Annotated in this window: 101 protein-coding genes, 2 tRNA genes and 1 riboswitch (2 of these 104 only partly in view); of the genes, 45 read left to right on the top strand and 58 right to left on the bottom strand. The window is 69.9% G+C overall.

Annotation, left to right across the window (positions count from 1 at the left end; genetic code table 11):
- On the bottom strand, positions 1–1702 hold the 5' portion of the coding sequence (locus Q343_RS0107675; RefSeq protein WP_428829342.1) for a penicillin acylase family protein. It extends 956 nt beyond the left edge of the window; only the first 1702 of its 2658 coding nucleotides appear in the window; the start codon lies at positions 1700–1702; the stop codon falls past the left edge of the window.
- Positions 1703–1779: 77 nt separating this feature from the next.
- Here Q343_RS0107675 and Q343_RS0107670 point away from each other — a divergent pair, with 77 nt between their 5' ends.
- From Q343_RS0107670 to mscL, 3 genes are all read left to right on the top strand, one after another.
- Positions 1780–2151 (top strand): FmdB family zinc ribbon protein, encoded by a 372-nt coding sequence (locus tag Q343_RS0107670; protein ID WP_029252999.1) that lies wholly within the window; start codon positions 1780–1782, stop codon positions 2149–2151.
- A 138-nt stretch (positions 2152–2289) separates the two neighbouring features.
- Entirely contained in the window at positions 2290–2937 is a 648-nt protein-coding gene (locus Q343_RS0107660) for an SAF domain-containing protein (RefSeq protein WP_052366997.1), read from the top strand.
- Positions 2938–3020: 83 nt separating this feature from the next.
- Positions 3021–3452, top strand: a complete 432-nt coding sequence (gene mscL / locus Q343_RS0107655; RefSeq protein ID WP_029252997.1) for a large conductance mechanosensitive channel protein MscL — start codon at positions 3021–3023, stop codon at positions 3450–3452.
- On the opposite strand, the gene Q343_RS15160 is transcribed toward mscL, so the two are convergent.
- The 4 genes from Q343_RS15160 to Q343_RS0107635 form a co-directional block, all read right to left on the bottom strand.
- Positions 3449–3652, bottom strand: coding sequence for a hypothetical protein (locus Q343_RS15160; RefSeq protein ID WP_155990677.1), 204 nt, complete (start codon positions 3650–3652; stop codon positions 3449–3451). The two genes, mscL and Q343_RS15160, sit on opposite strands and share 4 nt — an antisense overlap.
- On the bottom strand, positions 3645–7748 hold the full coding sequence (locus Q343_RS0107645; RefSeq protein WP_052366996.1) for a hypothetical protein: 4104 nt from the start codon (positions 7746–7748) through the stop codon (positions 3645–3647). The genes Q343_RS15160 and Q343_RS0107645 overlap by 8 nt, the downstream gene beginning before the upstream one ends.
- 416 nt (positions 7749–8164) lie before the next feature.
- Positions 8165–10912, bottom strand: coding sequence for a glycoside hydrolase family 3 N-terminal domain-containing protein (locus tag Q343_RS0107640; protein ID WP_052366995.1), 2748 nt, complete (start codon positions 10910–10912; stop codon positions 8165–8167).
- Positions 10913–10919: 7 nt separating this feature from the next.
- Positions 10920–13382, bottom strand: coding sequence for a glycoside hydrolase family 3 C-terminal domain-containing protein (locus tag Q343_RS0107635; protein WP_052366994.1), 2463 nt, complete (start codon positions 13380–13382; stop codon positions 10920–10922).
- A 116-nt stretch (positions 13383–13498) separates the two neighbouring features.
- Between Q343_RS0107635 and Q343_RS14515 the strand changes: the two genes are divergently transcribed.
- Positions 13499–14134, top strand: coding sequence for a TetR/AcrR family transcriptional regulator (locus tag Q343_RS14515; RefSeq protein ID WP_052366993.1), 636 nt, complete (start codon positions 13499–13501; stop codon positions 14132–14134).
- Positions 14135–14220: 86 nt separating this feature from the next.
- Here the strand turns inward: Q343_RS14515 and Q343_RS14510 are convergent, their stop codons facing one another.
- The 3 genes from Q343_RS14510 to Q343_RS0107615 all read right to left on the bottom strand — a co-directional run bounded on the left by Q343_RS14510 (position 14221) and on the right by Q343_RS0107615 (position 15314).
- A complete protein-coding gene (locus tag Q343_RS14510) occupies positions 14221–14886 on the bottom strand; it encodes a DUF4839 domain-containing protein (RefSeq protein ID WP_052366992.1) in 666 nt (221 codons plus the stop codon).
- A 90-nt stretch (positions 14887–14976) separates the two neighbouring features.
- Positions 14977–15153 (bottom strand): hypothetical protein, encoded by a 177-nt coding sequence (locus tag Q343_RS15155; protein WP_155990676.1) that lies wholly within the window; start codon positions 15151–15153, stop codon positions 14977–14979.
- 85 nt (positions 15154–15238) lie between these two features.
- Positions 15239–15314: transfer RNA gene (locus tag Q343_RS0107615), tRNA-Arg, on the bottom strand.
- Positions 15315–15539: 225 nt separating this feature from the next.
- Here Q343_RS0107615 and Q343_RS0107610 point away from each other — a divergent pair.
- Positions 15540–17519 (top strand): NosD domain-containing protein, encoded by a 1980-nt coding sequence (locus Q343_RS0107610; RefSeq protein WP_052366991.1) that lies wholly within the window; start codon positions 15540–15542, stop codon positions 17517–17519.
- 91 nt (positions 17520–17610) lie between these two features.
- Here the strand turns inward: Q343_RS0107610 and ehuA are convergent, their stop codons facing one another.
- From ehuA to Q343_RS0107590, 4 genes are read right to left on the bottom strand one after another with little or no spacing between them, the layout of a single operon-like run.
- Positions 17611–18399, bottom strand: coding sequence for an ectoine/hydroxyectoine ABC transporter ATP-binding protein EhuA (gene ehuA, locus Q343_RS0107605; RefSeq protein WP_029252990.1), 789 nt, complete (start codon positions 18397–18399; stop codon positions 17611–17613).
- Positions 18400–18427: 28 nt separating this feature from the next.
- Positions 18428–19072, bottom strand: coding sequence for an ectoine/hydroxyectoine ABC transporter permease subunit EhuD (ehuD, locus tag Q343_RS0107600; RefSeq protein ID WP_029252989.1), 645 nt, complete (start codon positions 19070–19072; stop codon positions 18428–18430).
- On the bottom strand, positions 19069–19860 hold the full coding sequence (gene ehuC / locus Q343_RS0107595) for an ectoine/hydroxyectoine ABC transporter permease subunit EhuC (protein ID WP_052366990.1): 792 nt from the start codon (positions 19858–19860) through the stop codon (positions 19069–19071). Before ehuC ends, ehuD begins: the two co-directional genes overlap by 4 nt.
- Positions 19861–19864: 4 nt before the next feature.
- Positions 19865–20791 carry a transporter substrate-binding domain-containing protein gene (locus Q343_RS0107590; RefSeq protein ID WP_029252987.1) on the bottom strand — a complete coding sequence of 309 codons (927 nt, stop codon included), beginning with the start codon at positions 20789–20791 and terminating at the stop codon, positions 19865–19867.
- Positions 20792–21036: 245 nt separating this feature from the next.
- Between Q343_RS0107590 and Q343_RS0107585 the strand changes: the two genes are divergently transcribed.
- The gene (locus tag Q343_RS0107585; protein WP_162175475.1) at positions 21037–21786 is read left to right on the top strand and encodes a GntR family transcriptional regulator; all 750 of its coding nucleotides are present in this window, start codon (positions 21037–21039) and stop codon (positions 21784–21786) included.
- A gap of 48 nt (positions 21787–21834) precedes the next feature.
- Here Q343_RS0107585 and Q343_RS15435 read toward each other — a convergent pair whose 3' ends face one another.
- Positions 21835–22563, bottom strand: a complete 729-nt coding sequence (locus Q343_RS15435; protein ID WP_081829704.1) for a dihydrofolate reductase — start codon at positions 22561–22563, stop codon at positions 21835–21837.
- A complete protein-coding gene (locus Q343_RS0107575) occupies positions 22560–23360 on the bottom strand; it encodes a thymidylate synthase (protein ID WP_211248984.1) in 801 nt (266 codons plus the stop codon). The genes Q343_RS15435 and Q343_RS0107575 overlap by 4 nt, the downstream gene beginning before the upstream one ends.
- Positions 23361–23426: 66 nt before the next feature.
- On the opposite strand from Q343_RS0107575, the gene Q343_RS0107570 reads away from it, so the two are divergent.
- From Q343_RS0107570 to Q343_RS0107555, 4 genes are read left to right on the top strand one after another with little or no spacing between them, the layout of a single operon-like run.
- Positions 23427–23894 carry an OsmC family protein gene (locus Q343_RS0107570; protein WP_081829703.1) on the top strand — a complete coding sequence of 156 codons (468 nt, stop codon included), beginning with the start codon at positions 23427–23429 and terminating at the stop codon, positions 23892–23894.
- Between the two features lie 53 nt (positions 23895–23947).
- Positions 23948–24754 (top strand): hypothetical protein, encoded by an 807-nt coding sequence (locus Q343_RS0107565; RefSeq protein WP_052366987.1) that lies wholly within the window; start codon positions 23948–23950, stop codon positions 24752–24754.
- Complete coding sequence (locus Q343_RS0107560; protein WP_029252981.1) at positions 24751–25248, top strand: SRPBCC family protein; 498 nt, start codon at positions 24751–24753, stop codon at positions 25246–25248. Before Q343_RS0107565 ends, Q343_RS0107560 begins: the two co-directional genes overlap by 4 nt.
- A gap of 10 nt (positions 25249–25258) precedes the next feature.
- Positions 25259–26530, top strand: a complete 1272-nt coding sequence (locus tag Q343_RS0107555; protein WP_029252980.1) for an aspartate aminotransferase type Ic — start codon at positions 25259–25261, stop codon at positions 26528–26530.
- A gap of 246 nt (positions 26531–26776) precedes the next feature.
- On the opposite strand, the gene Q343_RS0107550 is transcribed toward Q343_RS0107555, so the two are convergent.
- Positions 26777–28114 (bottom strand): aminotransferase-like domain-containing protein, encoded by a 1338-nt coding sequence (locus tag Q343_RS0107550; RefSeq protein ID WP_029252979.1) that lies wholly within the window; start codon positions 28112–28114, stop codon positions 26777–26779.
- 76 nt (positions 28115–28190) lie between these two features.
- Here Q343_RS0107550 and Q343_RS0107545 point away from each other — a divergent pair, with 76 nt between their 5' ends.
- Complete coding sequence (locus tag Q343_RS0107545) at positions 28191–28865, top strand: pyridoxamine 5'-phosphate oxidase family protein (RefSeq protein ID WP_029252978.1); 675 nt, start codon at positions 28191–28193, stop codon at positions 28863–28865.
- Here the strand turns inward: Q343_RS0107545 and Q343_RS0107540 are convergent.
- From Q343_RS0107540 to Q343_RS0107525, 4 genes are all read right to left on the bottom strand, one after another.
- Positions 28853–30529, bottom strand: a complete 1677-nt coding sequence (locus Q343_RS0107540; protein WP_029252977.1) for an amidohydrolase — start codon at positions 30527–30529, stop codon at positions 28853–28855. The genes Q343_RS0107545 and Q343_RS0107540 overlap by 13 nt on opposite strands.
- 95 nt (positions 30530–30624) lie before the next feature.
- Entirely contained in the window at positions 30625–31893 is a 1269-nt protein-coding gene (gene cysN / locus Q343_RS0107535; protein WP_029252976.1) for a sulfate adenylyltransferase subunit CysN, read from the bottom strand.
- A 3-nt stretch (positions 31894–31896) separates the two neighbouring features.
- The gene (gene cysD / locus Q343_RS0107530) at positions 31897–32799 is read right to left on the bottom strand and encodes a sulfate adenylyltransferase subunit CysD (RefSeq protein ID WP_029252975.1); all 903 of its coding nucleotides are present in this window, start codon (positions 32797–32799) and stop codon (positions 31897–31899) included.
- The gene (locus Q343_RS0107525) at positions 32799–33632 is read right to left on the bottom strand and encodes a 3'(2'),5'-bisphosphate nucleotidase CysQ (protein WP_029252974.1); all 834 of its coding nucleotides are present in this window, start codon (positions 33630–33632) and stop codon (positions 32799–32801) included. The genes cysD and Q343_RS0107525 overlap by 1 nt, the downstream gene beginning before the upstream one ends.
- 136 nt (positions 33633–33768) lie before the next feature.
- Between Q343_RS0107525 and Q343_RS0107520 the strand changes: the two genes are divergently transcribed.
- The 4 genes from Q343_RS0107520 to Q343_RS0107505 all read left to right on the top strand — a co-directional run bounded on the left by Q343_RS0107520 (position 33769) and on the right by Q343_RS0107505 (position 37845).
- A complete protein-coding gene (locus Q343_RS0107520) occupies positions 33769–34707 on the top strand; it encodes a sulfite exporter TauE/SafE family protein (protein WP_029252973.1) in 939 nt (312 codons plus the stop codon).
- Positions 34704–35918 (top strand): adenylyl-sulfate kinase, encoded by a 1215-nt coding sequence (gene cysC / locus Q343_RS0107515; protein ID WP_029252972.1) that lies wholly within the window; start codon positions 34704–34706, stop codon positions 35916–35918. The genes Q343_RS0107520 and cysC overlap by 4 nt, the downstream gene beginning before the upstream one ends.
- A gap of 86 nt (positions 35919–36004) precedes the next feature.
- Positions 36005–36997, top strand: coding sequence for an ATP-binding cassette domain-containing protein (locus tag Q343_RS0107510; protein WP_155990675.1), 993 nt, complete (start codon positions 36005–36007; stop codon positions 36995–36997).
- Positions 36997–37845 (top strand): ABC transporter permease, encoded by an 849-nt coding sequence (locus Q343_RS0107505; protein WP_248616775.1) that lies wholly within the window; start codon positions 36997–36999, stop codon positions 37843–37845. Before Q343_RS0107510 ends, Q343_RS0107505 begins: the two co-directional genes overlap by 1 nt.
- On the opposite strand, the gene Q343_RS0107500 is transcribed toward Q343_RS0107505, so the two are convergent.
- From Q343_RS0107500 to Q343_RS0107490, 3 genes are all read right to left on the bottom strand, one after another.
- A complete protein-coding gene (locus Q343_RS0107500) occupies positions 37842–38789 on the bottom strand; it encodes a universal stress protein (RefSeq protein WP_029252969.1) in 948 nt (315 codons plus the stop codon). The genes Q343_RS0107505 and Q343_RS0107500 overlap by 4 nt on opposite strands.
- Before the next feature lie 126 nt (positions 38790–38915).
- A complete protein-coding gene (locus tag Q343_RS0107495; RefSeq protein ID WP_345940092.1) occupies positions 38916–39629 on the bottom strand; it encodes a C40 family peptidase in 714 nt (237 codons plus the stop codon).
- Between the two features lie 111 nt (positions 39630–39740).
- Positions 39741–39901: riboswitch (cyclic di-AMP (ydaO/yuaA leader) on the bottom strand.
- Between the two features lie 145 nt (positions 39902–40046).
- Positions 40047–40760 (bottom strand): iron-dependent transcriptional repressor DtxR, encoded by a 714-nt coding sequence (locus Q343_RS0107490; RefSeq protein WP_029252967.1) that lies wholly within the window; start codon positions 40758–40760, stop codon positions 40047–40049.
- 127 nt (positions 40761–40887) lie between these two features.
- Between Q343_RS0107490 and Q343_RS0107485 the strand changes: the two genes are divergently transcribed.
- Together Q343_RS0107485 and serC are read left to right on the top strand one after the other, a co-directional pair.
- Positions 40888–41964 (top strand): glycosyltransferase family 2 protein, encoded by a 1077-nt coding sequence (locus tag Q343_RS0107485; protein ID WP_029252966.1) that lies wholly within the window; start codon positions 40888–40890, stop codon positions 41962–41964.
- Positions 41961–43079, top strand: coding sequence for a phosphoserine transaminase (gene serC / locus Q343_RS0107480; protein ID WP_029252965.1), 1119 nt, complete (start codon positions 41961–41963; stop codon positions 43077–43079). Before Q343_RS0107485 ends, serC begins: the two co-directional genes overlap by 4 nt.
- Positions 43080–43091: 12 nt before the next feature.
- On the opposite strand, the gene wecB is transcribed toward serC, so the two are convergent.
- The 4 genes from wecB to Q343_RS0107460 are packed head-to-tail and all read right to left on the bottom strand — an operon-like array spanning position 43092 to position 47163.
- Entirely contained in the window at positions 43092–44225 is a 1134-nt protein-coding gene (gene wecB / locus Q343_RS0107475) for a non-hydrolyzing UDP-N-acetylglucosamine 2-epimerase (RefSeq protein ID WP_029252964.1), read from the bottom strand.
- Between the two features lie 33 nt (positions 44226–44258).
- Positions 44259–45584, bottom strand: coding sequence for an MFS transporter (locus tag Q343_RS0107470; protein ID WP_029252963.1), 1326 nt, complete (start codon positions 45582–45584; stop codon positions 44259–44261).
- On the bottom strand, positions 45581–46021 hold the full coding sequence (locus Q343_RS0107465; RefSeq protein ID WP_029252962.1) for a MarR family winged helix-turn-helix transcriptional regulator: 441 nt from the start codon (positions 46019–46021) through the stop codon (positions 45581–45583). The genes Q343_RS0107470 and Q343_RS0107465 overlap by 4 nt, the downstream gene beginning before the upstream one ends.
- 47 nt (positions 46022–46068) lie before the next feature.
- Entirely contained in the window at positions 46069–47163 is a 1095-nt protein-coding gene (locus Q343_RS0107460; protein ID WP_081829702.1) for an LCP family protein, read from the bottom strand.
- A gap of 77 nt (positions 47164–47240) precedes the next feature.
- Between Q343_RS0107460 and Q343_RS0107455 the strand changes: the two genes are divergently transcribed.
- Genes Q343_RS0107455 through Q343_RS14505 form a run of 5 tightly spaced genes read left to right on the top strand, consistent with a single transcriptional unit; the run spans position 47241 to position 52656 of the window.
- Positions 47241–48497 carry a glycosyltransferase family 4 protein gene (locus Q343_RS0107455; RefSeq protein WP_081829701.1) on the top strand — a complete coding sequence of 419 codons (1257 nt, stop codon included), beginning with the start codon at positions 47241–47243 and terminating at the stop codon, positions 48495–48497.
- Entirely contained in the window at positions 48419–50095 is a 1677-nt protein-coding gene (locus Q343_RS0107450; protein WP_081829700.1) for a glycosyltransferase, read from the top strand. The genes Q343_RS0107455 and Q343_RS0107450 overlap by 79 nt, the downstream gene beginning before the upstream one ends.
- Complete coding sequence (locus tag Q343_RS0107445) at positions 50092–50844, top strand: DUF6270 domain-containing protein (protein ID WP_029252958.1); 753 nt, start codon at positions 50092–50094, stop codon at positions 50842–50844. The genes Q343_RS0107450 and Q343_RS0107445 overlap by 4 nt, the downstream gene beginning before the upstream one ends.
- On the top strand, positions 50844–51773 hold the full coding sequence (locus Q343_RS0107440; RefSeq protein ID WP_081829699.1) for an ABC transporter permease: 930 nt from the start codon (positions 50844–50846) through the stop codon (positions 51771–51773). The genes Q343_RS0107445 and Q343_RS0107440 overlap by 1 nt, the downstream gene beginning before the upstream one ends.
- Positions 51760–52656: an ABC transporter ATP-binding protein gene (locus Q343_RS14505; RefSeq protein WP_081829698.1), complete on the top strand. Its 897-nt coding sequence runs from the start codon at positions 51760–51762 to the stop codon at positions 52654–52656. Before Q343_RS0107440 ends, Q343_RS14505 begins: the two co-directional genes overlap by 14 nt.
- A 1819-nt stretch (positions 52657–54475) precedes the next feature.
- Here the strand turns inward: Q343_RS14505 and Q343_RS15150 are convergent.
- The 13 genes from Q343_RS15150 to Q343_RS0107385 form a co-directional block, all read right to left on the bottom strand.
- Positions 54476–55219 (bottom strand): sulfotransferase family protein, encoded by a 744-nt coding sequence (locus Q343_RS15150; RefSeq protein ID WP_155990674.1) that lies wholly within the window; start codon positions 55217–55219, stop codon positions 54476–54478.
- A 451-nt stretch (positions 55220–55670) separates the two neighbouring features.
- Positions 55671–56321, bottom strand: coding sequence for a hypothetical protein (locus Q343_RS15145; RefSeq protein WP_155990673.1), 651 nt, complete (start codon positions 56319–56321; stop codon positions 55671–55673).
- On the bottom strand, positions 56311–58413 hold the full coding sequence (locus Q343_RS14870) for a glycosyltransferase family 2 protein (protein ID WP_081829697.1): 2103 nt from the start codon (positions 58411–58413) through the stop codon (positions 56311–56313). The genes Q343_RS15145 and Q343_RS14870 overlap by 11 nt, the downstream gene beginning before the upstream one ends.
- 466 nt (positions 58414–58879) lie before the next feature.
- Complete coding sequence (locus Q343_RS13940; RefSeq protein WP_043109763.1) at positions 58880–60142, bottom strand: nucleotide sugar dehydrogenase; 1263 nt, start codon at positions 60140–60142, stop codon at positions 58880–58882.
- Positions 60139–61386 carry a UDP-N-acetyl-D-mannosamine dehydrogenase gene (gene wecC / locus Q343_RS14865; RefSeq protein ID WP_081829696.1) on the bottom strand — a complete coding sequence of 416 codons (1248 nt, stop codon included), beginning with the start codon at positions 61384–61386 and terminating at the stop codon, positions 60139–60141. The genes Q343_RS13940 and wecC overlap by 4 nt, the downstream gene beginning before the upstream one ends.
- A 9-nt stretch (positions 61387–61395) precedes the next feature.
- Positions 61396–63309: a glycosyltransferase family protein gene (locus tag Q343_RS0107420; RefSeq protein ID WP_052366985.1), complete on the bottom strand. Its 1914-nt coding sequence runs from the start codon at positions 63307–63309 to the stop codon at positions 61396–61398.
- Positions 63310–63380: 71 nt separating this feature from the next.
- Entirely contained in the window at positions 63381–64583 is a 1203-nt protein-coding gene (gene manA / locus Q343_RS0107415) for a mannose-6-phosphate isomerase, class I (protein WP_029252954.1), read from the bottom strand.
- A gap of 4 nt (positions 64584–64587) precedes the next feature.
- Positions 64588–66069, bottom strand: coding sequence for an NCS2 family permease (locus Q343_RS0107410; protein WP_029252953.1), 1482 nt, complete (start codon positions 66067–66069; stop codon positions 64588–64590).
- A gap of 67 nt (positions 66070–66136) precedes the next feature.
- On the bottom strand, positions 66137–66292 hold the full coding sequence (locus Q343_RS15340) for a hypothetical protein (protein WP_043109761.1): 156 nt from the start codon (positions 66290–66292) through the stop codon (positions 66137–66139).
- The gene (locus tag Q343_RS0107400) at positions 66292–67074 is read right to left on the bottom strand and encodes a class E sortase (RefSeq protein WP_029252952.1); all 783 of its coding nucleotides are present in this window, start codon (positions 67072–67074) and stop codon (positions 66292–66294) included. The genes Q343_RS15340 and Q343_RS0107400 overlap by 1 nt, the downstream gene beginning before the upstream one ends.
- Positions 67075–67103: 29 nt before the next feature.
- A complete protein-coding gene (locus tag Q343_RS13930) occupies positions 67104–70421 on the bottom strand; it encodes a sacsin N-terminal ATP-binding-like domain-containing protein (protein WP_043109759.1) in 3318 nt (1105 codons plus the stop codon).
- The gene (locus tag Q343_RS0107390; protein WP_248616774.1) at positions 70418–71425 is read right to left on the bottom strand and encodes a DUF3027 domain-containing protein; all 1008 of its coding nucleotides are present in this window, start codon (positions 71423–71425) and stop codon (positions 70418–70420) included. The genes Q343_RS13930 and Q343_RS0107390 overlap by 4 nt, the downstream gene beginning before the upstream one ends.
- A gap of 1 nt (position 71426) precedes the next feature.
- On the bottom strand, positions 71427–71810 hold the full coding sequence (locus Q343_RS0107385) for a cold-shock protein (protein ID WP_029252950.1): 384 nt from the start codon (positions 71808–71810) through the stop codon (positions 71427–71429).
- Between the two features lie 131 nt (positions 71811–71941).
- On the opposite strand from Q343_RS0107385, the gene Q343_RS0107380 reads away from it, so the two are divergent.
- From Q343_RS0107380 to Q343_RS0107350, 7 genes are all read left to right on the top strand, one after another.
- On the top strand, positions 71942–74284 hold the full coding sequence (locus tag Q343_RS0107380) for a helicase-associated domain-containing protein (RefSeq protein ID WP_029252949.1): 2343 nt from the start codon (positions 71942–71944) through the stop codon (positions 74282–74284).
- A gap of 74 nt (positions 74285–74358) precedes the next feature.
- Positions 74359–74595 carry a type II toxin-antitoxin system prevent-host-death family antitoxin gene (locus tag Q343_RS0107375; RefSeq protein ID WP_211248983.1) on the top strand — a complete coding sequence of 79 codons (237 nt, stop codon included), beginning with the start codon at positions 74359–74361 and terminating at the stop codon, positions 74593–74595.
- On the top strand, positions 74592–75014 hold the full coding sequence (locus Q343_RS0107370) for a type II toxin-antitoxin system VapC family toxin (protein ID WP_029252947.1): 423 nt from the start codon (positions 74592–74594) through the stop codon (positions 75012–75014). Before Q343_RS0107375 ends, Q343_RS0107370 begins: the two co-directional genes overlap by 4 nt.
- 128 nt (positions 75015–75142) lie before the next feature.
- Positions 75143–76840, top strand: coding sequence for a DNA repair helicase XPB (locus Q343_RS0107365; RefSeq protein WP_029252946.1), 1698 nt, complete (start codon positions 75143–75145; stop codon positions 76838–76840).
- A 591-nt stretch (positions 76841–77431) separates the two neighbouring features.
- Positions 77432–78202 (top strand): polysaccharide lyase family 7 protein, encoded by a 771-nt coding sequence (locus Q343_RS0107360; protein WP_029252945.1) that lies wholly within the window; start codon positions 77432–77434, stop codon positions 78200–78202.
- Between the two features lie 110 nt (positions 78203–78312).
- Entirely contained in the window at positions 78313–80292 is a 1980-nt protein-coding gene (locus Q343_RS13925) for a TPM domain-containing protein (RefSeq protein WP_043109884.1), read from the top strand.
- 13 nt (positions 80293–80305) lie between these two features.
- A complete protein-coding gene (locus Q343_RS0107350) occupies positions 80306–81022 on the top strand; it encodes a PspA/IM30 family protein (protein WP_029252944.1) in 717 nt (238 codons plus the stop codon).
- A 69-nt stretch (positions 81023–81091) separates the two neighbouring features.
- On the opposite strand, the gene Q343_RS0107345 is transcribed toward Q343_RS0107350, so the two are convergent.
- Positions 81092–81802 carry a type 1 glutamine amidotransferase gene (locus tag Q343_RS0107345; RefSeq protein WP_155990671.1) on the bottom strand — a complete coding sequence of 237 codons (711 nt, stop codon included), beginning with the start codon at positions 81800–81802 and terminating at the stop codon, positions 81092–81094.
- Positions 81803–81864: 62 nt separating this feature from the next.
- Here Q343_RS0107345 and Q343_RS0107340 point away from each other — a divergent pair, with 62 nt between their 5' ends.
- The 4 genes from Q343_RS0107340 to Q343_RS0107325 all read left to right on the top strand — a co-directional run bounded on the left by Q343_RS0107340 (position 81865) and on the right by Q343_RS0107325 (position 85638).
- Positions 81865–82467, top strand: coding sequence for an NYN domain-containing protein (locus tag Q343_RS0107340; RefSeq protein ID WP_052366983.1), 603 nt, complete (start codon positions 81865–81867; stop codon positions 82465–82467).
- Positions 82468–82551: 84 nt separating this feature from the next.
- A complete protein-coding gene (locus tag Q343_RS0107335) occupies positions 82552–83283 on the top strand; it encodes a response regulator transcription factor (protein WP_029252941.1) in 732 nt (243 codons plus the stop codon).
- Position 83284: 1 nt separating this feature from the next.
- Complete coding sequence (locus Q343_RS0107330; RefSeq protein ID WP_081829693.1) at positions 83285–84814, top strand: sensor histidine kinase; 1530 nt, start codon at positions 83285–83287, stop codon at positions 84812–84814.
- A 68-nt stretch (positions 84815–84882) separates the two neighbouring features.
- On the top strand, positions 84883–85638 hold the full coding sequence (locus tag Q343_RS0107325; RefSeq protein WP_029252939.1) for an HD domain-containing protein: 756 nt from the start codon (positions 84883–84885) through the stop codon (positions 85636–85638).
- Here Q343_RS0107325 and Q343_RS0107320 read toward each other — a convergent pair whose 3' ends face one another.
- The gene (locus Q343_RS0107320; RefSeq protein WP_331713072.1) at positions 85639–85893 is read right to left on the bottom strand and encodes a response regulator transcription factor; all 255 of its coding nucleotides are present in this window, start codon (positions 85891–85893) and stop codon (positions 85639–85641) included.
- A gap of 106 nt (positions 85894–85999) precedes the next feature.
- On the opposite strand from Q343_RS0107320, the gene Q343_RS0107315 reads away from it, so the two are divergent.
- Positions 86000–86272: a DUF4031 domain-containing protein gene (locus Q343_RS0107315; RefSeq protein ID WP_029252937.1), complete on the top strand. Its 273-nt coding sequence runs from the start codon at positions 86000–86002 to the stop codon at positions 86270–86272.
- Between the two features lie 485 nt (positions 86273–86757).
- Here the strand turns inward: Q343_RS0107315 and groL are convergent, their stop codons facing one another.
- Positions 86758–88383 (bottom strand): chaperonin GroEL, encoded by a 1626-nt coding sequence (gene groL / locus Q343_RS0107310; RefSeq protein ID WP_029252936.1) that lies wholly within the window; start codon positions 88381–88383, stop codon positions 86758–86760.
- 262 nt (positions 88384–88645) lie between these two features.
- On the opposite strand from groL, the gene Q343_RS15285 reads away from it, so the two are divergent.
- Both Q343_RS15285 and Q343_RS15280 read left to right on the top strand, forming a co-directional pair.
- Positions 88646–90109 (top strand): glycoside hydrolase family 15, encoded by a 1464-nt coding sequence (locus Q343_RS15285; protein WP_162175473.1) that lies wholly within the window; start codon positions 88646–88648, stop codon positions 90107–90109.
- Positions 90110–90114: 5 nt separating this feature from the next.
- Positions 90115–91107, top strand: a complete 993-nt coding sequence (locus Q343_RS15280) for an LCP family protein (RefSeq protein WP_248616794.1) — start codon at positions 90115–90117, stop codon at positions 91105–91107.
- Between the two features lie 10 nt (positions 91108–91117).
- Here Q343_RS15280 and Q343_RS0107295 read toward each other — a convergent pair whose 3' ends face one another.
- From Q343_RS0107295 to Q343_RS0107285, 3 genes are read right to left on the bottom strand one after another with little or no spacing between them, the layout of a single operon-like run.
- On the bottom strand, positions 91118–92659 hold the full coding sequence (locus Q343_RS0107295; protein WP_029252933.1) for a phytoene desaturase family protein: 1542 nt from the start codon (positions 92657–92659) through the stop codon (positions 91118–91120).
- A gap of 1 nt (position 92660) precedes the next feature.
- Positions 92661–93329 carry a LytR C-terminal domain-containing protein gene (locus Q343_RS0107290; protein WP_052366981.1) on the bottom strand — a complete coding sequence of 223 codons (669 nt, stop codon included), beginning with the start codon at positions 93327–93329 and terminating at the stop codon, positions 92661–92663.
- 45 nt (positions 93330–93374) lie between these two features.
- On the bottom strand, positions 93375–93680 hold the full coding sequence (locus tag Q343_RS0107285) for a DUF3263 domain-containing protein (protein ID WP_043109756.1): 306 nt from the start codon (positions 93678–93680) through the stop codon (positions 93375–93377).
- 137 nt (positions 93681–93817) lie between these two features.
- Here Q343_RS0107285 and Q343_RS0107280 point away from each other — a divergent pair, with 137 nt between their 5' ends.
- Both Q343_RS0107280 and Q343_RS0107275 read left to right on the top strand, forming a co-directional pair.
- On the top strand, positions 93818–94492 hold the full coding sequence (locus Q343_RS0107280) for a uracil-DNA glycosylase (protein WP_029252930.1): 675 nt from the start codon (positions 93818–93820) through the stop codon (positions 94490–94492).
- A gap of 37 nt (positions 94493–94529) precedes the next feature.
- Complete coding sequence (locus tag Q343_RS0107275) at positions 94530–95372, top strand: SGNH/GDSL hydrolase family protein (protein WP_052366980.1); 843 nt, start codon at positions 94530–94532, stop codon at positions 95370–95372.
- Between the two features lie 60 nt (positions 95373–95432).
- On the opposite strand, the gene Q343_RS0107270 is transcribed toward Q343_RS0107275, so the two are convergent.
- The 4 genes from Q343_RS0107270 to Q343_RS0107255 all read right to left on the bottom strand — a co-directional run bounded on the left by Q343_RS0107270 (position 95433) and on the right by Q343_RS0107255 (position 98647).
- Positions 95433–95508 (bottom strand) — tRNA-Thr (locus Q343_RS0107270).
- A 64-nt stretch (positions 95509–95572) separates the two neighbouring features.
- Complete coding sequence (locus tag Q343_RS0107265) at positions 95573–96439, bottom strand: DsbA family protein (RefSeq protein WP_043109754.1); 867 nt, start codon at positions 96437–96439, stop codon at positions 95573–95575.
- Between the two features lie 35 nt (positions 96440–96474).
- Positions 96475–97008 carry a hypothetical protein gene (locus Q343_RS0107260; protein WP_029252927.1) on the bottom strand — a complete coding sequence of 178 codons (534 nt, stop codon included), beginning with the start codon at positions 97006–97008 and terminating at the stop codon, positions 96475–96477.
- Positions 97009–97051: 43 nt separating this feature from the next.
- Positions 97052–98647, bottom strand: coding sequence for a serine/threonine-protein kinase (locus Q343_RS0107255; RefSeq protein ID WP_029252926.1), 1596 nt, complete (start codon positions 98645–98647; stop codon positions 97052–97054).
- Positions 98648–98839: 192 nt separating this feature from the next.
- Here Q343_RS0107255 and Q343_RS0107250 point away from each other — a divergent pair, with 192 nt between their 5' ends.
- The 4 genes from Q343_RS0107250 to Q343_RS0107235 all read left to right on the top strand — a co-directional run bounded on the left by Q343_RS0107250 (position 98840) and on the right by Q343_RS0107235 (position 103699).
- Complete coding sequence (locus Q343_RS0107250) at positions 98840–100225, top strand: alpha,alpha-trehalose-phosphate synthase (UDP-forming) (RefSeq protein WP_282706019.1); 1386 nt, start codon at positions 98840–98842, stop codon at positions 100223–100225.
- On the top strand, positions 100222–101031 hold the full coding sequence (gene otsB, locus Q343_RS0107245) for a trehalose-phosphatase (RefSeq protein WP_029252924.1): 810 nt from the start codon (positions 100222–100224) through the stop codon (positions 101029–101031). Before Q343_RS0107250 ends, otsB begins: the two co-directional genes overlap by 4 nt.
- 180 nt (positions 101032–101211) lie before the next feature.
- The gene (locus Q343_RS0107240) at positions 101212–102333 is read left to right on the top strand and encodes an ABC transporter ATP-binding protein (protein ID WP_029252923.1); all 1122 of its coding nucleotides are present in this window, start codon (positions 101212–101214) and stop codon (positions 102331–102333) included.
- A gap of 109 nt (positions 102334–102442) precedes the next feature.
- Complete coding sequence (locus tag Q343_RS0107235; RefSeq protein WP_029252922.1) at positions 102443–103699, top strand: DUF4032 domain-containing protein; 1257 nt, start codon at positions 102443–102445, stop codon at positions 103697–103699.
- 3 nt (positions 103700–103702) lie between these two features.
- Here the strand turns inward: Q343_RS0107235 and rlmB are convergent, their stop codons facing one another.
- The 3 genes from rlmB to Q343_RS0107220 all read right to left on the bottom strand — a co-directional run bounded on the left by rlmB (position 103703) and on the right by Q343_RS0107220 (position 107401).
- On the bottom strand, positions 103703–104671 hold the full coding sequence (gene rlmB / locus Q343_RS0107230; RefSeq protein ID WP_029252921.1) for a 23S rRNA (guanosine(2251)-2'-O)-methyltransferase RlmB: 969 nt from the start codon (positions 104669–104671) through the stop codon (positions 103703–103705).
- A 41-nt stretch (positions 104672–104712) separates the two neighbouring features.
- On the bottom strand, positions 104713–106137 hold the full coding sequence (cysS, locus tag Q343_RS0107225) for a cysteine--tRNA ligase (RefSeq protein ID WP_029252920.1): 1425 nt from the start codon (positions 106135–106137) through the stop codon (positions 104713–104715).
- A gap of 88 nt (positions 106138–106225) precedes the next feature.
- A complete protein-coding gene (locus tag Q343_RS0107220) occupies positions 106226–107401 on the bottom strand; it encodes an alanine racemase (RefSeq protein ID WP_029252919.1) in 1176 nt (391 codons plus the stop codon).
- Positions 107402–107455: 54 nt separating this feature from the next.
- Here Q343_RS0107220 and Q343_RS0107215 point away from each other — a divergent pair, with 54 nt between their 5' ends.
- Positions 107456–108826, top strand: a complete 1371-nt coding sequence (locus Q343_RS0107215; protein ID WP_052366979.1) for a D-arabinono-1,4-lactone oxidase — start codon at positions 107456–107458, stop codon at positions 108824–108826.
- Between the two features lie 81 nt (positions 108827–108907).
- Here Q343_RS0107215 and Q343_RS0107210 read toward each other — a convergent pair whose 3' ends face one another.
- On the bottom strand, positions 108908–109504 hold the full coding sequence (locus Q343_RS0107210; RefSeq protein ID WP_052366978.1) for a TetR/AcrR family transcriptional regulator: 597 nt from the start codon (positions 109502–109504) through the stop codon (positions 108908–108910).
- Between the two features lie 104 nt (positions 109505–109608).
- On the opposite strand from Q343_RS0107210, the gene Q343_RS0107205 reads away from it, so the two are divergent.
- A complete protein-coding gene (locus Q343_RS0107205) occupies positions 109609–110133 on the top strand; it encodes an LpqN/LpqT family lipoprotein (RefSeq protein WP_029252916.1) in 525 nt (174 codons plus the stop codon).
- Here the strand turns inward: Q343_RS0107205 and ispF are convergent.
- From ispF to Q343_RS0107190, 3 genes are all read right to left on the bottom strand, one after another.
- Positions 110120–110605 (bottom strand): 2-C-methyl-D-erythritol 2,4-cyclodiphosphate synthase, encoded by a 486-nt coding sequence (gene ispF / locus Q343_RS0107200; RefSeq protein ID WP_029252915.1) that lies wholly within the window; start codon positions 110603–110605, stop codon positions 110120–110122. The two genes, Q343_RS0107205 and ispF, sit on opposite strands and share 14 nt — an antisense overlap.
- Complete coding sequence (gene ispD / locus Q343_RS0107195) at positions 110602–111330, bottom strand: 2-C-methyl-D-erythritol 4-phosphate cytidylyltransferase (protein ID WP_029252914.1); 729 nt, start codon at positions 111328–111330, stop codon at positions 110602–110604. The genes ispF and ispD overlap by 4 nt, the downstream gene beginning before the upstream one ends.
- A 104-nt stretch (positions 111331–111434) precedes the next feature.
- The gene (locus tag Q343_RS0107190; protein ID WP_029252913.1) at positions 111435–111917 is read right to left on the bottom strand and encodes a CarD family transcriptional regulator; all 483 of its coding nucleotides are present in this window, start codon (positions 111915–111917) and stop codon (positions 111435–111437) included.
- A gap of 231 nt (positions 111918–112148) precedes the next feature.
- On the opposite strand from Q343_RS0107190, the gene Q343_RS0107185 reads away from it, so the two are divergent.
- Positions 112149–112625, top strand: a complete 477-nt coding sequence (locus Q343_RS0107185) for a hypothetical protein (RefSeq protein WP_029252912.1) — start codon at positions 112149–112151, stop codon at positions 112623–112625.
- A 293-nt stretch (positions 112626–112918) separates the two neighbouring features.
- On the opposite strand, the gene pstB is transcribed toward Q343_RS0107185, so the two are convergent.
- Together pstB and pstA are read right to left on the bottom strand one after the other, a co-directional pair.
- Positions 112919–113698 carry a phosphate ABC transporter ATP-binding protein PstB gene (gene pstB / locus Q343_RS0107180; protein ID WP_029252911.1) on the bottom strand — a complete coding sequence of 260 codons (780 nt, stop codon included), beginning with the start codon at positions 113696–113698 and terminating at the stop codon, positions 112919–112921.
- 28 nt (positions 113699–113726) lie between these two features.
- A protein-coding gene (gene pstA / locus Q343_RS0107175) for a phosphate ABC transporter permease PstA (RefSeq protein ID WP_029252910.1) crosses the window boundary here: on the bottom strand, positions 113727–114265 show its 3' portion. The gene runs 421 nt beyond the window's last position; the window shows 539 of its 960 coding nt (coding positions 422–960); the start codon falls outside the window, past its right edge — the gene reads right to left on this strand; it ends in the stop codon at positions 113727–113729.

The following is a 114265-nucleotide window of genomic DNA, read 5'->3' as shown; positions in this document are numbered from 1 at the left end:
ACGGCATGTCGTCGGAGTCGACGTATCCCTGCCAGTCGTACGCGCTGTCCCAGCCGGGACGCGGCCAGGACCCGTCGCTCGGCACCGCACCGTCGACGTCGTTGCGCACCGGGATGCTCCCGGGCGCCTGGTAGCCGATGTGACCGTCCGTCGTCGCGAACACGATGTTCTGCGCGGGCACCTCGAAGAGCGCCGCAGCGTCCCGGATGTCGTCGGCGTCCTGGGCACGGTCGAACGCGAAGATCGCGTCGGCGGTGTTGCCCGGGGTCAGCGCGGTCCACTGCAGGGCGACCGAGTAGGAGCCGAGGCGCAGGTCGTCGTGCGGCGTGGAGGTCGCGGCGTCGAGCTCGGGCAGCGCGTCGGACATCAGCGGCCCGTGCACCGTGGACCGGACCTCGATCACGACGTCGTCCCCACCGTTGACGACGATCGTCTCCTTGCGGACGTCGATCGGCTCCCACTCGCCGTCGCGCAGGTAGGTGTCGGAGCGGACACGCTCGACGAAGAAGTCGGTGACGTCGGCGCCCATGTTGGTCAGCCCCCACGCAAGGTCTCCGTTGTGGCCGATGATCACGCCGGGGAACCCGGCGAACGAGAAGCCGGAGACGTCGAACGTGCAGTCCGGCGTCTGCTCGGCGCAGTGCAGGCCGATCTGCGACCAGATGCTGGGCGCGCCCAGCGCGAGGTGCGGGTCGTTGGCCAGCAGCGGCATCCCGCTCTCGGTGTGCTCGCCCGAGACGACCCAGGAGTTCGACCCGGACGCGTCGCCCCGGCCCACGAGGACAGGGACGGCGTCGAGGGCGGCCTCGGCGGAGGCGATGGCTGCGTCGAGCCCCTCGGTCCCGAGGTCGTCGCCGAGTCCCTCGGCCGAGACGGTCGCAGCCGGGGTCCCACTGATCTCGTCGGCCGTGAGGATCGGCTGGTTGGTCTCCTCGGGGTACGCCGGGAACAGCTCCTCGACGACGGAGACGTTGTTCTCGACGTTGTCACTGGTCCCGAGCGTGGTGTACGCGAGCGCCCGGCCGAGCTCGTCGTCGTAGTTGCCGCGCAGGTCCCACGCCATCGCCTTGAGCCAGGCGACCGAGTCGATCGGGTCCCAGCGCTCGGGGTCCTCGACCGTGACCGACTGACCGAGCACCGTGTACTCGACGGCGAGCTCGCCGGGATCGCGCTCGTCGAGGTAGGCGTTGACGCCGTCGGCGTAGGCCTGCAGGTAGGTCTTGGTGTCGTCGGCCAGGAGGTCCCACTCCTGCTCGGCGACCGCGCGCCAGCCGAAGGTCCGGGTCACGGTGTCGGCCTGGATCGCGGACGGCACGTTCCCGACGAGCTCGGCCATCCGGCCCGAGGTCACGTGGCGGCGGTAGTCCATCTCGAAGAACCGGTCCTGGGCGTGGACGTAGCCCTGAGCCCGGAAGAGGTCGAGGTCGGTCTGGGCGGTGATGTCCGGGACGCCCTGCGCGTCGCGCGTGACGGTGACCGACTCGCTCAGCCCCGGGAGGTTGACCTCACCGTTGACGTCCGGCAGCGGACGGCGCAGCGACACGACGGCGAAGACGGTCACCACCACGAGGGCGAGGACGAGGAGGATCGCGATCGCCGCGACGATGCGGCGCGTCACGGGTGACGTGCGGCGAATCGGGGCGGGAGGCTCCGAGGCGTCGACGTCGACGGCTGGCTCAGGGGACGGAACGCTGTCAGACACGTGGCTGAGACTACCTTGGCGACGACGCCCTATGATGAGCACTCGGGATTCCGGAGTGCCAGATTTCAGGAGAGTTCGTGCCTACCTACGCCTATCGCTGCAGCGAGTGCGACCACGCGTTCGACGTCCATCAGTCTTTTGCCGAGGACTCGCTCACGGTCTGCCCCGAGTGCTCGGGCGTGTTGCGCAAGGTCTTCTCCCCCGTGGGTGTGACCTTCAAGGGTTCCGGGTTCTACCGCACCGACTCCCGCAAGTCCTCCGGGTCTAACTCGGGCTCGTCGAGCAGCGTGCCGGCGAGCTCCACCTCGGGTTCCTCGTCGTCCGGGTCGTCGTCCTCGGGCGGCTCGTCGTCGGGTTCGTCGTCGAGCTCCGGTGGCTCGACCTCGGGGAACTCGTCGATCGGTTCGTCGAGCAGCTCGAGCGCCGGGTCGTCCGCGGCCTCCGCCTAGCGACCGACGTCGTTTTCGGGCAGGTCCGGCGCGGATCCGGGGCGCCCGCTCCGTCCACAGAAGTCCTCCGCGTCGCCCGCGTCCACACCGAGCCCTGCGTCCGCCGAGAGAACCACGGCCCCGACCTAGCGTGCTCGGGTGCACTCTCTTCGACTGACGCTCTGGCGCCTCCGGTTCGTCGTGGCGGCGATCTGTGCGGGGCTCGGCGTGCTCGTCCTGGCCCACGCGCTCCGGCCACCGCCCGTTCCGACGACGGAGGTCGTCGTCGCGATGCGTGACCTCGCCCCCGGCGGCGTGCTGACCGCGGACGACGTCGAGCTCGCCACGAGGCAGGCCTCGACGGTCCCCCCGACCGCACTCCGCGGCGCGGACGGGCTGGACGAGGCGGTCGGCCGTGAGACCGCCGTTCTGCTGACCCCCGGCCAGGTGCTTACCGAGGCGCTGGTCGGTGCCGGACGCCCCGCGGACCTGGCACCCGACGACACTGTCGTCGTCCCCGTCCGGCTGCCCGACACGGCCGAGATGCTCCACGCAGGTGACCGGGTCGACCTCCTCGCGCCACCCGAGCCGGACGTCCTCGGCGCGGGCACCGACGACCCGGAAGACACCGAGGTCCTCGCTCGCGGAGCCCTCGTCCTCCCGCGGACCACGGACGTGGGCGCGTCCGGGAGCGGACTCCTGAGCTCGACCCCCGAGACCACGACGACGCTGCTGGTCGCGGTCTCTCCCTCCGAGGCCCCGGCACTCGCGACCGCGTCGCGGCTCGCGGCCGTCTTTGTCCCCTGAGCCGGGGATCGCGCAGCGCGTGCACCATCCCCGCGTTCGGGAGACGATCGGCCGAGCATCAGCTCACCGAAGGGAATCGGACCGTGATCAACGGATTCAAGGAATTCATCCTCCGCGGCAACGCGGTCGACCTCGCCGTCGGCGTCGTCATCGGCGCTGCGTTCGGGGCCGTCGTGACCGCGATCGTCGACTATCTCGTCAACCCGCTGATCGCCGCGATCTTCGGCAAGCCCGACCTCTCCGACCTGTGGGACATCACCCTGCGCGAGGGTGCCACCATCCAGGTCGGGATGATCCTGAACGCGTTCCTGCAGTTCTTCCTGGTCGCGCTCGCCGTCTACTTCGTCATCGTGGCGCCGATGAACGCCCTCGCCGCCCGACGGGCCGCGCTCAAGGACCCGGTGCCCGAGGAGATCTCGGACGAGGTGTCGACGCTGCGGGAGATCCGCGACATCCTCTCCGACGCGCGAGGCACGGAGCCCCGACACCGCGAGGACCCCGCGGCGACCGACTAGCCCCAGTGCGGCGGGACGTCCCGGCGCAGGCGTACGTCGTTGGCGTCGTCCGGTCGTTCACTCGGCTCGGGCACGTCGTCCGACGTGGACCCGCCCCCGCCGGACGTCTCCGTCCCGGGCCGGACCACGCGGCGGCGCCTCCTCCTCGGGGGTGTGCCGCCGTCGGACGCGCCCGTCGCACCGTCGGACGAATCAGTCATTCGACGGGACCTCGAAGTCCAAGGTCTCCTCGACGATCGTGTCGTCCACGACCACGGGCACCGGCGCGCTCGTCGGCGCCGCCGTCACAGCAGGTGCGGGCACGCGCGCGTCCCGCGCCCGCTCCACGACGCGACGGATGCGCTCGGCCTCCTTGCCCGGGTCGAGGAAGGCCGCGGCCGACCAGACCTGGACGACGGACCATCCGAGGGACTCGAGCCGCTCCCCCACGAGGCGGTCGCGCGCACGGACGCTCGACTCCGCGACGTAGGCGGCGTCGTCGGTCAGGACGGCGACCAGCAGCTCGCCGGGCAGGTCCGGGTGCCCGACGACCAGCGGGATGCTGCGCCCGCCGTCGATGCCGTAGTCGGTCTCGACGATCAGCCCCTCGCGCCACAGCCGGTCGGCGAGGTCGACGACGAGACGGTCGGGGCCGCTCGACGGTCCGCCCGTCCCGAGGGTCACCTGGTCCTGCGCGCCGTTGCGGCGCTCCATGAGCACGAGGACCTCCCGCAGCAGACGCGGCCCGGCGCTGCGCAGGCGCTCGGGCTCGAGGTCTGACGACTCGAGACAGGTCACCAGGTGCAGGTGCGAGCGGGCCGCGACCAGCGACCCGAGGAGCATCGCGTCACCACCGGGCTCCGCGATCTGCCCGAAGCGGTGCAGGACGCGACCGTGCGGCGTTCGGCCGAGGCCGAGGCTCAGCACGATCCGGTCCCGCTCAAGTGAGGCGACGTCCGGGAGCCCTGCCACGACGACCGGCCCGGGCCGTGAGCCGGCGAAGAACGGCGCGAGAGCCGGGTTCGCACGTACTTCGGAGAGCAACGACTCCCGGATGCGGTCGGCGTGCAGCGCCGTCCCCGCGATGATGCCGAACGTCTCGTCCGGCCGCGTCAGGGCGTGGTCGATCGCGATCTCGACGACCCGCTCGACCTCGGCCTGCGTGGTCTCGACGATGCCGGACCGCTGGTCCGGCATTCCGCGACCGTCCACGAGATCGCGGACGAGCAGCGTGTCGGGGCGAGGCAGCGGGGCGACCTGGAGCACGCCGTCGTATCCGTGGTCGGTCAGGAACTGCGTCAGCCCGGGGTCGCGCCGCGACGGACGCGGCTCGAGCCGCACCACGGGCAGGACGTCGCTGAGCTCGGCGACCGCGCTGCCGGAGGCGGTGCGCGGGTCCCCCACGACGACGATCTGGCGGCCGCGCGCCAGGGCGGAGACGACGAGCTCGACCGGCGTGTGCTGGACCGAGTCGAGGATGACCACGTCGACGGTCCGGCTCGCCGGGGCGATGTGCGGCACGAGCGTCGGGGTCGCGACGATGCACGGCCGCAGCCGACGCATCACGTGCGGGTAGGTCTCCGTGGAGATCCGGACGCTGGTGAGCCGGCCCTCGATCAGCTCGGTGAACAGGGCCTCGGCCTCGTCGCGGTACTCCCGCATCGCCTCGCCCAGGTACTCGCGGGCCGCCGCGCGGACGGGCCCCGAGAGCGACTCGACGTGCCGGCGGTCGAGCGTGCGGAACCTCTCGGCGAGCGCGTCGAGCCCTGTCGAGTCCTGACCCGCGAGCGCCGGGTCCTGGTCGAGGATCTGCTCGAACACAGAGCTCCACCACGCGAGCTCGAGCTCGTTGCCGACGACGTCGGTCGAGACCTCGCGCGCGGCCAGGTCGGCCAGCAGGTCACCCAGGCCCGAGTCGCCGACGCCGCGCAGGATCGCGGTGCGCTGCGGCAGGTGGTCGAGCGCGGCACGGTCGGCGAGCAGTGCGTTCAGGCGGGTGGCGAGCTCGTCCAGCCGCATGCCGGTCAGGTCGGACCCACCACGCGTGCCGGCCAGCACCGGTGCCAGCTCGTCGAGGTCGATCCGGACGGCCTCGGCGGTGTCCTCGATCGAGGCGAGTCCCGCGGGCAGGACGGGCCAGCCGCCGCGGGGGCAGTGCTGCTGCCAGACGGCACGCTGGGCCGCGACCTGGGTCAGGGCAGTGTGCATGTCGGGCACCCGGACGCCTGGTCGCACCATGTCGCGGGCCTGCTTGCGCAGCCGGCGGCGGTGCGTCCAGCTCATCTCGATCCCGGCGTCGGCGCGCTGCCTGCGCGATGCGGTGGCGTGCACCATGTCGGCGGCGGCCCGCTCGAAGATCTCGGGCAGGAAGATGTCGAGGGTCCCTCGCATGCCGCCGAGCATCGTGAGCTGGGCGGACCAGTCGTCGAGCGTGACGGCGGGCTCGAGCCCCGTCGAGGCGGCCACCTGGGCCACCTGGGCGCGCAGCTGCGGCACGGTCTGGTTCACGAGCCGCTCGAGGCGTTGGACCGCCGAGCGTGCGGCCTCGTCGGTGGTGAGCTCGGCACCGGCCCAGGGCGTGTCCCGGGCCTCGGCCGTGAACGCCCCGAGGGACGCGGCGCGCTCGAGCTGACGGGTGATCTCTTCGCGGCGCTCCCGTCCGACGGCGAGGGTCACCGCAGGCTTGAGGCGCACCTGCGTGGACGGTGCAGGGCGTGCCGACGTGACGGCCGCGAGACCCTGGAGCGCGTCGTAGGCCGAGACCTGCCACGGTTCGCGGACGACGTGCAGCGCCTCGATGTACTGCGCGAGCCTGCTGCGCGCGCCGAGCAGTGCGTCCTGGGCCTGCTCCGTCTCCTCCGTGACGGGAGGCTCCGCCTCGGTCGCCATCGCGGAGAGCAGGCGCTGCGAGACGACGGCGCGCCAGTCCGGCGACGCGGGGACGTCGAGCACGAGGTTGTCGAGGCCGAGCTCGGCGAGCCGGGCGTCGAGCAGGTCGGCGGACCTGCGGTGCCCGGGCACGTAGAGCACGCTGCGCCCGGAGGCCGCGGCCTCGGCGACGATCGCGGCCACGGTCCCCGCGACGTCGGAGCCCGCCGGGGCGTCGACGAAGAGGTGTGATCCCGTGCCGAGGGTGTCGAGGACGTGACGCTGGCTCGGGTCGAGGTCACCGGCACCGCGCTCCTGCGCGGGAGTGACGTCCCCGTCCCGTCGGGGCGGGACCGACGCGAGCGTCGTGCGGGTGGCCTCGGCCGAGCCCGCGATGGCTCCGACCACCTCGTGCCGCTCGAGACCGGAGACGAGCTCGTCGAGGTCGTCGACGAGCATCTGTCCCGGGTGCACGAACGCACCGACGAGGACGCGGGGGGTGAGCTCGAAGTCGCCGAGCACGGCCTCGCCGAGCGCTGCCAGGCGTTCGAGGGCGTCGTCGGGCTCGAACCCGGAGGGGGTGAAGGTGCTGCGGGCGAGGGCACCCGGGTCGAGGAGCGCCCCGTGCGACCGCAGGGTGCGGGCGAGCAGCGGGTTGATCTCGGCGGTCGGTTCGAGGACGAGCTCGAAGTCCCGCTCGTCGGCTCCGAGCGGGCGCACCGTGATGGGCCGCAGCAGCACGGGGGCCCGCACGACGTTTGCCTCCGGCCCGGGCCCGTCCTCGTCGAGCTCCTCGCCCGCGGAGTCCGCCGGACCGGACGGCACGGCGACCTCTGCCGCACCGGACGGGACCCTCGAATCGTCCGTGGCGACGTCGGACGCGGTCTCCGGCGCGGAGCCGTCGACGCCGTCCGTCGTGGGTGCGCCGTCGTCGGGCTGCGCCGGGGAGGCCTCCCCCGTCCGGTGCGTGACCTGCGCCAGCGCGATGACGTCGTCCGTCTGCGAGGTCGGGTCCTGCGCCTCCCAGGTGGCCACTCCCATCGCGAGATAGGTGGCCGGGACCCCGTAGCGCTGCCCGTACTCGCCGGAGCGTGCGACGACGGCGCGTGCTCGACGTCGTGCGACCGGGAGCAGCCCCCCGGCCTCGCGGAAGATGTTCGACAGTCGTGTGGGGCGTCCGGCAAAGAGCTGGGCGACGCCCGAGGGGTGCGCACCCGTCAGATCCATGACGGCGTCGCCGAGGACCTCGACGTCGGCGAGCGACGATCCGCCCGCGTGCTCCACGAGGGACGAGCGCCAGGTCGCGACGACGGAGCGCACGAGCTCGGCGTCCGTGGGGTCGTCGACGATCTGCGGGCGCGAATCCTCGCCGCTCGGCCCGTCACGCCCGTCGGCGCGGGAGAGCTCGGCCAGTGTTCTGGGTCCGGAGGACGACCACGCTGCATTCACCCACAGAACGCTAACGGGCGGGGGTGCCCGGCGGGACACGGCACGCCGTACGGGGTGGGGTCCAGGCCTACGTCACCGACGTGCGATGGAAAAGCGTCCGGACATGAAAAGACGGTACGAACCGCGCAGGGGGCAGGCGGTCCGTACCGTCGAGATAAATAGTGCACTGTCGAGGACCCCTGCGTCAAACTCGACCACTATCCGGCGAGATTCCGTTGAGATGTCGCGGCCCAGCGGGTGCACAAGCAACACGGACAGCCGTCCAACTCAGGAATGCCCAAACGCCGGAGCGCGGATCCTCCAGGAGAAATTCACCCGCTCTGCCGAAACACTCCGCGTCCGGGCGCGCGCACGCCGGCGCCCCGGACCCTCGCGCGGAGGGTCCGGGGCGCCGGCGCGTGCCAGGCTGCGCCCGGTCAGTCCGTCGCCGAGGTGCTGAGCACGGCGTACAGCGCGGTGTGGACGCGGTCACGCAGGCCCTCGCCCACCCCGACCGGGTCCTCGTCGTAGGCCTCCTCGGTCGCGTCGATCGTGGTGTGCGCGAACGGTGCCAGCATCAGGTCGTTGCCGTACCGGACCGCGAGCGCCGGGTCCATCCAGCCACCGAGGACGGCGTCGGTCGATACCACCCCGTCGAAGCCCCACTCGCCGCGGAGCACCTCCTGGAGCAGCTGCTCGTTGCCACCGGCCCAGCTGCCGCCGATGTTGATGAAGGAGCTCATCGCACCCGTGGGGTCGCTGTCCTTCACCGCGATCTCGAAGGGCTGGAGGTAGACCTCGCGGAACGCCTGCTCGTCGACGAACACGTTCAGGCCGGTGCGCGCGTTGACCTCCTGGTCGTTGAGCGCGAAGTGCTTGATGAACGTCAGCACGCCCTGGTCCTGCGCGCCGTTGACCATCCCGGCCGCCATCTGCCCGGAGATCACGGGGTCCTCCGAGTAGTACTCGAAGTCGCGACCGCCGAACGCGGAGCGGTGCAGGTTCATCCCCGGGGCGTACCAGCCCTGGACGTCGTAGGCGTTGGCCTCGGTGCCGACCGACTCACCGACCGCGTAAGCGAGGTCGTCGTTCCACGTCGAGGCGATGACGATCTCGGTCGGGTACGACGCCGCCTCGATCGAGCTGAACAGGGAGTTCAGGCCGGCGGGGCTGTCGAGGAGCACGGCCGACGTCACGCCGAGGCGCTCGACCTCGGCCGTCAGGTACGCACCCTGGGAGAAGATCTGGATCTGCTCGTCGAGCGTGAGCTGGTCGAGGAACAGGTCCCAGGCCGGATCGTCGTAGTCGAGACCCTCGAGGTCGGCGAACATGAGGCCGTTGTCGGCGCCCGTCGTCGGAGCCTCGCCCTCGGCGGGCTCGATCGTCGGGTCCATCCGCTCGAGGACCTCGTCCGAGGCGGTGAAGTCCATGTCGTCGGCGTCGGGGTACGTGCCCTCCCAGTCGTCGCGCGACAGGTAGGTCAGGTCGCCCTCGGCGTACTCGAAGCGGTTCTCGAGGCTCTCCCCGGTGTCGGCGTCGGTGTCGTAGCGGACGTCCTCGCCGACCTCGGTGGTGAACTCGGCGACGGCGTCGTGCACGTCGTTCGAGACGCTGATGACGTAGTCACCGGCCTCGAGCAGGTAGCCGCCGCCGTTCTCGGAGTCCCACGAGGCCATGTCCCGCGTGTCGAACGTGACGGTGACCGTCTCGGAGTCGCCCGGCTCGAGCATCGAGGTCTTGGCGTAGCCCGCGAGCTCGATCGCCGACTTCTCGATCCCGCCCGGCGTGTAGGGGGCGGAGAAGTAGACCTGCACGACGTCCTTGCCCGCGACGTCGCCGTCGTTGGTCACGTCGACGTCGACGCTGATCTCCTCGTCGGTGACGACCGGGTCGGCCGCGTCCCACGTGAAGTCGGTGTAGCTCAGCCCGTGGCCGAAGGGGTACTGGACGGCCGCGTCGTAGCCCGCCTCGTCGTCGACGTACCGGGTCTCGTAGTAGCGGTACCCGACGTAGATGCCCTCGTTGTAGTTGAGGAACCCGCGGTCGGCGTTGTCGTACGTGAAGTCCCCGAACGTCTCGGTCGACGGCGCGGAGGTCACGTCGTAGGCGTAGGTGTCGGTCAGGTGCCCGGACGGGTTGACGTCGCCGTTGAGCACCTTGGCGAGCGAGACCGCACCCTGCGGCCCGGGGGTCCCGATCCAGAGAGCGGACTTGATCTGCGGGTACTCGTCGAGGAAGCCGAGCTCCATCTGGTTGCCCGAGTTCACGACGACGACCACGTCGTCGAAGTGCTCCGTCACCACGTCCAGGAGCGCGATCTGGTTGTCCACCAGCCGCAGCTGCTCGGCGGTCATGTCCGAGCCCTCCACGCCGTCGTTGCCGACCACGATCATCGCGGTGTCCGAGAACTCCTGGGCCTGTGCCAGGACGTCGTCGGTGAGGTAGTCGGGCTCGGGCTCGGCCGACTCGTCGCCACCGACGAGGCTCCCGACGATCTGCACGAACCCGTTCGACGAGCCCGTGGCGGACTCGGCGCCGGCGTCCTCCATCGTCGCGTGGAGCTCGGTGTTGTACTCGACACCGACCTGGTCCATCGCCTCGTAGAGGGTGGGCGCCGTCGACAGGTTGCTGCCGCCGCTGCCGCCGCCGCCGAGACGCAGGTTGAACGACTCGAAGCTGAAGACGTTGATGCGGGGCTCGGCCAGCGGGAGCACCGCGTCCTCGTTCTTGAGCAGGACGATGCCCTCGTCGGCGACGTTCTCGGAGACGACGGCCGCGTTCTCGCGGGCGGCGACACCCTCGGCCGTCTCGGTGTCGAACTCCATCGAGGTCAGTCGTGTCAGGTCGCTGACCCACGGCGCCGCGAGCGCACCGATCGCGACGACGGCCACACCCGTCACGCCCCACCCGACCGCGCGGCGCGGGCGGTGGCTCACCTTGCGGTGCACGCGCTCGCGGCGCTTGTCCTCGCGCCGCTCGCTGCGCGTCATGGTGCTGCGGCGCTCCTTGCGTTCGGCCTTGGCCGCCGTCTCGGCGTCCTTCGCCTTCTGCTTGTCCTCCGCCTTCGCGACCTTGCGGTCCTCGGGCGTCATCGCCTCGAGCTCGGCCTTGCGCTCACGCCGCGCGGCGCGCTCGGCGTCGACGCGGGCGACCGCCTCGCTCTTGATCTCTCGTCGTGTTGCCATGTCGCGATCAGCCCTCCTGCGGTGCTGTCGTTGTCTCCGTTGATCGTGCACGTGCGGCCCGTCGACGGGCCCTCCATGCGGTGGCAAGGAGCCGGAGCCCGTGCCAGAAGCGCCCGTTGACCATGACCAGCAGGCCGTCGAGCATCGCGTCGTCCACCTTTCCGGCGCTCATCCGAGAGACGGAGCGGAACGGCAGGTCGAGTGCGAAGTGTGTGTTGTTGGCGGCGTGGGGCCGCCCGATCGCCATGAGGAGCTTCCCCGCGACGACGATCGTCCCGTGCAGCAGACCCGCGAACCCGCCGCGTCCCTCGGCCTGCGCGACGATGTCCTGACGCCCCAGCGGACGTCCGGCCGGCCAGCGCGGAGACGGGACGGCGCGTCCGAGCAGCCGCTCGAACTCCGCGGTGCCCACGGACTCGACGTGCCCGTCGACGTAGTGGTCGAGGCCCTCGGGCGCGTCGAGCGAGGATCCGCGGACTACCAGCGGCGCGCTCGCGCGCACGTCCCGCGACGACGACGCCGCGAGCACCGTGTAGTCGCCCCCGACCGTCCGCCACGCGGAGGTCTCGGGGTCGAAGACGTCGAACGCGTGCTCGGCGAAGGGGATCTCGAGGCGCACGCTCTCGCCCGGGGCGAGCTCCGCCGTCGTGAAGCCCGCAAGCTCGCGCGGCGCGCGGAACCGGCCGTCCGCCGCCCCCGGCGCCTCGACGTAGACCTGCACGACCTCTGTGCCCGCGGCGTCTCCGGCGTTGGTCACCGTCAGACGTGCGTGCGAGGCGTCGACCTCGAGGTCGGAGTAGACGAAGGAGGTGTAGCTCAGCCCGTGCCCGAAGGGGTACCGGACCGGCATGCCGACCTTGTCGTAGTAGCGGTACCCGACGTAGATGCTCTCGCGGTGCTCGGCAGTCGCCTCGGTCTGCCCGAAGTCGGCGGACGACGGGACGTCGGTGTACGTCAGCGGGTACGTCTCGGCGAGCTTGCCCGCGGGGTTCGCCCGGCCCGTCAGCAGGTCGGCGACCGCCTGACCACCGCCCTGGCCCGCCAGGTAGGTGTGCAGGATCGCGTCCACGTGGGGCGCGAACGGCATCTCGACCGGCGCTCCCCCGGCGAGCACGACGACGACGCGCCGGCCCAGGTCGACGATCTTGCGGGCGAGCAGCATCTGGTTGTGCGCGAGGCGCATGTGCGCGCGGTCGACGCCCTCGGCCTCGGCCGACTCGTCGAGCCCGAGGAAGAGCACGACGGTGTCGGCGTCCGCGGCCAGGCGCAGTGCACGGCGCAGACGGACCGGCGACGGCGCGTCCCGCCGGGTGAACCCCGGCTCGTAGCCGACGACGTCAAGGTCGGAGCGTCGGAGCGCGTCGAGCGCGGTGTCGACGCGGGTCGGGTTGACGAGCGAGCTGCCGGCGCCCTGATATCGCGGGACGGCGGCGAACTCGCCGATCACGGCGACCCGCCCGGCGTCCTGCCCGAGGGGCAGTGCCTCCCGCTCGTTGCGCAGCAGGACGGCGGAGCGCCGCGCTGCCTCGACCGCGAGCGCGTGGTGACCCTCATGGTTGCCCCCGGCTGCGTCGTCGTGCGCCGCTCGCACCGCCGCGGTCCGCTCGACGAGCGTCAGCACCTCGGCGACGCGACGGTCCAGCACGGCCTCGGCCAGGGTGCCTGCCTCGACGGCTCGGACGATCTCGGCGTCGGTGACGCCGTCGGTGGACGGCATCTCGAGCGCGTTGCCCGCCACCAGTCCGGCTACGCGGTCGTTGTTGCCGCCCCAGTCCGTGACGACGAGCCCGTCGAAGCCCCAGCGGTCACGGAGCACGTCGTGCAGCAGCGCGCGGTTTTCGTTGGCGTACGTGCCGTTGACCCGGTTGTACGAGCTCATCACGGTCCACGGCTCGGCGTCCGTGACGGCGATACGGAAGCCCTCGAGGTAGATCTCGTGCAGGGCTCGCTCGTCGACCACCTCGTCGATGCTCATGCGGTGGGTCTCCTGGGAGTTGACCGCGAAGTGCTTGACGCTGGCGCCGACGCCCCGCGACTGGATCCCCGCGACCATGGCCGCCGCGAGGCGACCGGTGAGGAGCGGGTCCTCGGAGAAGTACTCGAAGTTGCGGCCGCCCAGCGGGTTGCGCTTGATGTTCATCCCCGGCCCGAGCAGCACGCTGACCCGCTCCGCGGCGGCCTCGGTGCCGAGTGCTCGGCCGACCCGGTCGAGGAGGGTGACGTCCCAGCTGCCGGCGAGCGTGGCCGCCGTCGGGAAGCACGTGGCCGGAATGCTGGCGTTGAGGCCGAGATGGTCGGCGGCTCCGCCCTGCTTGCGCAGCCCGTGCGGTCCGTCCGTGAGCATGATCGACGGAACCCCGAGGCGGTCGAGCGACTTCGTGTTCCAGAAGTTCGCGCCCGACATCAGGGAGGCCTTCTCGGCGAGCGTCATCTCGGCGACGATTCGCTCGTGATTGTCTGCGGTCTGCATCGATCGCTACCCTTGATCAAGTTCCACCGGGTGGTGGAAGTTAATGCCAGCGTAACAAACATCCACCATGTGGTGGAACTTGGTGGGCACGGTTCCACCCAGAGAGGGGATTGTCCGTGGGGGACAACGAGGGAACCGACGCACGCACCGAGGGCTACGCCACCGGTCGCGCGACCAAGCAGTCGATCGTCGAGCGCGCCGCGGAGGCGTTCGGGGAACGCGGCTTCTACGGCACGTCGCTGCGCAGCATCGCGCGCGAGGCCGGCGTCGACCACTCGACGCTGCTCCATCACTTCGGGAACAAGACGGCCCTGCTGCTCGCCGTCATCGAGTGGCACGACACGCGCAGCCTGCCGGCCTTCGACACAGCGGACATCACGCCGGAGTTCATCACGGACGCGATCGTCAGCACCGCCGAGCGCAACCGCAGCGTCCCGGGGCTGACCCAGCTGCTCTCGATCCTCACGGCCGAGGCCGCGTCACCCGAGCACCCCGCGCGCGAGCCGCTCCAGCACCGCCACGAGCTGCTGACCGTGCTCATCGCCTGGACTATCGGCCGCCAGCGCACGGCGCTCGACATCACCGACGACCTGATGACACCCGAAGAGCGCGCCGCGTTCATCGTCGCGACCTGGGACGGCCTGCACCTCTACGACGGCCTGCACCCCGGCGTGCTCGACGTCCCGGGGCTGCTGCGGGGCATGCTGACCGAGGCGTTCGGTCTCGACCGCGGAGCGCCGGGCGGATCCTGAGAGCCGACGGATCGGGCGAACTCGTCCGGCCGTTCCGGGTACGGATCTACCGGGTCAACTCTGCACACGCGGTGTGTACGGAGTGCTTAGAGCACCTCGACGGAGACGGGCTCAAGCAAGAGCAGGTCAGCCGAGTCATCGAACGACTCGACTCTCGCAACGACACGCACGTTGTCCCGAACACCAATGTATTCAACATCTTCGGAATCAACCAAGTGCAGGTCCGCGATACCGACGTCTTCAAACTGGAACGACGGGCCGGCTGCCGAATCTTCACTAAACTGCCCCGCGGTGATCAGCATGTCGTATCGCGATGTATAGCCCCCGTGATAATCCATCGAATCGATGCTTGCTTCAAACATAATGTTTCGCCCGGCGTACTCACTCGCGAATACTGCGACGCTCGGGTCGCCCGGGTCTCGCAGCACGAGCAGCGCCGCTAGATCCTCGTTGTTCTCCGCGGTCAACACCTGCTCGGACTCTGGCTCTGGCTCTGGCTCCACCTCCGCATCATCGACGACCGCAGCGCTAGCATCTCCACCGTCGACGGCGTCGCCCGAATCCTCGGTCGCCGTCGGCTCAGCACCCGAGCCATCCACGACCGAACCCTCCTCGTCCACGAGCGCCGACGATTCCTGCTCCGCCTGGACGGAATCACCCGAATCGGATCGTCCTGCCGCAACAGCGAGAATCACAATGAGCAGAACGACAGTCGCACAGAGGATCGCCCATCCCAGAATCTGCTTCTTCATCTCGAGCCGGCGGAAGGATGCCCACCGGTCGGCCGCAAGACCTGCGACGACGGAACCAAACGTACGCTTCTTGACACGTCGAAAGGTGAGCTACGTCCGCAGTTTCCCCTTGGACTCCGACTCGAGTTCCCAACCCTCGTCGAGCCACTTCTTGATCGTGGACGCCTCCCGGCCGCGGATCGCACGGACGGTCTCGACGTCGTACACCACCTCGTCGTCGACGAGAGTCTCGGTCGATCCGCCACTTTTCGGGAGATTGTTTGACATACCGAAAGGATAGGGACCCGCGGGCGAGCGGTTGTACGTATCCCAGTGGCTGGGCATCCGACCGCGTCACGCGGGCCGGACTTGATGGTGCGCCTGGGCAGATTCGAACTGCCGACACCCGCTTTAGGAGAGCGGTGCTCTATCCCCTGAGCTACAGGCGCGGGAGTGACACCGTGGTGTCGCCCTCGTGAGGCCCGCAGGGTCGGGCCGCGGACAGCCTATCGGGTGTCGGCTCGGATTCCCCAGCCCGCGTTCCCCCGGAACGCAGTTCGGCCCTTCATCGTGGTGCATCGTTGCAGCGAATGCATGATCGCGCTCGACTCGCATGCCCAGAAACTTCGTCCGAATCCGTTGACGGGCCCACGATCTGGTGCCATCGTCTTGCCATGATCCAATGGCGAATCGTTGCACCACCCGGGTCCATCTCCGCGCTCACCGCCCTCCTCCTCGGGATGGCAGGCGGCACAGCCGCCGCCGAGCCGGCATCCCTCGAGAGCTCGCTCACCGGCACCGTCGCCGCTGTCGGTGCCGCAGACCTCGAGCACTGGCCGATCGACTCCGTCCGCGCCCTGAGCAGCGACGGCAACCTGCCCGAGTACGCGGCGGACGACGACCCCACCACCCGCTGGTCCGCGCTCACCAGCAGCCCGGACGAGCCGCAGTGGCTCCTCTTCGACCTCGGCGAGGTCCGGTCGGTCGGCTACCTCGGCATCGCGTGGCACAAGGGCGACGAGCGGCAGTCGCTCTTCGACGTCGAGGTCTCCACCGACGGCCAGACCTGGCACCCGGCAGCCACGGACCAGGCCGGCAGCGGGACGTCGTCGAACCTCGAACCCGTGATCCTCGACGGCGACGCGAGCACGGGCACCGATGCCCGGTACGTCCGCTACCTCGGCCGGGGCAACAGCGTGTCCGGCTGGAACAGCGTCACCGAGGTCCGGGCGTACCCGCCGAACCCGGACGGCGCCCTCGTCGACGACCTCTCCGACCTCCTGCCCGAGCCCGACCCCGAGGCTCGGCCGTGGACCGCGCCGGGCCTCGTCACCGCGACGGGCGCGGCGTTTGACCCCGCCGAACCGGGCAAGGTCACCGGCCGCACCATCGACGTCCGCGACTTCGGCGCGGACCCCGCCCCGCAGACCGGCGACGACGCCGCCGCCATCCGCGCCGCCCTCGACACGGCCGAGGCCGGCGACGAGGTCTACCTGCCCGCCGGGACGTACGACCTGGAGACGACGGAGCCCGTCGACCCGACGACGAACGTCGCCCTCCGCAGCGGTGTCGACCTGCGGGGCGACGGCGACTCGACGGTGCTGCTGTCGTCGCTGACACCCGAGACGCAGTCCGGCAAGGTGCTGCGCGGGTACGGGGTGCAGGACGTCCGCATCAGCGACCTGACGGTCTCCTCCACCTACGACGGCCCCCTCTCGACGGACCACCAGGACACGACGTCCGCCGGCGGGCCCGCGTACGGGATCGTCGTCGCAAACCTCGGCTCGCGCCCGAGCCAGAAGGTGCTCGTCGACGACGTCACGGTCGAGCTCTTTCAGAAGATGGGCGTGCGGATCGAGAAGAGCCGGGAGGTCACCGTGCGCGACAGCACGTTCCGCGACGCGACGAGCGTCGGCGGGGGCGGCAACGGGTACGCGATCTCGATCCAGGGCATCCCCGGCGAGGACAGGTACGCGTACGAGGACGACTCGCGGCACAACGTCGTCGAGCGCAACCGGTTCGACGGCACCCACCTGCGGCACGCGATCCTGCTGCAGTACTGGACGCACAACAACCTCGTCAGCGGCAACGTGATCGACGGGGGCGTGCTCGACGCCATCGACCTGCACGGCGAGGACGAGTACCTCAACGAGATCCGCCGCAACAGCGTCAAGAACGTCGGCGCGGCGGGCATCGCCCTCGGGAACACCGGGGGCACCTCGACCCAGCACGACGCCGCGGGTCACGGCAACTGGATCCACCAGAACATCCTGCGCAACAACCGCGAGGGGATCCTGCTCATCCTCGGCACCCCGGACACCGTCGTCGAGAGCAACGTGATCTCGAGCGGTTCCGGCGACCACGTCCGGTCGGGCATCGAGGTGCGGAACGCCCCGGGCACCGTGGTGCGGAAGAACTCGATCGTCGGCAACGGCGCGGACGGCTTCTGGGGCATCCACCTGACGGACGACCCGGGCGACGACGGCCACGCGGCCGGGATCCCGACGGACGTGACGGTCTCGAAGAACGTCGTCGTCAAGAACGACGGCGGTATCCGGGTGGACGCCGGTGAGGACGTCCGCCTCACCAAGAACGTCGTGGTCCGCAACGGCGAGAACCTTCGGGTGGCCGACGGCGCGGACGTCACCGACTAGCCCCGACCGCTCGCCCCCGGACACAGGAACGGGTGGTCGTTCGACGTCACCGACGCCGCACGACCACCCGTTCTTCCGTCCGTCGAGGGTTCTAGTTGCTGACGACGGCGGAGAGGAACTCCCGCGTCCGCTCCTCGCGCGGGTCGGTGAAGATCTCCTCGGGTGGCGCCTCCTCGATGATCCGACCGTGGTCGAACATCAGGACCCGGTTGGAGACCTCACGGGCGAACTGCATCTCGTGGGTGACCAGCAGCATCGTGATGTCGGTGTTCTTCGCGATGTCGCGCAGCACCTCGAGCACGTCCGCGACGATCTCGGGGTCGAGCGCGGAGGTCACCTCGTCGAGCAGCAGGATCTCGGGGTCCATCGCGAGCGCCCGCGCGATCGCGACGCGCTGCTGCTGCCCGCCGGAGAGCTCGGTGGTCCGGAAGTCACGCTTCTCCGTCATCCCGACCTGCTCGAGCAGCTCCTCGGCCCGGGCGATCGCGTCCTTCCTGGACCTGCCGAGCACGTGCATCGGCGCCTCGATGATGTTCTCGAGCACCGTCATGTTGGGGAAGAGGTTGAACTGCTGGAACACCATCCCCACGCGCCGGCGCACCTGCCGGCGACGCTTCTCCGGGATCTCGACCCACTTCTTTCCCTTGTACTCGTGGGTGTAGGGGTCGCCGTCGATGAGGATGAGGCCGCCGTTCGACTCCTCGAGCGTCATCAGCAGGCGCAGGATCGTCGTCTTGCCCGATCCGGACGGCCCGATGAGTGTCACGCGGTCGCCCTGGGCGACCGAGAAGTTCAGGCCGTCGAGCACCACGTTGTCGCCGAACCGCTTGACGACGTCGCGGAACTCGATGGCGGGCACGTCACCCGGGGCGCTGGTCATGGTGTGGCTCCCTGCAGAGGTGTTGGTGTCAGGCAAGGCGGATCTCCATCCGTCGGACGAGCAGCGACGTCGGGTAGCTCACCAGGAGGAAGAGCACACCCACCATCGTGATCGGCTCGATGTAGGAGAAGGTGTTGGCGCCGAACCGTTGCGCGGCGGAGAACATCTCCACCACGGAGATGGCGAACAGGAACGGCGTCTCCTTGAACATCGAGATCGCGTAGTTGCCGAGGCCGGGCAGCGTGTTGCGGATCGCCTGCGGCAGGATCACGGCACGCCAGGTCCGTGACTTCGGGAGGTTCAGCGCGGTCGCCGCCTCCCACTGGCCCGGCGGCACCGCGTCGATGCCGGCGCGGTAGACCTCGGACATGTAGGTGGCGTAGTGGATCCCGAGCACGACGCAGCCGATCGCCAGTGCGGGGATCTCCGGCGGCGAGAGCAGGTAGACGAACACGAGCTGGACGAGCAGCGGCGTCATCCGCACGAAGTCCACGACAAACTTCAGGAGCTTCGTGAGCACCGGCACGTGCTTGCGCAGGACGAGCGCGAAGACCAGCCCGAGGATCGAGGCGATCACCATGCCGACGACGGTGGCGAAGACCGTGATCTTGAGCCCCTCGAGCAGGTCCGGCAGCACCTCCCAGGCGCGGTCCCAGTCCCAGATGTCACTCATGCCGAGACCTCCTTGCTCCGTGAGGGCCCGCCCGGGGCCACGGCACCGGCGAGCTGCTCCGTCTGGTCCTTGGGCTTGAGGCGCAGCGCCTCCGAGACGGTCGGCAGCGAGCCGCCGCGCGGGGGCAGCTGACCCAGCCGGCGCTTGGCACGACGCTCGAGCCAGTTCATCAGCATCGTCAGCACGTACGAGATGGCGAAGTAGACGAGCAGGCCGACCGTGTACGCGAAGATCGTCTCGTTGGTGGCGCGGCGCAGCTCCGTCGTCCAGTAGTTCAGGTCGTGGAGCGTGATGTAGTACGCGAGCGCCGACCCCTTGATCAGCTGGATCAGGAGGTTCGTCAGCATGGGGATCATCAGCACCCACGCCTGCGGGAAGATCACGCGGCGCACGCGGTGGAACCAGCCGAGGTTCAGCGCGGTGGCCGCCTCCCACTGGCCCGCGGGGACGGACTCGATGGAGCCACGCACCACCTCAGCGGCGTACGCGCCGTAGTTGAGGCCGAGCGCGACGATGCCGACGGCGAGCGCCTCCATCTTGAAGCCGAACTCCGGCAGCACGTAGAAGATCCAGAAGAGCTGGACCACCAGCGACGTGCCGCGGAAGAACTCGACGATCACCCGGGACGGCCCGCGCACCCACAGCGTGCGGGTGCGCGAGCCGAATCCGAGCACCAGGGCGACGACCATGGCGAGGATCGCGCCACCGATCGTCAGCTCCAGCGTGACGAGGACACTCTCACCGAGGCGCGGAAGCCTGTCGAAGACTGTCGAGAGGTCGTCTGACATGAGGTCAGGCGCCCAGCCCCAGCTCGTCGGCGATGGCCTCGAGGTCACCCTCGCAGAGCATCTCGGCCGTCAGGCCCTCCGGGGGACGCTCGGCGTCGGTGAACCCGAACTCGCCGAGGATCTCCTCGTACTTGTCCTTGTCGGCCACGATGGGCGCGAGCTGCTCGTTGTAGGCCTCGAGGAGCTCGGTGTCCTCCTGGCGGAAGACGGTCGATCCGGCGCCGATCTGCGGGACGCCGTCGATCTCGGCGACGAACGCGTCGGTCGCCTCGACGGCGGCGTCGGTGCTCTCGGCGAGCGAGCGCAGCGAGATCCCGGTCAGGGCGAACGCGTCGGCACGGCCGGTGGTGACGGCGTCGAGGCCGTCCTGCGGGCTGCCGACCTCGGTGGCCTCGATGCCGGTGTCCGCGGCGTAGCCTGCCTCGATCGCCCCGGACATGGTGGCGAGCGTGATGTCGGCGTCGACGGCGGACTGCCAGTCGCTGAGTCCGTCCGGGTTGCCCTCGGGGACCAGGAACGCCGTCGTGTACATGATGGTCGGCTCGGCGAAGGCGGCGCTCTCGCAGCGCTCGGGCAGGATCGACATGCCCGCGCTGATCGAGTCGACGCGGTCGGCGGTCAGGTTCGGGATGAGCGAGCCCCACTCGGTGAGCGTGCCCTCCACCGTGTCAACGCCGAGCTCGGAGTAGATCTCCTTGTCGAGCGCTACGGTCGCCCCGGTGAGCTCGCCCGCGTCGTCCTGGTAGCTGTACGGCGCCTCGCCCGCGAAGCCGACGGTGATGGAGCCGGCGTCCTGGATGGCGGAGAGCGTGCTGCCGTCGCCCGAGCCGGAGTCCGACCCGGTGTCGGTCGAGGAGCAGCCGGCGACGGCACCGAGCGCGAGCACGGCACCGGTGGCGAACACTGCGCGGGAGGTCTTGGAGAGAGTCATGGGTTCCTTCCGGACGTCCGGGTCTGGTGGTTCCGGCGCGCTGATGCACCGGTTCCAGCCCCGGCGGGGTGGTTGGACGCGGTCACGCTAGCGAATGTCTGACGTACCGACAATATGGCAATCAGACCGTAGGATTGTCTACAGTGATGCACGAACCGCGTGGTTCCGCGGAGTTCAGTGCACGGATTGGGCGTCGACCAGGGGATGATGAGCGCGAGATCGTGACCGTATCGAGAGGAAAACCGATGGCTCCGTCCTCCCGCGCCCCGTTGGGCCCGACCCCCGTCATGGCCCCGGTCACGCGACCCTCCACGGTCGACCTGATCACCCGCGAGCTCCGCGACGCCATCTACTCCGGCGTCCTGCGCGTCGGCTCACCGCTGCGCGAGATCGAGGTCGCCGGGCAGCTCGGCGTCAGCCGCGGTCCGCTCCGCGAGGCCGCCCAGCGACTGGTGCAGGAGGGGCTGCTCGTCGCCACGCCCGGGCGCGGGCTCAGCGTCGTGCGCATCGGGCCCGACGACCTCGTCGACCTCTACGACGCGCGCAAGGGCGTGGAGACGGCGGCGGCCCGCCTCGCCGTCGAGAAGGCGGGCGACGCCGACATCGCCACCGTGCGTGCGGCGTACGACACGCTCGTGCGCGCCGGCGAGAGCGAGGACCCGCGCGCCATCGGCGACGCCGACCTCTCGTTCCACTGGGAGCTCGTCTCGGCGTCGGGCAACGCGCATCTGCGCCGGTACATGTCGACGCTGATCGTCGAGGTGCGGATCGGCAGCTACTCCGTGCCGAGCGACTACGCCGTGCGCCGCGACTCCCCCGCCTCGCACGCCCCGCTGATCGAGCGGCTCGAGGCCCGGGACGCCGACGGGCTGGTTGCCGCGATCGTCGAGAACCTGGACGCCGCCGTCGCGCGCCTGCTGGAACCCGCCGAGGCCGTCGAGACCCTCGAGCACACCGGCCCCGTCGTCACCAGGCTCGACCCGCTCGGGCTCTGAGCACCGTCGGGGCGGCCGCGTCGGCCGACCGACGCCAGGAGCGGTGGATCAGGAGCGGCGCGTCGCCGTGCGGAACCGGTAGCGCACGCCCGTCGACGACGTGGCCCACTCCCCCGGCTCGTCGAGCTCCCACTCCCGCTGGTCGAGCCCGTCGAGACGCTGGTCGAGCCCGTCGAGACCATCGCGTCTCGACAGGCTCGACGACCGACCATCCCCGTCGAGACGCTGGTCGAGCTTGTCGAGACCATCACGTCTCGACAGGCTCGACGAACGACCATCCCCGTCGAGACCATCACGTCTCGACAGGCTCGACGAACGACCGTCCCCGTCGAGACCCAGGTCCGGCGCGAACGCGTCCCCCGCGACCTCGACGTCGATCTCGGTGATCTCGCACCGCGTCGCGGACGGCAGCACCGCCCGGTAGATCTGCTCACCGCCGATCACCGCGACGTCCCCGCCCCCACCGACGGAGGCGCGCGCGAGGCCGAGCGCCTGCGCGACGTCGTGCGCGACGTCGGCCGCGCCCGCCCCCTCATCCGGCACCCAGTCGGGCTGCCGGGTCACGACGACGTTGCGCCGGCCAGGCAGGGGCCGGAACCGGGGCGGCAGGGAGTCCCAGGTCAGCCGTCCCATGACGACGGGCAGCCCGAGCGTGACCTCCCGGAAGTGCCGGCGGTCCTCGGGCACGTCCCAGGGGATCGTGTTGGCGACGCCGATGACCGGGCGGCCCACGGCGTCGTGCGCCTGGGCCCAGACGAGGACGACCTCGCCGCTCATACGGCGATCGGCGCCTTGATGCCGGGGTGGTGCTCGTACCCGACGATCTCGACGTCGTCGACGGTGTAGTCGAAGATCGAGTCCCGGTGCGCGAGGCGGAGCGTCGGGTACTCGAAGGGCTCGCGGGCGAGCTGCCGCTCGACCTGCTCGACGTGGTTGTCGTAGACGTGCACGTCCCCCCCGGTCCAGACGAAGTCGCCGACCTCGAGCCCGGTCTGCGCGGCCACCATGTGCGTCAGCAGCGCGTAGCTCGCGATGTTGAACGGCACCCCGAGGAACATGTCGGCGCTGCGCTGGTACAGCTGGCAGCTCAGGCGACCGTCGGCGACGTAGAACTGGAAGAACGCGTGGCACGGCGGCAGTGCCATGTTCTCGATCTCGGCGACGTTCCACGCGGAGACGACGTGCCGCCGCGAGTCGGGGTTGCTCCGGATCTGCTCGATCACCTGACTGATCTGGTCGACGTGCCGGCCGTCGGGCGTGGGCCACGAGCGCCACTGGACGCCGTAGACCGGACCGAGCTCTCCGTCGTCGGACGCCCACTCGTCCCAGATCGTCACGCCCTGCTCGCGGAGCCAGGCCGTGTTCGAGTCGCCACGCAGGAACCACAGGAGCTCGGCGACCACGGACCGCACGTGCACGCGCTTGGTGGTGATCAGCGGAAAGCCCGCGGACAGGTCGTACCGGATCTGGCGGCCGAAGACGCTGCGGGTCCCGGTCCCGGTGCGGTCCCCCTTGGGGGTGCCGGTCGCCATGACGTCGCGCAACAGGTCTTCGTAGGGCGTCGGGATAGTCACGGGCACAGTCTGCCAGCCCGCTGCCGGACCGACCTGACGTGGCGCGGCAGTGGGATGATTGGCCCCATGAGCATCGACGACGACATCACCCCGTCCTCCCAGGCCCCGACCGACGCCCTGTGGGTCGAGCGCACCGGGTCGCGCACGTACCGCGGCCGCTCCGAGCGTGGCGGCAGCATCGAGATCGGCCCCGCCTCCGAGGGCGCGGTCTTCACCCCGGGCGAGCTGATGAAGCTGGCGCTCGGCGCGTGCGCCGCGATGTCCTCGGACGTCTCCTTCGCCCGCCGCCTCGGCGACGACTACGCCGTCACCGTCCACCTCGACGGGATCAAGGACCTCGACGACGACCGGTACCCGGTGCTCTCGGAGCGCTTCGAGCTCGACCTGTCGAGCCTGGACGACGCCGCCCGCGAGCGCCTGCTGACCGTCGCCGAGCGAGCGATCGACAAGACGTGCACGGTAGGGAACACGCTCAAGGCGGGCGCGACGGTCGACCTGACCTTCGAGTCCGTCCCGACCGACACCCAGCAGTAGCGTCCGCGGCTGACCGCCGCGGCGCCGCCTCCGCCCTGCAGGAAGGACCGCCCATGCCAGACCGCGAGATCGAGCGCGAGGCCTCCCCCACCAAGTTCCGTCCGACACCGGTGCTGGACGCCGTGCTCGGCCGCGCCGTGACGATCCCGTCGACGGCGGTCCGAGCGCACGTCGACTCGGTGCGCCGCCGCAACCCGGGTGCCTCGCCCGCGCAGATCCTGGACCTGCTGGAGCGGGAGTATCTCGCGGTGGTGTCGACGACGGGCGGTGCCGTGGGCGCGGCGGCGGCGATCCCGGCGGTCGGCACGGGGGCGGCGCTGCTGCTGACCGGCAGCGACGTCGCGACGTTCTTCGGTGCGTCGGCGGCGTTCTCCCTGGCGGTGGCGGACGTGCACGGGATCGCGGTGGACGACGTCGAGCGGCGGCGGGCGCTGCTGCTCGCCTCGGTCCTCGGCGAGAAGGCGGCGCGCGACGTCGAGAAGGCGGCGGGCGGTTCGACGATCGCGTGGGGCAAGCTGCTGGTGACCAAGATGCCGCAGGGCACGCTCAAGCAGGTCAACCGGGCGCTCTCGAGCCGGTTCCTGCGCACGCAACTGGTCAAGCAGGGCGGGCTCGCGATGGGCCGGATCGTCCCGTTCGGCGTCGGCGCGGTGGTCGGTGTGGCGGGCGGACGAGCGCTGGGGCACGGCGTGATCGCGCAGAGCCGGACGGCGTTCGGCGCTCCGCCGGAGCGGTTCCCCCGGATCCTCGAGGTGGTCGAGGGCGGTGGCGCCGACGACGTGCCCACGCTCGAGGCGCTCGTCGTCGAGCCGGAGGACACCAAGAAGCCGCGTCGTCGTCTGCTCGGGCGCAAGCGGTGACCCGGCGCGTCCAGGTCACCCGCGACCTCGCGATCCCGGTCGAGGAGGCCTACGCCCGCGTCCTCGACTGGCGCAGCCACCCCGACTGGATCCCGATGACGCGCGCGGAGTCGAACGGCGGCGAGTCGTTCACGATGGTCTCCGGGCCGTTCGTCCACCGCGGCGTGCCGGGATTCCCGGACCGGATGGTCACCACTCACACGCGACCGCCGTCGGGCGACGGCACCGGGCCCGACGGCGCGGGCCTCGTCGAGGTGCGCAAGCTCGGCCCCGGCCTGCTCGGGGACGCGGGCTTCGAGGTCCGGGCCCTGCGCGACGGCGGCTCCCGGGTGCTGTGGTGGGAGTCGGTCTATCTGGCCGGGCCGTTGCCCGCCGGGGTGACCCGCCCCGCCGTCGGGCTCTTCCTCGAGGTCTTCATGCGGGTGTCGCTCGCACGGCTGGACGCTCTGACCCGGGCCCGCTCCAGGTCTGGCTCTGACGACGGAGATCGATAGACTCCGGGGTGTGACCTCACTCGCGCTCTCCCCCGACGTCGCCGCATCCGTCCTCGCCGAGCAGCAGGAGGCGTACGCCGCCCTGCAGGCCCGCGACCTCTCGCTCGACGTGACGCGAGGCAAGCCGTCGCCCGAGCAGCTCGACCTCTCGAACGCGCTGCTCGCCCTCCCGGGCGAGGGGAACGTCCGCGACGGCGGCACGGACACGCGCAACTACGGCGGCCTCATGGGGTCGGCGGCGCTGCGCGAGATCTTCGCCGAGCTGCTGAACGTCCCCGTCGGGCAGCTGCTCGCCGGTGGCAACGGGTCCCTGACCCTGATGCACAACGCCCTGACGTTCGCGACCCTCTTCGGCGTCCCCGGTGGCGAGCGGCCGTGGGCCAAGGAGGAGACGGTCAGGTTCGTCTGCCCGGTCCCCGGCTACGACCGCCACTTCGTGCTCTGCGAGGAGCTCGGGATCGAGATGATCACCGTCCCGATGACGCCGGAGGGCCCGGACGCGGAGGCCGTCGCGGAGCTCGTCGCGTCCGACCCCACGATCAAGGGCATGTGGGTGGTCCCCACCCACTCGAACCCGGACGGCGCCACCGTGAGCGACGACGTCGCGCGCCGCCTCGTCTCCATGCCCACCGCCGCCCCGGACTTCCGGATCATGTGGGACAACGCCTACGCCGTGCACCACCTCACGGACGTCGAGACACCGAGCGCCGACGCACTGGGCCTCGCCGCCGAGGCCGGCAACCCGGACCGCGTGCTGCTGTTCGCCTCGACCTCCAAGATCACCTTCGCCGGCGCGGGCGTCTCGTTCCTCGGTGCCTCCCCCACGAACCTCGAGTGGTTCACGAAGCACCTGGGAGTCCAGTCGATCGGACCGGACAAGGTCAACCACCTGCGGCACGCCCTCTTCTTCCGCGACGCCGACGGCGTCCGCACCCACATGCGCAAGCACGCCGAGATCATCGCGCCGAAGTTCGAGGCCGTGGAGCAGATCCTCACCGAGCGCCTCGGCGGCACCGGCGTGGCCGAGTGGACCACACCGACCGGCGGATACTTCGTCAGCCTCGACGTCGTGCCCGGCACGGCCGCGCGCGTCATCGCGCTGGCCAAGGAGGCAGGCATCGCGCTGACCCCGGCCGGATCCACCTACCCCTACGGCAAGGACCCGCTCGACGGGAACATCCGCCTCGCGCCCACGATGCCGCCGCTCGAGGACGTCAAGGTCGCGATGGACGGCGTGGCGACGTGCGTGCTGCTCGCCGCCGCGGAGGCCGCGCTCGCGTAGGTCGAGACCACCGCCGGTCGAGCCTGTCGAGACCTGGTTTCGACGAGCTCAACCAGCGTCGGTCGAGCCTGTCGAGACCTGGTTTCGCCGAGCTCAACCAGCGTCGGTCGAGCCTGTCGAGACCTGGTTTCGACGAGCTCAACCAGCGGCGGTCGAGCCTGTCGAGACCACCGCCGGTCGAGCCTGTCGAGACCTGGTTTCGACGAGCTCAACCATCGGGGTCAACCTCAACCAGCGGGGTCAAGCTCAACCAGCGAGCCCTCGACCGATCGCCGCCAGCGCCCGGTCGAGGGCTTCGTCGTCCACGCCGCCGAACCCGAGCACCACGCCGGTCATCTCGGCGCTGCGGCAGTAGTCCGCGAGGAGCGGAAGGTCGAACCCCGCCGCGGCCGCGCCGTCGCGCGCCGCCCGGGCCCGCTCGGCGAGCATCAGCCACGTGGAGTACATGCCCGCCGTCGTCGCGGCGGGCACCCCGTACAGGCCCAGCGCGGCTTCGACCCGCAGCGCCCGCTCGCCGTACACCCGCCGCGCCGCACGGACGGTGGTGTCGAGCCACCCGTCGCGCAGGAGCGCGAGCATCGCCTGCTGGGCCGGCCACGCACCGACGTCGTGCAGCACGTGCTGAAGGCGCACGACGTCGTCGTGCAGGTCCGGCGGGACCACCATCCACCCGAGGCGCAGGCCGGGGACCACCGACTTCGACGCCGTCCCGAGGTAGGCGACCTGGTCCCGGTCGAGCGTGGCGAGCGCGGGGACGGGCGCGACGTCGTACCGCAGCTCGGAGTCGTAGTCGTCCTCCACGACGAGCGTCCCGTGCACGCGGGCGGCGTCGAGAAGCCGGAGCCGGTGTGCGGCAGACATCACGTGCCCGAGGGGGTGCTGGTGCGCGGGGGTGACGTAGCACGCGGCGAGGCCGGGCCGCAGGCCACGCGCCGGGTCGAGCGCCGGCAGGTCGACGACGTCGCGCCCGCCCGCCCGGACCGTCGCCACCGCGGCCCGGTACCCGGGGTCCTCGACGCCCACCGGACCGGCAGGCAGCGCGGCGAGCAGGAGCCGCAGCGCCCCGGTGGTCCCGGCGGTGACGATCACCTCGGACGGGTCGACGGCGAGGCCGCGGGTCCGGGCGAGGCGCTCGGCCACCGCCGCCCGGAGCGCGGGGAGCCCCTGCGGGTGGTCGTACCCCCGGGGCGGGCGCGCTGCGGACACCTCGCGCCACGCACGCCGCCACCCGGCGCGGGCCCCGGCGTCGAACCAGACGTCGCCGGCGCCGAGTCGCTGCACCGTCGGAGCCTCGTCGTCTGGTGGTGAGGTCCGGGTCCGGGGCACCGGCGCGGCGTCGGCGGCCACGAACGTCCCAGCCCCGTGCCGTCCATCGAGCCACCCCTCGGCGACCAGCTGGGCGTAGGCCTGCTCGACGACGGACCGCGCCACCCCGAGCTCGGCCGCGAGCGCCCGGCTGCTCGGCATGCGGTGACCGCGCGCGAGGGTGCCGTCCGTGACGAGCGCCCGCACCTGGCCGGCGAGCTGCGTGCCGAGCGAGGTGGCGTCGTCGCGCCGGAGGACGATCGGCAAGGTCGGGTGCACGGATCCTCCGGTGGCCTGGACAAAGTGACGAGGATTGGCCCATGACACCAGGCCACTCGGCGTCCAGGCTACCGCTATGGACAATCTCGAACCCACCGATCGCTCGACCGTCCGCCGCAACCGCAAGCGCGCCGTCACCGACCGCGCGGCGCTGCACGCCCTGCTGGCCGACGCGCTGCTCGTGCACGTCGGCGTCGCGTCGCCGCACGGGCCACTGGTGCTCCCCTCCGCGTTCGGCGTGGACCTCGACGGGCCCGACGACGGCGGCTCGCTCTACCTGCACGGCTCCGTCGCCTCCCCCTGGCTCCGCGCGGCGGGTCAGCCGGTCTGCGTCACCGTCACCGAGCTCGACGGGCTCGTCGCCGGGCGCTCAGGCTTCCACCACTCGATGAACTACCGCTGCGCCGTCGTGCTCGGCACCGCCCGCGACGTCACCGACGCCAAAGAACGGGACCGCGCGCTCGACGCGATCGTCGACCAGATGATCCCCGGCCGGTCCGCGACTCTGCGGCCGTCCACCCGCAAGGAGCTCGCGGCGACCGCCGTCCTCGCGGTCCCGCTGCGCGAGGCGTCGGTCAAGGTCCGGTCCGGGGGTCCGAACGACGAGCCGGAGGACGTCGCAGGCGGCATCTGGGGCGGACACGTCCCCGTGCGACGAGTCCTCGGCGATCCGGTGCCGGACGGCGACGCGCACGGTGACGTCCCGGCCGAGGTCCGGGCGCTCGTTCAGGCGCTGGTTCAGGCCCGGTAGGTCCAGCGGCCGCCGACCATCGTCGCCCACACCGGCATGTCACGGAGCGGCTCCCCGGGTGCGAACGGGTCGCGGTCGATCACCACGAGGTCGGCGACATCCCCGGCACGTACCTCGTCCCGGCCGCGAGCGTGCGCGGCGAGGGCCGTCCGCGCGTCGACGGTCTCCTCGGGGTGCCAGGGGTCGCGGTCGTCGCGGGTGCGGTGGACGGCCGCGGCCATCGTCGCCCACGGGTCGAGCGCCGCGACCGGGGCGTCGGAGCCGAACCGCACGGTCGCACCCGCGTCGACCAGCGAGCGGACCGGGAACGGGATGCCGCTCGTTCCCTCCCAGTACGCGTCGACGACGTCGCGGTCGTCCATCGCGTGTTCCGGCTGGATGCTGGCAGTCACCCCGAGGGCCGCGAAGCGCGGGAGGTCGGCGGGGTCGACGAGCTGGGCGTGCTCCATCCGGCCGCCGCGCCCGATCTCCTCGAACGTGTCGAGGACGAGGTGCACCGCCGCGTCGCCGATCGCGTGCACCGTGACGTCGAGGCCGGCATCGAACGCGCGGACGATCTGCTGCTTCATCACGTCCGGGTCGACGTCGAGGGCGCCGTGGTGGGGGTCGGCGGTCGTGCCCCCGCCGGTCGTGCCCGTCGAGACCCCGGTTTCGACAAGCTCAACCCCCGCGTCGTCGGTCGAGCCCGTCGAGACCACGGTTTCGACAAGCTCGACCTCCGCACGCCCGGTTTCGACAAGCTCAACCTCCGTATCGACAGGCTCAACCTCCGTAGCGACTGGCGCAAGCGGCGCGACCACGTACGGGGTACGGCAGAACGCGGTGCGCGTGTTCAGGGACCCGTCGGACATGATCTTCAGCGGCCCGATCCGCACCAGGTCGCCCGTGTCCGGGACGACGTCGCCCGCGCGGTAGCCCGCCGCGATCACCTCGTCGAGGCGGTCGGCGTAGAACCCGGCCTCGACCCGCAGGGAGGTGGCACCGGCGGCGACGCGCCGTTGCCAGGCGTGGGTGTTGTCGGCCATCTCGAGGTCGACGACCCCGACGATCCCCCGCGCGGCCGCGTAGGTTCCGGCCACGACGACGAGTCCGTCGAGGTCGCTCTCGCCCTGCCGGTCAAGCCGGCGCGAGACGTCGAACCAGTCGTCCTCGCGCAGGATCCCGGACGCGTCGACGTCCGCACCGAGCAGTTCCGCGGCGGCGGTCGAGACCCACCCGCAGTGCCCGTCCCCGGACGCGATCACGACGGGCGTGGGCCCCGCCACCTCGTCGAGCAGCGCGCGTGTCGGCCGGTCCGGCCACATCGCGTCGCGGAATCCGAAGCCCACGACGACGTCGCGCACGTGCTCGGCGCCGTCGTAGGACTCGGGGAGGACGCCCAGGTGCCACCCGATCGCCTGCGCCACCTCGGCGGCGCTCTGCGCGGCCGAGACGTCGACGCGTGCCTGCGCGAGGGACCACTGCAGCATGTGCGTGTGCTCGTCCCAGAGGCCGGGAATCACCCACCGGCCCTCGACGTCCACGACGATCGGCGCGGGGCCGGTGACCACCGACGTCGTCGTCGGGACCAGCGCGACGACGGAGCTCTCGTCGAGGACGACGTCGACCAGGCCGTCACGGCCCGGGATCCGGGCGTTGCGCAGAACGGTGACGGTCGTGGGCATGCAGGGCCTCCCGGGACGGTGGTCAGGTCCGGGAAGCCTACGACCTGCACCGAGGCCGAGCGGGGTGACGCGCGGACGGCGTCACCCCGCTCGGGTCATGCGGAGTGCGGCAGCGTGCCGATCATGCCGGCGGCGACCGTCTTGTTGGTGCTCTCGTCGACGAGGATGAACGACCCCGTCTGCGGGTTCTGCTGGTACGAGTCGACGAAGAGCGGCTTGGTGACACGCAGCTGCACGCGGCCGATCTCGTTGAGCCCGATCTGGGTGGCGTCCTCGTCCCGGTGCAACGTGTTGACGTCCACGCGGTAGTTGATGCCCTTGACCACGGCACGCGCCCAGTTGGTGGTGTGCTTGATGGCGTACTTCTTGCCCGGCACGAGGGCCGCGCTCTCGTCCATCCAGCAGATCATCGCGTCGACGTCCTGCACGGCTGCCGGCGTGTTGTTGGGACGCGCCAGCATGTCGCCGCGGGAGATGTCGATCTCGTCGGCCAGCCGGATCGTGACCGCCATCGGGGGGAACGCCTCGTCGACGGGACCGTCGGCGGTGTCGATCGACGCGATCGTCGTCTCGAGGCCGGACGGCAGCGCGACGACGGGGTCACCCGGCTTCATGACGCCCGAGGCGACTGTCCCGGCGTACCCGCGGTAGTCGCGGTGCTCGTGCTGGTGCGGGCGCACCACGTACTGCACGGGGAAGCGAACGTCGACGAGGTTGCGGTCGCTCGCCACGTGGATGCGCTCGAGCTTGCTGAGCAGCGGGGCGCCGTCGAACCAGTCCATGTTCTCGGAGCGGTTCACCACGTTGTCCCCGGCAAGGGCCGAGATCGGGACGAACGACAGGTCGTTGACCCGAAGGCGTGCGGCGAACTCGGTGAACTCGGCCCGGATGTCCTCGAAGACCTGCTCCGAGTAGTCGACCAGGTCCATCTTGTTCACGCACACGACGATGTGCGGGACGCCGAGCAGGCTCGCGAGGAACGCGTGCCGACGGGACTGCTCGAGCACGCCCTTGCGCGCGTCGATGAGGATCAGCGCGACGTCGGCCGTCGAGGCACCCGTGACCATGTTGCGGGTGTACTGGGTGTGCCCCGGGGTGTCCGCGATGATGAACTTGCGCTTCGGCGTCGCGAAGTAGCGGTAGGCGACGTCGATGGTGATGCCCTGCTCCCGCTCGGACCGCAGTCCGTCGGTCAGCAGCGCCAGGTCGGTGTAGTCCGAGCCGCGAGCCTTCGAGACCTTCTCGACGGACTCGAGCTGGTCCTCGAAGATCGTCTTGGAGTCGAAGAGCAGTCGCCCGATCAGCGTGGACTTTCCGTCGTCGACGGAACCCGCTGTCGCGAAACGAAGCAGATCAGTAGCCATGATTTAGAAGTAGCCCTCTCGCTTGCGATCTTCCATTGCCGCCTCGCTGACCTTGTCGTCACCGCGGGTCGCGCCACGCTCGGTCATCCGCACGGCGGCGGTCTCCTCGACGATGGCCTCAAGCGTCGACGCCGTCGACGGCACCGCGGCCGTCAGGTTGGCGTCGCCGATCGTGCGGTACCGCACGGAGCGGATCTCGGACGTCTCGCCCTCACCGACGGGGGTGAACTCGTTGACGGCGAACAGCATGCCGCCGCGCTCGACGACCTCACGCTCGGCCGCCAGGTAGAGCTCGGGCAGCTCGATGTTCTCGGCCGCGATGTAGGACCAGATGTCGAGCTCGGTCCAGTTGGAGAGCGGGAACACGCGGATCGACTCGCCCTGGTGGACCCGGCCGTTGTACAGGTTCCAGATCTCCGGGCGCTGGTTCTTGGGGTCCCACTGGCCGAAGTCGTCACGGAACGAGAACACCCGCTCCTTCGCGCGGGCCTTCTCCTCGTCGCGTCGACCGCCGCCGAAGAGCGCGGTGAACCCGTTCTTCTCGACGGCGTCGAGCAGCACCGGTGTCTGGATCCGGTTGCGCGAGCCGTTCGGCTCCTGCTGGACGAACCCGCGCTCGATCGCGTCGGGCACGGAGGCGACGACCATCTGGATCCCGAGGCGTTCCACCCAGCGGTCGCGACACGCGAGGACCTCGGGAAAGTTCAGCCCTGTGTCGACGTGCATGATCGGGAACGGGATCCGCGCCGGGGCGAACGCCTTGGCCGCCAGGTGCAGCATGACGATCGAGTCCTTGCCGCCCGAGAAGAGCAGACAGGGGCTCTCCATCTCGGCGACGACCTCGCGGAAGATGTGGATGCTCTCCGCCTCGAGAGAGCGCAGCTGGCTCAACACGCGGTTGTTCACTAGACAGAACCTTTCTGGTCAACGCCGACGGCAGTCAACGCCGCCCGCAGTTGCGGTGCAAGCACCGGGTGGATCACGAACAAGTCTGGCAGCCACGGGTTCTCGCGGTTGTACTCGAGCGGAGCGCCGTCGAGCCGGGTGCACTCGAGCCCCGCGGCCCGTGCGACGGCCACGGGCGCGGCGGAGTCCCACTCGTACTGCCCGCCCCCGTGGACGTAGGCGTCGACGGTACCGTCGACGACGGCCATTACCTTGACGCCAGCCGATCCCATCGGGACCAGCTCGACGTCGCCCCGTGCGGCGAGGTCGGTCACGAACTCAGGCGGACGGGACCGGCTCGCGGCGATCCGGAGCGGCCGTCGACCGGCGGCGACGTCGGCCAGGCGCTCGGCGTCGACCGGCTGCGCGTCCTTCGTGGACCGCACAAGCCCGCGCGCCGGCAGGGCCACCGCACCGGCACACAGCCCGGAACCACGACACCACAGCGCCACGTGGACCGCGAAGTCGTCCCGCCACTCGCCCGACTCCGCGCGCTCGGCGAACTCGCGCGTCCCGTCAAGCGGGTCGATGATCCAGACGCGGTCGGCGTCGAGGCGCGCGGCCCCGTCGACAGCCTCCTCGGAGAGCACCGCGTCGTCGCCCGCCGTGGCAGCGAGCTCCGTCGCCAACCACGCCTGTGCGCGGCGGTCGCCCTCGTCCTTGAGCGCTCGAGGATCGAAGACCCCTCCGGAGGCGTCGACCTCGGCGCGCAGGGCGAGCAGGACTGCTCCTGCGCCTTCCGCGAGATGAACGGCGAGCTCGTGGTCGTCGAGTTCTGACCGGACAGGTGTCATCGTTACAAGAGTCCTCGGAATGGGCGTCAAGGGGGCGACGGGCGATTCAACGTACCATTCCGCGTGGGCCGAAGAACTTTCCGTTTCAGCGTAGGAACAACTGAAACGAAAGTCTCAGACAACGGTGGGGAGAACCGTGGATATCGACATCGCCCTGGTGGTCGGTGGGTTGCTCGTGGGCTTTGTCGTGGGCCTGACGGGCATGGGCGGCGGAGCACTCATGACGCCGATGCTGATCTTCGTGTTCAAGATCGATCCACTGGTCGCGGTGTCGTCCGACGTCGTTGCAAGCCTTTTCATGAAGCCTGCCGGCGCAATCGTGCACCTTCGCCGCAAGACGGTGAATCTCCAGCTCGTCCTCTGGTTGTGCATCGGCTCGGTACCGGCCGCGTTCTGCGGTGCGCTGCTGATCCAGAAGCTCCCCTTCGGCGACAGCCTCGACGACGCGCTCAAGATCGTCATCGGCTGCGCACTGCTCCTGGCCGCCGCCGGTCTGGTCGTCCGCGCCGTGCTGCAGATGACCCGCGGCCGCACACCCACCGGTGAGGGACCCGCGGTGCCGACCGCTCCCGACGTCGTCGTCCGCCGCGCCGCGACCGTGATCCTGGGCGCCGTCGCGGGCCTGCTCGTCGGCATGACGTCGGTGGGCGCCGGCTCGATCATCATCGTCATCCTGCTCCTGATGTACCCCGCGCTGAAGGCCTCGCAGGTTGTCGGCACGGACCTGGTGCAGGCGATCCCGCTGGTCGCGGCCGCCTCGGTCGGGCACCTCCTCTACGGCGACTTCTCGCTCGGCCTCACCGTCTCACTGCTCATCGGCGCGATCCCCGGCGCCTGGGCGGGAGCCCAGGTCTCCTCCCGGGCACCGGGCGGCATCATCCGCCGCGCGCTCGCAATCCTCCTCCTGGCCTCCGGCCTCAAGCTGATCGGCGCACCCACCTGGTTCGTCTTCGCAGCGGCCCTCGCCGCTCTGGTCCTGGGGAACGTCATCTGGTTCTACGTCCGCCGGAGCCTGGCCGCCGCGGCCGCCGACAAGACCTCCGCCCCCGACCCGAACGGACCGAGCACGCCATGACCGCCACGCCCTCCACGCTCGTCCTCGACGACCATGCCCTGGACCTCCTGGAGCTCGCCCTCGGCGGAGCGGTCGCGCACGCCGACCTCGTCCGCGCGCTCGACGCCGACATCTCCCCCGGGACGGTCCTCACCGACGCGGAGAACACGCCCCTCGCCACGTGGGACGGCGGCACCCTGACGCCGGACCGCCCGTTCGCCGCCGAGCCCACGCCGGTCTGGGACCCGCGACTCCGGCGCCCGGCCCGCGAGGTGAGGGCGCAGTACGCCCAGAGGCCGCAAACCGCCGTCGTGCTGGACGGCCCACCCACCTGGGACGAGCAGCGAGTCGTCACGGGGCTGGCGGCCGAGCGCGCCATAGTTCTGGTCGTTCCGGTCACGCGCGGCGCAGGGCAGGCCCAGGCGAACGCGACGTGTCGGGCCGCGACGGCGCTCGCCGCCGACGTCGACGGGCCGGTCGACGTTCTCGTCCTCCCCTTCCCCACGGAGCACCAGGACGGCGGCCAGAGCCGGGAAGGCCTCCTCGCCGGGTACGGCCTGACTCGAGTCGTCGACGCCCAGGAGGCCCGGAGCGCCGAGACCCGCGAGGCTCTCACCACGCTGTCCGCACGCCGCGACACGCTCGTCGCCGACCTGTATCCACCGGCCTCCGCGCAGGAGGTCCTCGCGACGACGACGCCGTCGGCGTCCGCCGGCACGGTCGTCCTGTTCACGGGCCTGTCGGGCTCGGGGAAGTCGACCATCGCCCGGGCGCTCGCCGCACAACTGGAGTCGGGCGGGCGCACGGTCACCCTGCTCGACGGTGACGTCGTCCGCCAGCATCTGTCCGCGGGCCTGGGGTTCAGCCGGCACGACCGTGCCCTCAACCTCGAGCGCATCGGATACGTCGCGTCCCTGGTGGCGACGCACGGCGGCACGGCGATCGCGGCGCCGATCGCGCCCTTCGCCGCGAGCAGGGCGTCGATCCGCAACATGGCCGTCGAGGCCGGAGCGCGGTTCGTCCTCGTCCACGTCGACACGTCGCTCGAGGTCTGCGAGGCACGCGACCGCAAGGGCCTCTACGCCAAGGCACGCGCGGGCGAGATCCCGGACTTCACGGGAATCTCGTCCCCGTACGAGACGCCGACCGACGCCGACCTGACGATCGACGCAGGGACCACGGACGTCGCCGACGCGGTCGAGCTCGTCCGGGACGCGCTCTCCCGCCCGTAGCGAGGCGCACGACGGCGCGATTTCCGGGTGCGATGTCACCGGCTCGGACGATGATGGATGGGTAGAGAGTCGACGTCGGAGGGGACATCGTGACCGAGCTCGCCGTCGAGGCCGAGGGCCTCGTCAAGCACTTCACCACGCGCAAGAGCGTGACCCGCGCCGTGGACGGGATCGACCTGGCGGTTCCGCAGGGGTCGGTCTACGGCGTCCTCGGACCGAACGGTGCGGGCAAGACGACCGCGGTCCGGATGCTGGCCACTCTCCTGCGCCCGGACGCTGGCACCGCCCGGGTGCTGGGGCACGACGTCGTGGAGGACGCCGACGCGGTGCGCTCCGCCGTCGGGCTCACCGGGCAGTACGCCTCGGTCGACGAGGACCTGACCGGCACCGAGAACCTGGTGATGATCGCCCGGCTCTACGGGTTCTCGGCGGCCGGCGCGCGTGCCCGCTCGGCCGAGCTGCTCGACGCCTTCGGCCTCTCCGACGCGGGGGCGCGGCCGGTCAAGACCTACTCGGGCGGCATGCACCGCCGGATCGACCTGGCGGCCAGCCTCGTGATGAGTCCGTCCGTCCTCTTCCTCGACGAGCCGACGACGGGGCTCGACCCCCGGAGCCGCAACCAGGTCTGGGACATCGTGCGCGTCCTCGTCGACGACGGGGCGACAGTCCTGCTGACGACGCAGTATCTCGAGGAGGCCGACGCGCTCGCCGACCGGATCGCCGTGATCGACCGCGGCAAGGTCATCGCGGAGGGCACGGCTCCCGAGCTGAAGAGCTCGGTCGGCGAGGGAGCGCTCTCGCTGCACGTGGCCGACCCGGCCCGCCGCGCCGAGGCGGCCGAGATCGTCGAGCGCGCGCTCGGGACGCCGGTGGTGCTCGACAACGACTCGACCGGTCTCTCGGCACGGGTGCCCCAGGAGGGTGCCGACGCCGTGGCCGGGGTGCTCCCGGCGCTCGTCGACGCCGGCATCGCCGTTCCCGAGATGTCGCTCGGTCAGCCGAGCCTCGACGAGGTCTTTCTCGCGTTGACGGGTCAGCCCGTCGACGATGCCGACGCATCGACGGAGGAGGTGGCCTGATGGCCGAGCCGAGCGCCGCGACGAGCGGCATGACCACACCGGAGGCGACGACGCTGCGCGAGGCCGTCGCGCTCGACGAGCGTCCGACCCGCCCGTCCGCCGTCTCGAGCACGCTGACGTTCGCGCACCGTGCCCTGCTCAAGATCAAGCACGTTCCCGAGCAGCTCTTCGACGTCACCGTCTCGCCGATCATCTTCACGCTGATGTTCGTCTACCTCTTCGGCGGCGCGATCGCTGGGAGCACCGAGCAGTACCTGCAATACCTCCTGCCCGGGATCCTGGTGCAGTCGGTCCTGTTCACCACGGTCTACACCGGGTACACGATGAACACGGACATCACGAAGGGGGTGTTCGACCGGTTCCGGTCCCTGCCCATCTGGCGACCCGCCCCGATCGTGGGCGCTCTGCTCGGCGACACCGTCCGGTACACGATCGCCTCGGCCGTGACCCTCACGCTCGGGCTGATCCTCGGGTTCCGTCCCACGGGCGGCGTCGTCGGTGTGCTCCTCGCCGTGCTGCTGCTGCTCATCTTCGCGTTCGCGCTCAGCTGGGTGTTCACGATCCTCGGCCTGGTTCTGCGGTCGCCGAACGCCGTGATGGGCGTGTCGATGATGGTGCTCATGCCGCTGACCTTCGCGTCGAACGTCTTCGTCGACCCGGAGACGATGCCGGACTTCCTGCAGGGGTTCGTCAACGTCAACCCCGTCTCTCACCTGGTCACGGCGTCCCGGGAGCTGATGGGCGGGTCGGCCAGCTTCAGCAGCGTGGCGTGGGTGCTCGTCGCGTCCGTGGTGATGACCGCGATCCTCGCGCCCGTCACCATGCGGCTGTACCGGAACCGGTCCTAACCGGCCTCTGCCGCGTCAGGCTCGTCCGCGCACCGCTTGGTCACCACCATGACCGGGCAGCGTGCGTGGTGCAGCACCGCCTGGCTCGTCGAGCCGAGCAGCAGCCCCGCGAAGCCGCCGCGACCCCGGGATCCGACGACCAGGAGGTCCGAGGCCTGCGAGAACTCGGTCAGCAGCTCTGCGCCCGTGCCGTCGAGGACGATCCGCCGCACCTTCAGACCGGGGCGCTCCGCCTCGAAGCGGTCGACGATGACGTTGAGGCCCTCGGCCACGTCGGCGAGCACCTGCTCGTGGTCGATCGATGCGGGCAGCCACGCCAGCAGTCCGGCCCCGGCGCCGACCGGGACCCCTGCGACCGCGACGACCTCGGCGTTCCATGCGGCGGCTGCGTCGATAGCCTCCTGCAGCGCGAGCTCCGCCGACGGGGAACCGTCGACACCCACGACGATGCGCTGGAGCGGCTGCACCGGCGGCATCGAGTCGACGTCGGACGGGATCTCGCCCGCCTCGTCGCGGAACGGGACCACGATCGTCGGGCAGTAGGCGTGGGCGGGCAGCGCGGACGACGTCGTCCCGAGCAGCCGCTCCGTGAAGCCCCCGCGCCCACGGGTGCCGACGATCGCCAGCCCGTGCTCCCTACTCAGCTCGACGAGGACGCCCGCGGCGTCACCGGTGGTGAGGGTGGCCGTCACCTCGACCCCGGAGTCCTTCACACGGGCGATGGCCTCGTCGAGAACGGCACGGGCGCCGTCCTGGATCGTCGCGTCGTCGAGAGCCGCGTACCCACCGTCGAGCGAGGCCGCCGTGAACGACGGGAGCGCGTAGGAGCAGACCACGTGCACGGACCAGCCGATGCGCCGCGCGTGGGCGATCGCCCAGTCGAGTGCGTGGAGGCTCGGCGCGGAGCCGTCGACCCCCACGAGGATGGTCGTCGGCCGGCTCATGAGCAGCTCTTCCTGTTCATGGGTCCAACCTACCCACACCCCTGCCCCGCGCCCAACGCACCGGGCCCCGGAACGACGAGAGCCCCGAACCGTCAGACGGTTCGGGGCTTTCGCTCACAGCATCGATCAGATGCGGATGAACTGGGGGTTCGACATCCAGATCTGGCGGAACTGGACCGTCTTGCCCGGGCGGGGCGCGTCGATCATCGTGTTGCCGCCGGCGTAGATGGCGATGTGTCCGGGCGAGTAGATCAGGTCACCGGGCTGCGCGTTGGCGCGGGACACCGTGGTACCCGCTGCGGCCTGGGCACCCGACGTACGCGGCAGGGTGATCCCGGCCTGTGCGTAGACGTAGCTGGTGAAGCCGGAGCAGTCGAAGCCTGCCGGCGTCGTGCCGCCGTAGACGTACGGCGTGCCGACGTAGCGGCCCGCGATCGAGATGATCGAGCTACCTGCCGAGGAGGCGGGGGCCTCGGAGGCCGTCGACTCCTCTGCCGGTGCAGCGGTCTCGGTGGTGGTGGCGCTCGTCGTCGTCGCAGCGGCCGTCGAGGTGGACTCGGTCCGCTCCTCGGTGCGGCTGGCCGCAGCCTCGACGCGGACGGGCTCCGGCTCGGGCTCCGGCGCAGCGGTGACCTGGACCTTGGCGGTCTCGAGGTCCCACTTGAGGTCCTTGTCGACCGTCACGGCAGGGGCAGCCTCGAGCGCCTGGCGAGCCTCAGCCGTGAGGTTCGAGGTGTCGACGGCGTTGAGCTTGCCGGAGTCCTGGTCGACGGGTGCAGCGTTCGCCGGGCCGGCGACACCGAGCATCGAGACCAGCAGGCCTCCGGATGCGGCGACCACGGCGGTACGGCGGTTGAACGATGAGACGTTGCCGGCTACAGCGCTGCTGAGCGATGCAACTGGTCGGCGCGCGGCGCGGTGGCGGGCGCGGGTCTGGCTAGCGGTCACAGCGTGGCCTCTCCTTGGTCGCCTACGGGGTCAGCTGTCGGGTTCGGATGGGAGTCACATCCGGCCGTCCGGGCCGAGGCCCTTCTGGCTTCACCCCAAGGACATCCGAAGATGCCCAGAAGTGGGTCCCCCGCCTCTGTCATGCGGGTCGTCGTGTACCTCGGGCAGCGACAGAGTTGAGCATCTGTCCAAGGGCTTCATCAGAGGGTTGTCCGACGAAGCAGGTTGAACCTACATCACCCAACCCCTCAATGTCACGTTCCGGTCACGCACATGACACCGAGGAGGAGGATTCTGCGGAAAACTCGTTCAGCGTGTGGTCACGAAGACGTGCCGGGCGAGGTCCTCGGGCAGCACGAGGCCGTCGCCGTCGGTGGCGTTCACGTCGCTCACGGCGTAGTCCTCCCCGACGCGTTCGACGGCGATGTGCGCCCCCGGAACGATCCCCGCACCGGCGAACCGGGCAAGGAGCTCGACGTCGGTCTGCAGCGGCTCGGCGAGACGCTCGACGGTCAGCTCGACGGGGTCAGCACCCTCGGCCAGGCCGTTCGCCCGCGTGGTGAGCGCGGTGACGCCCTCGAGGAACTTCACGTCCTCGAACTGCTCCCCCAGTTCCGCGAGCCCCGGGATCGGGTTGCCATATGGGTCGTGGTGCGGGTGGTCGAGCAGCTCCGTCAGCCGACGCTCGACCAGCTCGCTCATCACGTGCTCCCAGCGGCACGCCTCGACGTGCACGAACTCCCAGTCCAGCTTGATCACGTCGGTGAGCAGCCGCTCCGCGAGGCGGTGCTTGCGCATGACGCGACGCGCCTTGGTCCAGCCGGTCTCGGTCAGCTCCAGGTGGCGGTCGCCCGTGACCACGACCAGGTCGTCCCGCTCCATCCGTGCCACGGTCTGCGAGACCGTGGGGCCGGAGTGCCCCAGGCGCTCGGCGATGCGCGCGCGCAGGGGGGTAATGCCCTCTTCATCAAGTTCGTAGATCGTCTTGAGATACATCTCGGTGGTGTCGATCAGGTCCGTCACGTCGCGCTCCTGTCGCATCGTCGCCGTCGTGCCCCAGCGGGCCAGCGTCCAGTCTATCGACCGGACGGCCGTGCCCGGAGCCTGATACGGCTCCGACCGTTCGCATCAGGCGCAGTAGCCTGAGGACGTGCTCTACACCGTGTCCACCATCAGCGCCCCGCTCGCCGCGGTCCGCGACTTCGTCGAGGGCAATCTCTCCTCGGGCGCCGACCACATGTTCGTCTTTCTCGACGCCCCGTCGCCCGAGGTCGAGGAGTTCCTCGACCAGCGGCCGTGCGTCACGCTCGTGCGCTGCTTCGACGGGTACTGGCAGGGAAGCCGCCCGGGCAAGCTCGCTGTCCGGCAGAACGCGAACGCGAACGTGGTCCGCGTGCTCCTCTCCCCGCTGCCGTGGTCCTCCTGGCTCGCGCATCTCGCAGTCGACGAGTGCCTCGCCGTGGACCGCGAGGCCCTGGAGCAGGTGGACGACGACGTCGAGGCGGTCCAGCTGCAGCCCATGGAGGCGGTGAGCGCGGAGGGCGCGCACTGGCGGCAGTGGTTCAAGACCCGGCTCGGGTCCGACGACCTCGCCCTTCTCCACCTGCTCGGGCACGTCGACGAGCCGAAGAACTCGGCGTACTTCTACGGGAGCACGAGCGGCCGCCCGTGCATCCGGCCTGGACTCAGCATTCGTCTTCGCGTGGCAGACGCAGTCGACCCTGACGGAAAAGCAGAGCCCGGTCTCTCCGACGAGCGATTCCGCATGCTCCACAACGGCACCGTGACGCTGCCCGACTTCATCGACGCGGCCGAGCGGTCCGGCGATGCAGAGCTCCCCGGGGGTGCAGACATGCGTGCGGCGATGAACGCTCTCCATGCGAACGGCTCGATCACGGCGGAGCATCGGCAGGCGGCCGTCCACCAGCTCTACGAGCGAAACGTCGCCGACCCCGCGCAGGCTCTCCAGGACCTTGGTCTCCTCCAGCAGATCGACCCGGCTCGGCACCGGTACCAGCCTCGGGCGCACAGCGCGGTGCAGGTCGAGGGGTTCGAAACCCTGCTGTCCGCGCTGACGGCGGAGCCGGTCGACGACTTTCGGCCCGCACGTGGCGTGACCCCGGCGATCGAGGCACTGCAGCGGGCCGCCGAGTCGATCCGCGAGATCCGTCCGGACGTGAGCAGCCTCGTCGACGCCTACCTCGCTCGGGCTATCGTGACGGGGTGACCACGCCCCTCGTCATCCCCGCCCGTCTCCTTCCCGCCGACGGCCGGTTCGGCTCCGGCCCGAGCAAGATCCGCCGCGCGCAGATCGACGCGCTGGTCGAGGCCGGCGCCACGGTCATGGGCACGTCCCACCGCCAGGCTCCCGTGAAGTCGCTCGTCCGGCGCGTGCGCGAGGGCCTGGCCGAGCTGTTCAGCCTGCCCGACGGGTACGAGGTGGTCCTCGGCAACGGCGGGTCGACGGCGTTCTGGGACGTCGCCACGCTCTGCCTGGTCCGCGAGAAGGCCCAGCACGCGGTCTTCGGGGAGTTCGGCGGCAAGTTCGCCGCGGCCACGAGCAATGCGCCGTTCCTGACGGACTCGCAGATCATCTCGGCCGCGCCCGGCACCATCGCGCTCCCGCAGCCGGCCGACGACGTCGACGTGTACGCGTGGCCGCAGAACGAGACCTCGACCGGCGCCATGGCCCCGGTCCGCCGCGTCCCGGGCGACGGTGCCCTGACCGTCATCGACGCGACGTCGGGCGCGGGCGGGCTGCCGGTCGACGTGAGCGAGACCGACGCCTACTACTTCGCGCCGCAGAAGTCCTTCGCGTCCGACGGCGGGCTGTGGCTCTCAGTCCTTTCGCCCGCCGCGATCGAGCGTGCCGCCCAGATCGAGTCGAGCGGCCGGTGGATCCCGGAGTTCCTGTCCCTGACGACGGCGGTCACCAACTCGCGCGCGGACCAGACCATCAACACCCCGGCGGTCGCGACGCTGATCATGCTCGCCGACCAGGTGGAGTGGATGCTCGACCAGGGCGGCCTCGGGTGGACGACGGCGCGGTCCGCCGAGTCCTCGTCCCACCTCTACGCGTGGGCCGAGTCGCGAGACTGGGCGACACCGTTCGTCACGACGCCGGAGGAGCGGTCTGCCGTCGTCGGCACCATCGACCTCGACGCGGTGATCGACGCCACCGAGGTCGTCCGGGTGCTGCGGGAGAACGGCATCGTCGACGTCTTCCCCTACCGCAAGCTCGGCCGCAACCAGCTGCGCATCGCCATGTTCCCGGCCATCGACCCCGACGACGTGCGCGCGCTCACGGACTGCATCGACTACGTGGTCGACGCCCCGGCGTGAGCGCGGCGCGCGTCAGCGCCCGGTGAGGAGCTTCTCGATCGCGTCGAGGATCCGCGGCGTGGCGTGACCGTCGCCGTACGGGTTGGTCGCGTTGGCCATCTCGGCGTACGCGACGTCGTCGGCGAGAAGTCGGCTGACCTCGTCGACGATCCGCTGCTCGTCGGTCCCGATGAGCCGAACGGTGCCGGCCTCCATCGCCTCGGGCCGCTCGGTGTTCTCGCGCAGCACGAGCACGGGCTTGGCGAGCGACGGCGCCTCCTCCTGCACGCCCCCGGAGTCGGTGAGGATCACGGACGACATGGCGAGCATCCGGGTGAACTCGCCGTAGGCCAGCGGCTCGACGACGGTGACGTTGTCGAGCCCGGCCAGCGGCGGCAGCATCGCCTCGCGGACGATGGGGTTGCGGTGCGCGGGGAGCACCACCTGGACGTCTGGGAACTGACGGGCCAGACGCGCGACGGCGCGACCGATCGCGCCCATGTGGTCCCAGTTCTCGCGCCGGTGGGCGGTGACGAGGAGGATCTGGGCGCCCGAGTCAGCGAGCGCCTCGAGCTGCGGGTCGGTGAACGGCACGTGCTTGTCCACGGTGGTGAGCAGGGCGTCGATCACGGTGTTGCCGGTGACGAGCACGCGGGCGGGGTCGACGTTCTCGACGAGCAGGTTGTCGCGGCTCGTCGTGGTCGGCGCCAGGTGCAGCGCGGCCAGCCGCGTGGTGACCTGGCGGTTCGCCTCCTCCGGGAACGGTGAGTCGATATCCCCGGAGCGCAGGCCCGCCTCGAGGTGCATCACCGGGATCTGCCGGTGGAAGGCCGCGAGCGCCGCAGCGGTCGACGTCGAGGTGTCGCCCTGGACGATCACCGCGTCGGGGGCCTCGCTGACCAGGATCGGGTCGAGGCGCTCGAGCACGCGCGCCGCGATCGTCGAGAGGCTCGAGCCGTGCTCGAACACGTCGAGGTCAAAGTCAGGCGTGATGCCGAAGAGCTCGTTGACCTGGTCGAGCATCTCGCGGTGCTGGCCGGTCACGACGGCGACCGACTCGAACCGGTCGTCCGCCTCGAGGCCCAGGACGACGGGGGCGACCTTGATCGCCTCCGGCCGGGTCCCGTAGACGGTCATGACCTTCAGCGCACGGGACTCTTCAACCATGACCTGACCGTACCTCTCGGCCCGACCATCGGCTCAGGCGGTCGAGGACTTCTGCGACGCGTCCTGCGTCTCGAGCCGGGCCGCCGCCTCGGCCCGCTGCTCCTCGGGGTGGACCACCACCAGGTGCGGGCGGCTGTGCCGCCGGACGTGCACCTCGAACTGCCAGGACCGCTTGGCCCAGAGCGCGGCGGCCAGCGCGACGAGCATCGAGGCGACACCGCCGATGCCGACGGCCCACCGCGGCCCCCACGCCTCGGCGATCCATCCGACGATCGGCGACCCGATGGGCGTCGCTCCGAGCAGCACCACCATGTACAGGGCCATGACGCGCCCGCGCACCGCTGGGTCGGTCGAGGTCTGCACGGTGGCGTTCGCCGCCGTCAGCATGGTGAGGGAGGAGAACCCGACCGGGATGCACAGCAGTGCGTAGGTGAGGTAGTTCGGCGAGAACGCCTGGATCGTCATGCACAGGCCGAACACGAACGCCGCCCCGATGACGAGCCGCACGCGTGGTCTCTCCCGCCGGGCTGCGAGTAGCGCCCCGGTCAGCGAGCCGATCGCGAGGATCGAGCCGAGAACCCCGTACTCCCCCGCACCCTTGCCGAACTCGACGCGCGCCATCATGGCCGAGGTGAGCTGGAAGTTGAGGCCGAGCATCGAGACGACGCCCATCACCACCATGATCACCATGATGTCCGTGCGGTTGCGCACGTACGCGATGCCTTCGCGAATCTGCCCCTTGCCTCGCGGAGACCGTGGCATGGTCCGTAGCGTCGAGGTGTTCATCGCGAGCAGGGCGATGATCGTGGCGCCGAACGAGACGGCGTTGATCATGAACACCCACCCGGTGCCGACGGCGGCGATCAGCAGGCCGGCGATCCCGGGGCCGATCAGGCGTGCGGCGTTGAACGACGCGCTGTTCAGGCCGACGGCGTTCGGCAGCTTCTCGTGGGGCACCAGCTCGGCGACGAACGTCTGACGGGCCGGGCCGTCGAAGGCGGAGACCACACCGAGGGCGAGAGCAAAGAGATAGACGTGCCACAGCTCGGCGCCACCGGAGAGCACAAGCACACCGAGCCCGGCCGCGAGCACGCCCTGCGCCGTCTGCGTGGCGATCAGGAGTCCACGCTTGGGCAGACGGTCGGCAAGGACGCCGGCCCACGCGGAGAGCAGCAGGACCGGGAGGAACTGCAACGCGGTCGTGATGCCGACGGCGGTCCCGGAGTTGTCGGTGAGGACCGTCAGCACCAGCCAGTCCTGCGCGACGCGCTGCATCCACGTGCCGATGTTGGCCACCAGCGCGGCACCGAACCACAGCCGGTAGTTCGGGTACTTCAGGGAGGCGAAGGTGGCGCTCATCGGCCACCCGCCATGCGTTGCATGACGTGGGCTGCCTGCTCGAGGACCTGCCGGTCGGCGTCGTCGAGCGTCTCAAGCTGCGCCGCCAGCCACTCGTCCCGGCGCCGGCGCAGCTCTACGAGCTCGTCGCGCCCGGCGTCGGTGATTTCCACGACGACCTGCCGGCCGTCGCTCGGGTGCGGCATTTTGGCGACGTACCCGGACTCGACCAGGGCGTTGACGGACCGTGTCATCTGCGGCGGGCGCACGCACTCGTGCTCGGCCAGGGCGCCGGGTGTCAGGGCTCCGGCCCGGTTCAGCAGGCCGAGGACGGCGACCAGGTGGTCGGGCAGGTCGACGGTCCCCCGCTGGTGACGAAGACGCCGGTGCAGCCGTCCGACGCCGACGCGCAGTTCTGCCGCGAGGTCGGGAAGATCGGTGGAAGCGTGCGTCGTCATGGCAATGACTCTAGGTCATTACCTTGCGTAAAGAAAGAGTGAGTGGGCTAGTTCACGGTGGGCGAAAGCACGCTCAGCTCTTCTTCGTTCTCCTGGACGTACGCATGCGCCGTGTCGTCGGCGACGGCATCCATCAGCGGAATCATCTTCGCCTCGTCGAGCACGACGATCGACTGGCCGTCGGCGCTCCGCCCGGTGCCCTCGTACGGCATCGTGATGAAGTCGACGTCGCTCGAACCGATGTTCCGCGAGCTCACGAGGATGTCCCGCATCTCACCGATGTCGAGCCCCTCGTCCACCGCGACCGACTCGCTCACCGCGGTGAGGAACTTCGTCATCGTCACCAGGTCGTCCCGGCTGTTGTTCACCTCGGCCATGATGGCGCGCATCCAGGCCTGCTGGCGCTGCACACGACCGAAGTCACCGTTGGCCAGGTCGTGCCGCTCGCGGGTGTACGCGAGCGCCTCCTCGCCGTCCATGTGCTGAATGCCGCCCTCGTACGTGCCACCCTGTCCGTCCGGGGCACCGTCGGCCACCCGGATGTCCACGCCGCCGAGAGCGTCGGTGAGCTCGACGAAGGACTCGAAGTCGGCGACGGCGAAGTGGTCGATCCGCACGCCCGTCAGGTCCTCGACGGTCTGGATCATCAGCGTCGGCCCGCCGAACGAGAACGCCGCGTTGATCTTGCTGTACCCGTAGCCGGGGATCTCGACCCAGGAGTCACGAGGGATCGAGATGACCTCGGCACTCTCACGGTCTCCCGCAAGGTGCACGAGCATGATCGAGTCGGTGCGCTGCGCGCCGGCCTCCCACTGCGACGGATCGCCCGCCGAGATCCGGCTGTCGGAGCCCAGCACGAGGAAGTTCAGCGGAGCTTCTTCGCCCGACTCCTCGTCGACAGGAGCAGCCTCCGGGCGGTCGGTCACCCCGGCAAAGGGATCGGGAATCGTCTCGACGTTGCTCGCGAGCGAGTTCTGGAACCAGAAGTACGCGGCGGCGCCGCCCGCGACCAGAACGCCCAGCAGTACGGCCAGCCCGATGAGCGCCTTGGTCGCCCCGGACTTCCCGTCGCTCTTCGCGTGACGAAGAGCGGCGTCGGTGGTGGCGTCAGGGCGCGGCTCTGCGCCGCCAGTCTGTGACATGTGGCGTAGTCTAGGGCCGATCCGTTAGGACGCTTGACGCGAAACACAACGTCCACCAACTCTTCACGAGGTTTCTCTTGAGCACCGTCGCCACCCGCCGGGGTCACGTGGTCCTCGTGACTCACCACTACGCCCCCGAGCGTGGCGCGCCACAGTCGCGGTGGAACGAGCTGGCACGGCACTTCGCAGCGGCGGGCGTGACGCTCTCCGTCCTGACCCCGCCCCCGCACTACCCCACCGGACACCTGCAGACGGACAACCCGCTCCAGCAGCCCGGCATGTCTCATCGCGGCGAGCACGGCGAACGCGTCGTCCGTGTCGCGTACCGCCCGCACTCGCCCCGGCTCGTGTCGCGGACGATCGACCAGATGATCGCGGCCTGGTCCAGCGTCCGCCGGGCGCGCGACATCTCCTGGCCTCCGCCCAGCGTCGTCATCGCCACCGTTCCCGGCATCCCGAGCATGTTCGCTGGAGCCGCCATCGCCCGCCGCTTCAAGGTGCCGTTCGTCGTCGAGATGCGCGACGCGTGGCCCGACCTGATTCAACCGAGCAAGATTCTCGAGAGCCGGCGCCCGAGCAGGGTCAAGGCCTACATCACGGCGCTCGCGCACCGCTCGATCTCGCGCCTGCAGTCACGCGCCGACCTCGTCGTCACGACGACCGAGAGCTTCGCGGAGATCCTTCACGAGAGGGGCGTCCGCAAGGTCGCGGTTGTCCGCAACGGCACCACCTGGACGCAAGTCTCTCCGCCTCCCACCGCAGGTCGTCCCGGCGTCGATCGTCCGCTTCGAGCCGTCTACGCCGGGACGATCGGCCGGGCACAAGGCCTCGGGACCGTCGTCGAGGCAGCCGCCCTCGCCGCTGAGCGCGGGCTGCTGCTTGAGGTCCGGATCGTCGGTGCCGGCGCCGACGTCCCCGCCCTGCGCCGTCAGATCCAGTCCCTCGACGCGCCGGTCACGCTGCACGAGCGGGTCTCCCGCGAGGAGATGGTCGATCTCTATGCGTGGGCCGACACGTCGATCGTCTCGCTGCGCGACTGGGAGCCTCTGAAGTGGACGGTCCCGTCCAAGTTGTACGAGGTGATCGCCTCCGGAAACCCCGTCACCGCGGCGGCCGCCGGCGAGGCTGCCGAGATCGTCGAGTCTCTCGACGCCGGGGTCGTGGTCCCTCCAGAGGACTCGGAGGCTCTTGCCGAGGCCTGGCTCGCGTGGGCCGACGCGGGCGTCCTGCCCACGCCGTCGACGCGCGCGCTCGCATGGGTGGAAGCGAACGCCAAGCCCGACCAGCTCGCGCAGCAGTACCTCACGGCGCTCGACGAGATCGGTGGGCTGTGACCGGGCGTCTACGGTCACTCAGCCTGGCTCTCAGCTTCGCTGCCCGCACCGTCCTCGACGACCCGGCGTGGCTGATGCTCAACGCCGTCCAACGCGCGCCGTCGCGACTTCGTCCGGTACTGGGCCGACCTGCTCGATGGCTGGAGCGCAGGGTCTCCCAGGAGAAGAACCCCGCCGGTGCCGCGTCCCTGCGGGCCGCCTGGGCTCGAGGAGACGCACACACCGTCGTAGACGCGGTGCCGACAAGCCGCGCCGCGACTCGCGTCCAGGCCCGGGTCACAGAACAGGTGGAGCTTCTCCGTGCCCGGCCTGCGCCCGTCCATCCCCGGTCGAGGGCGAGCGCACCCCGCGAACCGCTCCGCGTCCATCACCACCTGACCAACTCGCTCCCGCACACGCTGAGCGGCTACACGCAGCGGACACACGCCGCTCTCACCGCGCAGCGCCGAGCGGGGATCGAGCTCAGCGTGTCGACGCGTCTCGGGTATCCCGCGACCATCGGAGTACCACTGGCGCCCGGTTCAGACACGGTCGACGCGATCCGCTACGAGCGCCTGGTCCCCTGGACCTTTCAACCCGATCACCGGAAGCGCCTCGCCTGCGAGGTAGACCTCCTCTGCACTCGCATCACCGCGGCAGGCAGCCAGATCGTCCATACGACGACGCCCTGGACCACCGGTGAGGCCGGCAGGCTCGCCGCAGCACGCCTCGGGCTCCCCTGGGTGCACGAGGTCCGCGGGCTGCCCGAGGAGACCTGGGCTGCCTCCCACGGAACCGTTGAACGACGTGAAGCAGCCATGCAATCGACCCGGTACCGCCTCATCCGGGACAAGGAGACCGAACTGGCAACCGCCGCAGATGCGGTGATCACGCTCAGCGCGACGATGCGGGAAGAGCTCATCGCACGCGGCGTCGACGCCGATCGCATCGCGGTCATCCCCAACAGTGTCGACGTCGACGCTCTCGCCGGTCTCCCCGACCCGTCCGTTGCGCGGCGCTCTCTCGGGCTGCCACCCGACCGCCCCCTCGTCGGCAGCGTCGGGAGCCTCGTCGGCTACGAGGGCCTCGACACCACCCTCCGAGCCGTGGCGATGCTGCGATCTCGCGGCATCGACGTCGGCGCGCTGATCGTCGGGGACGGAGTCGCTCGACCCGATCTCCTTCAGCTCGTGAGCTCGCTCGGACTCCAAGACGTCGCACACCTACCCGGTCGCGTGGATCGCGCCACAGCCGCGAGATACGTTGCGGCGCTCGACGTGGTCGCAATTCCTCGTCGCGCGGATCGCGTGACGCGGCTCGTCACCCCGCTCAAACCCGTCGAGGCGATGGCTGTCGGTCGACCGGTCGTCGTGAGCGACCTTCCGGCGTTGCGCGAGGTGACGACTACCTCGGAGGACTCCCATGCGGCTCTCGTGGCTTCTGCTGGCGATCCTCACGAGTGGGCCGATCGCATCGGTGAGATTCTTGGCGACCCGGACCTTCGAGATCGGCTCGTTTCCGCAGGTCATCTGATCGCGAACGACCGGACGTGGGTCCGCGCTGCGAGCACATACCGCACGGTCTACGAGAACTGCTTAGTATCGGCCCGATCTTTATGAGAACTCCGATTCGCACCTTCATCTACGGCAGCTGCGTCAGCCGCGACACGTTCGAGTACTTGGGCGACGACTTCACACTCGTCGACTACGTCGCTCGCCAGTCCTTGATCTCGGCCATGACGCCCCCCTGGGCAGGGGACGCACCCCACGCGGGCTTCGACTCGAAGTTTCAACAGCGCATGTTGAACGGCGACAAGAACTCGAACCTGATGCGGCGGATCGCCAAAGCGAAACCGACCGATATCGACCTGCTCCTCTGGGACATCACCGACGAGCGTCTGGGTACCTGGTGCGGGCCAGACGGAAGCCACCTGACCCGGACGGTGGAACTCCTACGCACAGAGGCGCCAGAGCGGCTGTCCGCGAAGTATCCACTTCGGCGATTTGGTACCTCGGAGCACTTCACCGAGTGGCTCAGAGCCGTCGAGCAATTCGTCACACGCCTCAGGTCAACCGGACTCTTGACTCGCGTCGTACCGATTGCCGTGCCGTGGGCGACGCACAACGAGCTAGGTCAGGCAACGCCGACAAGCTTCGGTATGGACGCGGCTGAGTTCAACATGCTTGCGCAGCCGTACCTCGCAGCAATCGCACACCTCGTTCCGATACCGGTGATGACCGTCGTCACCCCTCGCGCCAGCTCGACACACCAATGGAGCGAGGCTCCATTCCACTACACAGACGCCGGCTACGCGAATCTCGCTGAACTGATCAGCGAAACCTGTGAACGAACCATAGGATTCGACTGATGCCCGCTCCGCTACTCCCCCGAGACGCCTCCCCCGCCGCGTCGGGCGACCTCTTTAACGTTCTGTTCGACGGTCCCGACGTTCGCACCGAAGTCGTGTCCACCGGGAGACTCCGCCCCGTCGGTGAACGCCCGTCCCTGAGCGAGTACACCCGCCAACTGTGGCAACGGCGCCACTTTCTCGTCGCCGAAGCTCGGGCAAAGGTCACGGCTGGCACGCGAGAGACGCTCCTCGGCACCGCATGGCTCATCCTGAAGCCAGTGCTCGATGGCCTGACCTATTACTTGGTGTTTGGCCTGTTGCTTCAGACTGATCGTGGAGTCCGGAACTTTCTCGGATACCTCGTAATCGGCGTGTTCATGTTTTCCTTTACTTCGCGCTGCGTGACGGGCGGGGCGCAGTCCATTGCGAACGGTCGAAACATGATCCGAGCCTTCGCGTTCCCTCGAGCATCCTTGCCTATCGCCGTGATCCTGCGGGAGCTGCTCAACATGGTGTGGGTCTTCCTCGCTATGGTCGTCCTGATCTACTCGCTCCCGGAACCTGAAATCACCACGTGGCGAGTCACTCTGGTACCTCTCGTCTTCGCCCTGCAGGTCATCTTCTGCACGGGGCTCGCGCTACTTCTTGCCCGGTGGACCGCCGCGGTCCCCGACGTCAAGGTCATCGTGCAGTTCGCAATGCGGCTCTGGCTCTACGGATCCGCCGTCTTCTTCTCGTACGACCGATTTCTCTCGCATCCGACAGTCCTCAACTTGATGGAAGCCAACCCGATGTTTCGGGTCCTCGACATGACGCGGGACTGCCTGCTCTACGGCGTGACACCAGACACAACGAGCTGGATAGTCCTTTGCTCCTGGGCATTCGGGATGCTTGCTATCGGTTACGTCGTCTTCTGGCGAGCAGAGGAGTCATATGGCCGCGCTTGATGTCCTGGACGAGTCCACCGTCGCCGTACAGAACGTGACCGTGAGATACAAGACTCCAGCCGATGACGATGGCGCTCGGAACTCCGGTCGAATCGCACGAGTCGCGCGCGCAGCCTTGGGTCAGCAACCACAGGTCGTCGTTCGAGCGCTATCGGGCATCTCGTTCGTCGCACGAGCAGGCGAGCAAATCGGTCTCGTTGGTCAGAACGGATCCGGAAAGAGCACACTACTACGGGTAATCGCCGGCCTCGAGAAGCCGGCCAAGGGGCAAGTACTCGCCGAAAGCACACCTGTGCTCATTGGCGTCAACGCAGCACTCCAACCGGACCTCTCGGGCGCTCAGAACGTCCGACTCGGATGCCTCGCGATGGGGCTCACACCGGAGGAGACGGCTACAGCGATGCCCGAGGTCATTGACCTGGCACAACTCGGCAAGGCCATTCACCGGCCGATGAGAACCTACTCCTCTGGGATGGGGTCTCGACTCAGGTTTGCCATCGCGACAGCAGCCAACCCCCATATCCTTCTCATTGATGAGGCCCTCTCCACAGGCGATGCAGCGTTCAGAGAACGCAGCGAGATCCGCATGGAGCGTCTCCGGAGGAATGCCGGCACCGTGTTCCTCGTGTCGCACGCCGCTCAGACGATCGAAGAGACGTGCACGCGAGCGCTTTGGCTCAACCATGGTCGTCTCGTACTAGACGGTGCCGCCGGAGACGTCGCCCTCAGATATAGGAAATATGCGTGGGCACTGGCCAAGGGAAATAATGCAGACGCCAAGCAGATCATCGAAACGGCCGTATCTGAAAGGCGCGAAACAGCCGTTCAGATCCACAATCCGTCGCCAGAGAATGCCCGAAGACCCCGGCATGCGCGCCCCTAAGACTATATGTTCATAATCTGATGCGCTCATAGGTGTTCTCACAGGGGAACCAACTAGGTGCCGCATGGCGGGTGGAGCAGCGTGAGGGCTTCGGCCCTGGTCTCGGCGAGGCGGTTCCGGTGGAGGGTAGTCAGCCCGAGGGCTCGCCGGGCGTGAGCTATAGGGGCGTTGGGGTGTGCTGCGCGCGAGCCATCGGGGTGGGCATCTAGTCTTGGGCGAGCGTCTCCGAGTAGCTTCGTCGTCAGTCGCTGCGGGCGCCAGATACCGATGCCAGCGCCTCTGAAGCCCGAGTCCGTCTGCACAGTGAGCCGAGCCGCTGCGGCGGTGCAGAGCGCGGGAAGCACAAGCCTTCAGGCAGCGACGATTCGGTGCGCCAAGCCAAGCCTGATAGGCGAGACCCGCACGGGCTATCCGCATATATGACACGGAACATGTACGTATCCGCCATGGCTCTAGCGCTTACCCAAGAACTAAGACTCGACACCAATCGGGCCTTGTCTCCATGCAGCATGATGATCGGTGTCAGCGTTGCGAACAGGAGCCGTTCGGCCAGCTACCCTATGCGACTGATGACAGGAATGCGTGAACGTCCGGGGCTTTACAGGCGTCGCCGTCGGTCACCTCGTGGATCCACCGGTGCGCATTCGCGATAGAGATAGGCGTATCGCGGGCGACGTGCGAGATGACCAACGACCTAAACCGTCGCGTTGTTGACGTGCGCGATGGGCCGAGCACCGTCGGTCGCACGGTGCGGTCGATTCATGTTGCATCTATCGAGCGATCGAGGCAAAAATGCGGCGCGTCCGCTATACCAAGACCAGATGGGCATTAGTACCGATTGGATGACGGAATCCCGGTTGCGTCGTTCAATCGTGCCGCTGGTACGGGGCAGTGTGGGCAGGAGAACTTCTGGTGGCTTCCGTGGCGCGCGCGATCATCGCGTACCCATCGTCGACCAGCAGGCGATGGTGACTCAGTCATGAAGTATCCGATCTGGATGATGCCGCAACGGCTAGAAGAAAGATCGTGCGGCCGAGGCAGTCCGCGCAGCTAGCGCCTCTCTCGTTGGCAACCATTTCAGACGAGTCCAAGCGTGAGTGGACCTCCACGGGCGAGTCGACGTCGTTCTAACCGCTGTCTTTGTTCCGGTTCGAGTCGTCGATGGGCGTCGGCCGAAGACACGCCCGCCGCCGACGTCTGAGATACAGCCGCGCTTCTTGACATCCACGCTCACCAGCTCGCCTGGCTGGGCGCACACTTAGCAGGTCTCGTCCAGTTTCGAAGTCCATACAGCTCAGCTGTCGTCAGTTCAGCGAAGCCAGGCTCGGACTTCCATGGCGAGCCGGTGTTCTTGACACGGTCCAGGTCAGCAGGCCGGACTCCGCTCCAATCCAGTCCCCCGCGTCGCTACGCGCGGCCCAGATAGACAACCTCAACCTCGACTCCTGACAAAGCCTTCGTCGGGCACCGGTGCGAGTCCGTGGGCCCGTCCGCAAACAGGGCTTCGCCCTCAGTGGCGAACCAGAGCAACGAGTACCGGACCCGCCTGCGCGAGACAACCATCGCCGCAGCGATTCGAGCCCACTACCGTCTGCCATTGCGCCGATCGACGAACAAAAACGCTCGCGTGTCCGGCGGCCGGGGATCGGCGTAGGACTAGGACCTCCGGATGGGTGGAGACGTCATACAATTCCACCAAGCTCACTGCCAGTCCCTTCGACAACTAGGGACACGTACCGATACCGAAACCAGGTCCATCTAATTTCGAAAACTCGACGCCGAAGACGATCGGGATCTTCAGCCCCGTGCGCACAACGAATCAAATGTCCTCCGTTTCGAGGAGTAGGTCCCGATCGGCTAGGTATCGCTCTACCTCGTTGCGATTAGCCACGTAGTCCATTGCCGTCCCGCCACGCTGTCTGTCCAAAGGCATTTCCACAGAAATCCGACCTACGCCCAAGAAGTCGAAACAACCGTTGAGTTCTTCGCCATACGAACTGACAAGCCTCGAATACGTCACTTGCCGGATTCTATCCTTAGGCACCAATGCATTCATGCCTTCAATGTGCGCCGAAAGCTCGTCTGAGTATTTTTCGAACTCATCCAAGTCGACCGTTACAGATCTCCCGTAGTCGGTTTCCTGAAACTTGCCCGCAGGTCGGACCCAGACCCCGGAAGCCTCAGCAAGCTTTAGCGAAAGAAACGCGTCGAAATGACTCTCCCGGTATAGATGGATGATCGATATATCGGAATTGTCTGCAATTTCGGTCCAGATTGTCGGCCCGAGATGGCGGCCGTGATAGTAGAACAACTTGAAACCCGCTGCGCTAACACCGGAGAAGCCGGACCAGAACGTATCGCCAAACTCCCTCGAACGCGACACTCGAGTGCGCTCCAAGTCAGCAATCCGCTCGGCGCTAAAATCCAGAGCTCGTAGGGGATCCAGCGGCTCAGTCCGCTTTAAGAGTTCGCCACGCGAGACGACCTTCGGGTGCGCATCGAGAGAACGGACCAACAGATTTGAACCACTTCGCGCATGTGAAACAACCAGGAACTTTCTCAAACGAACTCACCTCGAACTTGTTAGTTGGATCGAACGGCAGTGCTCCAGCACCTCAGACCAGGATCCAAATCTGGCTCAGCTGCGGGTTTCAGGGGCAGCTCGCGGAATGACTCACGCCACCCTCTGACTAGTTTGCTCGAATCGAAGCGTCAAAGCAAGGACCTGCAAGCAAAACGTAGCCAGAGAACCAGGCTAATGAAGTCTGCGACGGACTGACGAACGGAACCTGGAATAAGGGTCACCACGACCAGCCAATCGGACAATCACCGAAAGTCACGATTGGCGACCTTCCCAACAATGGAGGAATAGCGATCCAACACGACTACCGGGACTTGAGGAAACGTTCGCAGCCATTGATCAAGAGAATGACCACGTCGCCGCCGGCGAATCTCATTACTGGCCCCGAGTCTCACGTCCCGTCGTCTCGGCTACTACACAATCCGGCAGCGGACTATGCGTAGCTGCCGAACAAACCCAACCTCACCGCGGAGAGGAGATTCGCTGCGCGTGCAGTGGATTCGTCAAACTTGTCACCGTTGCTTGGTATGAAGATCGACCCGATCCCAAGGTCTTCAGACAAGAGCACAGCGACCGCAAGGTGGGGATGAAGACCCAACGAAATCGCATCGAGATCGGGCGCAAAGGCAATTGCGTTAGAACCAACAATTGATGAATGCATTGACAGGATCGAACCACTGATTTCGGCCGAGCTTTCTGAGAGTAGGGTCGAAACGCCCGCTGCGTAATCGGGCGGATAATGTACTACGCTCCGCGACTCACGAAAGCCCAGCGCAAGTCGTCGGCTACCACCAGGAATCGCACGCGGCTCTAGATCGATCGGAGACGACGTAATTGTACTTAACGGTAGATAGTTAGCGATCGACGCTGCTACCAATGGAGAAATTGGGTCATCGAACTCAAGCGACGAACCAACCCACCGGCCAAAGAGTAGTGCCGATGCGACCGCCGCACGATCAGGCGACAGGTTCTTGATCGAACACTCCAAATGAAACCGACTTGGCGACGGATAGCCGTCGTACTGGTTCGGCGTCGACGAAATTGTCATTCGGCCGTCTTGCGTACGATCAATGTCAATCTTCATTCAGAATCTCCTCGACGAAACTGGAGGTCTTCCTTGGCCCGCCTAGCGCAATATGCCAACGATCGACTCCGGACTTGCTCAAAAGGAGGGACGCTCTCTCCTGGTTCGCAAGAGCCGCTACAACGAACGAGACTACCTGTCCCCCTGTATGGATCGAGCACGCGTCGTAGATGTCATCATCATAGAGTTCGCTGACAATGTGGTCTCGAAGAATGGCACCTGGCTCATTCTGCCCCTTAGGTTCGATGGCTCGAAAGGCCTGCACTGCGAGACGGCCCCCGAGATCAATACGCTCCAATAGTAGCGTAAGTGCAACGCGGTCCAATGCAAGGGATACCGGCTCGCTTGAATTCTCGGAGAGATCACTGACGATCATGCCCAACTTGCTCAGTGATAAGAATTCTCTCCAGTCAACTCCACGTCGGACTTCAAGACGGTCGCCATCTCTGAACTCAATCCAATCGTCACCGCTCAATTGTGAACTAGAACTGACGGAAGAAGAGACCAATACCGTCCGCCGCACCAAATCACCTGGCAGAAGTCCCCCGAGCTCCGCTAGCAACTTCCGCGGAGATGTCTCAAGTTGCACATCAACAATGCGCGCTGCACGCTTACGCAACTTCGCGACCTCATTCGGCCCCAACTGTGCTTCGAGGACCGCAACTGTTGACGTGGCAGATGACTTCTGTACGGCCGAGTCGACCGACGTCACCTGCTCTCCGTGGAGCCGACGCAGAATCGCGTAGCTCCCTGTGTGGACAAGATGTAGACCCAACCGGGCGATGCGTACGAAGAGGTTAAAATCCGACCCCGACCGAAGACTCTCGTCGTATCCAACCGACCGAATGATCTCAGTTCGAATCATTGTAGTTCCGTGAGCCAGCGCCCTCCCGCGATAGACGATCGAGGCAAGTGAAAATTCTGACCCAGGTTGGGCGACTAGCGCCCCATTCGAATCATCGAAGTCAATCCAACCACTAAAGGAGCCCACGGCTAGCTCCGGCTCTATTGAAATCGCTCGCAAATGATTCTCGATACGATTCGGAATCATAATGTCGTCATCGTCATGAATCACGGTAAAGATGCCTCGAGAAACTGTCGCGGCAAAGTTTCGTGACGCCGCGACACCGCTAGCCTCACGGCGGAAATAGCGCAAACGCGAATCCTTGAACTCTGCGACAACATCATCGGTAGAGCTTGTGCAACCATCGGCCACAACAAGGACTTCAATGTCCTCGAAGGTCTGATTCAGTGCCGACTCGATCGACTCCCGCAGGTACTCAGGGCGATCCTTCGTTGCGATCACAACTGAGACAATTGGGTCGACCGAACGAAGTGCGAACTGCCATGTAGGGAGGTTGCGAATGATGCTCTTGTCATTAAGCATCACATCTCGATTGAATGCAATCGCAGCTTTCCCATCCTCTGAAACCTCGACGACACCCCGCGTCGGCTCATGCCACATGTGGTACATTCTGGCTCTCGGATCGTCAAGCCAATTCAACGGGAGACCCGCCCGGCGGACCCGGTTGGCGAAATCTATGTCCTCACCACCGTAAATCTGAAGCCGCTCGTCGAACCCTCTAAGTAGAGCGTAGGTTTCGCGATCGACGGCCATCAGACCGCCCATTCCCCACCGCGGACGAATCAGGGAAACTCGCTCAAGCTGATCCCAGTCAATCGCGGTCTCTTGAAGTTCGATGGGGCCGTATCCTTGGGGCAGATCACGACACTGTAGGGCAAGGGCGCACCTCCCTCGAATCTCAAAATGCTCGCGCACGGCCGCGAAGGTGGCTGGCGAGAATAGCATATCGGCATCCGTCGAGATCAGGATGCTACCGGATGCTATTGCAAAACCTGCATTCAATGCTCGAGATCTCGACCAAGTACCGTCAGTCTCGGTGTAGACGTAAACGCCGCCCAATTCCTCGACGACCTCACGCAGTACTGGACCATCTTCCGAACCATAGTCTGAGACTATGACTTCTCCATCAATTTCGGCCATACACGCAGCGAGAGCACGAAGTGCTACGGAGAGTCTGTCGACGCCCCAGTCCTTGAACCCGATGACAACTGAAATCTTGCCGCTCATCGATGTTCCCCTCCCACTGGGTCTACAAACTGCCAGATTGTCGCTTCCCCGCAATCACCTGACGAAGACGAGTCATAAGCTAGCGCACCGAAGATCTCAGAAACTGCTGGCGCAGATGGAGACCAACGTCGGACCTCGAGAATTATCTGACACGCCGGTGTGTCAAACGTCAACTTCGGAAGATGTAGAACCGTCGCAGACATCGACCTGCGGACATATACGAATGGCAAGCCGGCCGATCGTCCAAGGGGCCAAGAAAGGGCGTCAGTAGCCAAAGCTTTGCCTTCAACTCCCCAGGCTCGTACCACGGCAATGTATCTGCGATCATCCTTTGTGAATGAAATATCAGTGACGGATACTCGAGGTCGGATTGTGTGGACAGACCCGATTGGCGTAATCTCGTAGGCCATAGAATCACCGTGCGTGTCGCGCAGTGCTCTTGAGGCAATTCGACTCATCTTACTCATCAGAGCCACCCAACATTCTCGCCCACTAATTTGCCACGCGTGTCCAAGATTGTCGTACTCGAATTCTCGAGCACGCTTATATTGAACGCATTGTGGTCCTGGACCAAGACACAGATATCCGCCCAATCGAGCGCGAACGTTTCGGTATTGAGGTTTGCGCATTCTTCGCCATCGACGAACCACCGTTCGACATGGGGATCCAAATACTTGACGCTTGCTCCGTGCCGACGAAGTATGCGTGCGAGTGGCACGGCCGGGCTTTCTCTCTCGTCGGCAATATCACGCTTGTAGGTGATACCCAGCAGCGCGACTTTCGCGCCGTTCAAAGGAAGCTTTGACCGGTTTAGTTGGTCTTGCACCCGACGAACAACGTATTCTGGCATGGTCCCATTGATCTCCTGAGCCAGTTCGACAAACCGGAACGCATAGCCTAGTTCCTTGCGCACCTGGTGGCCCAAGTAGTTTGGATCGATCGGAATGCAGTGACCGCCGACGCCTGGTCCTGGCCAGAATGTTTGGAAGCCAAAGGGCTTAGTCGAAGCACCGCGTATGACATCCCAGATGTCAATGTTCCACTCGTGGCAAAAGCGCGCCATCTCGTTAACCAAGGCGATATTTACGTGCCTGTAGGTGTTTTCTAGGAGCTTGGCCATTTCGGCCTCACGCGCGCCCTTCATAGGGACTACTGAATCCACGAAGTGTTCATAGAACTCCACGGCGCGGCGGGTAGCTGTTTCACTGATACCCCCAACAAGCTTTGGGGTGTTTCGGATCCCCCAGACACTATTCCCAGGATCGACGCGTTCTGGCGAGAAGGCAATATCGAAATCTACGGATGCGGTTAAACCACTCATCTCGAGGATCGGGCGCACGACGTCGTCAGTGGTGCCAGGATACGTTGTCGACTCAAGGACCACTAGTTGACCTGCCCTGATGTGCTCCGCGATCGCTGCGGCCGACGCTTTCACAGCCGAGAGATCGGGCCCCCCGTCTTCGCTCAACGGAGTCGGTACACAAATGACGATTGTGTCTGCTGATGCGATTACGTGCGCATCACTCGTCACCCGGTACCCCCGCGCGAGCATTTCTCTCACCTGATCGTCGCTGATGTCGTCCACGTGCGAGTTGCCCGAGCTTAAGTTTGCGACAGTCTCTTGGTTTTGCTCCAGCCCGACGACATGGAGATTTGCCTCGCACGCGCGCTGCGCGAGGGGCAAGCCCACGTATCCCTGACCGATGATTACCACATGTTGTTGATTCATGAAGGCTCCCCGATTGAATCCACGTTACGTACAAAGCTCACGACGTTGCCTGCACGCTTATAGGTCTCGTCTGGAACAGACTGGTGATTTACAAGTTCGAATGCAAGGTCGGTTGTCATCGGTATGCTCGCACAAAGTGTTGTGTTCGGGAGACGCGCAAGTGAGGGTGGCAACTCGTCAAGATGTGGCTCCACAAGATAGAACTGAACATGGTCACATTGCGTTGCCACCTCTTCGGCGATTCGCATCGACGGAGATTCACGCGTGTCTTCGACGTCGCTCTTGAAAGTAAGTCCAATGAGAGCAACGCTTTGTGGGGCATATTTCCGAACACTCTCAATGATGCTGTTTACGACAATCCGTGGTTTCGCGTCGTTTGTTTGCCGTGCGGCGCGGATGAGATTCGCACTTTCCGGATTGGCATCAATCAAGAACCATGGATCAACAGCAATGCAATGCCCACCGACCCCTGGCCCCGGCCGAAGGATTTGCACCCGCGGGTGATTGTTCGCAAGTGCAATCAACTCCCAGACATCGACGCCTGTTCTATCGCAGATAGATGCGAGTTCGTTTGCGAACGCGATATTGATGTCCCGGAAGGTGTTCTCAGCTAGTTTGGTCATTTCTGCTGTCGTCGCATCCGTGAGTAGGATGTCTCCTTGACAAAATACACGATAAAGTTCTCGTGCGCGTTCGCCGGCCTCACGAGTAAGTCCGCCAATCACGCGACTGTTCATGACGAGCTCGATCATGATTCGACCTGGGAGTACACGCTCGGGGCAGTGAGCGAAGTGAACTATGGTCCCATCGTCGCCGTCAATACTGAGGTCTGGGCGTGCGTCGAGAATCCATTTCGCCATTTGGGCTGTTGCCGTCGGCGGCGACGTAGATTCGAGAACCACAAGCTCGCCGCCTCTCAAGCAAGGCGCCAGTGCCTTTGCGGCCTCCTCGATATAGGAGAGGTCTGGTTTCATTCCCGCCTTGAATGGCGTTGGTACGGCGACGATGAATGCATCTGCAGGCTCGGGCTTGCTCGTCGCGCGTAGGGTTCCGTGTGTGACCGCACCCGCAACATATGCAGCCAGATCGGGCTCAATGAACGGAACGTCGCCTCGGTTCACTGCGTCAACGGTGTGCGTGTTCACGTCGATGCCGATCACTTTAATATCTTTGGACGCAAGAATCGCGGCGGTCGGAAGGCCTATATATCCAAGACCGACGACAGCGACCGTATTGATTGACATACTTTCCCCTCAGACGTAAACGTGGGCATCTGCTCGCCCGAAGAACTGAACGACGCCGGTACCAAGGACTTCGACGTCACTGACCGTCCAGGTATGTGCGCCGTCGCGGGAGCGCTGTTGAACGAAGTTGAACCGGTCGGCGGAGTAGATTTTTCCCCCTGCCTCCGAAACACGGCGTAGGAACCCGGTGTCTTCCCCTGAGCGAGCCTCGAAGAATCTGCAATGAGTTGCAACGTCACGTCGCGCCACGATCGTTGGGCCCATGACGAAGTCCGTGTACCGGTGCTCGCGATCCGCGAACCGAAGGATGGTGGCGTCGGGGCCTTCGAGATGCATGTAGTGGGCCTGCTTGCCAACCACATCGGCACCCGAGTACATCAGCGCATCGAGCTGGTCTGCGAGGTAGTGCGGCCCGTAGAAGTCGTCGTCGTCCATCTTGGCGACGACGTCCCCGTCGGCCACGTCGACGAGCTGGTTCAGGCATGCGCCCAGGGGCACATCGGCGTCTGCATGCAGAAGGATCACGCCGTCCAGGCCGGCAGCCTTCGCGCGTAGGCGCACCTCATCGACGTCGATCTCGAATCCGTGCGTGAGCAGCGCCAGTTGCACCCGGACGTCCACCTGCGACGCGACGGTTTCGATCACGTCGGCCAACCGATGCGGCCGGTTCGTCGAGACGATAGCCGTCACGGTTGGGCGCTCGAACTCAGCCGAGCCCGCCATGCCCACGTCGTGGAGAACCCCTTGGACGCGCGAACCGTAGGTGTGCTCGCGCCAGATCCGCCGCTGGGCGCGATGCGTGGCGCGGTCACGGAGCTCGGCCGAGTTCACCAGCGCACGTACGGTGTGGCCCGCCGTCTCGCGGGAGTCCACGACGAAGACCTCGTCCGGCGGGAAGAACTCACCGATCGCGGCGCTCGGCGTGGTGACGACCGGTGTGCCGCAAGCGCTGATCTCGAAGACGCGGCGTGCGCACATGCTGGGCGACCCGACCACGGAGTTCACGTTGAGAAAGACCTTGTACTCGCGGTAGGCCGTGAGCATCTGCTCGTAGTTCAGCGACCCGACGACGCGCTCGTCGAGAGGCGACGGGAACTGGTACTTCTCGTCGCCGCCCGCAAAGCGGGAGAAGATCTCGAGACCGTGTTGCATCTTCGGCGACACGTCGAGGGCGCCGCCCAGCAACAAATCCATCTGCTCGCGACGCTCCGGGTACTTGTGTGCGAAGTACATGCCGCCGAACGCGACGTCGCGCGACGGACCGCCACCGTGCGAACGGATCGGGTTGTGGATCGCCGGCTGCGCGGCGAACGCCAAGACCCCTACCCTGTCGTGCCCGAGTGCTTCGACATACGCGGGGAGCCGGTTCACGTCGGTCGTGTAGACCCGGTCGAACAGTCGTGCCGTGTCCAAGAAGTCGTCGAAGTGCACCGGGTCTTCCTTGTTCCAGAAGACCGTGGGGATTCCGAGGCTCTGGCACGTCTCGACAAGCTCGACGAGCGCCGGACGCGGTGCCGACGGTCCGGTGAGGTGGTACTGCCATGCTCCCCCGTTGCCGTTCCACGCAGACTCGACGAAGAGCAGGTCAATCGGCTCGTCGCGGAGCACCTGGGCGAAGGACGACGGCTTGAGCAGCACCTGGTCCCACTCGTACCCGAACGCAAGCCGCGAGAAGTCGTCAAGAATGACGCCGACTCGCAGAGAGCGTGTCGGTGTTCGACCGACTACTTTCCACGGGTCGAAGGTCGGTATTCCCTCGTCGACGCGCATCCGAGCGTTCGGACCGCCGGTCTTCATACGCCGGGCGAAAGTGCGCAATTGGGACACGCCACCGGTCCGCAGATGCCATGCAGCGCGTCGCAGCGTTGCAACCTTGCTTTCCACGGTGTCCCCAAGCGTCTTCGCGAGCCACGTCGGCCTCATGGCCGTCAGTGCGGCCCTCGTATCTTAGCGCTACGCACAGCACTTCTTACACTTGTCCACTACGTGAAAAGTCACGGAACGTAGGACAGTGCTAGCAAACCACCACCTCGCACGGTCAGCGACCCAGCCGAATGCGGCACGACGACTGATTCGCCCGACGTAAACGTCTGAACCCCGCCCGACGTCGTCACCTCGACCTCGCCGTCAACGACCACGAGGACCCTCGGCCCCTGTGTTGGCAGCGTCGTCGCGTCGGCCCCGGGCCTACCGACGACCAGCCCGAACTCGCGCGTCTTGGCCCGATAGCTGACCAGATCACCCCCGAGCGGCACCATGCGCGGGCGCGCCGCCGGGCCGGGCTGGAAGACGGCGCAGTCGAGCAGGGCGTCGACATCCACACGCTTGTGGGTCAGCCCCGCGCGCAGCACGTTGTCGGAGCTCGCCATCACCTCCACCGCGCACCCGGAGAGGTAGGCGTGCACGTGCCCAGACGGTACGAACATCGCCTCCCCCGGGCGCAGGGTCAGCCGGTTGAGCATCAACGAGACGACGGCGCCGGGGTCGCCCGGGTGCTGCTCCGCCAGAGCCACGACGGTCTCGTCGGCCCGCGGTGAGTCGCTGCCTGCCTCGAGCCGGTCGGCGACCGCGGCGACGGTCAACGCAAGGTCCGCCGCGCCGTCGGACGACTGCCCGGCGCGGACGGCGAGCGCGAACGCCCGGCTGATCCCGGCCGCCGTCGGACGGGACTGCAGGGCGGCCCGGATGCCGGCGACGAGGTCACCCGGCAGCCCGTCGAGGAGGGTGAGGATTCGCTGCGGGCGGCGGAACCCGCTCAGCACCTCGAATCGGCTGAGCGCGACGACCATCTCGGGCTTGGCCTGGTCGTCGCGGTAGGTCCGCTGCGGGTCGTCGAGCGCGATGCCACGGCGGTTCTCGGCGTTGAACCCGGCACGGGCCCGGTGCGGTTGCGGGTGGACCTGCAGGGAGAGCGCGCGGTCGGCCGCGAGCAGCTTGAGCAGATACGGCAGGCGCGGACCGTACGCGTCGACGACGCCCGCACCCATCACGCCGTACGGGTCGGCGCGGATCAGCTCCGCCAGACCGACGTCGCGCCCACCGGGCAGGTGAACGACGGACGGACCCTGCGGGTGCGCCCCGAGCCACAGCTCGGCGGCCGGCCGACCGTCGACCGGAAGCCCGAGAACGCCCTGCAGCGCCGAGGTAGACCCCCAGTCGTAGCGCTGCAGCGCGTTCTCGAGCCGATACACGGTCATAGGGTCAGAGGTTAACCCCGAGCAGGTCGCCGATCGGGCCGATCGTGAAGTAGACGACGAACAGAGCGGCCGCCAGCCACATCAGTGGGTGCACCACCTTCGCCTTGCCGACGGCAATCTTGATCAACACAAACGCCAGGAAGCCGGCGCCGATGCCTGCGGTGATCGAGTAGGTGAACGGCATCAGGACGATCGTGAGGAAGGCCGGGATGGCGATCTCCCAGTCGTTCCACCGGACCCCGGTCACCTGCGTCATCATCAGGAACCCGACGAAGACGAGGGCCGGCGTCGCAGCCTCGTACGGGACGAGCGCGACCAGCGGCGACAGGAACGTCGTCAGAAGGAAGAGCACACCCGTCACGACGGAGGCGAGGCCCGTGCGCGCACCCTCGCCGACACCCGTCGCGGACTCGACGTAGCTCGTGTTCGAGGAGACGGAGGCGGCGCCACCGGCCGCGGCGGCGATCGAGTCGACCACCAGGATGCGGCGGGTGTTGGGCGGGTTGCCCTCCTCGTCGAGCAGGTCCGCCTCGCCACCGACGGCCACCATGGTGCCCATCGTGTCGAAGAAGTCGGCGAGCAGCAGCGAGAACACCAGCAGGATCGCGGAGACCGCACCGATGTTCTGGATCGAGCCGAGCAGGGAGAACTGGCCGATCAGGGAGAAGTCCGGGATCGCGACCCACTGGTCGGGCAGGTCGGGGCTGTTGAGATTCCACCCGCCCGGGTTGACGGTGCCGTCCGCGCCGACCTTCGGGCCGATCTTGGTGACGGCCTCGATGACGACGGCGAGGATCGTCGCGGCGACAATCGCGATCAGGAGCGCGCCGCGGACCTTGCGGACGGACAGGACGATGGCGAGCGCCAGGCCGATCACGAAGACGAAGACCGGCCACCCGGCCAGAGAGCCGTTGGTGCCGAGCTGCAGCGGCGTGCCGCTCCCGGCCGAGACGAATCCGCCGTTGACGAAACCCACGAGCGCGATGAAGAGTCCAATGCCGACGCTGATCGCCGTCTTGAGCTCGACGGGCACGGCCCTGAAGACCGCCTCGCGGAACCCGGTCAGGACGAGCACGAGGATGATGACACCCTCGATCACCACCAGCCCCATCGCGTCGGCCCACGTCACGCCCTCGATCGAGGCGATCGAGAAGGCGACCACCGCGTTGAGGCCGAGCCCGGCCGCGAGCGCCAGCGGGAAGTTCGCGACGACACCCATGAGGATCGTGAGCAGGCCGGCGACGAGCGCTGTGGCCGCGGCGATCTTGGCCAGGCCGTCGTCGCCCCCGAGGAACGCACCGGTGCCGTCCGGCGTCGTACCGAGGATCAGTGGGTTGAGGACGACGATGTACGCCATCGCGAAGAAGGTGACCATGCCGCCGCGAATCTCGCGGCCGACGGTCGATCCACGGGCCGATATCTTGAAGAACCGGTCGATCGTGGAGGAACCCTGGGTGGGTTGTGGATGTTGTGTGCTCGTCGCCATGCGCGACATCGTGCCAGAAGTTGCGCGCGGGGTAACTATCCGTCCCTGCCGAGCGAACGCTCCGTGCCTACCCGAGCTCCGGGTTGAAGTAGTCGATCTCGGCCGACACCCAGGGGAAGACCCACCCGAAGAGCAGCACGACGACGCCCGCCGCCGCGGCGAGCATGATGAACACCCGCAGCGCGGCGGGTCCGGGCAGGTGTCGATAGATCCAGCCGTACATCACAGGACTCCCGGGTCGTCGACGATTTGCTCGGGCATGCCGTCCGCGCGGTCCATCCATCCGACGAACTCGGCGTGCGTGATCCAGCGGGTGGAGTTGCCGTACGCCCCGAGGACGGGGTCGTCGCACGTGGTCAGGGTGAGCAACCGGTCCACGGGCTCGGCCGTCGGGTCGCCAGGGACGGGCGCGACGACGTCGACCTGGCTCGGTGCCACGACCTCGTGCGTCGTGACCTCGTACACGTACCAGGTGTCGGCGGTCTCGACGATCACCTGGTCGCCCTCGACGAGGTCGGGCACGTACAGGAACGAGTTGCCGTGGGTGCGGCGGTGCCCCGCGAGGGAGAAGTTGCCGACGTCGCCGACCTGCGCGGTCTCGGTGTAGTGCCCGGCGTTGGCGCCGTCGAGGACGTCCAGCCCGGTGCCCTCGAGGATCGGCATCGTGTTGTTGGTCTTGCCATACCAGGTGGGCACGATCAGCACGCCCATCATCTCGCCGTACCCGACGGGTTCCGGCACGGGCGGCGGGTCGGTGGTGTTGAGCTCCGCCGCCTCGCGGACCACCGGCGTCATGAGGTCCTGCTCGTAGTACTCCTCGAGCTGGGTCGCGGCGGCGGCGTCCGCCTCCACCGACGTCCACCACAGCTGCCAGACGACGAACAGACCGAGGATCACGCCCGCGGTGATCATCAGCTCACCCAGGACCCCGACGAACGTCACGCGGGGCGCGGGCCTGCCTCGCGACGGCGCCGCGTGCGCGGGGCGCTGCTGGGTGAACGACATGATCCATGTATACCTGGTGCGCGGCCGATCTACTGCCTCGGTTCAGGCCCGACCCACGCGTCCAGGGCGGCGTCGAGCTCGGCCCTTTCGGGCTCGGCGAGCAGCAGCTCGATCCGGTGCCGGTCGGCCCACAGACCTGCCGCCGCCGCGAGACCGGCCGCAAGGCCCGCCGTCGTCGCCGCGTGCACCCGCCCGTCCACGATCCACCAGTCGACGTCCACGCCGTCGACCGTCAGCTCGTCGTGCGCCCACCACGTCGTCGGGAGTCCAGAAATCACCCGCACGACGGCCGGGTCGACCTCCTCGGGCTCCCCCGCGCCGTCGGGCTCACGGTCCCCGACGACGTCGAGCCCCAGCGGGCCGGCGAGCCGCGCCGGGATCACGGGGCCCAGCGCCGCCCAACAGACGTGGTTCGCCGGCACGACGGCGGACAGCGCAGCCATGCGGAGCAGGTCGCCGTCCTGGGCGGGCAGGCGGTCGATCACGACGCCGTCCCCCATCTCCGCGAGACCGTCCCAGATCTCCGCGGCGACGTCGGGCGGCACCGACCGGCCGACGGGCGGGAGATCCTCGAGGACGGCCCGCCAGTCGGCGTCGTCGAGGTCCGCGAGGGACGAGACTCCCCCGCACGCCACGAGAACGTCCTCGTCGAGACCCGCCAGGAACTCCGGCGCGGGGCCAAGGAGGGGGACGCTCTGCCCCGGCAGCGCGAACCGCCGGCCGAGATGGTCCCGCACCCACCAAGCGGTGTACGACGGCGCGCGGACTCCGGTCGAGGGAGCCCGCACGGTCGTCAAGAGCGCGGCCCGTGCGCGCTCGTCCTCGCTGATCCGGGCCATCATCGGGCCGCGCTCCGCGACATCGAGATCCGCCACGGCCTCGAGCGTGTCGAGCGAGACACTATCTCCCAGCGTCTCGGCCAGCATCTCCAGGTACTCGGCCCAGTGGTCGAGCCAGTCGGCCGGGCCGTTCGCCGCGTCGTCGAGACCCGCGAGGTCGGGACCGCTGTCCGGGGTCAGGACGTCAGGCACGCGCAGCACCGCGACGTCGGACGCGACACCGAGCATCCGCAGCAGGTCGGGACCGTGACGGTCGACCTCCTCGGCGGCCACCGGCTCGAGGTCGAGGACACCGTCCGCCCACGACCCCGGCAGGAGGCAGTCGCGGGCCGGCAGCGGGCCGTCCTCGGACTCCACCTCGAGCTCGCCCCACCAGAACGGGGCGTCGGCCGGGTCCAGGTCGGGGCGGTCGGCGAGCGCGGCGGCGACGAGGTCGAGCGGCGTTCGTCGGTCGAGCGGCGTTCGTCGGTCGAGCTTGTCGAGACCAGACCGCCGGTCGAGCTTGTCGAGACCATCGAACCCGTCGAGACCAGAACCGGCTTCGACAGGCTCAGCCAACGCCCGTCGGTCAAGCTCGTCGAGACCAGAACCGGCTTCGACAGGCTCAGCCAACGCCCGTCGGTCGAGCTCGTCGAGACCATCGAGTTCGTCGAGACCCTCGAGACCCAGCTCGTTCAGCGCATCGAACGCGTCCGCCGGCCGCGCCCCGAGCCGCTCGAGCAGCGGGTGCGCAGCATCGGGGTGCACCAGCCGGACCCCCGGAATCTCGGCCGCACGACCCTGCGGCACCAGCACCCCGCGCGGCCCGTGGATCGTCCGACCGTCGCGCAGCGGCACCCCCAGCGTCGCCATCGCCTCCGGTGCGCCGGGCTCGTGCACCCAGCGAGCCAGCACCTCGTACGCCGCACGCCATGCGACGGGGTCTCGGTCCGGGAGCGCGCCGACCGCGTCCGCCAGGTCCGTCACGGTCACACCGCAGGTCCGCGCCGCGGCGAGGCAGCGTGGAGGGACAGCGACGAGGTCGGGTGTCCCGGAGGCGAGCAGCGCCAGCGCGTCCGGGTCTTCGCCGATGCCGCCGAGCACGCAGCGGGCGTCCTGCGGCGCGACGCGGACTCCGGCGGAGACCAGCACCGGCTCCGTCCGCACCGCCGCCACGATCGCCGCGTGCAGGTGTGCGTCCAGCTCCGAGCCGGGGAGCCCGACGGGGACGAGGTCCAGCGGATGCCGCCCGGCCTCTCCGGCGCGCGCGACGAGCCGGGGGTACGACGCCGCGGCGCGAGCGACGAGCGCATCGGTCACCGGCCCCGGGGTGGTACGACGGCGACCCGGGTCGACCGGGAACGTCGCCACCAGCAGCGCGGGCAGCGTGGAGGCGTCGTCGGTCGGCGTCGGGGCATAGATGACGCCGGGCGCGGCACCCTCGCGCGGCAGCGCCCAGGTGACCGACCAGCGGGTGCCGCGCTGCTCGATCGGGCGGTCCGCCACCAGGGCCTCGGGCAGATCCCCGCCGTCGCGCACGACGATCCAGCGGTCCTCGACGTCGGCAAACCGCCGCACGACGCCGTCCTCCACCACGGTCACGGAGTCGAGCCCGGGCAGGGCCAGCAGCAGGGTGTCGTCGATCGCCTCGACCGCCGCGCGGACGGCGGGCACCGAGCCCGGGCGCAGCCGGAGCACGACGCCGGTCTCGCCCGGTGCCGGGACGTCGTCGCCGAGGTCCTCGGGCGCGGCGGCGAACGGGAGGCGAAGTGCCGGCAGGTCGCCGTCGCGCTCGTCGACCGCCGAGGCCAACCGGGCGCCGCCGGGGCCACCGGTGGCTGCGACGTCGTGCAGGAGCTGACGGGACCGGGCGAGGGAGAAGGTCAGACCGACAAAGGGGGCGGTGGTTTCGACAGGCTCAGCCACCGCCCGCCGGTCGAGCTCGTCGAGACCCGCTCCAACCACCGTGCGTCGGTCGAGCTCGTCGAGACCCGTATCGACAGGCTCAACCACCGCCCGCCGGTCGAGCTCGTCGAGACCCGTTTCGACAGGCTCGACCACCGTGCGTCGGTCGAGCTCGTCGAGACCCGTTTCGACAGGCTCAACGTCCGGGGCTTCGACAGGCTCAGCCGCCGGGGCGCCCGAGGCGATCGTGACTTCGTCGGCCACCGCGCGCACCGCGCTGAACCCAACCCCGAACCGGCCGACGGACTCGCCGTCGCGCTTGGCCGACGCCCGCATCCCCGCGAGGGCCGCCGCAGCAGCGCGGTCGAGCGGAACCCCCGGCCCGCGGACGACCAGGACGGCGTCGTCGGGCCGGAACTCGACCGTGACGTCACCGCGGACTCCGGCTGCGGCCGCGGCGTCGGCGGCGTTCTGCGCCAGCTCGACGACGACCCGGTCGCGGTAGTGCCCGCGCGCGTGGTCCTCCTCGAGGTTCGCGTCCTCACGGAAGCGTGTCGGGGAGGCGAGCCACGCGTCGAGCACCGACTGCCGGAGCTCGGTGGCGCCCAGCAGGTCGGTGGTCACGGGGTCGGCGGTGCCTCGGTGGTGTCGGCGGGCTTGGTCTCGACAGGCTCGACCGACGACTTCGACTCGACCGACGAACGCTGGTTGAGCTTGTCGAAACCGGTCTCGGCAGGCTTGGTCTCGACAGGCTCGACCGACGAACGCTGGTTGAGCTTGTCGAAACCGGTCTCGACAGGCTCGACCGGCGTCGGCTCGACCGGCGTGGTGCGCACGACCTCGATCGCGCCCTCATCGATGATCGCGGACGGCTCGGGCCAGTCCGTCGGGCGTTCGGGGGCGTCCGTCTCGGAGTGCGCGCCGCAGCCGTGGTTCATGCTGACGACGGTGCCGTCGTCGGGCGACCACGCGTTGGTGCAGACGCCGAAGACCTGCCCGAGCGAACCCTGGAGCAGCTCGAGGAACCCGCACGACCCGCAGGCCTGCGCGCTGGCGCGGGAGCCGCGGGACGTCGGCCCGTGGTCGCCGTTGTACCAGCGCTGCGCGGCGGCGTCCCGGCCGGCGGGCGAGAGCACGCGGGCACGGGCGAGGGCGAGCTCGCCGATCGCGACGTCGTCGATCTCGGGGTCGCCGGTCTTCTCGAACCCGGGCTCGAGGCGCGGGTCGTCGGCGCGGAACGGCAGCACGTCGCCGGGCCCGATGTCGCCGGGCTCCAGGCGCTGGTCCCAGGGCAGCCACTCGGGCGCGAGCACGGACTCGTCGCTCGGGAGCAGGTCCACCTCGCACACGGTGGCGACCTTGCCGCGCGGCACGCGGGCGAGGGTCACGATCCAGTGCCACCCGCGGTACCCGCGCATGGTGCAGGCGAAGTGGTGGGAGATGAGGCGGTCCGCCTGTGCGGAGGTGCCCAGGTGCTCGCCGACGTCGGTCGGGACGTCGGCGACCTCCACCGCCGCGGCGCGTGCCTCGTCGACGGCCGCGGTGAGCACGGCGTCGCGTGCGGCGCGGGCCGAGACCCCGGTGGCGCGCTCGTCCGGCGCGAGGCGTTCGATCACGGCGGCTGGCACGTCAGGCCTCGAGACCGTCGGCGACCGCACGCAGGATCGCGGCGGTCTTGGCGGTGCGGGCGTCGTCGGGGTAGCGGCCACGGCGCAGGCCGTTGCCGAGGGTCTCGAGCTGCTTCATCAGGTCCTCCACGATCAGGGCCATCTCCTCGGGGGAACGGCGCTTGGCCTTCGCGACGGACTTGACGGGCTCGAGCAGCCGGACGTCGAGCGCGGACGGGCCGCGACGACCGTCGGCGACACCGAACTCGACGCGGGTGCCCTGACGGGGCTCCTGCGCGTTCGCGGGCAGCGCGGAGGCATGCAGAAAGACCTCGCCGCCTGCGTCGTCGGCGATGAATCCGAAACCGCGTTCAGTGTCGAACCACTTAACCTTGCCGGTGGGCACGTGAACCTCTATCTCGTCCGAGCGGATACCTGGCATCAGGCTACCGGTCGTGCGGCGTGGTCGTCGCATTCTGCCCGCGCGTACGCGCAGGTCTCCTGCCATGGACCCCGCACGCGCGTAGCCTGGAGCGGATGTCCACCTTCCCGACGTACGGCCGCGCGGTTGCCGCTCTCGACGCCGACGCGCTCGCCACGCTCCTGGCCGCGCGTCCCGACCTGGCCGCGCCCGCGCCGTCGTCCCTGCGCTCGCTCGGCGCCCGCGCCACGGGCAGGCCGTCTCTGGAGGTCGCGCTCGGCGGGCTCACGACGGCGCAGCTCGCCACGCTCGAGACGGTCGTCGCCCTGGACCCGGGGTCGGAGCCGGACGTCGGAGCCGGGCTGGACGCGCGCGACCACGTCGGGCCGGGACTGGTCGCGGAGCTCGCCGACCGGATGCTCGTCTGGCACGACGACGCCGGTCTGCTGCGCCCCGCCCCCGGCCTCGCGGACGTGCTCGGCCCGTACCCCGCCGGCCTGGGGCCGCACGCCCACGGGTCCGCGAGCGCCGTCGCGAACCTGGACGACCTGCTGTCTGCCGCGCCCGCGGGCGCGCGGGAGATCCTCGACGCGCTGACGTGGGGGCCGCCGATCGGGGTGCGTCCGGCGACGGGGCCGGGTGCGGAGGCCACGCGGTGGCTGGTCGAGCGGGATCTGCTGGTCGACGCCGAGGAGCACGTGGTGCTGCCGCGCGCGGTGGGCCTGGCGCTGCGTGGCGGGCACGTGCACCGCGAGGTGCTGCTGGCCCCGCCGGCGCCGCCCGAGACGGCGGCCCCGACGGTCGACGAACGGTCCGTGGAGGCCGAGTCCGGCCGGGCGGCGACCGAGGCCGTGCGCTGGGTCTCGACCGCGATCGACGTGTGGTCGACGGAGCCCCCGGAGCTGCTGCGCTCGGGCGGCCTCGGGGTGCGCGAGCTGCGCCGGGTCGCGCGCACGCTGGAGATCGACGAGACGGACGCGGCCCTGGTCCTGGAGGTGGCGCTCGCGGCGGGCCTGATCGCGGCCGACGAGGACGTGCTGGCGCCGACGACGCTCGTCGAGGACTGGCTGGACCTGGAGACCCCCGAGCGGTGGGCCGCGCTGGTCTCGGCGTGGCGGTCGAGCCCGCGCACCGGGTGGCTGGTGGGCACCCGGGACGCCCGCGGGGCGCTGCGCTCCGTCCTCGACCCGGACCTGCAGCGCACGTGGGTGCCCGCGCTGCGCGCACGGGTGCTCTCCGCGCTGCACGAGATGCCCGGGCGCCGTCCGACGCCCGAGGCGGTGCTCGACGTCCTGCGCTGGTACCGCCCGCGCACGGTCCCGCCCGACCAGGCCGTGCGCGGGATCCTGCGCGAGGCGGCTCTGCTCGGCGTGACCGGCGCCGGGGCCTTCTCGCCGGCCGCCCTCCCGCTCCTGGACGACGAGACCTCTCCCGAGGGCCTGCCCGCCCCGCTCGCCCAGGCGCTCCGCGCCGTACTGCCCGAGCCGGTGGACGAGGTCCTCCTGCAGGGAGACCTCACCGGGATCGTGCCGGGGACGCCGACGTCGACGCTCGCGGCGCTCCTGGACGCGACCTCCGACGTCGAGTCGCGCGGATCGGCCACGACGGTCCGCTTCTCCGGGTCGTCGATCGCGCGGGCGCTGGACGACCGCTCGGCCGACGAGCTGCTGGCCGCGCTCGCGGCGCACTCCCCCGTCCCCGTGCCACAGCCGCTCGAGTACCTCGTGCGGGACGAGGCGCGCCGCCACGGCAGCATGCGGGTCGGCAGCGCGTCGTCGTACGTCCGGTCCGACGACGTCGGTGCGCTCGCCGCTCTCGCCGAGGACCCGACGCTGGGACACCTGGGCCTACGGCTGCTCGCACCGACCGTGCTGGTCGCCTCCGCCCCCGGGCCCGAGGTCCACGCCGCCCTGCGGGCCGCGGGGCGCTCGCCGGTGGTCGAGTCCGCGGACGGCTCGATCGTGCACCTCGCCGAGAGCAAGCGGCGGACGCGGACGAGCGTGCGGCCCGCGTGGTTGCCGCCCGGACGGCGGCCCCGGCCCGTCCGCCCCGACCCGCGCCTGAACGAGACCGGGGACGAGACCCCGGCGCAGCGTGCGGAACGCGCACGCCGGGTGGCGGCGCGGCTGCTGGCGCGGGCGCAGGCCCAGCCGGACGACGCCGCGGCCACCACCCCCGGCGCCGAGCACGCGGTTGTGCACACCAACGGCGGCGTTGATGTCCACAACGGCGTGGTCGCCGGGAGTCAGCCGCCCGGGGACGTCGTCGCCCTCCTGCACGAGGCCATCGCGGACCGCGCCGAGGTGGACGTCGAGCTGATCGGCAACCGCGGCGTCCCGGAGACGCGACGGCTCAAGCCCCAGCGTCTCGACGGCGGGCGCCTGCGCGCGATCGACCTGGCCCGCGAGGCAGAGATCACCGTGGCCGTCCACCGGGTGGCGTCGGTGCGCTCGGTCTAGCCAGAGCCCCGGCCGGCTGTCACCGCCGGTCGATGTAGTAACGTAGTGACGACCGAGACCGGAGGTGCACGGTGGTGACCTATTCCGCACGCTCGTTCAACCACGACCTCTCGCGCGCCAAGCGCGACGCCGAGGGCGAGGTCGTGATCGTCACCGACCGCGGCGTGCCCTCGCACGCCCTGCTGAGCTACGCCGAGTACCGGCGTCTGACCTCGCCCACCCCGGGCCTTGCCACGCTGCTCAGCGCGGACGACGACGTCGAGCTCGAGCCAGCCCCGTCAGACCTCCGTCTCGGCGCCGCCGACCTATGACGTTCCTGCTCGACACCAACGTCCTGTCTGAACTCCGCAAGCGACCTGGTCGCCGCGACGAGAACGTCGCCACCTGGGCCGACTCCCAGCCTCTGTCCCTGCTGTACACGTCCGTGATCTGCCTGATGGAGATCGAGCGCGGCGTACTGCAGCGGGAGCGGTCCGACGCCCGGCAGGGCGCGGTGCTGCGGCGATGGCTCGAGGAGACCCTGCTCCCGGCGTTCGACGGGCGGGTCCTGCCGCTGGACCTCCCGGCGAGCCGCCTGGCCGCGGCCCGGCACGTCCCTGACCCCCGCCCGGAGCGCGACTGCCTGATCGCGGCGACAGCGCGCGTCCGCGGGTTCACCGTCGTGACGCGCAACGTCCTGGACTTCGCTTCCACCGGCGTCGCCCTCGTCAACCCGTGGACCACCACGTAGCCGAGAGCGTCCGGCCTGCCGGGGACCGACCGCCCGGCGCGGAATAGCAGCACCGCAGATCCGTTGAGACACTAGAAGGTCGGCACCGGCACCCCGGGCCGACCGCGCACGCGAATCGAAAGGTGCCCATGCCTGACGGCCCCCTCATCGTCCAGTCCGACAAGACAGTCCTCCTCGAGGTCGACCACGAGCTCGCGGGCGAGGCCCGCCGCGCGATCGCGCCGTTCGCGGAGCTGGAACGCGCCCCCGAGCACGTCCACACGTACCGGCTGACGCCGCTCGGCCTGTGGAACGCGCGCGCCGCGGGGCACGACGCCGAGCAGGTCATCGACGCCCTCGAGCGGTACAGCCGCTACCCGGTGCCGCACGCCCTGCTGATCGACGTCGCGGAGACGATGTCGCGCTACGGCCGGCTGCAGATGCTCACCGACCCGGCCCACGGCCTCGTGCTGCACGCCCTCGACAAGGCGGTGCTGACGGAGGTGCTGCGGTCCAAGAAGACCGCCGGTCTGGTGGGCGAGAAGCTCGATGACACGACCGTCGTCGTGCACGCCTCGGAGCGCGGGAACCTCAAGCAGGTGCTGGTCAAGCTCGGCTGGCCGTGCGAGGACCTCGCCGGGTACGTCGACGGCGAGAAGCACGCGATCGCGCTCAGCACGGAGATTACGACGACGGAGCCCGACGGCTCGCAGACGACGTCCCCCTGGCAGATGCGCCCGTACCAGGCCCAGGCCGTGGACGGGTTCTTCCACGGCGGCTCGGGCGTCGTCGTGCTCCCCTGCGGTGCGGGCAAGACGATCGTCGGCGCCGGCGCGATGGCGAAGTCGGGGACGACGACGCTGATCCTGGTGACCAACACCGTCAGCGCGCGCCAGTGGCGCGACGAGCTGCTGCGCCGCACCGACCTGACCGAGGACGAGATCGGCGAGTACTCGGGCGCTCGCAAGGAGGTCAAGCCGGTCACGATCGCGACCTACCAGGTGCTCACGACCCGCCGCAAGGGCGTCTACACGCACCTGGAGCTCCTGGACGCCCGCGACTGGGGCCTCGTGATCTACGACGAGGTGCACCTGCTGCCCGCCCCGATCTTCCGCATGACGGCGAACCTGCAGGCCCGCCGCAGGCTCGGCCTGACGGCCACCCTGGTGCGCGAGGACGGCCGCGAGGACGAGGTGTTCTCGCTGATCGGCCCCAAGCGGTACGACGCACCCTGGAAGGACATCGAGGCCCAGGGGTACATCGCCCCGGCCGACTGCGTGGAGGTGCGGCTCACGCTGCCCGACTCCGACCGGATGGCGTACGCGATCGCGGAGCCGGAGGAGCGCTACCGGCTCGCGGCGTGCGCGTCCGGCAAGAACCGCGTCGTGGAGCAGATCGTCGCCCGCCACCCCGACGACCAGGTGCTGGTGATCGGCCAGTACATCGAGCAGCTCGAGGAGCTGTCCGGGCACCTGGACGCCGACCTCATCACCGGGCAGACCCCCGTCGCCGAGCGCCAGAGGCTGTTCCAGGCGTTCCGGACCGGTGAGATCAACCGGCTCGTGGTCTCGAAGGTCGCGAACTTCTCGATCGACCTGCCCGAGGCGTCGGTCGCGATCCAGGTCTCCGGGTCGTTCGGGTCCCGGCAGGAGGAGGCGCAGCGCCTCGGACGCATCATGCGCCCGAAGGCCGACGGCCGCACCGCGCACTTCTACACCGTCGTCGCGCGGGACACCGTCGACCAGGACTTCGCGGCGCACCGCCAGCGGTTCCTCGCCGAGCAGGGCTACGCCTACCGGATCGTGGACGCGGAGGATCTCGGCGCTGCCACCGACCGCTCGCTCTAGGCGTCGACGAGCCCTCGGTTCAGTTCGACACAACCGAAGTGTTGCGCCAACAGACCGTTTGGCGTTGCCAAAATGTTAGTGCATCGATGCAGAAGTAACCTGGCAGAACACCCGAACAGCTCGGGAGTGCGCCCCACCGGCGAAGCAGTGCCGAATCGTTGATGTTCATCAAAACGTTGACGTTGCAACGATTCTCGCCGAACTGACCTCTTGACATCCCTTCGGAGACAGGCTTAACGTCACGATTGCATCACGGTGTATCGATGCACCGAGAAGCACCAGACCGTCCTGACCGTCATCGACAGCCGTAGGGAGCGGCGACCTGAACGAACCGGCGGGCGCACCGACGCACCCGCCGTGGAGCTCCGAACGATCCACCGCCGTCAGGACGGCCGACATCACGCGTGGCGCGACCCACGCAGGCAGGGGGCCGATCGCTCTCTTCCTGCCGCCCGCGCACCGCCGGTCAGCACCGCCACCCACCCCGACGCGGCCACGTCGGGGCCAGGCCTCGGGGCGGCTGACCACCAGCAACGCACGCGGACCGAGCAACGATGCCGGCCCGCGCCAGGCAACTCGAAGGGAAGAACGATGACATCCATCCGAGCACGGAAGCTCTCGGCCGCACTCCTCGCCGCTACGTTCCTCGTCGGCGGCAGCATCGCCACCTCCGGTGCGGCGACCGCCGCCGCACCCTGCGACTACCCCGCGCAGCAGATCGACCTCACCGACTGGAAGGTCACGCTGCCCACCGGCTCCGGGACCTCCCCGACCGAGATCGAGCAGCCCGACCTCTCCGACTTCTCGGTGGCCCCCTGGTTCCAGGTCAACTCCAAGTGCACGGGCATCCAGTTCCGTGCCGCCGTCAACGGCGTCACGACGTCCGGCTCCGGCTACCCCCGCTCCGAGCTGCGCGAGATGACCGAGGACGGCACGGAGAAGGCGTCGTGGTCCGCGACCTCCGGCACCCACACCATGGTGTTCCGCGAGGCGTTCAACCACCTGCCCGAGGACAAGCCGCACCTGGTCGGGGCCCAGATCCACGACGGCGACGACGACGTCACGGTCTTCCGCCTCGAGGGCACGAGCCTCTACATCACCAAGGGCAACGACACCCACCACAAGCTCGTGACCAGCAACTACAAGCTGAACACGGTCTTCGAGGGCAAGTTCGTCGTCAAGAACGGCCAGATCAAGGTGTACTACAACGGGGTGCTGCAGACGACGATCGCGCACACCTCCTCCGGCAACTACTTCAAGGCCGGCGCCTACACCCAGGCCAACTGCGGCAACTCCTCGCCGTGCAGCACGTCCAACTACGGGCAGACGTCCCTCTACAAGCTCGACGTCACCCACTCCTGACGGCCCGCGTGCCCGGTCCCGGTACCCCGGGGCCGGGCACGCCCGTGTCCGTCGACCCGCAGCGGCGAGCCGCGATGGCGCACGCGCGCCCACTGCGCGAGGATTCGGGGGTGATCACCCGCAGGGCCGCAGTGCCATCCGTCCTCGCACGTCTGATCGTCACAGCACTCGCGGCGCTCGCCCTCGTCGCCACGGCAGGCCCAGCCCTCGCGGAGGACCCCAGCAACCTCGAGTCGCCCGTCACCGACAGCGCCGACGTGCTGGGCGACGACGCAGACGCGATCGAGGAGCGCTTCGACGCGGTGTACGACGACACGGGCCTGCAGCTCTGGATCACCTACGTCTCCACGTTCGACGGGATGGACGGCGAGCAGTGGGCCGACTCGACCGCCACGGAATCCGGCCTCGGGGCCGCCGACGTGCTGATCGCGGTCGCGGTCGACGACCGGCGGTACGGGGTCTCGGTGGACTCCGCCTCAGGCCTGAGCAGCAGCGACGTCGAGGACCTCGACACCGCGGTCCGCACCGAGCTGCGCGACGACGACTGGGCCGGCGCGGCATACGCGGCGGCCGACACCGTCGACGGCAGTGCAGGCGACTCGGACGACAGCTTCTCCACCTGGCTCTTCGCCCTCCTGATCGGCGGGTTCGCCGTCATCTTCGTCGTCACGCTCGGACGATCCCTCTACCGGTCCCTGCGCGGCGCCAAGAAGTCCGACGCACCCGGGCGCAAGAACCCGAAGCAGGTCGACCCGTTCGAGGGGCTGGACGACGCCGAGCTCGCGCAGCGCGCCGCGGCAGCTCTCGTCACCCTGGACGACGCCGTCACGAGCTCCGCGCAGGAGGTCGGGTTCGCCGAGGCAGAGTTCGGCGAGGCAGCCGCGCTCGAGTTCCGCGCGGCCGTCGAGGCGGCGCGAGGGCAGCTCACGCAGGCGTTCGACGCCCAGCGCACCACCCCGGAGCGCGGCCGCGCGGCATCGGTCGAGGTGCTGGACCTGTGCGCGGCGGCCGGTGCCTCCCTCGCCACCTACACCCGCAAGTTCGACGAGCTGCGGGACCTGCGCCGTCGTGCGCCCGAGCTGCTCGACGCCGTCGAGGTCCGCGCCGGCGGGCTGGAGGCCCGGATCGCCGACGCGCGCGCGACGCTCGCCCAGCTCGGCCAGACCTACCCGGCCGAGGCCCTGACCTCCGTGGCGGACAACCCCGACCAGGCAGCGTCCCTCGTCACCGCGGCCCGGCAGTCCGTGGCGAGCGCCCGCACCGCCTCGCGCGCCAAGACCGTGCCGCACCTGCGCGCCGCCGAGGCCGCCGTGGACCAGGCCCGCACCCTGCTCGACGCCGTCGACGGCGCCGGCGAGGCCCTCGCCTCCGCGCAGCGCAACCTCACCCGCGCGGTCGGCTCCCTGACCGCCGACGTCGCGGACGCCGACCGGCTCGCCCCGGACGACCCCACCGTGCAGCGCCCGGCCGCGACCGCCCGCGAGGCCCTCAAGGCCTCCGCCGACACCCGCGACCCCCTGACCACCCTCGCCGAGCTCACCGCGGCCGAGGCCGCCCTCGACGACGCCCTCGCCCCGCACCGCGCCCAGGCCGAGCGCGACGTCCGCGCCCGCGCCCTGCTCACCGACACCTTCGGACGCCTGGACTCCCGGATCCGCGCGACGGGCGACTACATCGCGACCCGCCGCGGCGCCGTCGGCCCCGAGGCCCGCACGCACCTCGCCGAGGCGCAGCGCCTGCTCGCGGAGGCCCGCGCCCTCGCCGCCGCACAGCCCGCCGAGGCGCTGGCGGTCGCCCAGCGCGCCGAGACCGAGGTGCAGCGTGCCGAGGAGATCTCCCGCGCGCAGACCACGGACTGGCAGCAGCAGCACAGCGGGCCCTCGCGCCGCAACGACCCCTCGCTCGGCGGCATGGTGCTGGGCGGCATCCTCATCGACCAGGTGCTGCGCGGTGGAGGGCGCGGCCGACGCGGCGGACCCCCCGGCGGGTTCGGCGGAGGATTCGGCGGCGGCTTCGGTGGTGGCCGCGGCGGATCTGGCGGAGGCTTCTCAGGAGGCGGCGGTCGCAGCGGCCGCGGCGGACGGTTCTAAGACGGAGGACACGATGGCACGCAAGCAGAGCATCTTCGGGCGCATCGCCCAGCTGACCAAGGCAAACATCAACGCGCTCATCGACAGCGCCGAGGACCCCGAGAAGATGCTGGACCAGATGGTCCGGGACTACACCAACAGCATCGCGGAGGCCGAGGAGGCGGTGGCCCAGACCATCGGCAACCTCCGCCTCGCCGAGCGGGACCTCGAGGAGGACCAGACCGCGGCCACCGAGTGGGGCGCCAAGGCGCTCGCGGCGTCGCAACGGGCCGAGCGCCACCGCACGGAGGGCGACACCGCCAACGCCGACAAGTTCGACCGCCTCGCGCGCGTCGCCCTGGAGCGCCAGATCGCGGCCGAGGGCGACGTGAAGGCCGCAGAGCCGATGATCGCGTCGCAGCGCGAGACGGTGGCCAAGCTCAAGACCGGGCTAGAGACGATGCGCCAGAAGCTCGGCGAGCTCAAGTCCAAGCGCGACCAGCTGATCGCGCGTCAGCGCACCGCCGAGGCGCAGCAGCAGGTCCAGGGCGCGATCTCCTCGATCGACGTGCTCGACCCCACGAGCGAGCTCGGCCGGTTCGAGGAGAAGGTGCGCCGCACCGAGGCGCAGGCCATGGGCCAGGCAGAGATCGCGGCGTCGTCCCTCGACGCCCAGTTCGAGGAGCTCGAGGTCTCAGCGACCGACCTGGAGGTCGAGGCACGGCTCGCCGCGCTCAAGAACAACGGCTGACCCTCCCGCAGACGACGACGCCTGCCGCACCCGAGAGGTGCGGCAGGCGTCGTGGTGTCGGCGCGTCCGTCAGGCGGGCATGGTGTCGCGCGCGACGGACTCGACGAACGCGGTCAGGATCGCGACGCCGTGCTGCTCGATCCCCTCACGGGACTCGGCGAACGCCGCACGCTGGGCCTCGCGCTCGTCCTCGTCGAGGTCGGCCGTCCAGCGCTCGACCAGCTCGGCGGTCGCCTCCGGCTGGAACTGGAGCCCGAGGCCCGAGCCGATCCGGAACGCCTGGAACGGGTAGAGCTCGGAGGAGGCGAGCCACTGTGCCGTCGGCGGGAGCTCGGCCACGGCGTCGCGGTGGCAGGCGACGGCAAGCATCGTGCGCTCGGTCTCGCTGACGACGGCGGCAAGCACCGGGTCCTCGAGCGCGCCACGACGCCAGAACAGCTGCACCGGGCCGCACTCGAGCCCCGGAGGGGCGTCCACCTGGACATGGCCGCCGCCGGCCTGCGCCAGCAGCTGCGCGCCGAGGCCGATCGCCAGCACGGGAGTCTCGGCGGCGAGCGCGCCGGCCATCAGGTCGCGCACGGGGGCCAGCCACGCGGCGGCGTCCTGCTCGTGCACACCGACCCCGCCGCCGAGGACCACGAGGCCGCCGGCGACGTCGTCGACCGACGGAACCGGGTCGCCGTCGTACACGCGCACGAGCCGCGCGCCGACAAGAAGATCAGACGCGGCGCCCGGCCCGAAGGCGGCGTCCTGCTGAATGACTGTGATGGAAGTGTTCACGACCGTCACGGTACTCCCAGCCCGCGGCCACCAGAAGTCGCGTCCGCCGATAGGCTGACGGTATGTCCGAGCCTCGCACGATCCTGACCCCGAATCCGCAGGACCCCACGATCCGGCGCACGTATCTCCTCGTGGACGGGGAGAACATCGACGCCACGCTGGGGATGAGCGTGCTCAACCGGCGCCCCGCACCGGAGGAGCGCCCCCGCTGGGACCGCATCGCGCAGTTCGCCGCGCAGCTGTGGGACCAGCCCGTTACGCCGCTCTTCTACCTCAACGCCACGTCCGGGCAGATGCCGATGCCGTTCGTGCAGGCCCTGCTGGCCATGGGCTACAAGCCGATCCCCGTCGCCGCCGAGGGCAACGAGAAGGTCGTCGACGTCGCCATCCAGCGCACGCTCGACGCGATCGTGCCCCGCGACGCCGACGTGCTGCTCGCCAGCCACGACGGCGACTTCCTCCCCCAGGTCGAGAGCCTCGTCGCCGGTGACCGCCGCGTGGGCGTGGTGTGCTTCCGCGAGTTCGTGAACTCCCAGTTCGCGGCGCTGGCCGACCGCGGCCTGGAGTTCTTCGACCTCGAGGGCGACATCGGCGCGTTCCAGGTTCCGCTGCCGCGCGTGCGGATCATCCCCATCGGAGAGTTCGACCCGACGTTCTACCTGTAGACCGACCTCGGGCGGGTGCTCGCGGCCGTCCGCGGCCCAGCACCTGCTCAGGCGGCTCCCAGACTTTTCGACGACGATGGGGGCATGTCATTCGAGGCACGCCTCGTCGTCGTCGACGACGAACCGAACATTCGCGAGCTCCTGGCCACGTCGCTGAGGTTCGCCGGCTTCGAGGTGTTCGCCGCCGAGAACGGCGCCGGGGCGCTCGAGCTGATCCGTGACACCCAGCCCGACCTGGTGGTCCTCGACGTCATGCTCCCCGACATGGACGGGTTCACCGTCACCCGCCGCATGCGCGAGAAGGGCCAGCACACACCCGTGCTGTTCCTCACGGCCCGCGACGAGACCCAGGACAAGATCGCCGGGCTCACGGTCGGCGGCGACGACTACGTCACCAAGCCGTTCAGCCTCGAGGAGGTCGTGGCCCGCATCCGTGCCGTGCTGCGCCGCACCCAGGCCGAACCCGCCGAGGACGCCGTCCTGCGCGTCGGCGACCTCGAGCTCGACGAGGACTCCTACGAGGTCCGCCGTGCCGGCCAGCCCGTCGACCTCTCCCCCACCGAGTTCAAGCTGCTGCGCTACCTGATGATGAACGCCGGCCGCGTCCTGTCCAAGGCCCAGATCCTCGACCACGTCTGGCAGTACGACTGGGGCGGCGACGCCAACATCGTCGAGTCCTACATCTCCTACCTGCGGCGCAAGATCGACGCCGTCACGGTCGAGGGCCCCGACGGGTCGGGCGAGCCCGTCACCGTCGAGCCGCTGATCCAGACCAAGCGCGGCGTCGGGTACCTGCTGCGCAAACCCGCGCGCTGACGTGACCCTCCCACCACCGCCACCGCCGTCCCCCGGCACGGCGGACGACGTCGTCCCTCCCGTCCTCGGGAAGCCTGTCCCCACGCGCTGGTCGTGGTGGCAGCGCATCACGCTGCGCGCACGCCTGGTGACGGTCACCATCCTGCTGCTGGCCGCCGGGCTCGGGATCGCGGCCCTGACGACGTCGACCGTGGTCAGCCAGTACCTCGTCAACGAGATCGACGAGTCGCTGCAGGAGACCGGCGAACGGTTCGACGGCCTCACGTCCGACCAGCTCGTCCAGGCCACGGGCGTCCTGCCGTCCGACTACTACGTGCTGCGCCGCACCGGCTCGGTCGACTCCGCGCCGCTGGTGCAGACCGCCACCGCCATCGAGTACGGCGTGCCCGACATCCCCGAGATGTCCACGCAGGAGATCGACGACGCCGCGCTCGAGCCCTTCACCGTCGACTCGCGGGCCGCCGGCCCCATCGCCCCCACCGTCGGCACCGAGTGGCGGGTCATCACCCTCCCCCTCGTGGACTCCACCGGCGCCACCGTCGGCGGGGCGTTCATCGGACTCCCCCTCGCGGAGATCGACCAGACCGTGACGTTCCTGGTCCGCACCCTGACCGTCAGCGCCGTCGTCATCGCCGCCATCGGCGGCCTCATCGCCGCCATCGCCGTGCGCCGCTCCATGCGGCCGCTGCGCGAGATCGAGGAGACGGCCGCCGGGATCGCCGCCGGCGACCTCAGCCGCCGCGTGCGCCCCGCCCCCGAGAACACCGAGGTCGGCTCGCTCGCCAACTCCCTCAACGTGATGCTCACCCACGTCGAGGTCGCGTTCGCCGAGCGAGAGGCGTCCGAGCAGCGGATGCGGCAGTTCGTCTCCGACGCCTCGCACGAGCTCCGCACCCCCGTCGCCGCCATCCGCGGGTACGCCGAGCTCTACGGCATGGGTGCCCTCACCGAGCCCGAGCAGATCGACGACACCATCGCCCGGATCGAGGACTCCGCCACCCGCATGGGCGCGCTCGTCGCCGACCTGCTCGCCCTCGCCCGCCTCGACGAGGGTCGCGCCCTGCGCCAGGACCCGGTCGACGTCGTCCGGCTCGCCCAGGACGCCGCGCAGGACCTCCACGCCCTCAACCCCGACCGTGCCGTGACCGTCTGCGCGCTCGACGGCTCCGCACGGCCGTCGGACCTGGTCGTGACCGGGGACGAGGACCGCCTCCGCCAGGTCGTCATCAACCTCATCGGCAACGTCGCCCGCCACACCCCCGCGACGGCACCCTGCGAGATCGCCCTCGGGCGGTCCGACGACGGCCGGGCCGTCCTCGAGGTCCGTGACCACGGCCCCGGGGTCGACCCCGCGCAGGCCGACCGGATCTTCGAACGCTTCTACCGCGCCGACGCCTCACGAACCCGAGAATCCGGCGGCTCCGGGCTCGGGATGGCGATCGTCGCCGCCATCGTCGCGGCGCACCGCGGAACCGTCCGCGTCGGCTCCACCCCGGGCGGCGGACTCACGGTCGTCGTCACACTGCCCTGACGGGGCTACGATGGCGCACCGTGGCTCTTCCGCGCCACGGACCTGACACCCCGTCGAAGAAGGCAGATATGGGCGCCGACACCACGGACGCACCGCAGTGGTTGCTCACCAGCTGGACCCGCAGCGCACAGGCCGCCGGGGCGACGGCCTCCCGTGAGGAGATCCGGGCCGTCGGCGACGAGCTCCTCTCCCGCTGGCTCGACCCCGCCCGGCACTTCCACAACCAGCGCCACCTCGGCGACGTCCTCAGCCGCGTCGACGAGCTCTCCCAGGAGACCCACGACCCCGACCTGGTGCGCCTCGCCGCCTGGTACCACGGGGCCGTCTTCAACGCCGCCGACAAGGTCGCCTACGCCCAGAAGGGCGGCGAGGACGAGTCCGCCAGCGCCCTCATGGCCATCGAACAGCTCACCGCGCTCGGCGTCCCCGAGGCCAGCACCCGGCGCGTGGCCCACCTCGTCAACGCGCTCGTGCGGCACGCCCCCGACGCGACCGACTTCGACTGCGCCGTGCTCTGCGACGCCGACCTCGCGGTCCTCGCGTCCGAGCCGCAGCGGTACAAGGAGTACCTGCAGTGCGTGCGCGACGAGTACGCGCACATCCCCCGGATCGACTACGTCCGCGCCCGCATCGCGATCCTCGGCAAGCTGCTCGGACGGCGCTCGCTGTTCTGCTCGCCGCTCGGCGCCGCGTGGGAGGAGCCGGCGCGGCAGAACGTCTCCGCCGAGCTGCAGCGGTTGCAGAAGGAGGAGCGCAGGCTCGTCGCCGCCGGGGTCGAAGCGGGCACTGGCGACGCGACCGATTCCCCCGAGGCCCCGAACTAGTCAGGAGCGGCGCAACAGCTCCCCGCCGCGCTCGATCGCCTCTGCGCGCGTCGTCACGCCCAGCTTGCGGTACAGGCTCGCGACCTGCGTCTTCACCGTGTTGCGCGAGACGAAGAGCCGCCGGGCGATCTGCTCCAGCGTGAACCCCTGGACCAGCTCGCACAGCACCGCCGTCTCGCGGCGACTCAGGCTGCCGACCCGCTCCGGGCGCGGCAGCTCCGTGGCCTGTCGCGTCTCGTCGATCGTCATCGTCATCGTCATCCCCTCCACTCGCGGCAACCGCCTCGGTACGGTCGCCGTTGTGGATGAGACGAGGCAGTCTGCGGACTATGACGCGAAACGTGCGAAGTATTCTGGGCAGATGTCCGTGCTGATCGACTCCCCGCGCTGGCCGGCCCACGGGCGCCTGTGGGGACACCTGGTCAGCGACACCTCCGTCGACGAGCTCCACGACTTCGCCGTGCGCGCCGGGCTGCCGCCGCGCGCGTTCGACCTGGACCACTACGACTACCCCGCAGAGCGCTACGACCACTACGTCGGTCTCGGCGCCGTGCCCGTGGGTCGGCGCGAGATGGTGCGTCGGCTGGCCGCGTCGGGGCTGCGCGTGCGCGGGGCGGACCGGCCGGGCCCGTAGAAGGTCCTCGCCGAGCGGCACCTTCTGGCTCCCACACCGCCACACGCTGCGCCGAGCGGTACCTTCTGGCTCCCACACCGCCGTCGTGAGGACCACAACGTGCCGCTCGGCGAACCGGCATCCGCGGCATCCGACCCGCGACGACCCCACACCCCCCGGAACGTTCTGCCTCCCGCCCCGCCGCATGCTGCGCCGAGCGGTACCTTCTGGCTCCCACACCGCCGTCGTGAGGAGCACAACGTGCCGCTCGGCGAACCGGCATCCGCAGCACTCGACCCGCGACGACCCCGCACCGGCCCAGGCGTCCCCACACCGACGCAGGAGACCCGCACCGACCCAGGCGGCCGCCGCGAGGGTCCGGGAGGGCCCGCGGGGGGCCGGGAACGACGACAGGCCGCCGACCGGGATGTCCCGGCCGACGGCCTGTCGTGCGAGGTGGTTCCGGTCGACCCCGGAGGGCCGCCCGTCACCGGGTCAGGCGTGGATCAGAAGTCCATGCCGCCCATGCCCGGGTCGCCTGCAGGAGCGGCACCGGCCGGCTCCGGCTTGTCGGCGACGACAGCCTCGGTGGTGAGGAAGAGCGCCGCGATGGAGGCGGCGTTCTGCAGCGCGGAGCGCGTGACCTTGACCGGGTCGTTGACGCCGGCAGCCAGGAGGTCCTCGTACTCGCCGGTCGCGGCGTTGAGGCCGTGACCCGGGGTGAGGTTGCGGACCTTCTCCGCGACGACGCCACCCTCGAGGCCGGCGTTCTCGGCGATCTGCTTCAGCGGAGCGTCGATCGAGCGGCGCACGATCTGCGCACCGGTCGACTCGTCACCCTCGAGCGAGAGGGTCGCGAACGCGGCCTCGCCGGCCTGGATGAGGGCGACGCCACCACCGGCGACGATGCCCTCCTCGACGGCAGCCTTGGCGTTGCGCACGGCGTCCTCGATGCGGTGCTTGCGCTCCTTGAGCTCGACCTCGGTCGCGGCACCGGCCTTGATGACGGCGACGCCGCCGGCCAGCTTGGCGAGGCGCTCCTGCAGCTTCTCGCGGTCGTAGTCGGAGTCCGACTTCTCGATCTCGGAGCGGATCTGGTTCACGCGGCCGCCGATGAGGTCGGCGTCGCCGGAGCCCTCGACGATCGTGGTCTCGTCCTTGGTGACGACGACCTTGCGTGCCTGGCCGAGCAGGTCGAGCGTGGCGGTCTCGAGCTTGAGGCCGACCGTCTCGGAGATGACCTGGCCACCGGTGAGGATCGCGATGTCCTGCAGCATGGCCTTGCGGCGGTCACCGAAGCCCGGAGCCTTGACGGCGACGGACTTGAAGGTGCCGCGGATCTTGTTGAGCACGAGGGTCGCAAGAGCCTCGCCCTCGACGTCCTCGGCGATGATGAGCAGCGAGCGACCGGCCTTCATGACCTGGTCGAGCAGCGGCAGCAGGTCCTTGACGTTGGCGATCTTGGACTCGACGATCAGGACGTACGGGTCCTCGAGCACGGCTTCCTGGCGCTCGGCGTCGGTCTCGAAGTAGCGGGCGAGGAAGCCCTTGTCGAAGCGCATGCCCTCGGTGAGCTCGAGCTCGAGCCCGAAGGAGTTGGACTCCTCGACGGTGATGACGCCTTCCTTGCCGACCTTGTCGATCGCCTGCGCGATGAGCGCGCCGATCTCGGGGTCGCCGGCGGAGATGGCGGCGGTGGCGGCGATCTCCTCGGTCGTCTCGATGTCCTTGGCGGCGTTCAGCAGCTCGGCGGTGACGGCCTCGACGGCCTTCTCGATGCCGCGCTTGAGCGCGATCGGGTTCGACCCGGCGGCGACGTTGCGCAGGCCCTCGCGCACGAGTGCCTGGGCGAGGACGGTCGCGGTGGTGGTTCCGTCACCGGCGACGTCGTCCGTCTTCTTGGCGACCTCCTTGACGAGCTCGGCGCCGATGCGCTCGTACGGGTCCTCGAGCTCGATCTCCTTGGCGATGCTGACACCGTCGTTGGTGATCGTGGGGGCGCCCCACTTCTTGTCCAGGACGACGTTGCGACCCTTGGGGCCGAGCGTGACCTTGACCGTGTCCGCGAGCTGGTTGAGCCCGCGCTCCATGCTTCGACGAGCAACCTCGTCGAACGCGATGATCTTTGCCATGAGAGTTGTGTTCCTCCGCTGGTACGTGGAGGTCGGCCGGCGCCCGCGACGGACGGCCACGCTCGACGACGTTCCCTTCACGTCGTCGCACGGACCTCGCCTGTCGACCCGAGACTGTCACTCTCCTGCAGAGAGTGCTAACCACATTATTGGCACTCGTGAGGCGCGAGTGCAAGACGGTGGACGTGTGTTGCGCCGACGGCGTACCCGGCCCTGTGGATCGCGCCCCGACGTAGCGACGCCCTGCCCGTAGGATCGGCGCGTGAGACCCCGCAGCGCCCGAGGACGGGCCACCGTCGCCGCGATCGTCGTCGTGCTGCTCGCCCTCGCCGCCACCGGCACGTATGCCCTGACACGGGAGACGATCGCCCACGTCGACCTCTACGAGGACGGCGTCGCGCTCGGGCCGGACGGCACGGTCTACCGCCTGCCCGCGGGATTCGACGCGACCTACCTCGAGGGCAGTCGCGTCCTGGACCCCGCCACGCTGGACGACGACGACCTCGACCCGGACGGCGACGTCACCACCGCGATCAAGCCCGTCGGCGGCGGGTCGCCGGCATCGGCACTGGCGGACGCCGCGGGTGCCGAGCAGACGGCCGAGGAGTCGCGCGCCTGGCTCGCCGCGGGGACGATCCCCGGCGCGTCGGCAGACCTCGAGGACCTGGGCACGGACGCGCTCCTGGACCTGCACGCGCTCGTGCTCGACAACGGGGCGTCCGTCGCCGCGCCGTCGCCGCCGTGGTGGTACACCTGGCCACGCGACGGCGCGTTCGTCGCCGTGGCCCTCGCGCGCACCGGCCACGTCGACGACGCCGCGGACGTCCTCGCGTTTCTTCAGGGGGTCCAGGAGGACGACGGGTCGTTCCAGGCACGCTATCTCCCCGACGGCTCCGGACCGCCCGACGACCGGGGCGAGCAGTCGGACGGCCCCGGATGGATGCTCTGGGCCACCGACGAGGTCCTCGCGGCCGCCCCCGTCGACGACCGCGCTGCCCTGCGGAGCCGTTTGGACCCGCTCGTCGACGCGTCGTCGACCTACCTCCTCAGCCTGGTCGACGTCCCGTCGTCCCTCCCGCCGGCGTCGAGCGACTACTGGGAGGTCGAGGCCGACGAGCTCACGCTCGGGACGGCGGGCCCCGTGCTCGCCGGTCTCGAGGCGGCCGCCGCGATCTACGCGGACGACGGCGACGGCGAGCGCTCGCGCATCCTGCGCACGGCGGCCGACGAGACCCGGAGCTCGATCGAGCAGACGTTCGGCGCCGCAGGCTACCCGCGCGAGATCACGGGCGGGGCGCGGGACGCCGCGACGGCGTTCGTCCTGCCGCCGTTCCAGCCCACGCCGCTCGAGGGCGCCACCGAGGCCTGGGTCGCGTCGGTGGACGAGATGCGGCGCCCCGCCGGCGGCCTGGCACCCGGCGGCGGGTGGAAGAACGACGGCATCTCCTGGACGCCGCAGACCTCCCTGTACGCGATGACGGCGGCCACGATGGACGACCGGCACGTCGCGCTCAGCTGGCTCGACTGGATCGACAGCCACCGCACGGACTCCGGGGCGATCCCGGAGAAGGTCCTCGCCGACGGCTCGCCCGCGGCCGTCGCGCCGCTGGCGTGGAGCGCGGCCAACGTGCTGATCGCCCTCGATACCCTGGACCGGAGCGCACCCGCACCACCGGAGGTGTCGGACACCGACGCGCCCGTCGACGAGACCGAGGTATCCCCGTGAACCGCATGTCGAGCGCCGCCGCGACCTGCGCGGTCGCCGCCCTGATCCTGACCGGCTGCACGAGCGGAGCCTCGCAGGAGTCCGCCCCGTCGCCGACGTCCTCCCCGACGCCCACGGCCACGGCGAGCCCGGAGCCGACCGAGACCCCGACCCCGACGCCGACGCCGACCGGCCCCGAGGACCCGCTGCCCGACGGCGACGTCGACATCCTGCTGATCGGCAACGACTCCCGCGACCCCGAGAGTCTCGGCGGCAACGCCGACACGATCATGCTCGCCCACGTCCCCGAGGACCGCGAGAACCTCTACCTGATCTCGTTCACCCGGGACATGTGGGTGCCGATCCCCGGTCTCGGCGAGGGGAAGATCAACTCGGCGTTCTCGCGCGGCGGCACACCGACGCTCACGGAGACGGTCTCCGAGCTGCTCGGCGGCGTCGACGTCGACTACACGATGCAGACCAACTTCGCGGGATTCATCGCGCTGACGCGGGCGCTCGACGGCTTCGAGGTGGACAACAAGTACGCCACCTCGGTGACCGTCAACAGCACGGGGCGGGAGGTCGTGTTCGACGAGGGCATGATCGAGCTCGAGAACACCGACGGCCTGATCTACACCCGCGAGCGCAAGCGCCTGCCCCTGGGGGACCTGGACCGCACCGAGCGCCAGCGTGCCGCGGTGACGGGGATGCTGGCCGAGATCGCCGGGCAGGCCCAGGACCCGGAGGTCCTTGCCGAGCTGATGCCCGTCCTGCTCGGGAACGTCAAGGTCACGGGCGACCTCGACCTGGCGGACTTCACGGCCCTCGCGGAGCTCTCGGAAGCGCTCGGCCGCGACGACGTGGTCGGTCTGATGGTGCCGATCACCGGGTTCGGCACCAAGAACGGGGCGTCGGTGAACCTCGTCGACGAGGCGCAGACCGCCGACCTGGGCGCCGCAATCCGCAGCGACTCCCTCGATGCCTACGTGGAGCGGTACGGCACCGACTACGCCCCGTAGCCGGGCGCGGTCAGGGGGCGAGCGACGGCGTCGAGAGCCCCAGACCGCGGAGCAGGCGCCGTGCGGCGAACCAGCCACCCATGCCATGGACACCCGGGCCCGGCGGTGTCGACGCCGAGCCGAGAACCGCGTCGGCGTGCCCCGTGTCCCAGGGCGACCTCCGCACACGGGGGCCGAGCAGCACCCGTGGCACGGTCACGGGACCGCCGGAGATGTTGCCGCCGACCAGGTTGGCGTCGTGCTCCGCCATCCGTGCCGCGGGCGTGCACCGGGTGTCGACGACCAGGTCGCGGACGCCGGGTGCGAAGCGTTCGAGCTGGGCGAGGACGTCGTCGGTGACGTCGCGGTCCGAGCCGAGCGGGACGTGCGCGTAGGTCCAGAGGGGACGCAGCCCGGCGACCTCGCGGGTCGGGTCGACCACGGCAGGGTCGCTCACGAGGACGACGGGCCGGACGGCATGTCCGCCGGCGGCGACCTCGGCCTCCGCGCGCACGATCTCGGCGCGATGCCCACCGAGGTGCACGGTGCCCGCACGCCCGACGTCGGGCTCCTCCCACGGGACGGGGCCGTCCAGCACGAGGTCCACGCGGGCGGCCGCGGACATTCGTGCGCCTACGCCCCACCCTCGGACCAGACCCCGCCCTCGGGCCCTGGCACCGGCACCGGCACCGGCACCGGCACCGGCCACCGATACCCCATTAGCCCGCTCTCCGGGATCGGCCACGTCACGAGTGCCGCCGAGGATCTCCCGCGCCGCCTCGGGCGAGGTGTCGAGGACGTACCCCCGCGCCGGGGGCAGGTCACGACGCGACCGCACCGGCCGGTCCACCTCGACCCGCCCGCCGTGCGCGGTGAGGTCCGCGACGAGCGCGTCGACGATCGCCTGACTGCCGCCGCGCGGCACGGGCCAGCCTCCGGGGGCGTGCGCGAGGGCCCCGAGCAGCGCGCCCGTGCCACCGGCGGCCAACCCGGGCAGCGGCGTGGAGGTGTGCGCCGCGACCCCGGCGAAGAGCGCCTGGGCCGCTGGCGTCCGGAACGGGTCCGTCGGCCCGGAACGCACGCCCCGCGCCCCGACCGGACCGAGCGCGTACCGCGCCGCGAGCGCCGCACCCCGGAGTGCGGCGGGGGTCGGCCGGACCGAGCGTCCCAGCAGTGCGCCGACGAGCGCCTCCCAGTCCCGGGCGAGGGGACCGAACGTCGCGGCCCACCGGTCGCCGTCCTGCCCCAACGACGCCGCGGTCGTGGCGAGGTCCCGGTACGCGAGTGCTGCCGCGCCGTCGGGAAGCGGGTGGGCGTACGAGACCTCGGGGACGAGCAGCTCGACGCCCCGGGCTGCGAGGTCGAACTCGCGGAAGAACGGCGAGGCCCAGGCGAGCGGGTGCACGGCCGAGCAGACGTCGTGCAGGAGCCCGTGGTCGTCGCGCAGGGTCCGGGCGCCGCCACCGACGGTGGGCTGCGCCTCGAGGACGAGGACGTCGAGCCCGGCACGGGCGGTCGTCACCGCTGCGGCGAGCCCGTTGGGCCCGGACCCGACGACGACGACGTCGTGCATGTCAGCCGGCGTTCGGCAGGTCTTCCTCGACCACGACGATGACCTCACCGTCACGGAGCGCGACCTCGGAGGCCTGCTCGGCCGGGATACCCAGCACCGCGGCGACGGCCTGGGCGGTCTCCGCACGGCCCTCGATGTACCAGACGGTGTTGGCGGTCAGGCCCGTCCCGGGGTCGGGGTAGTTGGCGGCGGCGACGTCGGTGAACCCTGCGGCGGTCAGCGCGGCCTGTCCGGCGGCGGCCTCCCCGGCGGGCCCGTTCTCGTTGAGGACACGCACGTAGGCCGACAGGTCGGCCGCGGCGAGCAGGGAGTCGACGTCGTCTGTCTCCTCCGTGGGCTCCTCGGTCGGTTCCTCGGTCTCGGTGGGCTCCTCGGTCGGCTCCTCCGTCGCGGCGTCCGTCGCCTCGTCGGACGGCGTCTCGCTCGCCTCGGCACCCTCGTCGGTGCCGGCGGCGGAGTCCTCCGACGACGCGACCGGTGCGGGGTCGTCGTCCATCGAGACGTACGCGACCGCGCCCACGCCGAGCGCTCCGGCCAGGACGATGACCGTCAGGAACGGCCACGTCCGCGACCATGCGGACCGGGGTGCCCTGTGTACGCCGACGGGAGCGCCGGCCGGTGCCGGCGCGTCGAACTCGTCAGGCTCGTACGGGTATCGAGAAGAGGTCACGAGGGGAAGGGTAGCCGGAACCGGCCGGGAGAATAAACGGCCTGGTCACGATCCGGTCCCGAGGCGCCGTGCCTCGCGGGCCCGGTGTCGGGTCGATCGCATCCGCCGCAGACGCTTGACGAGCATCGGATCGTGCTCGAGCGCCTCGGGCGTGTCGATGATCGCGTTGAGGACCTGGTAGTAGCGCGTCGCGGTCATGTCGAAGAGGTCGCGGACGGCCTGCTCCTTGACCCCGGCGTACTTCCACCACTGACGCTCGAAGTCGAGGATCTCGCGGCTGCGGGTGTCCAGGCCACCCGTCGCCTCGTCCGTCGTCCCGCTGTCCTGCTGCTCGCAGATCTGCTCGCTCATGGCACCTCCTGCGGCCAGCCTAGGCGACGAATCACACGCTTGTCGTTTCCCTCGCCGACGTACCGTCATCTGGTCCGGGTACGGTCGTCGACGTGCCGCTCTTCGACCTTCCCCCCACGAGCCCGCCGCACGCGGACCTGCCCGCGGTGCGCGACGTCGTCGCCCCGGACTGGGCCGAGGCCCTCGCCCCGGTGGAGCCCGCGCTGCACGCCGTGGGCGAGCGCCTGCGCGCCGAGGTCGCCGACGGGCACACCTACCTCCCCGCACCCGAGAACATCCTGCGGGCGTTCGCCCGGCCGATGGCCGACGTGCGCGTGCTCGTCGTCGGGCAGGACCCGTACCCGACCCCCGGGCACGCGACAGGCCTGTCGTTCTCCGTGGCGCGCGGCGTCCGCCCGGTCCCCCGCTCCCTGCAGAACCTCTTCACCGAGCTGCACGACGACGTCGGGGCGCCCGTCCGGGGGCACGGCGACCTGACGTCGTGGGCCGACCAGGGCGTGCTGCTGCTCAACCGGGTCCTGACCGTCCGACCGGGCGACGCCGCCTCCCATCGCGGGATCGGGTGGGAAGAGGTGACCGACCAGGCGATCCGTGCACTCGTCGCCCGCGACGCCCCGCTGGTGGCGGTGCTCTGGGGCCGGCAGGCCCAGGCGCTGCGACCTCTGCTCGGCGAGACCCCCGTCGTGGAGAGCGCACACCCGAGCCCGCTGTCCGCGCGCCGCGGGTTCTTCGGGTCCCGCCCCTTCTCGCGCGTCAACGAGCTGCTGGCCGCGCAGGGCGCGGACCCGGTCGACTGGACACTGCCCCTCTAGCCCCCGCACCCGGAAGGGGGTCGACAGCGGGTGCACAATGGGCTGCGTGAATACGCACGACGACGTCACCCGCTGGTCCTCGTACGTCGCCATCGGCGACTCGTTCTCCGAGGGGCTGTGGGACCCGTACCCGACGGACCCGGACCACCAGCGCGGGTGGGCCGACCGACTCGCCCTCGTCCTCAACGACCGCCGCGTCGCCGCCGGCGCCGAGCCGCTGCAGTACGCCAACACCGCGATCCGCGGCAAGCTCCTGCGCTCGATCCTCGTCGACCAGGTGCCGCGCGCGATCGAGATGCGGCCCGACCTCGTCAGCATGGTCGGGGGCGGCAACGACATCCTGCGCCCCCGCGCCGACATCGACCGGCTGGCCCGCGACCTGGAGCACGGCGTGGTGCGGTTGCGCGAGGCCGGGATCGACGTGCTCCTGGCCACCGGGTTCGACGCGAAGGCCGGCATGGTGGCCGTGACCCGCTCCCGTGTCGGCGTGTACAACTCGATGATCTGGTCGATCGCGCAGCGCCACGGCTGCCACGTCCTCGACCTGTGGGGGATGCGGTCGCTGCAGGACTGGCGCATGTGGTCGGAGGACCGCCTCCACCTGACCCCCGAGGGTCACACCCGCGTGCGCGACGCCGCCCTCGTCGGCCTCGGCCTCGCCCCCGAGGCGTCCGACTGGGACACCCCGCTCGAGGCGCAGGCCCCGACGCCCGCCGTCCGGCGCGCCCGCGAGAACGCCGAGTGGGCCCGCACGCACCTGGTGCCGTGGATCCAGCGCCGCGTCCGCCGGGTCTCCTCGGGCGACGCCCGCACCGCCAAGCAGCCGGAGCTGTCCGCCGTGCTGCGCGGCGGGGAGATCAACGCCGAGGACCGCGACTGACACAGGTCGGCAACCGCACGACGACGGCCTCGCACCCGGGTGGGTGCGAGGCCGTCGTGGTGGAGCCGCCTGTCGGGTTCGAACCGACGACCTTTCGCTTACAAGGCGAGCGCTCTACCAGCTGAGCTAAGGCGGCGTGGCGCCCGGCAGGCCGGACGACGGTCCCCTGCGGGACGCCGGACAGCCTACCGGGCGATGCGTCACTCGGTGGAATCGCCCTCGGCAGGTTCCTCGGCGTCACTCTCGCCCGAGGTGCCGGCCGCCGCGTCGACGGCCTTCTCGAGCTCGCCGTCGGTGCTCCAGGCACCGTCCCAGCGCTCGCCGTCGATCGCGATCGTCGGGGTGCCGAAGCCGCCGTTCTCGTTCGCGAGCTCGTCGTCGCCGGCCGCCGTCTCGGTCACCGCGGTGACGTAGTCGCCGTACGTGTCCATCGCCTCGCCGCGCTCGATGTCCTGCGCGACGTCCGCCGGCACGCCGGCCTGCTCGGCGATCTGGGCGATCTGCGCGTCGGTCAGACCGGAGGAGTTCTCCTCGGGCTGGTTGGCGAACATGGTGTCGAAGAACGCCGACATCTGCTCCGGCGCCTGGTCGGCGACGTAGTACGCCGCCGCGGCCGCACGGGTGGAGAACTGGCTGCCCGAGGACATGCGGTCCAGGATCGAGACGGGGTACATGACCTCGGTGACCTCGCCGGACTCACGGAGCTCGTCCAGCGTCGGGCCGTTGAGCGACTCGAACTGGCCGCAGATGGGGCACATGAAGTCGAGGTAGACGGCGACCTCGACGGCACCGTCGTTGGTGGTCCCGGCGGAGCCGTCGGCGCCGATCGGGATGCCGCCGTCCTCGGTCGCCGCGGCCGGGCCGTCGGTTCGCTCGAGCGCGGGCTTGCTGCCCTGCGCCAGGATGAACCAGATGACGAGACCGAGCGCGATCACGCCGACGGCGAGCAGGGTCAGGGTGATGATGCGGGTGCGGCGGTCCTTCGCGGCCTGGGCGGCGCGCGCCTTCTCGGCGTCGGCGACGGCTTGCTTGCGGCGTTCTGCCTTGGACAGGTTCTGCTGAGACATGGGGCTCCTCGAAAGATGCGGATGCTGGGGGGTCGCTACGGCACGGACAGGGCCGGCGGGCCGCGCCACGTGACGGCGGCGCCGTGCACGGCGCGTGCGACCGCGGCGCTCCGGCGTCCGAGCACCGGGACGTCCGCTCGGTCGTCGGCCGGCACGGCTCCCGCCGTGCGGACCAGCGCGACGAGGCGACGCCGGGCAGCGGTACGGAACCGCGTGACCGCGCGGGCCACGGCAGCACCGGCACCGACGGCCACGCACAGCGCGGCCACGTGGGCGACGAGCACAGAGACGGCGAGCGCCCCGACGACGTGGACCGCGGCGTCGGTGGTCCCGCCCACGGCCACCTCCCCCGCGGGGCACGCGGCGGAGTCCCGGACGAGCGCGAGGCGCATCCCCCAGGCGGCACCCGTGGCGCCGATGTCAACGCACCGGTGCACGACGGCGTAGCCGTGGACCGAGGCGAGCGTCGCCAGGCCCGTGACCACCCCGAGGACGGCCAGCACCACACCGGTCAGCAGCCCGCCGCCGTACGGCGTCGGGCGCGTCGCTCCGCGGTGTCCAGGGTGCACGCGCCCAGCGTAGCGGCCAACGACGTCGAGGACAGCGTCGGTACTACGAGAGGGTCGGTGCCTCGGACAGCGGCCACCACTCGACGGGCGACCCCGAGGCGAGCAGGACCGCGGCTGCCACGGCGGCGGCCAGTACGACCACCAGGACGATCACGGTGCCCACGGTCCCGGACGCGACGGCGGCCATCACCGTGCGCGAACCCACCCGGGTCAGCCGTGACGCCGGCCCGAACCACGCGAAGAGGACCGCGACGGTCATCGCGAGGCAGAGGACGACGACGTACACCCAGTCCTCGTTGCGGCCCCCGACGGAAAGCGACTCGGTGGACTGGTCGATGGAGACCTGCAGCCGACCCGGCTCCAGCAGCCACCACGACGCGGCGACGATCAGCACGGCGGCACAGCCACCGACGAGCAGCCCGCCGAGCGCGCCGACCACGGTGCGCAGCAGCAGGTACGGGCTCGCGAGCGCCACCATCGCGCCGTCGCTCCGCGAGACCCCGCGCCGCTCTCGACGCGAGTGCAGCGCGTCGCCGAACACTCCGAACAGCCGCAGCACGACGACGAGCACCGCCAGCACCACGAAGGCGACCCCGGGGGCGCTGCCCGCGTACAGGACCAGGGCGACCCCGGCGATGCCGGCGGCCCACGGCCGACGCCGGTGCTGCGGGCGCACGTAGCCGGGCACCTCGGGCTCGCTCTGCACGACGCCCACCGGGTCGACCCCGACGGCGCGGGTCCGGCCGTCGTTCGCGTCCACCGCCCCGAGGGGGACGACCCCGCCCACCACCTGGGTGGCGGACTCCGCGGGGGTCCGGTCGCCGTCGTCGGCCGCACGGGACAGGGCTGTGATCACCTGGTCGGGGCGCATCCGCTGCGAGGGCTCGGGCCGCAGGGCCGCGTGCAGGGCGCCGTAGGTGTGGGCACCGAGCCCCTCGAGATCGGCGTCCCCGGTCCGGGCGCGGGCGAGGACGGCCTCGACGGGTCGTACGCCGAAGGGCGCCCGCCCGGTGGCCGCGTAGGCGAGCAGCGCCGCCCAGCCCCACCAGTCCGACTCCGTCCCCGGCTCGGACCCGGACAGGAGCTCCGGTGCAAGGTATCCCGGCGTCCCCATGACGAGCCCCGACGAGGTCATCCGTGCGTCGTCGAGCCCGTGGGCGATCCCGAAGTCGATCAGCACGGGGCCCTCGTCCGTGACGAGGACGTTCGACGGCTTCAGGTCGCGGTGCACGACGCCCGCGGCGTGCACGGCACGCAGGGCCTCGGCCAGCTCCTCGGCGAGCGCCAGGAGGTCGTCCGGTCCCAGCGGACCGCCGTCGCGGATCTCGTCCTCGAGGCTGATTCCCTCGACGAGCTCGGTGACGATGAACGCGTCCGCGCCCTCGAGCTCGACGTCGAGGATGGCGGCCACCGCCGGGTGGTCGAGGCGGCGCAGCGCCGCCGCCTCCCGCCGCAGACGCTCACGTCCCTGCGCGCTCGTGTCGGCGTCGACGTGGGAGTGCAGGACCTTCAGCGCGACGCTCCGGCCACCGCCGTCGGTCGCGCGGTACACGCTGCCCATCGCGCCCGCACCGAGGCGCGACTCCACCCGGTAGCCACCGAGCTCCGTGCCGGCGGCGATCCCGCCCGTGCTGTCCATGGCGTCACCGTACCGAGGCTGACGCGCACCGCACGCGCACCGACACGTCCGTCCCGCGAGAACGAGCCGGGAACTGGCTCGCGCGGTACCCTGCCCTTGCCTCCACATCGGCGGCGCTGCGGAAACCCTCGGGAGTATTTCTTGGCACAGGACGGCGGATTCGACCTCGTAGTGGTGGCCAACAGGCTCCCCGTGGACATCGAGCTCACGGACGACGGATCGATCAACTGGAAGCGGTCACCCGGTGGCCTCGTCACGGCCCTCGAGCCCGTCATGCAGGCGGCCGACGGCGCATGGGTCGGCTGGTCCGGAGGACCGGACTTCGAGGTCCCGCCGTTCGAGGGCGACGGGATGCACCTGGTGCCCGTCACCCTCTCGGCCGAGGAGATCGAGAAGTACTACGAGGGCTTCTCCAACGACACGCTGTGGCCGCTCTACCACGACGTGATCGCACCCCCGGCGTACCACCGGCAGTGGTGGGACGCCTACCGCCGCGTGAACCAGCGCTTCGCCGACGCCGCGGCCGCCCAGGCCGCGCAGGGCGCCGTCGTGTGGGTCCACGACTACCAGCTCCAGCTGGTCCCCAAGATGCTCCGTGAGCAGCGGCCGGACCTGCGGATCGGGTTCTTCGACCACATCCCCTTCCCCCCGCTCGAGCTGTTCCAGCAGCTCCCGTGGCGCGCGCAGGTGCTCGAGGGTCTGCTCGGCGCCGACCTGATCGGGTTCCAGCGGGCCGGTGACGCCTCGAACTTCATCCGCGCCGTCCGGCGGCTGACCGACCGGCCGACCCGTGGGCCGATCATCACCATGCCCGACGCCGACGGCCGGCCCGGCCGCCACGTCCGCGCCGCGTCGTTCCCGATCTCGATCGACTCCGCCCACTTCGACGAGCTCGCGCGGACCCCGGAGGTCCAGGCGCGCGCCAAGGAGATCCGTGCCGACCTCGGCGACCCCGAGGTCGTCATGCTCGGCGTCGACCGCCTCGACTACACCAAGGGCATCCGGCACCGGATCAAGGCCTACGGCGAGATCCTGCAGGACGGCCGGATCGACGTGCAGGGTGCCACCCTCATCCAGGTCGCGAGCCCCAGCCGCGAGAACGTCGGCGCTTACCAGGAGCTGCGCGAGCACGTCGAGGGGCTCGTCGGCCGCATCAACGGCGAGTACGGCGAGATCGGCCACTCGGCGATCCACTACCTGCACCACTCCTACCCGCCCGAGGAGATGGCGGCGCTCTACCTCGCCGCCGACGTCATGCTCGTGACCTCGCTGCGCGACGGGATGAACCTCGTCGCCAAGGAGTACGTGGCGGCGCGCTCCGACGACCGCGGCGTCCTCGTCCTCTCGGAGTTCACCGGGGCCGCGGACGAGCTCGCGCCCGGTGCGCTGCTCGTCAACCCGCACAACATCGACGGCATGAAGGACACGATCGTCGCCGCCGCGAACATGGACGAGCGCGAGCAGCGTCGTCGGATGCGCAAGCTGCGCAAGCGGGTGCTGGCGGACGACGTCACCAAGTGGTCGGACTCGTTCCTCGGCGTGCTCACCGCCATGCCCTCGCGACAGGACCACGTGTGACGGAGACCGACCCCGCGGCGCTCGAGGGAGCGCTCGCGGACCTTGCCGCGCACCGACCCGTCCTGGTGGCCCTCGACTTCGACGGCTGCCTCGCCCCCCTCGTCGACGACCCGAGCGCGTCGCGGATGCTGCCCGGTGCCCGCGACGCCCTGACCCGGATGGCGCCGCTCGCCCCGCACGTGCAGCTCGCGCTCGTCTCGGGGCGGCACCTGGCCGACCTGGCCGCGCTCGCCGACCCGCCGCTCGGCACGTGGCTCGTGGGCAGTCACGGGGCCGAGACCGGGGAGGTCGGCCCCGACGGGCTCGTCACCGTCCCGTTCGACCTCGCGCCGGACGACGCCGAGACCCGCCGCTCCCTGATCGCCGGGTTCGAGGAGATCGCCGCGGAGTACGACGGCGCCCACGTCGAGACCAAGCCCACGGCTGCGGTCCTGCACACGCGCCGGGCGACGCGCGGCGACGCCGAGGACGCGGACCGCCGGGCCGACGCCGTCGCCGAGTCGCTGGGGCTCTCCCCGATGCACGGCAAGGACGTCGTGGAGACCTCGGTCGTCGAGACCTCCAAGGGCGAGGGGCTCGAGGCGCTGCGCGCGCGGCTGGCCGAGGCGTGCGACGTCGGACCCGCCGACGTCCGGGTGCTGTACGCCGGGGACGACACCACCGACGAGCGAGCGTTCTCCCGCCCCGGCGCCGTGGACCTCGCGATCAAGGTCGGCGACGGTGAGACGGCGGCGTCGTTCCGCGTCTCCTCACCACAGGCGGTCGCCGACCTGCTCGGCCGGCTCGCGACGCACCTGAGCGTGTGAGCATCCCCACCCGATCGACCGGAGTCGTGTGACCCAGCACACCGCGGGGGCAGGTAGGCTGTCTTCACGTCGCGTCCACGACGGCCGCGACCGTGTCACCGCTGACGCACTGCGACGCAACGGCACACCACCACAACGGATCGTCCGGCACGTACCTGCCGGTGGAGGGATGTACCAGCCATGGCTACCGTAACTTTCGACCACGCGACCCGGGTCTACCCCGGCACGGAGCGCCCCGCTGTCGACCAGCTCAACCTGCACATCGAGGACGGCGAGTTCCTCGTCCTCGTCGGCCCGTCGGGTTGTGGAAAGTCCACGTCGCTGCGCATGCTCGCCGGCCTCGAGGACGTCAACGCGGGCAACATCTACATCGGCGACCGCGACGTCACGGACGTCCAGCCGAAGGACCGCGACATCGCGATGGTGTTCCAGAACTACGCGCTGTACCCGCACATGTCGGTCGCCGACAACATGGGCTTCGCGCTGAAGATCGCGGGCACGCCCAAGCAGGAGATCCGCAAGCGCGTCGAAGAGGCCGCCGAGATCCTCGACCTCACCGAGTACCTGGACCGCAAGCCCAAGGCCCTCTCCGGTGGTCAGCGTCAGCGTGTCGCCATGGGCCGTGCGATCGTCCGTCAGCCGCAGGTCTTCCTCATGGACGAGCCGCTGTCGAACCTCGACGCCAAGCTTCGCGTCTCGACCCGTACGCAGATCGCGTCGCTGCAGCGTCGCCTCGGCGTCACGACCGTCTACGTCACGCACGACCAGACCGAGGCCCTCACCATGGGTGACCGCATCGCGGTCCTCAAGGACGGTCTCCTGCAGCAGGTCGGCACGCCGCGCGAGATGTACGACACGCCCGCGAACATCTTCGTGGCCGGCTTCATCGGCTCGCCCGCGATGAACCTCGCCACGTTCGACGTCGCGGACGGCTACGCCCAGGTCGGCGAGGCTCGCGTCCCGATCGCCGCCGAGGCCGTCTCGAAGCTCACCGACGCCGACAAGGGCAAGGTCACGATCGGCTTCCGCCCCGAGGCGCTCTCGGTGGTCGACCAGGCCGGCCCCGGGTCGTTCCCCGTCGAGGTCGACCTCGTCGAGGAGCTCGGCTCGGACGCGTTCGTCTACGGCCGCCTCGTCGGCCCGAAGGCGCTCGACGCCCAGGTCACCTCGGGTGCCGGCACCGGACAGGTCATCGTCCGCGTCGACCCGCGCAAGGTCCCCATGAAGGGCGACCGTCTGTACGTCTCGATCCGCGAGGGCGAGCAGCACGTCTTCTCGCCGTCGACGGGCGAGCGTCTCTGACACCGACGCACGACTGACACACGCACGGGGCGGGACCGCGACGGTCCCGCCCCGTGCTGCGTCCGGGCCGCCCATCGGGGCCCGCAGGGTGGGTGAGTAGGCTGCAGGGGTGCAGAACCTGCAGATCACCGCGACCGCCCCCGACCCCGCGATCCTCGACCTCCCGTGGCACCTGCCGCTGGTCGACTGGCCCGACGAGGTTCTGGCGGCGTTCCCGCGCGGCATCTCGCGGCACGTCGTCCGGTTCGTCAAGCTCTCGGGCCGCGTGATCGCGATCAAGGAGATCGGCGAGAGCGTCGCCTACCGGGAGTACGAGCTGCTGCGGCAGCTGCGCCGGCTCGACGTGCCGAGCGTCGTGCCCGTCGGGGTCATCACCGGCCGCCAGGACGAGAACGGCGAACGGCTGGAGGCCGTGCTCGTCACCGAGCACCTGCAGTTCTCCCTGCCGTACCGGGCCCTCTTCTCCCGCGCCCTGCGCCCGGACACCGCCGACCGCCTCATCGACGCGCTCGCGGTGCTCCTCGTCCGGCTTCACCTCATCGGCTTCTACTGGGGCGACGTCTCGCTGTCGAACACCCTGTTCCGGCGTGACGCCGAGGCCTACGCCGCCTACCTCGTGGACGCGGAGACCGGCGACCTGCACCGGGCGCTGAGCCCGGGCCAGCGCGCCTACGACCTCGACCTCGCCCGCACCAACATCATCGGCGAGCTCATGGACCTCGCAGCCGGCGAGCTGATCGACGAGGACGTCGACCTGGTCGCGATCGGCAACACGCTCGTCGAGCGCTACGAGGGACTCTGGGAGACCCTCACGGGCGCCGAGAGCTTCGGCATGGACGAGCGGTGGCGGGTGGCCGCCCGCATCGAGAAGCTGAACGAGCTGGGCTTCGACGTCGGGGAGCTGGAGATCACCACGGACATCGACGGCGTGAGCGTCCGTATCCAGCCGAAGGTGGTCGACGCGGGGCACCACGCCCGCCGCCTGATGCGCCTGACCGGTCTCGACGTCCAGGAGGGCCAGGCGCGCCGCCTGCTCAACGACCTGGACAGCTTCACCGCGGCGCACGAGCGCCAGAACGACAGCGAGGAGTTCGTGGCGCACGACTGGCTGCGCACCGCCTTCGAGCCGACCGTCGAGGCGGTCCCGCGCGAGCTCCGCGGCAAGCTGGAGCCGGCCCAGCTCTTCCACGAGATCCTCGACCACCGCTGGTTCGTGGCGGAGCAGCGCGGCGCGGACGTCCCGCTGGCGGAGGCGACCCGGTCGTACGTCGAGAACGTCCTGCGCGACCGCCCGGACGAGCAGGCGCTGCTCGGGGTGACGCCCGACGAGCGCGCGGCGGGCGTCCCCGACCCGGACGACCTGTAGGGCTCAGCCCTCGCTGCGGCGGCGCGCCACCTCGTAGAGGGCGATCCCGGTGGCCGTCGCGGCGTTGAGCGACTCGGTGTCGGCGCTGATCGGGATCGACGCCACGACGTCGCAGGTCGACCGCACGAGACGCGAGAGTCCCTTGCCCTCGGAGCCCGCGACGAGGACCACCGGGTCGGTCGCGAACGCCATGTCGCCGATGGTGACCTCGCCGCCGCCGTCGAGCCCGACGATGAAGCAGCCTGCCTTCTTCAGCTCCTCCAGGGCACGGACGAGGTTGGTCGCGCGGGCCACGGGCACGCGGGCGGCCGCCCCGGCCGAGACCTTCCAGGCCGACGCGGTCACGCCGGCGGCGCGGCGCTCGGGCACGAGGATGCCGTGGGCGCCGAACGCTCCGGCCGACCGCAGCGTCGCACCGACGTTGCGCGGGTCCGTGACGCCGTCGAGCGCGACGATCAACGGACGCTCGCCCTGGGCGGCGGCGATGTCGAGCAGGTCGTCGACGTCCTTGTAGTCGTACGGCGGCACCTGCAGGGCCACGCCCTGGTGGATGGCCCCGTCGGTGATGCGGTCGAGGTCCGTCTTGCTGGCCTCGCGGATCTCGTGGCCGCGACCCATCGCGATGTCGAGGATCTCCTTGGTGCGGTCGTCGTTCTCCAGGCGGTGGAAGACGAACAGCACCTCGACGGGGACGTCCGCGCGCAGCGCCTCGAGCACGGAGTTACGCCCGGCGATGACCTCCTCGGCGGAGCCGCTGCGCCGCGTGCGGGACGCGTGCGACTTGGGCTGCGCGGCCTCGGCCTTCTCGGCGGCCACCTTGCGCTTGTACGCCGGGTGGTAGGTGCGCTCCTCGGCCTTCGGCGTCGGGCCCTTGCCCTGCAGCGCCTTGCGCCCGTACCCGCCGGTGCCCGGGGTCGACTGCTTCTTGGAGTTCTTGCGAGTAGCGCCGCGACGCTGGGAGTTGCCTGCCATGATGATCGACCGTTCGGTGGTGGGGGAAGGAGTACGCGGGGTCAGCCGCGACGTTCAAGGGTCCAGCGCGCGCCCTCGGCGGAGTCCTGGACGACGACGCCGGCCGCGGCCAGGCGGTCGCGGATCGCGTCCGAGGTGGCGAAGTCGCGGTCGGCGCGGGCCGCCGCGCGGGCGTCGAGCTCGGCGGTGACGAGCGCGTCGAGCACCTGTGCGTAGGAGGAGTCTCCCGCCTCGGCCCACTGCGGGTCGTGCGGGTCGAGCCCGAGCGCGTCCAGCATCGCACGGACGGCGACCAGGAGGCGACGCACGGTCTCGGCCGGGGCGTTCTCCGCCAGCGCCGAGTTCCCGCCGCGCAGGTGCTCGTGGACCACGGCGAGGGCGGCCGGGACGTTGAGGTCGTCGTCCATCGCGTCGACGAACCCCGTCGGGAGCTCCGCGGCGACGATCTCGTCCCTCGGCACGTCGCCGACGCGCTCGGTGGCGCGCTCGACGAAGCCGACGAGCCGGTCCCACGTCGTCTCGGCCTCGGCGATGGTGTCCGGGGACCACTCGAGCATGGAGCGGTACTGGACGGCCACGATGGCGTAGCGGAGCACGACGGGCCGGGTCTCGGCGAGCACCTGGGCGGCGAGCAGGCCGTTGCCCAGCGACTTGCTCATCTTGACGCCGGACTGCGTGATCCAGGCGCTGTGGAGCCAGTAGCGCGCGAAGGGGTCGCCGACGGCGAGGGACTGCGCGCGCTCGTTCTCGTGGTGCGGGAACCGCAGGTCCAGCCCGCCGCCGTGGATGTCGAACTCCGGACCGAGGTAGCGGGTGGCCATCGCGGAGCACTCGAGGTGCCACCCCGGCCGTCCGCGCCCGAAGGGTGCGGGCCACGAGGCTGTCGCGGGCTCACCCGGCTTGGCGGCCTTCCACAGGGCGAAGTCGCGGGGGTCGCGCTTGGCGGCCTCGGCGTCGTCCTCGGGCTCGGGCGTGACGTCCTCCAGGCGCTGGTTCGTCAGCGCGCCGTAGTCGTCGAACGAGCGCACGTCGAACCAGACGTCGCCCTCGCCGGTGGTGTACGCGTGCCCGGTGGCGAGGAGCTGGTCGATCAGCGCGGTCATGTCGGTGATGTGCGCCGTCGCGTGCGGCTCGTACGTGGGGCGTGCGACGCCGAGGGCGTCGTAGGCCTCGGTGAACTGCTGCTCGTGCCGGGCGGCCCAGGCCCACCAGGGGACCCCGGCGTCGTCGGCCTTGGCGAAGATCTTGTCGTTGATGTCCGTGACGTTCCGGATCATCGTGACCGCGTACCCGCTGCGCTCGAGCCAGCGACGGAGCACGTCGAACGCGACGGCGGGTCGCAGATGTCCGATGTGCGGGGATGCCTGGACGGTGGCACCGCAGTAGTAGATGCCGGCTTCGCCCTGCACTCGGGGGACGAAGTCGCGCAGCTGCCGCGCGGCGGTGTCGTACAGGCGAAGACTCACACGACTCAGGTTACCGTTCGGGGCGCCCGCAGGCCGAACGCGCCCCGGTCCGGGCCGCGCCGGGCCTCGGACTCACCCGCCGAGGCGACTACCCGAAGACCTGTCCCTCGCCCCGGTACGTGGGGACCGTCTCGACGGTCTCGTCCCCCCGCACGAGGTGGACCTCGGTGAACCGCTCCAGGGGCTCACCCGCCTTCGCGTTGCGGAACCAGACCCGGTCGCCGATCTCGAGGAGGCGCCCGCTCCCCCGCGCGCGCAGTGGCGTCTGCACCTCGCCCGCGCCCTCGGCGGAGGTCAGCCGCCACCCCGGTTCGACGGGCCGGGGCAGCCGGGACGGGCCCGCGGCGCCCGACGCCGCGTAGCCGCCGCCGAACACCGTCGCCCAGCCGGGTGCGGACGTCCGTACGACGTCGTGGCCGAAGAACGCGGCCGGGCGTGGGTCGAAGGCACGGTAGTCGTCGAAGAGCGTCGGGACGAAGAGCCCGGACCCGGCCGTGACCTCGGTGACGACCGGGTCGGCCGACGACGTCTCGAGCGACCCCGTGCCCCCCGCGTTGACAAGGGCGAGCGGGTGCCCGACCGCCGCAGCCACGGCGTCGACGATCCGGCGCCGGCGCCGTACGAGGTCGCTGACCGACGCCCGCTTGACCAGCCGGACGGCGGCGCTCGAGTCCGGCAGTCCGGCCACCTGGGCCTCGTAGAACATCACCCCCCGGACGTCGAGCCCGGCGCCGTGCGCGTCTGCGGCGAGTCCCGCGACCTGGTCGGCGGTCCGGAGCGGGGAACGGCGCGTCCCGAGATGCACGACGGCGCGCCCCCTCCCGATCCGCAGCGACGCGTCCACGTCCAGGCAGACCCGGACCGGCGCCCCGAGCGCACGCAGCAGGTCGACGTGGGCCGCGTCGTCGACCATCACCGTGACGGCCGCGAGCGCCGCGTGCGACGCCGCCACCTCCGCGAGCGCGGCACGGTCGACGCTCGGGTACGCGACAAGCACGTCGTCAGCACCGTGCTCGACGAGCCAGAGGGCCTCCCGGACCGAGTAGGCCATCACGCCCGCGAACCCGTCGTGCGCGAGGGCGCGGGCGATCAGTGCACGGACCCGCACCGACTTGGACGCGACGCGCACGGGCACACCGGCAGAGCGCGCGACGAGCTGGCGGGCGTTCGCGTCGAACCGGTCGAGATCCACGACGGCGAGGGGTGCGGGCAGATGTGCGGTGGCGGCGTCCAGGCGGTCGCCGAGGCGACGTGCAGCATCCATAGCCCTGAACCCTACGCGGTCGGAGTGACCCGAATCACGTGGCAGGATCTGGGCATGAGGAGTTCATGGGAGAACTGGGCGCGCACCGAGTCGGCCTCCCCGGCCCGTCGCGCGACGCCGCGCGACGAGGCGGAGCTCGCCGAGCTGGTGGCGTCGGCCGCGGCCGACGGTCTGCGCGTCCGGGCGGTCGGTGCAGGGCACTCGTTCACGGGGGCTGCGGTCACCGACGGCCTGATGCTGAGTCTCGACGAGATGCAACAGGTCCGCGGCGTAACTCCCGGGCCCGACGGCACCACCCGCGTCACCGTGGACGCCGGCATCCGCCTGCACCGGCTCAACGCCGCGCTGGACGTGCTCGGGCTCGCGATGCCGAACCTCGGCGACATCGCCGAGCAGTCGGTGGCCGGCGCCATCTCCACCGGGACCCACGGCACCGGCGCACGGCTCGGCGGCATGGCGACGCTCGTCTCGGGCGTCCGCGTCGTCGGCACCGACGGCTCCGTGACCGACGCCGACGCGGATCACGAGACCGAGCTCTTCGAGGCCAGCCGGCTCGGGCTCGGCCAGACGGGCGTCCTCTCCCAGGTCACGCTCGACGTCGTCCCCGCCTTCCAGCTGTGCGCTCACGAGGCGCCCGCCGCGCTCGCCGACCAGCTCGCGGACCTCGACGCCGGGGGCGCCCAGGTGGACGCCCACGACCACCTCGAGTTCTTCTGGTTCCCCGGGACGACGACCGCGCTAGTTAAGCGCAACGACCGCCTCGAGACGCCGCAGCCGGACCGCAGCCGCACCCTGCGGGCCCGGGCGAGCCGGTGGGTCGAGCGCGAGCTCCTGGAGAACGCGGCACTCGGCACGCTGAACCGGATCGCCGCCGCGGTGCCCTCCTCCACCGGAACCGTGAACTCGATCATCACCCGGGCGATGTCCGCGTCGACGACCGTCGCGCCGTCGCACCGTGTCTTCGTCTCTCCTCGCCGCGTCCACTTCCGCGAGATGGAGTACGCGATGCCGCGTGCCGCCGTCGCGGACGTGCTGCGCGAGATCGACGCCTGGCTGCGCCGGACGGGCGAGCCCGTGCCGTTTCCCGTCGAGGTGCGGTTCACGGCGCCCGACGACGTGTGGCTGTCGACCGCGTACGGGCGCGACACCGCCTACGTCGCCGTGCACCAGTACGCGCGTATGCCCCACGAGCGATACTTCCGGGCCGTCGAGGAGATCTTCACCGCCGTCGACGACGCCCGGCCGCACTGGGGCAAGATGCACACCCGCGACGCCGCGGACCTCGCTCGGGTGTACCCGCGGTTCGACGACTTCCGTGCAGTACGGGCCCGGCGCGACCCTGACGGCGTCTTCGCCAACCCGTACACCGACCGGGTCTTCGGTCCGCGGTACGTGGTCTCGACAGGCTCGACCGACGGCGGCTGAGCTCGTCATCCGGTGGCTGAGCTCGTCGAAGCCCGGTCTCGACAGGCTCGACCGACGTGGGTTGAGCCCGGCCGACGATGGCTACTTCTTGACGGCGAGCGAGACCACGTAGTCCGCGATGTCGTGGAAGGCGGCCCGGGCGGCGTCGTCGTCCTGCTCGACCAGCCAGGACAGCTCGACGCCGTCGATCCAGGCGGCGACGTTGCGCGCCAGCCGGTCGAGCGGGATGTCGTAGGTGACACCGGCGATCTCGCGGATGCGGTCGAGGATGTCGTACGTCATCGTCCACGTCTGGTCGAGGTGGGTCTGCGCCACGGGACGCAGCGCACGGTTGCGGGCCCCCGTCGTCGCGAACTCGAAGGTCAGCAGGCGCATGTGGCGGCGGGCCAGGAGACCCTCGAGAAGGCCGTCCGCGCCCGCGTGGGCCAGCGCGTAGATGTCCGGGGCGGCGAGCAGCGCGTCCCGCACCGGGTCCGAGGACACGAGGGCCATGCTCAGCCCCATCGCGACGAGCAGGTCGTCCTTGTCCGCGAAGCAGTAGTGCACCACTCCGAGCGAGGCCCCCGCCTCGGCGGCGACCCCACGGATGGTGACGGCCTCGACGCCGTCACGCGCGGCGATCCGCAGACCGGCGTCGATCAACTGCGCGCGGCGCTCCTCGACGGGCATCCTGCTCATCCGTACTCCATTCCTCGGCCCAGCGATTCAAGCATGCCGCCGCCCTCCGGGCGACCGTGCACAATGGTTCTGCGGAACTCGCCGCGCCTCGGGAGGGACCAACCATGCGCCACGTGCCCCGTGCACTCGTCACCGCGAGCGTGGCTGCGACCGTCCTGGCGGGTTGCTCCGCCCCGGTCGAGACGCCGGGCACTCGAACCTACGACGTCCCCGGCTCGGACGGGCTGACCGTCTCAGCGCCGTCGTCGTGGACGAGCTCGAGCGTCGACGGCGTCTACTACCTCTCGTCCCCCGCCGAGGTGGACGGGGTGCGGCCGACGGTCGTGATCGTGCCCGGCCCGCTGGAGGGGCAGAGTCTCGACGAGGCGGCCGGCCAGACGTCCCTGTACGGCACCGAGCACCTGCGGGAGTGGCGGGTGGTCGACGAGGGCGCCGACACCCTCGGGGGGTTCGACGCCTACCGTGTCTCCGGTGAGCACGAGACCCGCGGCGTCGACGTCGTCGAGGACGTCGTCGTGGCGGCGATCGGCGAGGACGAGGCCGCGTGGGTGACCATCACGACCGCTGCCGGCGACTCCGAGGGTGCGGCCGAGGCACGAGCCGTGGCCGAGCAGATCAGCCTGCGCTGACCAGCGCGCAGGCGATCGCCGCGACTCCCTCGCCGCGTCCCGTCAGGCCGAGGCCGTCCGACGTGGTGGCCGACACCGTCACGGGCGCCCCCACGGCGTCGGAGAGCACCTGCTGGGCCTCGTCGCGCCGCGTGCCGATCTTGGGCCGGTTGCCGATCACCTGCACCGAGACGTTGCCGATCTCGAAACCGGCGGCGCGGACGCGCGCGGTCGCCTCGCCGAGAAGCCGGACGCCGCTCGCCCCCGACCAGGCCGGGTCGCTCGTCCCGAAGTTCGAGCCCAGGTCACCCATACCTGCGGCGTTGAAGAGGGCGTCCGCCGCCGCGTGGGCGACGACGTCCGCGTCGGAATGACCGGCGAGTCCGGTCTCTCCCGGCCAGTGCAGGCCCGCGAGCCACATCTCACGGTCCTCCCAGGCCGGGGCGTACGCGTGGATGTCGGTTGCGACGCCGATGCGCGGGATGCCGCTCACTCGTCCTCCGCCAGCAGAAGGTCGGCGATCTCGAGGTCGCGCGCCGTCGTGATCTTCATCGCTCGCTCGTCGCCGCGCACCACGACGACGGCCTCGCCCAGGGACTCGACGAGCCCCGCGTCGTCGCTCGCGGCCATGTCCTGGTCCTCGGCCCTGGCGGCTCCGTGCGCGTGTGCTCGGGTCAGCAGGTCATGGGAAAAGCCCTGCGGCGTCTGCACGGCCCGCAGGCCACTGCGCTCGACGGTGTCCTGCACCGACTCGGCGCGGGGGCCGGAGCCCGGCAGCGGCGGCGCCGCCACCCGCTTGACGGTGTCCACCAGCGGCATGCCGGGGACGACCGCACCGTGCCCGGCCTGCACCGCGTCCACGACCCGGCGGACCAGCCGTGCCGGTGCCAGAGGACGGGCCGCGTCGTGCACGAGGACGACGGACGCCTCCCCCGCGGCCGCGAGCCCTGCCGCCACCGACGCCTGACGGGTGCTGCCACCCGCGACGACGGTCACCGGGACGTCGACCTGCGGGTCGCCGTCGAGCAGCCGGCTGATCTGCTCGGTGTAGTCCGCCGGAGCCGTCACGACGATCGCGTCGACCGCCCCCGAGCGGTCGAGGCTGCGGGCGGCGTGCACGACGAGCGGGGTGCCGCCCAGGTGGACGAGGGCTTTGGGGATGCTGCGGCCGAGCCGGCTCCCCGAGCCGGCTGCCGTGAGGATCGCGAGGGTGGTCACGGATGAAACGGTATCCGACGCAGCCACCACGCACGACGGCGACCCGTCAGCCGGAGCCGAGGGGTCGCCGTCGTGCGTACGTCGACGTACAGAGATTCAACCGGTCAGGAAGCAAGAACCTCGTCGAGGATCGCCTCTGCCTTGTCTTCCTCGGTCTTCTCCGCGAGCGCGAGCTCCGAGACGAGGATCTGCCGAGCCTTGGCCAGCATGCGCTTCTCGCCGGCCGACAGGCCGCGGTCCGCGTCACGACGCGAGAGGTCGCGCACGACCTCTGCCACCTTGATCACGTCCCCCGAGGCAAGCTTCTCGAGGTTCGCCTTGTACCGGCGCGACCAGTTGGTCGGCTCTTCGGTGTACGGGGCACGTAGCACCTCGAACACCTCGTCCAGGCCTTCCCGGTCCACGACGTCCCGAACACCGACCAGGTCGACGTTCTCAGCAGGGACCTCGATGGTCAGGTCGCCCTGGGCGACACGTAGCTTGAGATAGATTTTTGACTCTCCGCGGATGGTGCGCTCCTTGACCTCTTCGATCAGAGCAGCTCCGTGGTGCGGGTAGACAACGGTCTCGCCTACTTCGAACGTCATCAGTTAGTGTCCCCTTTCGCGGCATTCAAGTCTACCACGCAGGAATCTCGCGATCTGGAGCCGAAACTGCGTGAAATCGCAGGCAGGCGGCTTGCCCGGATATCTCACGTTCCCGGCGGAGGTGTCGCCCGCGCGCGGCTACGGCTAGGCTTCCCCTGAATACGGTCACGCCACCACCTCAGAATGTGCACCGTCTTCGCACGACCCGACATCGCACAACCAGGAGATCTCGTGACCCGCACCCCGCAGCGCCGCTCCCCCCGTGGCCTGGCCCTGGCCCTGCCTCTCGTGGCCGGAGCCGTCGTCCTCGGCGGCTGCGCACCCGTCACCACCAACCTCGACTACCAGCCGTCCGACGGCTTCGCGGTCGACGTCTCCGAGGACGTGCACGGGGTCAACCTGATGGTGCTCAGCCACGGCGAGGGCGCACCGGGAAGCGTGCACGGCGCGTTTACCAACGACGGCACGACCGACGCGAGCGTCGAGCTCGACGCCGTCGGCGCGAGCGCCACGGTCGAGGTCCCCGCCGGCCAGACCGTCTACCTCGGCACCGAGGACGGCGAGACCGTCGAGCTCGACGCCGTGAGCACCGAGCCGGGCGGACTGCTGCCGGTCACCTTCTCGGACGGGTCGAACGAGACCGAGGTCTCGATCCCCGTCCTCGACGACACGTTCGAGGAGTACGCGGACGACGTCCCCGCCTCCTGATCGACGACGGCGCCCGCCGGTGCCCCCGTCCTCACCTCGTCACAGGGCTGCTCCGCGCGTCGTCGCGGGGCGGCCCTGTCCGTGTCCTGGAGCGACCGCGCTCGCTCCCCCTGCCCGCCTGCACGACGTCGCACGCCGCCGAAACCCTCGCGCTCCTTCGCGAGGTCGACCCGTGCACGCGACGTCGACCCTGCCGAGGTCGACCTCGCGCGTGCGGGTCGACCTCGGCAGGGTCGTGAGGAGAGGTCGTCGCGCCGGGACCGCGGAGTGCCCGGCTGGCGGGCCGGCTCCGATCAGCCGAAGCGGCCCGAGATGTAGTCCTCGGTGGCCTTCTCGGTCGGGGAGGAGAACATCGTGGACGTGTCGTCCATCTCGATCAGCTTGCCCGGCTTGCCCGTGCCCGCGATGTTGAAGAACGCCGTCCGGTCGCTCACACGCGCCGCCTGCTGCATGTTGTGCGTGACGATCACGATCGTGTAGTCCTGCTTGAGCTCGGCGATCAGGTCCTCGATGGCGAGCGTCGAGATCGGGTCGAGCGCGGAGCACGGCTCGTCCATCAGGAGCACCTGCGGCTTGATGGCGATCGCACGGGCGATGCACAGCCGCTGCTGCTGACCGCCCGAGAGTCCTGCACCGGGCTTGTCGAGGCGGTCCTTGACCTCCTCCCAGAGGTTCGAGCCGCGCAGCGAGCTCTCGACCAGGTCCGCGGCGTCCGACTTCGAGATCCGCTTGTTCACGAGCTTGACGCCCGCGAGCACGTTCTCCTCGATCGACATCGTCGGGAACGGGTTCGGGCGCTGGAACACCATCCCGATCTGACGACGTACGGCCACCGGGTCGACCCCGGGCCCGTAGAGATCCACGCCCTCCATCTCGACCGAGCCCTCCACACGGGTCCCGGGGATGACCTCGTGCATGCGGTTGAGCGTCCGCAGGAACGTCGACTTTCCGCAGCCCGAGGGACCGATGAACGCGGTCACGGACCGCGGCTCGATCGTCATGGTGACACCTTCGACGGCGAGAAAGTCGCCGTAGTAGATGTCGAGGTCCTTCACGTCGATGCGCTGTGCCATCGTCAGTTGATCCTTTGGTTGCGTACGGTCAGCCGCGCAGCTTGGGCGCGAAGTAACGGGAGATCAGGCGGGCGAGCAGGTTCAGGATCATCACGATCAGGATCAGCGCCAGGGCTGCGGCCCAGGCACGCTGGAAGTTGATGTCCTCGATGCAGACCGCCGACGGGTCGTTGCAGGGTACGTAGCCCTGGGAGTACTGCCGGTAGACGTAGACCGGCAGGGTCATCATCCGACCCTCGAACAGGTTGTAGTTGATCGAGTCGATGACACCGACCGTGAGGAGCAGCGGGGCGGTCTCGCCGATCACGCGGGCGATGGCGAGCATCACGCCGGTCACGATGCCCGCCACCGAGGTGCGGAGCACCACCTTGACGATCGTCAGCCACTTCGGCACGCCCAGCGCGTACGAGGCCTCGCGCAGCTCGTTGGGGACGAGCTTGAGCATCTCCTCGGTCGACCGGACCACGACGGGGATCATCAGGACGGCGAGGGCCACGGAGCCCATGATGCCGAGCCGGATGCCCGGCCCGAAGAAGAAGGCGAAGAGCGAGAGCGCGAAGAGCCCCG

Source organism: Paraoerskovia marina DSM 21750 (genome assembly GCF_000701465.1).
Taxonomy (GTDB): domain Bacteria; phylum Actinomycetota; class Actinomycetes; order Actinomycetales; family Cellulomonadaceae; genus Paraoerskovia; species Paraoerskovia marina.
Note: the sequence above shows the minus strand (reverse complement) of the source record. Positions and strands in the feature narration are given on the sequence as shown.

What these genes read in the sequence shown, in the direction of transcription:
- ehuD (WP_029252989.1), bottom strand. Translation starts at nt 19,072, where the DNA reads ATGAGTGACATCTGGGACTGGGACCGCGCCTGGGAGGTGCTGCCGGAC.
- Q343_RS0107320 (WP_331713072.1), bottom strand. Translation starts at nt 85,893, where the DNA reads ATGACGATGACGATCGACGAGACGCGACAGGCCACGGAGCTGCCGCGC.
- Q343_RS0107360 (WP_029252945.1), top strand. Translation starts at nt 77,432, where the DNA reads ATGACATCCATCCGAGCACGGAAGCTCTCGGCCGCACTCCTCGCCGCT.
- Q343_RS0107460 (WP_081829702.1), bottom strand. Translation starts at nt 47,163, where the DNA reads ATGTCACAGACTGGCGGCGCAGAGCCGCGCCCTGACGCCACCACCGAC.
- Q343_RS0107265 (WP_043109754.1), bottom strand. Translation starts at nt 96,439, where the DNA reads ATGTCTCAGCAGAACCTGTCCAAGGCAGAACGCCGCAAGCAAGCCGTC.
- rlmB (WP_029252921.1), bottom strand. Translation starts at nt 104,671, where the DNA reads ATGGCAGGCAACTCCCAGCGTCGCGGCGCTACTCGCAAGAACTCCAAG.
- Q343_RS0107585 (WP_162175475.1), top strand. Translation starts at nt 21,037, where the DNA reads ATGGCTCCGTCCTCCCGCGCCCCGTTGGGCCCGACCCCCGTCATGGCC.
- Q343_RS0107285 (WP_043109756.1), bottom strand. Translation starts at nt 93,680, where the DNA reads ATGAGCGAGCAGATCTGCGAGCAGCAGGACAGCGGGACGACGGACGAG.
- Q343_RS0107465 (WP_029252962.1), bottom strand. Translation starts at nt 46,021, where the DNA reads ATGACGACGCACGCTTCCACCGATCTTCCCGACCTCGCGGCAGAACTG.
- Q343_RS0107190 (WP_029252913.1), bottom strand. Translation starts at nt 111,917, where the DNA reads ATGACGTTCGAAGTAGGCGAGACCGTTGTCTACCCGCACCACGGAGCT.
- Q343_RS0107525 (WP_029252974.1), bottom strand. Translation starts at nt 33,632, where the DNA reads ATGACACCTGTCCGGTCAGAACTCGACGACCACGAGCTCGCCGTTCAT.
- pstB (WP_029252911.1), bottom strand. Translation starts at nt 113,698, where the DNA reads ATGGCACAGCGCATCGACGTGAAGGACCTCGACATCTACTACGGCGAC.
- Q343_RS0107220 (WP_029252919.1), bottom strand. Translation starts at nt 107,401, where the DNA reads ATGGATGCTGCACGTCGCCTCGGCGACCGCCTGGACGCCGCCACCGCA.
- Q343_RS0107335 (WP_029252941.1), top strand. Translation starts at nt 82,552, where the DNA reads ATGTCATTCGAGGCACGCCTCGTCGTCGTCGACGACGAACCGAACATT.
- Q343_RS14870 (WP_081829697.1), bottom strand. Translation starts at nt 58,413, where the DNA reads ATGAGCGGCAAGATTTCAGTTGTCATCGGGTTCAAGGACTGGGGCGTC.
- Q343_RS0107275 (WP_052366980.1), top strand. Translation starts at nt 94,530, where the DNA reads ATGGGCTGCGTGAATACGCACGACGACGTCACCCGCTGGTCCTCGTAC.
- cysN (WP_029252976.1), bottom strand. Translation starts at nt 31,893, where the DNA reads ATGGCTACTGATCTGCTTCGTTTCGCGACAGCGGGTTCCGTCGACGAC.
- wecC (WP_081829696.1), bottom strand. Translation starts at nt 61,386, where the DNA reads ATGTCAATCAATACGGTCGCTGTCGTCGGTCTTGGATATATAGGCCTT.
- Q343_RS14505 (WP_081829698.1), top strand. Translation starts at nt 51,760, where the DNA reads ATGGCCGCGCTTGATGTCCTGGACGAGTCCACCGTCGCCGTACAGAAC.
- ehuC (WP_052366990.1), bottom strand. Translation starts at nt 19,860, where the DNA reads ATGTCAGACGACCTCTCGACAGTCTTCGACAGGCTTCCGCGCCTCGGT.
- wecB (WP_029252964.1), bottom strand. Translation starts at nt 44,225, where the DNA reads ATGGTTGAAGAGTCCCGTGCGCTGAAGGTCATGACCGTCTACGGGACC.
- Q343_RS0107590 (WP_029252987.1), bottom strand. Translation starts at nt 20,791, where the DNA reads ATGACTCTCTCCAAGACCTCCCGCGCAGTGTTCGCCACCGGTGCCGTG.
- Q343_RS0107240 (WP_029252923.1), top strand. Translation starts at nt 101,212, where the DNA reads ATGGCTACCGTAACTTTCGACCACGCGACCCGGGTCTACCCCGGCACG.
- Q343_RS0107295 (WP_029252933.1), bottom strand. Translation starts at nt 92,659, where the DNA reads ATGCACGACGTCGTCGTCGTCGGGTCCGGGCCCAACGGGCTCGCCGCA.
- Q343_RS0107565 (WP_052366987.1), top strand. Translation starts at nt 23,948, where the DNA reads ATGCCAGACCGCGAGATCGAGCGCGAGGCCTCCCCCACCAAGTTCCGT.
- groL (WP_029252936.1), bottom strand. Translation starts at nt 88,383, where the DNA reads ATGGCAAAGATCATCGCGTTCGACGAGGTTGCTCGTCGAAGCATGGAG.
- Q343_RS15435 (WP_081829704.1), bottom strand. Translation starts at nt 22,563, where the DNA reads ATGAGCGGCGAGGTCGTCCTCGTCTGGGCCCAGGCGCACGACGCCGTG.
- Q343_RS14510 (WP_052366992.1), bottom strand. Translation starts at nt 14,886, where the DNA reads ATGAAGAAGCAGATTCTGGGATGGGCGATCCTCTGTGCGACTGTCGTT.
- Q343_RS0107470 (WP_029252963.1), bottom strand. Translation starts at nt 45,584, where the DNA reads ATGAGCGCCACCTTCGCCTCCCTGAAGTACCCGAACTACCGGCTGTGG.
- Q343_RS0107505 (WP_248616775.1), top strand. Translation starts at nt 36,997, where the DNA reads ATGGCCGAGCCGAGCGCCGCGACGAGCGGCATGACCACACCGGAGGCG.
- Q343_RS0107440 (WP_081829699.1), top strand. Translation starts at nt 50,844, where the DNA reads ATGCCCGCTCCGCTACTCCCCCGAGACGCCTCCCCCGCCGCGTCGGGC.
- manA (WP_029252954.1), bottom strand. Translation starts at nt 64,583, where the DNA reads ATGACCGTGTATCGGCTCGAGAACGCGCTGCAGCGCTACGACTGGGGG.
- ehuA (WP_029252990.1), bottom strand. Translation starts at nt 18,399, where the DNA reads ATGACCAGCGCCCCGGGTGACGTGCCCGCCATCGAGTTCCGCGACGTC.
- Q343_RS0107380 (WP_029252949.1), top strand. Translation starts at nt 71,942, where the DNA reads ATGTCCACCTTCCCGACGTACGGCCGCGCGGTTGCCGCTCTCGACGCC.
- Q343_RS0107315 (WP_029252937.1), top strand. Translation starts at nt 86,000, where the DNA reads ATGTCCGTGCTGATCGACTCCCCGCGCTGGCCGGCCCACGGGCGCCTG.
- Q343_RS15145 (WP_155990673.1), bottom strand. Translation starts at nt 56,321, where the DNA reads ATGAAGATTGACATTGATCGTACGCAAGACGGCCGAATGACAATTTCG.
- Q343_RS0107420 (WP_052366985.1), bottom strand. Translation starts at nt 63,309, where the DNA reads ATGAGGCCGACGTGGCTCGCGAAGACGCTTGGGGACACCGTGGAAAGC.
- Q343_RS0107410 (WP_029252953.1), bottom strand. Translation starts at nt 66,069, where the DNA reads ATGGCGACGAGCACACAACATCCACAACCCACCCAGGGTTCCTCCACG.
- Q343_RS0107205 (WP_029252916.1), top strand. Translation starts at nt 109,609, where the DNA reads ATGCGCCACGTGCCCCGTGCACTCGTCACCGCGAGCGTGGCTGCGACC.
- Q343_RS0107635 (WP_052366994.1), bottom strand. Translation starts at nt 13,382, where the DNA reads ATGCAGACCGCAGACAATCACGAGCGAATCGTCGCCGAGATGACGCTC.
- Q343_RS15280 (WP_248616794.1), top strand. Translation starts at nt 90,115, where the DNA reads ATGTCGAGCGCCGCCGCGACCTGCGCGGTCGCCGCCCTGATCCTGACC.
- Q343_RS0107610 (WP_052366991.1), top strand. Translation starts at nt 15,540, where the DNA reads ATGATCCAATGGCGAATCGTTGCACCACCCGGGTCCATCTCCGCGCTC.
- Q343_RS0107640 (WP_052366995.1), bottom strand. Translation starts at nt 10,912, where the DNA reads ATGGCAACACGACGAGAGATCAAGAGCGAGGCGGTCGCCCGCGTCGAC.
- Q343_RS0107450 (WP_081829700.1), top strand. Translation starts at nt 48,419, where the DNA reads ATGGGTGGAAGCGAACGCCAAGCCCGACCAGCTCGCGCAGCAGTACCT.
- Q343_RS0107340 (WP_052366983.1), top strand. Translation starts at nt 81,865, where the DNA reads ATGTCCGAGCCTCGCACGATCCTGACCCCGAATCCGCAGGACCCCACG.
- Q343_RS15340 (WP_043109761.1), bottom strand. Translation starts at nt 66,292, where the DNA reads ATGTACGGCTGGATCTATCGACACCTGCCCGGACCCGCCGCGCTGCGG.
- Q343_RS0107445 (WP_029252958.1), top strand. Translation starts at nt 50,092, where the DNA reads ATGAGAACTCCGATTCGCACCTTCATCTACGGCAGCTGCGTCAGCCGC.
- Q343_RS0107500 (WP_029252969.1), bottom strand. Translation starts at nt 38,789, where the DNA reads ATGAGCCGGCCGACGACCATCCTCGTGGGGGTCGACGGCTCCGCGCCG.
- Q343_RS0107570 (WP_081829703.1), top strand. Translation starts at nt 23,427, where the DNA reads ATGAGCATCGACGACGACATCACCCCGTCCTCCCAGGCCCCGACCGAC.
- Q343_RS0107255 (WP_029252926.1), bottom strand. Translation starts at nt 98,647, where the DNA reads ATGGACAGCACGGGCGGGATCGCCGCCGGCACGGAGCTCGGTGGCTAC.
- Q343_RS0107545 (WP_029252978.1), top strand. Translation starts at nt 28,191, where the DNA reads ATGGACAATCTCGAACCCACCGATCGCTCGACCGTCCGCCGCAACCGC.
- Q343_RS0107400 (WP_029252952.1), bottom strand. Translation starts at nt 67,074, where the DNA reads ATGTCGTTCACCCAGCAGCGCCCCGCGCACGCGGCGCCGTCGCGAGGC.
- Q343_RS0107350 (WP_029252944.1), top strand. Translation starts at nt 80,306, where the DNA reads ATGGCACGCAAGCAGAGCATCTTCGGGCGCATCGCCCAGCTGACCAAG.
- Q343_RS0107365 (WP_029252946.1), top strand. Translation starts at nt 75,143, where the DNA reads ATGCCTGACGGCCCCCTCATCGTCCAGTCCGACAAGACAGTCCTCCTC.
- Q343_RS0107540 (WP_029252977.1), bottom strand. Translation starts at nt 30,529, where the DNA reads ATGCCCACGACCGTCACCGTTCTGCGCAACGCCCGGATCCCGGGCCGT.
- Q343_RS0107325 (WP_029252939.1), top strand. Translation starts at nt 84,883, where the DNA reads ATGGGCGCCGACACCACGGACGCACCGCAGTGGTTGCTCACCAGCTGG.
- Q343_RS0107370 (WP_029252947.1), top strand. Translation starts at nt 74,592, where the DNA reads ATGACGTTCCTGCTCGACACCAACGTCCTGTCTGAACTCCGCAAGCGA.
- Q343_RS0107215 (WP_052366979.1), top strand. Translation starts at nt 107,456, where the DNA reads ATGAGGAGTTCATGGGAGAACTGGGCGCGCACCGAGTCGGCCTCCCCG.
- Q343_RS15160 (WP_155990677.1), bottom strand. Translation starts at nt 3,652, where the DNA reads ATGACTGATTCGTCCGACGGTGCGACGGGCGCGTCCGACGGCGGCACA.
- Q343_RS13940 (WP_043109763.1), bottom strand. Translation starts at nt 60,142, where the DNA reads ATGAATCAACAACATGTGGTAATCATCGGTCAGGGATACGTGGGCTTG.
- Q343_RS15155 (WP_155990676.1), bottom strand. Translation starts at nt 15,153, where the DNA reads ATGTCAAACAATCTCCCGAAAAGTGGCGGATCGACCGAGACTCTCGTC.
- cysC (WP_029252972.1), top strand. Translation starts at nt 34,704, where the DNA reads ATGACCGCCACGCCCTCCACGCTCGTCCTCGACGACCATGCCCTGGAC.
- Q343_RS0107210 (WP_052366978.1), bottom strand. Translation starts at nt 109,504, where the DNA reads ATGAGCAGGATGCCCGTCGAGGAGCGCCGCGCGCAGTTGATCGACGCC.